General features: G+C 60.8%; 109 protein-coding genes, 1 other RNA gene and 4 pseudogenes (2 of these 114 cut by a window edge). 56 read left to right on the forward strand and 58 right to left on the reverse strand.

The features are described from left to right. Positions 1–276, forward strand: partial view of an IS1380 family transposase gene (locus tag U5L98_RS06875; protein ID WP_322557580.1) — the 3' portion only. Its footprint begins 1086 nt before the window's first position; only the last 276 of its 1362 coding nucleotides appear in the window; its start codon lies off the left edge, out of view; it ends in the stop codon at positions 274–276. 226 nt (positions 277–502) lie between these two features. On the opposite strand, the gene U5L98_RS06880 is transcribed toward U5L98_RS06875, so the two are convergent. Next, complete coding sequence (locus U5L98_RS06880; RefSeq protein WP_322557581.1) at positions 503–1672, reverse strand: hypothetical protein; 1170 nt, start codon at positions 1670–1672, stop codon at positions 503–505. Positions 1673–1787: 115 nt separating this feature from the next. Here U5L98_RS06880 and U5L98_RS06885 point away from each other — a divergent pair, with 115 nt between their 5' ends. The 4 genes from U5L98_RS06885 to U5L98_RS06900 all read left to right on the forward strand — a co-directional run bounded on the left by U5L98_RS06885 (position 1788) and on the right by U5L98_RS06900 (position 6800). Beyond that, positions 1788–3149 (forward strand): IS1380 family transposase, encoded by a 1362-nt coding sequence (locus U5L98_RS06885; protein WP_322557582.1) that lies wholly within the window; start codon positions 1788–1790, stop codon positions 3147–3149. A 597-nt stretch (positions 3150–3746) separates the two neighbouring features. Beyond that, positions 3747–4700 (forward strand): IS1595 family transposase, encoded by a 954-nt coding sequence (locus U5L98_RS06890; protein WP_322557381.1) that lies wholly within the window; start codon positions 3747–3749, stop codon positions 4698–4700. Positions 4701–5866: 1166 nt separating this feature from the next. After that, the gene (locus tag U5L98_RS06895) at positions 5867–6262 is read left to right on the forward strand and encodes a J517_1871 family lipoprotein (protein ID WP_416208212.1); all 396 of its coding nucleotides are present in this window, start codon (positions 5867–5869) and stop codon (positions 6260–6262) included. 49 nt (positions 6263–6311) lie between these two features. Continuing rightward, positions 6312–6800, forward strand: coding sequence for a DUF4468 domain-containing protein (locus tag U5L98_RS06900; protein WP_322557584.1), 489 nt, complete (start codon positions 6312–6314; stop codon positions 6798–6800). An 88-nt stretch (positions 6801–6888) separates the two neighbouring features. On the opposite strand, the gene U5L98_RS06905 is transcribed toward U5L98_RS06900, so the two are convergent. Then, the gene (locus tag U5L98_RS06905) at positions 6889–7872 is read right to left on the reverse strand and encodes a hypothetical protein (protein WP_322557585.1); all 984 of its coding nucleotides are present in this window, start codon (positions 7870–7872) and stop codon (positions 6889–6891) included. A 434-nt stretch (positions 7873–8306) separates the two neighbouring features. On the opposite strand from U5L98_RS06905, the gene ffs reads away from it, so the two are divergent. The 8 genes from ffs (at position 8307) to U5L98_RS06945 (ending at position 14469) form a co-directional block, all read left to right on the forward strand. After that, positions 8307–8391: signal recognition particle sRNA small type (gene ffs, locus U5L98_RS06910), an RNA gene on the forward strand. A 291-nt stretch (positions 8392–8682) separates the two neighbouring features. Beyond that, positions 8683–9402: a tellurite resistance TerB family protein gene (locus tag U5L98_RS06915; protein ID WP_322557586.1), complete on the forward strand. Its 720-nt coding sequence runs from the start codon at positions 8683–8685 to the stop codon at positions 9400–9402. A gap of 139 nt (positions 9403–9541) precedes the next feature. Then, positions 9542–11425 carry a DNA polymerase III subunit gamma/tau gene (dnaX, locus tag U5L98_RS06920; RefSeq protein WP_322557587.1) on the forward strand — a complete coding sequence of 628 codons (1884 nt, stop codon included), beginning with the start codon at positions 9542–9544 and terminating at the stop codon, positions 11423–11425. Between the two features lie 62 nt (positions 11426–11487). Beyond that, positions 11488–11814 (forward strand): YbaB/EbfC family nucleoid-associated protein, encoded by a 327-nt coding sequence (locus U5L98_RS06925; protein ID WP_322557588.1) that lies wholly within the window; start codon positions 11488–11490, stop codon positions 11812–11814. Between the two features lie 13 nt (positions 11815–11827). Then, a complete protein-coding gene (gene recR / locus U5L98_RS06930) occupies positions 11828–12433 on the forward strand; it encodes a recombination mediator RecR (protein ID WP_322557589.1) in 606 nt (201 codons plus the stop codon). Between the two features lie 26 nt (positions 12434–12459). Continuing rightward, the gene (gene rnd / locus U5L98_RS06935; protein ID WP_322557590.1) at positions 12460–13587 is read left to right on the forward strand and encodes a ribonuclease D; all 1128 of its coding nucleotides are present in this window, start codon (positions 12460–12462) and stop codon (positions 13585–13587) included. Continuing rightward, the gene (locus U5L98_RS06940) at positions 13584–13883 is read left to right on the forward strand and encodes a YcgL domain-containing protein (protein WP_322557591.1); all 300 of its coding nucleotides are present in this window, start codon (positions 13584–13586) and stop codon (positions 13881–13883) included. Before rnd ends, U5L98_RS06940 begins: the two co-directional genes overlap by 4 nt. A gap of 136 nt (positions 13884–14019) precedes the next feature. After that, positions 14020–14469, forward strand: a complete 450-nt coding sequence (locus tag U5L98_RS06945) for a YcgN family cysteine cluster protein (protein ID WP_322557592.1) — start codon at positions 14020–14022, stop codon at positions 14467–14469. Positions 14470–14473: 4 nt separating this feature from the next. Here U5L98_RS06945 and U5L98_RS06950 read toward each other — a convergent pair whose 3' ends face one another. Continuing rightward, positions 14474–16654: a S9 family peptidase gene (locus tag U5L98_RS06950; protein ID WP_322557593.1), complete on the reverse strand. Its 2181-nt coding sequence runs from the start codon at positions 16652–16654 to the stop codon at positions 14474–14476. Positions 16655–16725: 71 nt separating this feature from the next. Between U5L98_RS06950 and U5L98_RS06955 the strand changes: the two genes are divergently transcribed. The 9 genes from U5L98_RS06955 to U5L98_RS06995 all read left to right on the forward strand — a co-directional run bounded on the left by U5L98_RS06955 (position 16726) and on the right by U5L98_RS06995 (position 29502). Continuing rightward, positions 16726–17172: a hypothetical protein gene (locus U5L98_RS06955; RefSeq protein ID WP_322557594.1), complete on the forward strand. Its 447-nt coding sequence runs from the start codon at positions 16726–16728 to the stop codon at positions 17170–17172. A 35-nt stretch (positions 17173–17207) separates the two neighbouring features. After that, positions 17208–19064, forward strand: a complete 1857-nt coding sequence (locus tag U5L98_RS06960) for a vWA domain-containing protein (RefSeq protein WP_322557595.1) — start codon at positions 17208–17210, stop codon at positions 19062–19064. Next, entirely contained in the window at positions 19057–19845 is a 789-nt protein-coding gene (locus U5L98_RS06965) for a class II glutamine amidotransferase (protein ID WP_322557596.1), read from the forward strand. The genes U5L98_RS06960 and U5L98_RS06965 overlap by 8 nt, the downstream gene beginning before the upstream one ends. Before the next feature lie 101 nt (positions 19846–19946). Then, positions 19947–21623, forward strand: coding sequence for an AMP-binding protein (locus U5L98_RS06970; protein ID WP_322557597.1), 1677 nt, complete (start codon positions 19947–19949; stop codon positions 21621–21623). Between the two features lie 201 nt (positions 21624–21824). Next, positions 21825–25856: an ATP-dependent RNA helicase HrpA gene (hrpA, locus tag U5L98_RS06975; protein WP_416208184.1), complete on the forward strand. Its 4032-nt coding sequence runs from the start codon at positions 21825–21827 to the stop codon at positions 25854–25856. Next, positions 25853–26974, forward strand: coding sequence for a beta-ketoacyl-ACP synthase III (locus U5L98_RS06980; protein ID WP_322557598.1), 1122 nt, complete (start codon positions 25853–25855; stop codon positions 26972–26974). Before hrpA ends, U5L98_RS06980 begins: the two co-directional genes overlap by 4 nt. 37 nt (positions 26975–27011) lie before the next feature. Further along, positions 27012–27779, forward strand: a complete 768-nt coding sequence (locus U5L98_RS06985) for a VacJ family lipoprotein (protein ID WP_322557599.1) — start codon at positions 27012–27014, stop codon at positions 27777–27779. A gap of 12 nt (positions 27780–27791) precedes the next feature. Continuing rightward, positions 27792–29006: a PP2C family protein-serine/threonine phosphatase gene (locus tag U5L98_RS06990; RefSeq protein ID WP_322557600.1), complete on the forward strand. Its 1215-nt coding sequence runs from the start codon at positions 27792–27794 to the stop codon at positions 29004–29006. After that, complete coding sequence (locus tag U5L98_RS06995) at positions 28993–29502, forward strand: STAS domain-containing protein (protein ID WP_322557601.1); 510 nt, start codon at positions 28993–28995, stop codon at positions 29500–29502. Before U5L98_RS06990 ends, U5L98_RS06995 begins: the two co-directional genes overlap by 14 nt. A 16-nt stretch (positions 29503–29518) precedes the next feature. Here U5L98_RS06995 and tal read toward each other — a convergent pair whose 3' ends face one another. Next, positions 29519–30457, reverse strand: coding sequence for a transaldolase (gene tal / locus U5L98_RS07000; RefSeq protein WP_322557602.1), 939 nt, complete (start codon positions 30455–30457; stop codon positions 29519–29521). A 135-nt stretch (positions 30458–30592) separates the two neighbouring features. On the opposite strand from tal, the gene U5L98_RS07005 reads away from it, so the two are divergent. The 17 genes from U5L98_RS07005 (at position 30593) to U5L98_RS07085 (ending at position 49487) form a co-directional block, all read left to right on the forward strand. Beyond that, entirely contained in the window at positions 30593–31777 is a 1185-nt protein-coding gene (locus tag U5L98_RS07005) for a Bcr/CflA family multidrug efflux MFS transporter (protein ID WP_322557603.1), read from the forward strand. 271 nt (positions 31778–32048) lie between these two features. Beyond that, the gene (locus tag U5L98_RS07010) at positions 32049–33041 is read left to right on the forward strand and encodes a PstS family phosphate ABC transporter substrate-binding protein (RefSeq protein ID WP_322557604.1); all 993 of its coding nucleotides are present in this window, start codon (positions 32049–32051) and stop codon (positions 33039–33041) included. A 100-nt stretch (positions 33042–33141) separates the two neighbouring features. Next, positions 33142–34083, forward strand: coding sequence for a phosphate ABC transporter permease subunit PstC (gene pstC, locus U5L98_RS07015; protein ID WP_322557605.1), 942 nt, complete (start codon positions 33142–33144; stop codon positions 34081–34083). A 7-nt stretch (positions 34084–34090) separates the two neighbouring features. Beyond that, complete coding sequence (pstA, locus tag U5L98_RS07020) at positions 34091–35023, forward strand: phosphate ABC transporter permease PstA (RefSeq protein WP_322557606.1); 933 nt, start codon at positions 34091–34093, stop codon at positions 35021–35023. 62 nt (positions 35024–35085) lie between these two features. After that, positions 35086–35952 (forward strand): phosphate ABC transporter ATP-binding protein PstB, encoded by an 867-nt coding sequence (gene pstB, locus U5L98_RS07025; RefSeq protein ID WP_322557607.1) that lies wholly within the window; start codon positions 35086–35088, stop codon positions 35950–35952. 41 nt (positions 35953–35993) lie between these two features. Next, the gene (gene phoU / locus U5L98_RS07030) at positions 35994–36725 is read left to right on the forward strand and encodes a phosphate signaling complex protein PhoU (RefSeq protein ID WP_322557608.1); all 732 of its coding nucleotides are present in this window, start codon (positions 35994–35996) and stop codon (positions 36723–36725) included. Positions 36726–37068: 343 nt separating this feature from the next. Continuing rightward, a complete protein-coding gene (locus U5L98_RS07035; RefSeq protein WP_322557609.1) occupies positions 37069–37494 on the forward strand; it encodes an arsenate reductase ArsC in 426 nt (141 codons plus the stop codon). Positions 37495–37523: 29 nt separating this feature from the next. Continuing rightward, complete coding sequence (locus U5L98_RS07040; RefSeq protein ID WP_322557610.1) at positions 37524–38540, forward strand: ArsJ-associated glyceraldehyde-3-phosphate dehydrogenase; 1017 nt, start codon at positions 37524–37526, stop codon at positions 38538–38540. Positions 38541–38547: 7 nt separating this feature from the next. Then, positions 38548–39777 (forward strand): organoarsenical effux MFS transporter ArsJ, encoded by a 1230-nt coding sequence (arsJ, locus tag U5L98_RS07045; RefSeq protein ID WP_322557611.1) that lies wholly within the window; start codon positions 38548–38550, stop codon positions 39775–39777. 161 nt (positions 39778–39938) lie between these two features. Further along, a complete protein-coding gene (locus U5L98_RS07050; RefSeq protein ID WP_416208213.1) occupies positions 39939–40235 on the forward strand; it encodes a metalloregulator ArsR/SmtB family transcription factor in 297 nt (98 codons plus the stop codon). 116 nt (positions 40236–40351) lie between these two features. Further along, positions 40352–41302: a DnaJ C-terminal domain-containing protein gene (locus tag U5L98_RS07055; protein WP_322557613.1), complete on the forward strand. Its 951-nt coding sequence runs from the start codon at positions 40352–40354 to the stop codon at positions 41300–41302. Positions 41303–41305: 3 nt separating this feature from the next. After that, positions 41306–41617: a chaperone modulator CbpM gene (locus tag U5L98_RS07060; protein WP_322557614.1), complete on the forward strand. Its 312-nt coding sequence runs from the start codon at positions 41306–41308 to the stop codon at positions 41615–41617. Positions 41618–42366: 749 nt separating this feature from the next. Then, on the forward strand, positions 42367–43548 hold the full coding sequence (locus U5L98_RS07065) for an efflux RND transporter periplasmic adaptor subunit (RefSeq protein ID WP_322557615.1): 1182 nt from the start codon (positions 42367–42369) through the stop codon (positions 43546–43548). Then, a complete protein-coding gene (locus tag U5L98_RS07070) occupies positions 43545–46682 on the forward strand; it encodes an efflux RND transporter permease subunit (RefSeq protein WP_322557616.1) in 3138 nt (1045 codons plus the stop codon). The genes U5L98_RS07065 and U5L98_RS07070 overlap by 4 nt, the downstream gene beginning before the upstream one ends. A gap of 119 nt (positions 46683–46801) precedes the next feature. Then, complete coding sequence (locus tag U5L98_RS07075; protein ID WP_322557617.1) at positions 46802–47458, forward strand: c-type cytochrome; 657 nt, start codon at positions 46802–46804, stop codon at positions 47456–47458. A gap of 13 nt (positions 47459–47471) precedes the next feature. Beyond that, positions 47472–48500 carry a c-type cytochrome gene (locus U5L98_RS07080; protein ID WP_322557618.1) on the forward strand — a complete coding sequence of 343 codons (1029 nt, stop codon included), beginning with the start codon at positions 47472–47474 and terminating at the stop codon, positions 48498–48500. 102 nt (positions 48501–48602) lie between these two features. Next, complete coding sequence (locus U5L98_RS07085) at positions 48603–49487, forward strand: DMT family transporter (RefSeq protein ID WP_322557619.1); 885 nt, start codon at positions 48603–48605, stop codon at positions 49485–49487. A gap of 17 nt (positions 49488–49504) precedes the next feature. Here U5L98_RS07085 and U5L98_RS07090 read toward each other — a convergent pair whose 3' ends face one another. The 9 genes from U5L98_RS07090 to U5L98_RS07130 all read right to left on the reverse strand — a co-directional run bounded on the left by U5L98_RS07090 (position 49505) and on the right by U5L98_RS07130 (position 56820). Further along, entirely contained in the window at positions 49505–49834 is a 330-nt protein-coding gene (locus U5L98_RS07090) for an ArsA-related P-loop ATPase (RefSeq protein WP_322557620.1), read from the reverse strand. Positions 49835–49845: 11 nt separating this feature from the next. Continuing rightward, positions 49846–50673, reverse strand: a complete 828-nt coding sequence (locus tag U5L98_RS07095) for a sulfurtransferase (RefSeq protein ID WP_322557884.1) — start codon at positions 50671–50673, stop codon at positions 49846–49848. 17 nt (positions 50674–50690) lie between these two features. Next, positions 50691–52445 carry an arsenical pump-driving ATPase gene (arsA, locus tag U5L98_RS07100; RefSeq protein WP_322557621.1) on the reverse strand — a complete coding sequence of 585 codons (1755 nt, stop codon included), beginning with the start codon at positions 52443–52445 and terminating at the stop codon, positions 50691–50693. Between the two features lie 11 nt (positions 52446–52456). Then, entirely contained in the window at positions 52457–52831 is a 375-nt protein-coding gene (gene arsD, locus U5L98_RS07105; protein ID WP_322557622.1) for an arsenite efflux transporter metallochaperone ArsD, read from the reverse strand. Between the two features lie 53 nt (positions 52832–52884). Then, positions 52885–53694 carry a universal stress protein gene (locus tag U5L98_RS07110; RefSeq protein ID WP_322557623.1) on the reverse strand — a complete coding sequence of 270 codons (810 nt, stop codon included), beginning with the start codon at positions 53692–53694 and terminating at the stop codon, positions 52885–52887. A gap of 81 nt (positions 53695–53775) precedes the next feature. Beyond that, complete coding sequence (gene arsB, locus U5L98_RS07115; RefSeq protein WP_322557624.1) at positions 53776–54858, reverse strand: ACR3 family arsenite efflux transporter; 1083 nt, start codon at positions 54856–54858, stop codon at positions 53776–53778. A 95-nt stretch (positions 54859–54953) separates the two neighbouring features. Beyond that, a complete protein-coding gene (locus tag U5L98_RS07120; RefSeq protein ID WP_322557885.1) occupies positions 54954–55295 on the reverse strand; it encodes a metalloregulator ArsR/SmtB family transcription factor in 342 nt (113 codons plus the stop codon). A 230-nt stretch (positions 55296–55525) separates the two neighbouring features. Further along, positions 55526–55945, reverse strand: coding sequence for an OsmC family protein (locus U5L98_RS07125; RefSeq protein ID WP_322557625.1), 420 nt, complete (start codon positions 55943–55945; stop codon positions 55526–55528). Between the two features lie 62 nt (positions 55946–56007). Then, positions 56008–56820 carry a class II glutamine amidotransferase gene (locus U5L98_RS07130; protein ID WP_322557626.1) on the reverse strand — a complete coding sequence of 271 codons (813 nt, stop codon included), beginning with the start codon at positions 56818–56820 and terminating at the stop codon, positions 56008–56010. A 640-nt stretch (positions 56821–57460) separates the two neighbouring features. Between U5L98_RS07130 and U5L98_RS07135 the strand changes: the two genes are divergently transcribed. Both U5L98_RS07135 and U5L98_RS07140 read left to right on the forward strand, forming a co-directional pair. Then, complete coding sequence (locus U5L98_RS07135; protein ID WP_322557627.1) at positions 57461–57922, forward strand: cytochrome c; 462 nt, start codon at positions 57461–57463, stop codon at positions 57920–57922. A gap of 340 nt (positions 57923–58262) precedes the next feature. Further along, positions 58263–59228 carry a hypothetical protein gene (locus U5L98_RS07140; protein ID WP_322557628.1) on the forward strand — a complete coding sequence of 322 codons (966 nt, stop codon included), beginning with the start codon at positions 58263–58265 and terminating at the stop codon, positions 59226–59228. Between the two features lie 27 nt (positions 59229–59255). Here U5L98_RS07140 and U5L98_RS07145 read toward each other — a convergent pair whose 3' ends face one another. The 8 genes and pseudogenes from U5L98_RS07145 to U5L98_RS07180 all read right to left on the reverse strand — a co-directional run bounded on the left by U5L98_RS07145 (position 59256) and on the right by U5L98_RS07180 (position 64490). Beyond that, positions 59256–59939 (reverse strand): cytochrome b/b6 domain-containing protein, encoded by a 684-nt coding sequence (locus U5L98_RS07145; RefSeq protein WP_322557629.1) that lies wholly within the window; start codon positions 59937–59939, stop codon positions 59256–59258. A 151-nt stretch (positions 59940–60090) separates the two neighbouring features. Beyond that, complete coding sequence (locus U5L98_RS07150; protein ID WP_322557630.1) at positions 60091–60588, reverse strand: sulfite exporter TauE/SafE family protein; 498 nt, start codon at positions 60586–60588, stop codon at positions 60091–60093. Beyond that, positions 60582–61533, reverse strand: a pseudogene (locus tag U5L98_RS07155) (IS1595 family transposase). Before U5L98_RS07155 ends, U5L98_RS07150 begins: the two are co-directional and overlap by 7 nt. A 52-nt stretch (positions 61534–61585) precedes the next feature. Continuing rightward, entirely contained in the window at positions 61586–61897 is a 312-nt protein-coding gene (locus U5L98_RS07160) for a hypothetical protein (protein WP_322557631.1), read from the reverse strand. 37 nt (positions 61898–61934) lie between these two features. Then, entirely contained in the window at positions 61935–62330 is a 396-nt protein-coding gene (locus U5L98_RS07165) for a rhodanese-like domain-containing protein (RefSeq protein ID WP_322557632.1), read from the reverse strand. Between the two features lie 86 nt (positions 62331–62416). Continuing rightward, the gene (locus U5L98_RS07170; RefSeq protein ID WP_322557633.1) at positions 62417–63160 is read right to left on the reverse strand and encodes a ZIP family metal transporter; all 744 of its coding nucleotides are present in this window, start codon (positions 63158–63160) and stop codon (positions 62417–62419) included. Positions 63161–63237: 77 nt separating this feature from the next. Further along, on the reverse strand, positions 63238–63615 hold the full coding sequence (locus U5L98_RS07175) for a cupin domain-containing protein (RefSeq protein WP_322557634.1): 378 nt from the start codon (positions 63613–63615) through the stop codon (positions 63238–63240). A 101-nt stretch (positions 63616–63716) separates the two neighbouring features. Beyond that, positions 63717–64490, reverse strand: coding sequence for a hypothetical protein (locus U5L98_RS07180; protein ID WP_322557635.1), 774 nt, complete (start codon positions 64488–64490; stop codon positions 63717–63719). A 155-nt stretch (positions 64491–64645) separates the two neighbouring features. On the opposite strand from U5L98_RS07180, the pseudogene U5L98_RS07185 reads away from it, so the two are divergent. Together U5L98_RS07185 and U5L98_RS18735 are read left to right on the forward strand one after the other, a co-directional pair. Beyond that, positions 64646–64789: pseudogene (locus U5L98_RS07185) on the forward strand (DnaJ domain-containing protein); the annotation flags it as partial. Then, the gene (locus tag U5L98_RS18735) at positions 64766–65380 is read left to right on the forward strand and encodes a DnaJ C-terminal domain-containing protein (protein ID WP_416208214.1); all 615 of its coding nucleotides are present in this window, start codon (positions 64766–64768) and stop codon (positions 65378–65380) included. The pseudogene U5L98_RS07185 and the gene U5L98_RS18735, both read left to right, overlap by 24 nt. 258 nt (positions 65381–65638) lie before the next feature. On the opposite strand, the gene U5L98_RS07195 is transcribed toward U5L98_RS18735, so the two are convergent. The 6 genes from U5L98_RS07195 to U5L98_RS07220 all read right to left on the reverse strand — a co-directional run bounded on the left by U5L98_RS07195 (position 65639) and on the right by U5L98_RS07220 (position 72775). Continuing rightward, positions 65639–66130: an FKBP-type peptidyl-prolyl cis-trans isomerase gene (locus U5L98_RS07195; RefSeq protein WP_322557636.1), complete on the reverse strand. Its 492-nt coding sequence runs from the start codon at positions 66128–66130 to the stop codon at positions 65639–65641. Positions 66131–66161: 31 nt separating this feature from the next. Beyond that, entirely contained in the window at positions 66162–67088 is a 927-nt protein-coding gene (locus U5L98_RS07200; RefSeq protein WP_322557637.1) for a molecular chaperone TorD family protein, read from the reverse strand. Between the two features lie 70 nt (positions 67089–67158). After that, positions 67159–68379, reverse strand: a complete 1221-nt coding sequence (gene nrfD, locus U5L98_RS07205; RefSeq protein ID WP_322557638.1) for an NrfD/PsrC family molybdoenzyme membrane anchor subunit — start codon at positions 68377–68379, stop codon at positions 67159–67161. After that, positions 68376–69137, reverse strand: a complete 762-nt coding sequence (locus U5L98_RS07210; RefSeq protein ID WP_322557639.1) for a 4Fe-4S dicluster domain-containing protein — start codon at positions 69135–69137, stop codon at positions 68376–68378. The genes nrfD and U5L98_RS07210 overlap by 4 nt, the downstream gene beginning before the upstream one ends. Positions 69138–69178: 41 nt before the next feature. Next, a complete protein-coding gene (locus U5L98_RS07215; RefSeq protein WP_322557640.1) occupies positions 69179–71662 on the reverse strand; it encodes a molybdopterin-dependent oxidoreductase in 2484 nt (827 codons plus the stop codon). 96 nt (positions 71663–71758) lie between these two features. Continuing rightward, positions 71759–72775 (reverse strand): 4Fe-4S dicluster domain-containing protein, encoded by a 1017-nt coding sequence (locus U5L98_RS07220; protein ID WP_322557641.1) that lies wholly within the window; start codon positions 72773–72775, stop codon positions 71759–71761. Positions 72776–73030: 255 nt separating this feature from the next. On the opposite strand from U5L98_RS07220, the gene U5L98_RS07225 reads away from it, so the two are divergent. After that, positions 73031–73471, forward strand: coding sequence for a hypothetical protein (locus U5L98_RS07225; protein ID WP_322557642.1), 441 nt, complete (start codon positions 73031–73033; stop codon positions 73469–73471). Positions 73472–73584: 113 nt separating this feature from the next. Here the strand turns inward: U5L98_RS07225 and U5L98_RS07230 are convergent, their stop codons facing one another. From U5L98_RS07230 to U5L98_RS07270, 9 genes are all read right to left on the reverse strand, one after another. After that, on the reverse strand, positions 73585–74367 hold the full coding sequence (locus tag U5L98_RS07230) for a ZIP family metal transporter (RefSeq protein WP_322557643.1): 783 nt from the start codon (positions 74365–74367) through the stop codon (positions 73585–73587). Positions 74368–74403: 36 nt separating this feature from the next. Beyond that, positions 74404–75384, reverse strand: coding sequence for an arsenic resistance protein (locus U5L98_RS07235; protein ID WP_322557644.1), 981 nt, complete (start codon positions 75382–75384; stop codon positions 74404–74406). A 286-nt stretch (positions 75385–75670) separates the two neighbouring features. After that, positions 75671–78148 carry an arsenate reductase (azurin) large subunit gene (locus U5L98_RS07240; RefSeq protein ID WP_322557645.1) on the reverse strand — a complete coding sequence of 826 codons (2478 nt, stop codon included), beginning with the start codon at positions 78146–78148 and terminating at the stop codon, positions 75671–75673. 15 nt (positions 78149–78163) lie between these two features. Beyond that, the gene (locus U5L98_RS07245) at positions 78164–78685 is read right to left on the reverse strand and encodes an arsenate reductase (azurin) small subunit (protein WP_322557646.1); all 522 of its coding nucleotides are present in this window, start codon (positions 78683–78685) and stop codon (positions 78164–78166) included. A gap of 299 nt (positions 78686–78984) precedes the next feature. Further along, a complete protein-coding gene (locus U5L98_RS07250) occupies positions 78985–79221 on the reverse strand; it encodes a thioredoxin family protein (RefSeq protein WP_322557647.1) in 237 nt (78 codons plus the stop codon). 13 nt (positions 79222–79234) lie between these two features. Continuing rightward, a complete protein-coding gene (locus U5L98_RS07255; RefSeq protein WP_322557648.1) occupies positions 79235–80248 on the reverse strand; it encodes a permease in 1014 nt (337 codons plus the stop codon). Positions 80249–80337: 89 nt separating this feature from the next. Then, positions 80338–80889 carry an RNA polymerase sigma factor gene (locus tag U5L98_RS07260; protein ID WP_322557649.1) on the reverse strand — a complete coding sequence of 184 codons (552 nt, stop codon included), beginning with the start codon at positions 80887–80889 and terminating at the stop codon, positions 80338–80340. A 78-nt stretch (positions 80890–80967) separates the two neighbouring features. Beyond that, the gene (locus tag U5L98_RS07265; RefSeq protein ID WP_322557650.1) at positions 80968–82152 is read right to left on the reverse strand and encodes an acetyl-CoA C-acetyltransferase; all 1185 of its coding nucleotides are present in this window, start codon (positions 82150–82152) and stop codon (positions 80968–80970) included. A gap of 112 nt (positions 82153–82264) precedes the next feature. Continuing rightward, positions 82265–83467 carry an MFS transporter gene (locus tag U5L98_RS07270; protein WP_322557651.1) on the reverse strand — a complete coding sequence of 401 codons (1203 nt, stop codon included), beginning with the start codon at positions 83465–83467 and terminating at the stop codon, positions 82265–82267. A gap of 235 nt (positions 83468–83702) precedes the next feature. On the opposite strand from U5L98_RS07270, the gene U5L98_RS07275 reads away from it, so the two are divergent. Then, positions 83703–85082 (forward strand): IS1380 family transposase, encoded by a 1380-nt coding sequence (locus U5L98_RS07275; RefSeq protein ID WP_322557652.1) that lies wholly within the window; start codon positions 83703–83705, stop codon positions 85080–85082. 316 nt (positions 85083–85398) lie between these two features. Here U5L98_RS07275 and U5L98_RS18740 read toward each other — a convergent pair whose 3' ends face one another. The 14 genes and pseudogenes from U5L98_RS18740 to phnD form a co-directional block, all read right to left on the reverse strand. After that, entirely contained in the window at positions 85399–85590 is a 192-nt protein-coding gene (locus tag U5L98_RS18740; RefSeq protein ID WP_416208185.1) for a hypothetical protein, read from the reverse strand. A 276-nt stretch (positions 85591–85866) separates the two neighbouring features. Next, positions 85867–86235 (reverse strand): tautomerase family protein, encoded by a 369-nt coding sequence (locus tag U5L98_RS07285; protein ID WP_322557653.1) that lies wholly within the window; start codon positions 86233–86235, stop codon positions 85867–85869. Between the two features lie 180 nt (positions 86236–86415). Next, entirely contained in the window at positions 86416–86673 is a 258-nt protein-coding gene (locus U5L98_RS18745; RefSeq protein WP_416208186.1) for an SHOCT domain-containing protein, read from the reverse strand. A gap of 87 nt (positions 86674–86760) precedes the next feature. After that, positions 86761–86943 carry a universal stress protein gene (locus U5L98_RS07290; RefSeq protein WP_322557654.1) on the reverse strand — a complete coding sequence of 61 codons (183 nt, stop codon included), beginning with the start codon at positions 86941–86943 and terminating at the stop codon, positions 86761–86763. After that, positions 86855–87397 (reverse strand): universal stress protein, encoded by a 543-nt coding sequence (locus U5L98_RS07295; RefSeq protein WP_322557655.1) that lies wholly within the window; start codon positions 87395–87397, stop codon positions 86855–86857. Before U5L98_RS07295 ends, U5L98_RS07290 begins: the two co-directional genes overlap by 89 nt. Then, positions 87345–87572 (reverse strand): hypothetical protein, encoded by a 228-nt coding sequence (locus U5L98_RS07300; RefSeq protein WP_322557656.1) that lies wholly within the window; start codon positions 87570–87572, stop codon positions 87345–87347. The genes U5L98_RS07295 and U5L98_RS07300 overlap by 53 nt, the downstream gene beginning before the upstream one ends. Positions 87573–87576: 4 nt before the next feature. Further along, positions 87577–87870: a CC/Se motif family (seleno)protein gene (locus U5L98_RS07305; RefSeq protein ID WP_322557657.1), complete on the reverse strand. Its 294-nt coding sequence runs from the start codon at positions 87868–87870 to the stop codon at positions 87577–87579. Positions 87871–87873: 3 nt separating this feature from the next. After that, positions 87874–88975: pseudogene (gene arsB / locus U5L98_RS07310) on the reverse strand (ACR3 family arsenite efflux transporter). After that, positions 88972–89469 carry an arsenate reductase ArsC gene (locus U5L98_RS07315; RefSeq protein WP_322557658.1) on the reverse strand — a complete coding sequence of 166 codons (498 nt, stop codon included), beginning with the start codon at positions 89467–89469 and terminating at the stop codon, positions 88972–88974. The pseudogene arsB (U5L98_RS07310) and the gene U5L98_RS07315 overlap by 4 nt, the downstream one beginning before the upstream one ends. Before the next feature lie 118 nt (positions 89470–89587). Next, positions 89588–90238: an NAD(P)H-dependent oxidoreductase gene (locus tag U5L98_RS07320; protein ID WP_322557659.1), complete on the reverse strand. Its 651-nt coding sequence runs from the start codon at positions 90236–90238 to the stop codon at positions 89588–89590. 99 nt (positions 90239–90337) lie between these two features. Next, entirely contained in the window at positions 90338–91171 is an 834-nt protein-coding gene (phnE, locus tag U5L98_RS07325; RefSeq protein WP_322557660.1) for a phosphonate ABC transporter, permease protein PhnE, read from the reverse strand. Then, positions 91168–91983: a phosphonate ABC transporter, permease protein PhnE gene (gene phnE, locus U5L98_RS07330; protein WP_322557661.1), complete on the reverse strand. Its 816-nt coding sequence runs from the start codon at positions 91981–91983 to the stop codon at positions 91168–91170. Before phnE (U5L98_RS07330) ends, phnE (U5L98_RS07325) begins: the two co-directional genes overlap by 4 nt. Next, positions 91980–92804, reverse strand: coding sequence for a phosphonate ABC transporter ATP-binding protein (gene phnC / locus U5L98_RS07335; protein ID WP_322557662.1), 825 nt, complete (start codon positions 92802–92804; stop codon positions 91980–91982). The genes phnE (U5L98_RS07330) and phnC overlap by 4 nt, the downstream gene beginning before the upstream one ends. A gap of 88 nt (positions 92805–92892) precedes the next feature. Continuing rightward, entirely contained in the window at positions 92893–93861 is a 969-nt protein-coding gene (gene phnD, locus U5L98_RS07340) for a phosphate/phosphite/phosphonate ABC transporter substrate-binding protein (protein ID WP_322557663.1), read from the reverse strand. Between the two features lie 180 nt (positions 93862–94041). On the opposite strand from phnD, the gene U5L98_RS07345 reads away from it, so the two are divergent. Both U5L98_RS07345 and U5L98_RS07350 read left to right on the forward strand, forming a co-directional pair. Then, the gene (locus tag U5L98_RS07345; RefSeq protein ID WP_322557664.1) at positions 94042–94656 is read left to right on the forward strand and encodes an ABC transporter ATP-binding protein; all 615 of its coding nucleotides are present in this window, start codon (positions 94042–94044) and stop codon (positions 94654–94656) included. Then, positions 94647–95450 (forward strand): ABC transporter permease, encoded by an 804-nt coding sequence (locus U5L98_RS07350; RefSeq protein ID WP_322557665.1) that lies wholly within the window; start codon positions 94647–94649, stop codon positions 95448–95450. The genes U5L98_RS07345 and U5L98_RS07350 overlap by 10 nt, the downstream gene beginning before the upstream one ends. A gap of 59 nt (positions 95451–95509) precedes the next feature. Here U5L98_RS07350 and U5L98_RS07355 read toward each other — a convergent pair whose 3' ends face one another. Beyond that, the gene (locus U5L98_RS07355) at positions 95510–96697 is read right to left on the reverse strand and encodes an acetyl-CoA C-acyltransferase (RefSeq protein ID WP_322557666.1); all 1188 of its coding nucleotides are present in this window, start codon (positions 96695–96697) and stop codon (positions 95510–95512) included. Positions 96698–96928: 231 nt separating this feature from the next. Between U5L98_RS07355 and U5L98_RS07360 the strand changes: the two genes are divergently transcribed. The 7 genes and pseudogenes from U5L98_RS07360 (at position 96929) to U5L98_RS07390 (ending at position 105570) form a co-directional block, all read left to right on the forward strand. Then, positions 96929–97498: a TetR/AcrR family transcriptional regulator gene (locus U5L98_RS07360; RefSeq protein ID WP_322557667.1), complete on the forward strand. Its 570-nt coding sequence runs from the start codon at positions 96929–96931 to the stop codon at positions 97496–97498. Between the two features lie 270 nt (positions 97499–97768). Then, a complete protein-coding gene (locus tag U5L98_RS07365; protein ID WP_322557668.1) occupies positions 97769–99415 on the forward strand; it encodes an AMP-binding protein in 1647 nt (548 codons plus the stop codon). Between the two features lie 35 nt (positions 99416–99450). Then, complete coding sequence (locus U5L98_RS07370) at positions 99451–100218, forward strand: SDR family NAD(P)-dependent oxidoreductase (RefSeq protein ID WP_322557669.1); 768 nt, start codon at positions 99451–99453, stop codon at positions 100216–100218. A gap of 240 nt (positions 100219–100458) precedes the next feature. Further along, on the forward strand, positions 100459–102270 hold the full coding sequence (locus U5L98_RS07375; RefSeq protein WP_322557670.1) for an acyl-CoA dehydrogenase C-terminal domain-containing protein: 1812 nt from the start codon (positions 100459–100461) through the stop codon (positions 102268–102270). Between the two features lie 233 nt (positions 102271–102503). Beyond that, positions 102504–103469, forward strand: coding sequence for a zinc-binding metallopeptidase family protein (locus U5L98_RS07380; RefSeq protein WP_322557671.1), 966 nt, complete (start codon positions 102504–102506; stop codon positions 103467–103469). Between the two features lie 190 nt (positions 103470–103659). Then, positions 103660–104612 (forward strand): annotated as a pseudogene (locus U5L98_RS07385) (IS1595 family transposase). A 106-nt stretch (positions 104613–104718) separates the two neighbouring features. Continuing rightward, positions 104719–105570 (forward strand): HTH domain-containing protein, encoded by an 852-nt coding sequence (locus U5L98_RS07390; protein ID WP_322557672.1) that lies wholly within the window; start codon positions 104719–104721, stop codon positions 105568–105570. Between the two features lie 9 nt (positions 105571–105579). On the opposite strand, the gene U5L98_RS07395 is transcribed toward U5L98_RS07390, so the two are convergent. Then, on the reverse strand, positions 105580–106056 hold the full coding sequence (locus U5L98_RS07395) for a nucleoside deaminase (protein ID WP_322557673.1): 477 nt from the start codon (positions 106054–106056) through the stop codon (positions 105580–105582). Between the two features lie 264 nt (positions 106057–106320). Between U5L98_RS07395 and U5L98_RS07400 the strand changes: the two genes are divergently transcribed. Further along, a complete protein-coding gene (locus tag U5L98_RS07400) occupies positions 106321–106686 on the forward strand; it encodes a hypothetical protein (RefSeq protein ID WP_322557674.1) in 366 nt (121 codons plus the stop codon). Between the two features lie 22 nt (positions 106687–106708). On the opposite strand, the gene U5L98_RS07405 is transcribed toward U5L98_RS07400, so the two are convergent. Further along, positions 106709–107116, reverse strand: coding sequence for a hypothetical protein (locus U5L98_RS07405; RefSeq protein WP_322557675.1), 408 nt, complete (start codon positions 107114–107116; stop codon positions 106709–106711). A gap of 239 nt (positions 107117–107355) precedes the next feature. Between U5L98_RS07405 and U5L98_RS07410 the strand changes: the two genes are divergently transcribed. Beyond that, positions 107356–108339, forward strand: coding sequence for an MDR family oxidoreductase (locus tag U5L98_RS07410; protein WP_322557676.1), 984 nt, complete (start codon positions 107356–107358; stop codon positions 108337–108339). Between the two features lie 120 nt (positions 108340–108459). On the opposite strand, the gene U5L98_RS07415 is transcribed toward U5L98_RS07410, so the two are convergent. From U5L98_RS07415 to U5L98_RS07435, 5 genes are all read right to left on the reverse strand, one after another. Further along, positions 108460–109707 carry a carboxylate--amine ligase gene (locus tag U5L98_RS07415; RefSeq protein WP_322557887.1) on the reverse strand — a complete coding sequence of 416 codons (1248 nt, stop codon included), beginning with the start codon at positions 109705–109707 and terminating at the stop codon, positions 108460–108462. A gap of 146 nt (positions 109708–109853) precedes the next feature. Then, complete coding sequence (locus U5L98_RS07420; protein ID WP_322557677.1) at positions 109854–111842, reverse strand: hypothetical protein; 1989 nt, start codon at positions 111840–111842, stop codon at positions 109854–109856. Positions 111843–112135: 293 nt separating this feature from the next. Beyond that, complete coding sequence (locus tag U5L98_RS07425) at positions 112136–113191, reverse strand: alpha/beta hydrolase (RefSeq protein WP_322557678.1); 1056 nt, start codon at positions 113189–113191, stop codon at positions 112136–112138. Positions 113192–113199: 8 nt separating this feature from the next. After that, positions 113200–113502 carry a winged helix-turn-helix domain-containing protein gene (locus U5L98_RS07430; protein WP_322557679.1) on the reverse strand — a complete coding sequence of 101 codons (303 nt, stop codon included), beginning with the start codon at positions 113500–113502 and terminating at the stop codon, positions 113200–113202. A 16-nt stretch (positions 113503–113518) separates the two neighbouring features. Then, a protein-coding gene (locus tag U5L98_RS07435; protein ID WP_322557680.1) for a hypothetical protein crosses the window boundary here: on the reverse strand, positions 113519–113547 show its 3' end. It continues 967 nt past the right edge of the window; only the last 29 of its 996 coding nucleotides appear in the window; the start codon falls outside the window, past its right edge; it ends in the stop codon at positions 113519–113521.

Consider the following 113547-nt stretch of genomic DNA (forward strand, 5'->3'; position numbering starts at 1 on the left):
GCCACCAACGACCTGATCCTGCATCTCGCCCAACTGGCCTACAACATCTTGCGCCTGATGGGGCAGCTGGGCATGACCGGTGAGCTGAGCCCGGTCCGCCACCCGGCTAAGCGACGAAGGATACGGACTGTGTTGCAGGAACTGGTCCATCGTGCCGCCGTGATGAGCCACAAGGCGCGGCAAATCATCCTCGACTTCGGGCAGGACATCGGGCGCATGACGGTGTTGAACACCCTGCGAAGCCGCCTACGTTACCCGCGAGGCTCGCCATGTTGACCGCCGTCCGAAGACACTTTATCCACAGGCACTTCCGAGCGACGCGCAATCGCCAGACCGGCCGTGCCTGGTGGGTGAAAAAGCCGGAAAAGCCGGGCTATCTGTACCGTTCGGAACGGGCATTTTCGGTGACATCGCGCTCAATCACCCCGCAATTTTCGAATCAGGTGATCAAAAAATACTTGCTGGCGGTGATAGGGAAAGTGTCGGCACGAGCTTCACGGATTCAGGAGATATTCTCAATATACCTAAAATACCTGATTGCCCTCTCTCCTTTCTCTTTATCAATGCCAAGGATATCTAATAACTTAGCGTCCATACGTCCACGGATTGGTTCAGGGTTTCCATGTATAATATTGACTGTCCTGCTGAAGTGTGAATAGCTATTTACGCCACGAAGATCAAACTTAGTGAATTCTGCATTGGGATATTTATCGATTAACTCTTTATGTTTCATCCAATCAAAGCACTGAACCAATACTTTCTCATCAGCATGGTAGGAAAGTGCCTTATCAATAATCTTGAATCCCCAGCACTTATTATCAAACTCTTCACCTTTAACACCATCATCTCTGAGCATCATCATCTCTTTAGAGAACTTGTTGCCTTCAACCATTGGCACCAGGGTAGGGGGCATCTTGTAGCCTGAAAAGTCAGGAGTGTATTTTGATTCTTTGATGTTGATCCCTTTTGCTTCTACAAAGAGGTGGAACAAGGATTGCTCGATAGCATTACCAAGGATATGGAATTCCTTTGCATTACGAATGATTGGCTCATAATTAGCGTAGTTATGTACCAGAAAGGTAACGCCACCATCAGTCTTTGAAATTTCCTTCGTGACGACTGCTGTATCAGATAGCAAACCTCCAAGGATCAATGTATAAGCCTTATTTTCTGTTCGCCACGCATCAGCATAGAGATCGTTGGCTTTGATCTTCAGGTGAGGCTGGATACCACAGATACCGACAAGCTCTTCCATTCCATCATCAAGAAGGTCTGCAAAGAGAGTGTTGTATGTGTTAGCACCAACACGCTTATATTCGTTTAGATTAATTTCTGGAACTTCATCTACAACTATTTCCCAGCCCTCCAGATATTGTGGATCGATATTCAGAAGGGCGTTATGAGTGATAATCACCACAGACCCTTCTCTCCCTTCTGTAAGAGCTTTTTCAATACGCTCTCTCACAGGGATATTAGTTTTGTCATCAGAGTTAATTACTTCTGAGTCGTGATAGTGATCTTGATAGGTGTCTCCGATACGCTTGTTCACATCAATGCCAAGCTTCTTAGTTGGTGCTGCAAACAGGATATTCCTTTCTCCATCGAGGGAAGAGATAAACTCCTGTGTTTTACCACTTCCCATTAGAGCACTTGCATATTCTACTGTAGTCATATCTGTCATCTCCTTTCTATTGTCCTGAATCCGTGAGACCGGTACCCTAAAGCGCTTCTAACCCACTGACCTGCATGGCAATATACCCGATATCGCCCTTCACCCAGGCAGAGCCATGCCCAACGTCAAGTTCCGCGCCAGTCGCCGCACCCTCACCAGCCATGCCGGGCTGTCGATCATCGGGCAGTGCCTCGAGATCGCCGGCGTCGACAGCATCGACGGACGCTTCCCCACCACGCTGGGCATGCGTACCAGCGACGTGATCAAGAGCTACCTGGGCCTGCTGTGTTTGGGCATGAGCGACTATGACGCCATCGAGAACTTTCGCCGTGACAAGCCCTTCCAGCAACTGCTGACCCTACAGAAGGTGCCGAGCACCGCGACGCTGCGTCAGCGGATGGAGAAGCTCGCCGCCCAAGACCTGCAGGCGCGCACCGCCACCTGGTCCACCACGCTGCTGTCGCTGGCCGAGGTGCCCCTCACCGCCGAGAAGACACACGTCTGCCTGGATATCGACACCTTCGTCATGGATAACAGCAACTCGAAGAAGGAAGGCGTCTCGCGGACCTACCAGAAGGTCGATGGCTACACCCCGATCGCCGCTTATCTGGGCAACGAAGGCTGGTGCCTGGGCCTTGAGCTGCGCCCCGGCAAGCAGCACACCATGAAGGAAAGTAACGCCTTCCTGGAGCGGGTGCTGCCTCGCGCACAGGGCCTGACCGACGAACCGATCCTGCTGCGCGAGGACAGTGGCTTCGACAGCCAGGCGCACCTGGCCCTTATCGAACGGCACCGCCAGTCCTTTGCCGATGCGGGTCGCCGGCTGGATTACCTCATCAAATGGAACCCACGCGACTCGGCCAAGGCCGATCAGGACACCTGGCTAGCGGTAGCGGCTGACTATTGGCAAGAGTTGCGCCCTGGCAAGCGCCAGGCGCTTTGGACCCAGACCGTCTCGATCCGCGACGACAACAAGGTCGAATACGTCGTCAAGCGCGTGATGCGCCTGGTGGAGCGCACCGCCGATCGCGATGGCCAACTGCTGCTCGAACCGGACTATGAGCTGGAAGGCTGGTGGACCAGCCTGGACGAGGCGCCGGAGGCGGTAATCAAGCGCTATCAGGCGCATGCCACCCACGAGCAGTTCCACAGCGAGATCAAGACCGATCTCGACCTGGAGCGCCTGCCCTCGGGCAAGTTCGCCACCAACGACCTGATCCTGCACCTCGCCCAGCTGGCCTACAACATCCTGCGCCTGATGGGACAACTGGGCATGACCGGTGAGCTGAGCCCGGTGCGCCACCCGGCTAAGCGACGAAGGATACGGACTGTGTTGCAAGAATTGGTGCATCGAGCGGCCCTCGTTATCCACAAGGCAAGGCAGCTCATCCTCGACTTCGGGCAGGACATCGGGCGCATGACGGTGCTGACCACCCTGCGGGCTCGCCTGCGGTACCCGCGAGGTTCGCCATGTTGACCACCGGCCGAAGGCACGCTATCCACAGGCACTTCCAAGCAAGCGACACGCGATCGCCAAGTCTATCGTGCCCGACGGGTAGAAATGCATAACAAAACGGGCCGTCGGCACCGGCCGATGCGGCTATTGTGGGCCATGACAGGCTCGCATTGGTCGGTCGAGGCGGGATCGGTGGTCAAAAAATGCTCATTGGCGGTGATAGGGAAAGTGTCGGCGCCAGCATCACGGATTCAGGTATTGTGTAATCTGACGTAATCTGACGCCACTCAGCAAACCCTTACTGCCGAATACTACTGTGTACTTTCCCCTTAAGGAGGTACCCTATAATACGATATGCACACTATCCCATTAGGTTGCAGTATTTAATATATACTCGTATGATCCTCTCCATGTATTATTATTAGTATTAAAAAGACCCTCTAGGAATATCCCCCCTGAGGCTTTTCACAAAATGGAGATTGCATCATAGCAACTTATTACTAGTTGAAACCATAGAAAGGTTTTACCTGATTAGCAATGATCGTCAGCCCGGTTTGCCCTCATGACGACAAAAGCTATACTGTATATGTATATAGCTTTCAGGCGGAGGATGACGTCATGGCCATGAACCCCATCCAGTTTCAGCCCGGCCTGTCGATGCCCGAGTTTTTCGAGCGCTATGGGACCGAAGCGCAGTGTACGGCGGCGTTGGAGCAGACGCGCTGGCCGGACGGCTTTCGCTGCCCGCGCTGCGAGGGCACATCCTATTCCCGGGTGCGCCGGCACCACCATACGCTGTTCCAGTGCCGCGCCTGTCGCCACCAGACCTCGCTGATCGCCGGCACCCTGATGCAGGGCACCAAGCTGCCGTTGACCACCTGGTTCCTGGCGATCCACCTCATCAGCCAGGCCAAGACCGGGCTGTCGTCGCTCGCCCTCAAGCGTGACCTCGGGGTGAGTTACCCGACGGCCTGGCTCATCCACCACAAGGTGATGGAGGCGATGGCGGAGCGCGAGGCGCGCTACGTCCTCGAGGGTCCGGTCCAGGTCGACGATGCCTACCTGGGCGGAGAGCACCGTGGCGGCAAGGCCGGACGCGGATCGGAGAACAAGGTGCCTTTCGTGGCCGCCGTCTCGCTCAACGACGCGGGCCATCCGCGCTTCGTCAGGCTCACCCCCGTGGCGGCCTTCAGCCGTGAGGCGATTGCCGAGTGGGCCAAGACGACGCTGCGGCCTGGCAGCACGGTATACTCCGATGGCCTGGCCTGCTTCGGTGCCGTCACCAGCGCAGGATGTACGCATCAGCCCACCGTCGTTGCGGGACGCAAACCCCAGGACATGCCCGAGTTTCACTGGATCAATACGGTGCTCGGTAATCTCAAGACCAGCCTCTCAGGGGCGTACCATGCCTTCGGCTTCCAGAAATATGCGGCGCGCTATCTGGCCGCGTTCAGCTATCGCTTCAACCGCCGCTTCGACCTCAGGGTGCTGCCGACACGGCTGCTCATCGCCGCAGTACGCTGCAAGCCGCGGCCCCAGCGGGTGATTCGGTCGGCTGAGCTTCATTGCTAATCAGGAGGTTTTATGATAGATTCAAAATTATTAATGAATCTCGATTCCTTGTAGAATACAACATCTTAGGATGGATTTTTTTCTTGCGGGATACAGTATCTGACAGCTATATAGCAATATCTCTAATGAAACTTTGGCTTACAGCCAGATAAATCATTATTTATATTTGCTAGGCATACTGTCAGGACTAGGCACAAGGAAGAGGGAGGAGTATGGATGGGTTATCCTCCCTTAATAAAGATATTATTATTAGTAGGTATTGACAGATATATAGCAGGAGTGCTAGAGAGATTTCTGGCTACGCCATATCTTTCTCTATAAGTATTGCTAGGCATACTGTCAGGATGGCACGAAAGAGAAGGGGTTAAATAAATGAGCGGAAGCGAAGAAGGGGTTTTGTGTTCTAATTGTGCCAAGTCTTGACAGGTTGTCTTGTAGGTATTGTGGCTTACGCCATATGTATTACAATATATTCTGTCAATATATAGCACATAAGGAAAGGTCAAGATCGGGGAACTTCGTTATCACTCATGTTTGTTCCCCCTCTTAGAGATTGATTTGTAGGATGTACTAGCAAATAGTGCTAGAGATATTACTGGCTTTCAGCCAAATTGTTCTCTAGGAGTAAGTGCTATACCTTTCTACAATATAATCTAACAGAAGGGGAGGAGTAATGAATGGTGTGCCTCCCCTGGGGTTACAGGTTATCTTGCCAGTGTATCTAACACTATCCCTGCTAATTATCTGGCATTCGCCAACAGTCTTAGCAGATATCTTGTTAGCATTTCTGGAAAATATACTAATACTCCCATCCTTTGCTTATATTATATACTATGCGAAAGCTGGCTATTAGCGTATCACATTCCAAAATGATCCCCTCTTATCACCTGTATTCTTATCTATATATACTTCTCTATAGGAAAATTGAGATTGCTTGGTATCATTCTTACCTTGTATCACATATCAAACCCCAGCAATTACGGGAGTTCTGTTAGTCTTGATACCATCATTCTGAAAGAGCTTTTCAAAGGAATGAGGATCACAAGATACAAAAATTGACTTAATTAGAGAAAGCATCTAATATTTACGCTGATAGGCGTTGTTATTGCTTATAGCAATTATTGTGTCACCGTAGGGATCATTCAAAGAAGGGAAGGGTGAAATATATGATTAAGATACTAACATCGTTGTTGTTAGCTAGCGTATTGGCTGGTTGTGCTCTCTATTCCAATGATTACGCTCAAGTTGAACCAGTACCATTAGATATTCCCATTGAAGGTATTTGGTCTGGAGGTACATTAGGTTCCACCACTACTTATGTATTCTATCAAGATGGAAATGGATATGCTTGCACTGATTTTGGTGGTGATGCAAATATCGCTAGAGTTAAATATCTTGGTAACAATAAAGTTATGGGGAGCGGTGGGCATACTCAATCCATAAGTGTTGATGATGGTGTGATGACCATTCGTTACTTAGGAGTTAGCACTGATCTTATCCCAGATCCTGATTTAGACGAAGCTGCTGTGTTATGCCTTGAGCCTTTAAAGAGTGTGATGTGATATTTATTTATAGAAGATTTATTGAGGTGATAATATGAGAATTAATTCCATGATAAAGTTGCTAACATCACTGTTCTTAACTTCTCTGTTAGCTGGTTGTGCTGCTACTGCTCCTCCTCCTCAGAATTTTGATAGGGAAGTTTCTAAAGTCTATGAAACTCCTGGGGTAAGTGCTGAAGAGATATTCAATGAATCCCGTATCTGGATTGCTGAGAACTTCATATCAGCTAAAGCAGTGATTGAATATGAGGATAAGGAAAATGGTATTTTAATTGGCAATGGCAGTGTTGATTATTTGTGCTCAGGTATTGAATGTCTAGCTACTGAGAATTGGAAGTATCAGTTTACAATGCGTCTGGATATCAAGGAGGATAGATTTAAGACTGAGTTTATGAATATTCGAATCTTACCAGCCTCAGGATCTAGTGTAGATATAACTACTTCAGGGCGGATGGATAGGGCTCGTGCAACCCTACTTACTTTAAGTGATCTTCTGTACCAGCATATCACCTCAGATAATCGTTCATCTGATTGGTGAGGCTTACGTTAAAGGGGCTCTAGCATGAGTCCCCTTTTTCAAATGTGAGTGATGTGATTTTAATATATTGCTTCACAGGGCAAAAATCTTACCTGGTTCTTCCAGTCACGAAGTATGCAATATTCCCGTGGAAATCCACATCATTTAATCTCACTGTGTTTCTATCGCTGTTGTAATATACCTTAGCAGTGTAGTTGATAGTCCTAGAACCTTCTCTAAGTCCATACCTTACAGTTAGGTTGCCTGTTTCCATATCTCCTGTTACCTGGCAGTTTCCATTAGATACACCACCATAATTTCTTCTCACCATCATGTTGGTGGTTTGGCATACTGTTGTTGTTATCTTCTCTTTTTCTTGCTTGGCTTGTAACACAGGGTCTATGGGGTCTGGTTCACCACCACTCATTCCATACCCAATCAAGAACACTGCAACACTGGTGGATGCTCCCCATGCAAGTGATTTTTTATTGACTTCCTTCCTTTTTTTATCCCATACTATGTATTTATTAATACGCATTTTATTTTCAATGCCATCGGGTAATTTTGCTGAGTCTACTATCTCTTTGAATTTAGTTCTTGCATAGTCAGCGGTTATTTCTTTGCCTGTTTTAATTTCAATGTAGTGTGGTTCTGTTTCACCTGGTATTTCAATTTTAGAATGAAACACGTACTTATCAATATATTCAGTATTACCCTTTGAGTCTTTTTTCTCCTCTTGAACTTTTGTTATATCAGAGATTTTATTTACCATCTCCTTGTTGATGAATTGAACATTAACCTCCTGTGTTCCTTTCTTGGTCCATGAAAGAACTAGCAATCCTTCGCTTTTGTTTGCTAATATCTCAAAATTTAGAAATCCTTCAAGTTTTATTTCAACTATATCTGGAGCTTTTTCAAATATGAGAGATTTAATTAATGGAGATGGTACTTTAATGTTGTGATCTTCTAATATGTTGCCAACAATGGACTTGCTTATTTCACCTGAATGTGTGTATCTCGAGTAGTTTGAATTCCAAATTACTAAAGTTACTGCCACGCCAGATAAAAGAATTATCCAATGGAACAAAGTCATAATATTTTCCCTGCCTTACATGTTGACCATTGAAGTTGCTGGTTAGGATGATTATATGCATTATTTCTTTAATATTGTATGCCAGTATTCATGCAAATTCCAATTAGGTGATCTTTGAAATAGTGCTTTATAAAGTAGAGAAAACTATATCAGACATCACTATATTACAATAATTGATTACATAATACGTAATGGTGTAATTACGTTACGAAGAGTTAATATCAGAAAACTTTGTATTAGTGATATAGCCTCGGCAAAGGAGCGTTTTTTTCGTATCACCTGGCTATACGTGCCACATAGACGCCTAGGGAAGGGCAGGGATAGGCTCCTATCATCAACATCTTACAGACTTCTTTGGTGATACAAAATGGTGGTACAATCTAGGCCACAGCACTTCCAACTGATTAAATATCATTTTGTGCTGATATGTCGAAAAAGCCTTGCAAATCAACGTCGCAAACCCCGCCAGGCCCGGAAGGGAGCAACGGTAGTGGTGGACGCGTGTGCCGGGATGTGGCTGTCGGGGCCGCCTCCATTTCACTTGTCGGACAACCGCCTTCCCAGCGTCATTTGAACCCGCCAGGGTCCGTTACATTTCCGCACCATCGGCCTCGCCTCTCCTCCTGGATTCATCGCTCGTCAGTCGTTCAGTGCCTGCGTTACCCGCGATGCGGTGTATGGCGCATCGTGACCCTTACCGGAGCGTCCCCTTGGTTCCTCCTGCGCGACGCGGGGTGCTAATCTGGCCTGACTGAACGCCATTGGCACTTTTCCAGAGTCTTTCCAGCACATGACCGGGAGCGAACCACCATGAATGCGAGCCGTATTCTCGACCAGATAATGAAGCAGGCCGGCGGTGGTCGGCAGGGCAGCGGCCAGTCTGGCGGCGGCCTGGATGTTCAGGGGATGATAGATAGCCTCTCTTCGCAGCTCGGCGGCAGCGCCGGAGAGACGGGGAAGGGCAAAGGTGTCGATATGAAGAGCCTGCTCGGTGGCGGTGCACTGGGGCTGCTGGTCGGCTCGAAGCGAGGCCGCAAGCTGGGTGGCAAGGCTCTCAAGTATGGTGCCATTGCTGGCGTCGGCGCGTTGGCCTGGAAGGCTTGGCAGAACTCGCGCGGCGGTGACCAGGCTGAGACCGCCCGGGAAGGGCGTGCCATGGAGCAGTTGGAAGGCATGGCGCGTGAGCAGCGCAGTCTGGAGCTGCTTCAGGCCGTGATCATGGCGGCGCGGGCCGATGGCCATATCGATGATCGTGAGCGAGCCTTGATCAGCGAACAGATCGACGACCTGGGCGCGGATGCCGAGCTGCACGGCTGGGTGCAGTCCCAGCTCGAGGCGCCGCTGGATGCCGAAGCGCTGGCCCGGCAGGCGGATTCCCCACAGGCCGCTCGCGAGATGTACCTGATCAGCGTGGCGGTGATCGACGACCAGAATCCCATGGAGCGGGCCTGGCTCGACCAGCTAGGCCGCGCACTGGGCTTGGACGAAAACGTGAGGCAGGAGATCGAACGCCAGGCACTGGGGGGCTGAGCCGGACGCGGCTTCCCGCGGGGCGCCCCGGTCGCTAGAATGATTGGCTGAAGTCGGGCATCGGACCCGGTCAGTGCAGGTCCCCGGCATCCGTCACCCCACCGCTGCTTTTCGTCTTACCGCAAGGATTCCGCGCTGCATGAGCTATCAGGTTCTGGCCCGCAAGTGGCGACCGCGTACCTTTCATGAACTGGTCGGCCAGGAGCATGTCCAGCGCGCGTTGGTCAATGCCCTGGATCAGGGGCGGCTGCACCACGCCTATCTGTTCACCGGCACCCGCGGGGTGGGCAAGACAACCCTGGCGCGGATCCTGGCCAAGTGCCTGAACTGCACGGCGAACGGCCAGGGCGATGAAGGCGTGACTTCGACGCCTTGCGGTGAGTGCGACAGCTGTCGCTCCATCGACGAGGGGCGCTTCGTCGACCTGATCGAGGTCGATGCGGCCTCGCGCACCAAGGTGGAAGATACCCGCGAGCTTCTCGACAACGTCCAGTACGCGCCCACCCAGGGGCGCTACAAGGTATACCTCATCGACGAGGTGCACATGCTCTCCACCAGCAGCTTCAACGCCTTGTTGAAGACTCTGGAAGAGCCGCCCCCGCACGTGAAGTTTCTGCTGGCGACCACCGATCCCCAGAAACTGCCGCCCACGGTGCTGTCACGTTGCCTCCAGTTCACCCTCAAGCATATGCCGCCCGAGCGCATCGTGGGCCACCTGGCCAAGGTGCTCGAAGCCGAAGCGGTGCCCTTCGAGGAAAGTGCCCTGTGGCTGCTGGGCAAGGCCGCCGAGGGCTCCATGCGCGACGCCATGAGCCTCACCGATCAGGCGATCGCCTTTGGCCAGGGCGAGGTGCACCATGCCGACGTGGCGGCGATGCTCGGCACCCTCGACCATCGTCATGTCCTGGGGCTGGTCGAGGCCCTGGCCGCGGTCGATGCTCCCCGGCTGCTTGCCGAGGTGGCCACCCTGGCCGAGCAGGGGCCGGACTTCGCCGCGGTACTCGACGACATCACCGGCGTGCTGCATCGCCTGGCGATCGCCCAGATGGTGCCCGATGCCGTGGATAATGGCCACGGCGATCGCGAGGCGTTGCTCCAGCTCGCCGCGCGCTTTACCGCCGAGGACATCCAGCTCTACTACCAGATCGGTATCCAGGGCCGTGGCGACATGGAGCATGCCCCGGACCTGCGCACTGCCCTGGAGATGACCCTGCTGCGCATGCTGGCCTTCCGCCCCCAGGGCGTGCCTCGCCCCCCGCAGACGCCGCTGCCCCTTCGCGGTGATGGTGCTTCCGGTGGTGCGGCGCCTACTGGCGAAGCGCCAGCACAAGGCGGGTCGATCCCCGAGGATAGCCCGTCACCCCGGCCCTCTCAGGCGTCGTCCGAGGCCGCCAACGAGACCCCGGCGGTCAGTCCGATACCTGATACCCCTCCACCGGTGCCGACTGCCGGAGCCGTGTCTGCCCCGGCGCCGGACGCTGAGCCGCCCCCCTGGGTCGAGCGGGAGCAAACGAGTGAGCCCGTGCCCGATCTCGGGAGCGAGACCGAGCCGGCTGTGGCGGTGCCATCCGCGCCGCCCGCTTTGGCGACGCCGGCCCAGCCGACCCCCGCGGACGGACACCTCGGTCATACCGACTGGCTGGCCTGTTTTGATTCGCTGGGGCTGGGCGGGCTGACCCGCAACCTGGCTGCCCACTGCGTGGTCGAGGCCGATGACGGTGAGCAGTTGACACTGCGTCTCGACCCTTCCCAGGAGGCGATGCAGGCCGATATTCATGTGAAACGTATTCGCGAGGCGCTGGCGGCCATCGGTATCGAGCGTCATCTGATACTGTCGCCGGGGGCGTTGCCCCCGGGGGTCGAGACCCCCAAGCAGCAGACTGACCGCTTGGCCGCCCAGCGGCATACCGAGGCGATTGAAGCCTTGAACCGTGACCCCCATGTACAGAGACTGCAACAGGCCTTCGGTGCACGCCTGATCGAATCCACGGTCAAGCCCACCGTTTCCCAGGTACGCGGTTGAGCCGCGCCGCCGCCTTCGATCACCAACTAAGTCAATCACCAACTATGAGAGAGGAATCCGCCATGATGAAGGGTGGAATGGGTAACCTGATGAAGCAGGCCCAGGAAATGCAGGAAAAGATGCAGCGCGCCCAGGAGGAGGTCGCCAAGGCCGAGGTCCAGGGCGAGGCCGGAGCCGGCATGGTCAAGGTGACCATGAACGGACGTCATGATGTGAGCAAGGTCGATATCGATCCGAGCGTCATGGAAGAGGACAAGGAACTGCTCGAGGACCTGCTCGGCGCGGCCGTGAACGATGCCGTGCGCAAGGTAGAGGCCAGCTCCAAGGCCAAGATGGAGGAGGCCACGGCCGGTCTCGACTTGCCACCGGGTTTCAAGATGCCCTTCTGAGCCTGGATCGCCGATGAGCTTTTCCCCGCTGGTCGAGAGACTGATGGAGTCGCTGCGCGTGCTGCCGGGTGTCGGGCCCAAGACTGCCCAGCGCATGGCCATGCACCTGCTTGAGCGTGATCGAGACGGCGGCCGGCGCCTGGTGGAAACGCTGGGCGTGGCGCTGGAGCGGGTCGGCTATTGCCGGCGTTGTCGCACGCTCACCGAGGAGGACGTCTGCAGCATCTGCACCAGTGCGCGGCGTGACGATGACCTGCTCTGCGTGGTGGAATCTCCCGCCGATCAGCTCGCCATCGAGGAGGCCGGCGGTTATCGTGGCCGCTACTTCGTGTTGCATGGCCACCTCTCGCCGCTGGATGGCATCGGCCCCGAGGATATCGGTCTCGACCGGCTCGAGGAACGCGTTGCCGAGGGTGGCGTGGAGGAGGTGGTGCTCGCCACCAACCCCACCGTGGAGGGCGAGGCGACCGCCCACTACATCGCCGCTCAGCTTTCTTCCCTGGGCGTGAGGCTCTCACGGTTGGCCTATGGTGTTCCCATGGGCGGTGAGCTCGAATACGTCGACGGCGGCACCCTGAGCCGTGCCTTCAACGGTCGCCTGCCCTTTCGGGGCGAGTGACGACCCTTTCCCTGCCGGAACCCTGCATGCCACTGACTCCCGAGATTCGCTGGATCGATACCCCCGAGGCCCTCGACGCCGCCTGTACCGAGGTGGCGTCGGCCGAGGTCATCGCCCTGGACACCGAGTTCTTCCGCGAGAGTACCTTCCATCCGGTGCCGGCGTTGATCCAGTTCACCGCGGGCGGCTCCGCCTTCCTGGTGGACCCCCTGGAAGTCGCCTGTACCGAGGCCTTCCGGCGGCTGCTCTCGTCGGGGCCTCTCAAGCTGCTGCATGCATCCAGCGAGGACCTCGAGGTCTTCGCCCATTGGGCCGGTGTGCCGGTGGTGCCGCTGGTGGATACCCAGATCGCCCAGTCGCTGCTCGGCGAGGTGCCCTCCATGGGCTACCAGAAACTGGTGGAGTTCTGGGTCGGCGAGACCCTGCCCAAGGACGAGACCCGTTCCGACTGGCTCAAGCGCCCGCTCAGCGAGACCCAGCGGCTCTATGCCGCTCTCGACGTGGTCTACCTGCTGGAGGTGTGGCAACACCAGCGCGAGGCACTGGAGCGTCAGGGCCGGTTGGCCTGGGTCGAGGCAGACTGTGCGGATCTGGTGGCCCAGTCGGCCCGCAGCGACGCCGCCGATGGCCAGTGGTACCTCCGCCATCGCCAGCTGTGGCGGCTTTCGCCGCGTCAGGTGGAGGCCTACCGGCGCTTGACCCGCTGGCGTGAGGGAGAGGCCCGGCGTCGCGATGTGCCGCGGGGCTGGCTGGTGCCTGACCGGCTGCTCTACGCCATCGCCGAGCAACTGCCGGAGAACCGCTTCGAGCTGGCGCGGATCGAGGACATCAAGCCGTCGCTGGTCAAGCGCGAGGGTGACGAACTGCTCAGGCTGGTAAGCGAGGCGTTGCACGTCGACGCAAGCGAGTTACCGTCGGCGCCGCTCTCGCCGATGGACCCCGCGTTCAAGCAACGCCTCAAGGCGCTGAAGAAAGTGGTCAATGCCGAGGCACAGGCGCTCGGCGTGGCGCCGGAGGTGCTGCTCAAGCGCCGTGACCTGGAGACCCTGGTGGGCGCCGACCTCACGGGCCAGCCATTGCCGTTGCCCCAGGGCTGGCGCGGCGACCGACTGAATGCGGGCCTGGCGGCGGCCCTAGAGGAGGTATCCCGATGAGCGATGATCGCATGCGGGGTGACAAGCTGCTGTGCCAGGTCTTCAAGAGTTCGCGCAAGGAGCAGATGTATCTCTACGTGGACAAGCGCCAGGGCGTCGAAGAGGTGCCGGAAGTGCTGCTCGAGAAGTTCGGCAAGCCGCTACCGGCCATGACCCTGATCCTCACCCCGGAGAAATCGCTGGGGCGAGCCAAGGCCGTTGACGTCATGGCCGCCATCCGCGAGAAGGGTTACTACCTGCAGATGCCGCCGGCGAAGGAGGATTATCTGCTGGACCTCTATCGCACCCCTACCTAGGCGCGGTACTAGTCTAACGCGCCCGGTGACGCGCGAACCCCGCTTAACGCGCCCGGTGACGCGCGAACCCCGCTGAATACCGCCCGGCGACACTTGAAGCTCGCTGAGTCGTGTCCCGCGCCGCATAGGAGACCTCATGAGAGAACGGTTCTGGGAGCGCTTCGACCTGGAGGAGCTCACCGACGAGGAGTGGGAGGCACTCTGCGACGGCTGCGGCCAATGCTGCCTGCTCAAGTTCCAGGACGACGAATCCGGCGATCTGGCGGTGCTCAACGTCGCCTGCGAGCTGTTGGATATTCACAGCTGTCGCTGCAGTGACTACGCCAATCGCTTCGCCAGGGTGCCCGACTGCACGCAACTCACCCCCGAGCGCATCGACGATTTTCGCTGGCTGCCAAAATCTTGCGCCTATCGTCGGGTGGCGGAAGGGCGCAAGCTTGCTGCCTGGCATCCGCTGATCGCCGGGGGGCAGGAGCGCATGCACCGCAAGGGCATCAGCGTGCGCAGTTTCGCTGTCTCGCAGCGCGAGGTCCCCGAGGAGGAACTCGAGGAGCATATCATCGCCATCCTGCCTATCGACGCCTGAGCGCCTACCCCTCGCGCTGCTCCAGCCCCAGCGCCCAGAGCAGGAAAGCATCCTGGCGGGCGTTGTCATGCCAGGCCTTGAAGCGTCCCGAGGCTCCGCCGTGGCCGGCGGCCATGTCGGTCCGCAGGAGGATGGGGCGGCCCTCCGCCGGGCGGCGATCCGCGGGGCGGCCCTCCGTCGGGCGGCGATCCGCGGGGCGGCCTTCCGGAGGCCGGTCTTCCTCGGCTTGCTCACTTCCCAGCCCCTTGAGGCGCGCATAGAGCTTGGCGGGTTCCCAGTAGGGTACCCGGGTGTCGTGCCAGCTGCCCTGAAGGAATACCGCTGGCCAGGGCTGTGTCGAAAGATTGTCCAGCGGTGAGTAGTCGCGGATGCGCTGTCGCGCCTCGGGTTCGCGGGGGTCGCCCCACTCGGTGTACTCCGCGGTGGTGAGAGGCAGGTCAGGATTCTCCATGGTGCGTAGCACGTCGACGAAGGGTACGTCGAGCACGGCAGCACAGAAGGCCTCCGGGGCCAGGTTGAGGCTGGCGCTGACCAGCAGCCCCCCGGCACTGGCGCCATAGGCCGCAATGCGCTCGCCGTCGCTGAAGCCCTTGTCGACCAGGGCGTCGCGGGCGGCGAGGAAGTCGTGGAAGCTGTTCGCCTTGTGCTCGAGCTTGCCGGCCAGGTACCAGGGCTCGCCGCGATCGCCGCCGCCACGCACGTGCGCCACCGCAAAGGCCGCCCCGCGTGCCAGCAGTTCCAGTCGGGCGACCGAAAACCAGGGGTCGAGCACCTCGCCGTAAGCGCCGTAGCCGTAGAGCAAAGTGGGTAGCGGGTGACCGGCCAGGTTGGCTCGCATCACTATCGAGACGGGTACCCGTTCACCGTCGTGGGAGGTCGCCCAGAGCCGCTCGCAGACAAGCTGCTCGGGCTTCAGGTCCCCATGGATGGGCTGCTGCTTGAGCAGACGCCGCTGGCCAGTGTCGAGGTCATGCTCGAGCCAGGTCACCGGCAGGATGAAGGATTCCTCGCGCAGGCGCAGGCGCCGCGTGTCGAAGTGGGGCGCGTCGCCCAGTGCCAGGCTGCAGGGCAGCTCCGGCAACGGCAGTCGCTCGTCGCGAGTGATGGCATGGTCGGCATCCAGCTCGAGGACGCGCAGGTGCACCTGGGCCTCGTGGTGGTCGCGCTCGGTGATCACCAGCCCCCAATCGAAGGCGTCGACGCCCTCCAGGGTGTCGTCGTCGCGATGGGCAATCATCGGTTGCCAGTCATTCGCGGAGTCCGACTCCCCCAACCGCGCTTCCGCCAACACGTCCAGCCGAAAGTGGGTGGCCTCGCGATTGTGCAGTACGTAGAAGTGGCCCGGGCGGTGGTCCAGAGCGTACTCCACGCCGTTTTGCCGAGGACGGAAGCAGCGCGGCGCGGTCGTGGGTGCACGAGCCGGAATCAGGTAGCTTTCGCTGGTGTCCTTGGAAGCGCTCTCCAGGATCAGCCACTCACGGGAGCGGGTCTTGCCGAGGCCCAGCCAGAATTCGGGATCCTCCTCGCGCAGCACCAGCGCAGGCTCGCCGGCGCTGCCGTCGTCCATGACCAAGCGCCAGATGCTCTCCGGACGCTGGGTGGCGTCATAGCGGGTGAAGAGCAGGGTCACGTTGTCCTCGGCCCAGCCGATCTCGGGGCCGATCTCCTCGAGCAGCACCCTGGGCTCACCGTTGGGCAGGTGTTTGAGGTAGAGCCTGTAGGTCTCGTCGCCGCGGGTGTCCTCGGTCCAGGCCAGCCAGGCCTCGTCCGGGGAAAGCGCCATGTCACCCACCTCGAGGAAGTCGTGCTCGCGGGCCCTGGCCTGCAGGTCGAGGAAGCATTCCGCGGCGTCGGGGTCGTCATTGGGATGACGCCACCAGACCGGATAGTCGGCATCCACCGCCGTCTCGCTCCATACCGTGTAATGATCCAGCGGGGTCCTCAATCCGTGGACGGCGAGTTCGCGGCGGGCCAGGTGGCCGTGGTAGAGGCGCTCGACCAGATCGTCGAGGGGAGCGAACCAATGGCGAGACTCTTGATTGGCGGCCTCCAGGAAGTCGCTGACCTCCGGGTCATCGCGGTTCTCCAGCCAGTGCCATGCCGGGTCGTCGGCGTGGCGGAAGCGGTTGACTGGATCGACGCTAGTCGTCTCGGGGGCCTGGTCACGTGGCGGCTGTGCTTTCATTGCGCGAGATGTACCATACTCAGTGTATTTACAAGAACGTGCGTCTTGGACGCACAAGTCGCGAGGTCGTGATGCTGATTTCGGATTCGATATCCCTACTATGGCTGGTCTATTTCGTATTGTCGCTGGTCGTGCTGCTGACCGGCTACCTGGGGTTGGCCTTCCTGCCGCGGCTACCGCGGCTGGTGTTCACCTGGCTGGTGGCCGGCGTGATGTGGATGCCGGCCCATTTTCGCCTGCCGCTGCTGGAGGAGGGCGAGTTCTACTCCGGCTTCGCCCCGGCGGTGGTGGTGGCGGCCATGGCCTTCCTCGAGGGCAACGCCGCGAGTTACGTGCCATCCGCACTGCTGGTCGCGGTGGGGGCCGGGCTGGGATTTCTGGTGGGGCTACTGCTGTGGTGGCGCGACCGTCATCGCAACACTCTCGATGACGATGACTACGTGGACATGGATGACAAGGCACCCATCGGCTCTCGCCGCGGTGGCCCGGACGAGCGCCAGGAGCCGGTCATCGGCTGAATCTTTCGCTAATACTCGGTTAACAAGGAGCCCCAATGCGCGGGCTTGGCATGGAAAGGTCTCGCAGCCGGCTGATCTGGACGCTGGCGCTCGGCTGTGCCCTGTGGCTGTGGGCGACGAGCTCGACCCTGGCACAGCTCGGCGCAGAGGGGCATCCGGACGTCCGTGTGGTGGTCGATGTCTCCGGCAGCATGAAGGAGAACGATCCCGAACGTCTGGCGCTCAGTGCCCTGGACATGCTCGTGGCGCTGCTACCGAATGGCGCCACGGCGGGGGTCTGGACCTTCGGCCAGACGGTCGACAACCCTCTGCCGCTCGATGAGGTAGATGCGGCCTGGCGCGAGCGGGCTCTGGACCTGCCGCCCGCCCTGCAGGAGTATCAGCAGTACACTGATATCGAAATGGCCCTGCGCGAAGCCTCAAGGGCCGAAGCCAATGGCTGGCGCCACCTGGTACTGGTGACTGATGGCGTGATCGACCTCCCGCCGTCTCGTGGAGCCAAGCCCGACACCGACCGTGCCTCGCGGGCGAGACTGGTGGACGAGCTGGCCACCGAGTTGGCCAACCAGGGCGTTGCTATCCATGCCATCGCCTTTTCCGACCAGGCCGACCTGGCTCTGGTGGAGCGATTGGCTCAATCCACCGGGGGGCTAGCGACGCTCGTGGAAAATCCCGAGAGCCTGCTGGGCGCCTTCCTCGACATCATCGAGCGTATCTTTCCCGCCGATCAGGTGCCGTTGGATGCGGGGCGCTTCGCCATCGACGATGAAGTGGAAACTTTCTCGGCGCTGGTCTTCCATGAGCCCGACGACGGACCCCTGACACTGGTCGCCCCGGACGGCACGCGCTACCGGGCCGACGAGGCGCCGGATACCATTCGTTGGCAGGTGGAGCCTCGCTTCGACCTGATCAGGGTTCCCGATCCCCAGCTTGGTGAGTGGCGTCTGGAAGGGCCGGTGGGCGAGGGCAGTCGCATCAATGTCGCTTCCCCGCTGCACCTGCGCACCGCCAATATGCCGGCCACTCTTTATCTAGGCTTCGAGGTCCCGCTGGAAGCCTGGGTCGAGCGCGACGGTGATCCCCTCGGCGAGAGAGGCGAGGAACTCAGCCTGTCTGTCTCACTGCAGGACGCCGAGGGGGCGGTACAGTCACGGGTCACGCTGCAGGCCGAGGCGGGACGTTTCCGTGGTCGCCTGCCGGCGCCGGCCCTGATCGGCAATGCGCATCTGGTGATACGTGCCGAGGGAGAGACGTTCCAACGCCAACGGGTGCAGGCGGTGAACGTGCTGCCGGCCATCGGCGCGGTGTATCGGCCCAGCGACGGGCGAGTGGTCCTGACCGCGGAGCATCCCCGTTTGAATCGTGAAAACACCGAGATCCATGGCGAGCTGCAAGGGGAGCGTCTCGAGGCCCGAACAGTCGGGGCCTCGCGCTGGCATCTCGACCTGCCTGAGCTCGACGAGGCACTGAGTCGACCAATGTTGCTCAACGCCACCATCGAGCTGGATGGCGAAACCCGCGAACTTGCCCTGCCGCGCCTGATGCTCAACTCCGAGGGCCGCGTCGGCATCGACCTGGCGGATGTAGGCGGGACGAGCCTCTCCACCGAGCGCCTAGATGACGGAGGCCAGAGGGGTAGCTCAGCGTCGCCTGCCGAGACATCGGCCGACCGCTTCGTCGCCTGGGTCAATCGCCTGCCCGAGAAGGCGCATGCCCTCTGGCAGGCGGGAGCGCCCGGCCTGCAGGGGGCATGGGAGGAATATCGCCGTGATCCGCGCCTTTGGGGTGCCGTCGCGGCCGTGGCGATGATTGTGTTGCTGTGGCTGGTGGCCAGCCTGATCCGGCGTCGTCGTGTGCGACGCCCCGTGCACCGGGAGGAACCCCATGTGTGAGCTGCTGGGCATGAGTGCCAATGTGCCCACCGATATCTGCTTCAGCTTTACCGGCTTTCTGCACCGTGGCGGTGGCACCGGGCCACATCGCGATGGCTGGGGCATCGCCTTCTACGAGGAGGGCGGCTATCGTGATTTCCGCGACCCGCACCCCTCGGTGCACTCACCCATCGCGCGGCTGATCTGCGATTATCCGATCAAGTCGAAGATTGTGATCAGCCATATTCGACAGGCCAATGTCGGCCAGGTGCGCCTGGCCAATACCCATCCCTTCGTCCGCGAGATGTGGGGACGCCCCTGGTGCTATGCCCACAATGGCCAGCTCACCGATTGGCAGGCCTTGCCACACTCCTTCTACCGCCCGGTGGGAACCACCGACAGCGAGCATGCCTTCTGCTGGCTTCTCGGTGAACTGCGCGGCGCCTTTCCTGAACCGCCGGAAGATGACGGCCAGCGCCATGCCCTTTGGCGGACCCTTCACGGTCTCTGCGAACGACTTCGCGGCCTGGGGGTTTTCAATCTGCTGCTGGCCGATGGCGAATACCTCTACACTTTCTGTTCCACCAAGCTGGCACACATCACGCGGCGGGCGCCCTTCGGACGGGCGAGCCTCTCGGATGCCGAGTTGGCGGTCAATTTCGCCGAGCACACCACGCCCGACGATGTGGTCTCGGTGATTGCCACAGAGCCGCTCACCGACAACGAGGCGTGGGTGCGCATGGCGCCCGGCGAGCTTCTGGTCTGGCAGGGCGGCGTGATACAGGCGCGATTTAAAACGTAAGTTTCAATCGTATGTTTTACAGTTGTGAAACCGCTGGTATAAGGTAGAGGCACAAAACAACAAGTCCGCTGATGACATCAGCCGCAGCGTGGAGACTACCCATGAGCGAGAACGCCAAGCCCGCCATCCTGACCGGCCAGACCCTGGAGGGACTCGACGATTATGCCTCGGTGATGGATGTCTTCCACTCATCCGTGGCGCGTTTTGCCGACAAGCCGGCGTTCAGTTGCATGGGGCGGGTGCTGACCTATGCCGAGCTCGATCGCCTCTCTGCTGACTTTGCCGCCTGGCTGCAGCATGAGACCACCCTGCAACCTGGGGACCAAATCGCCATTCAACTGCCCAACGTGCTGCAGTTCCCGGTGGCGGTCTTCGGTGCCCTGCGGGCCGGGCTGGTAGTGGTCAATACCAACCCGCTCTATACCGAGCGAGAAATGGTCCACCAGTTCAAGGACTCAGGCGTTCGGGCCATCGTCATCCTGGCCAATATGGCCGACAAGCTCGAACGGATTCTCGAGCGTACCGATATCCAGCATGTGGTGGTCACCGAGCTGGGTGACCTTCACGGCTTCCCGAAGCGCCAGTTGATCAATGCCGTGGTCAAGCACGTCAAGAAGATGGTGCCGGCCTACTCGTTGCCCGGTGCCACACCGATGCGAGAGGCCTTGCGCGCCGGTGCCGGGCGTCGCTATCAGGATGTCTCGCGCGGTCCGGACGACATCGCCGCGCTGCAGTACACCGGCGGTACCACGGGGTGGGCCAAGGGTGCCATGCTGACCCACCGCAACCTGGTGGCCAACATGCTCCAGGCCCGCCAGGCCATCGGCCCGGCCCTGACCGACGGCGCCGAGACCATCATCGCGCCGCTACCCGTCTATCATATCTATACTTTCACGGTGAACTGCCTGTTCATGATGGAGACCGGCAATCACTCGGTGCTGATCACCAACCCTCGCGACCTCGATGGCTTCGTCAAGACCCTCAAGGGCGTCTCCTTTACCGGCTTCATCGGGCTCAATACCCTCTTCAACGCCCTGTGCAACCGCGAAGACTTCCGCCGTCTCGACTTCTCCCGGCTACATCTGACGATCTCTGGCGGCATGGCCCTGACCCGCGCCGCTGCGCAGCGCTGGGAGGAGATCACTGGCTGTCCGGTTGCCGAGGGCTACGGTCTGACCGAGACCTCGCCCATCGTCAGCTTCAATCCTGTGGACGCCATCCAGCTTGGCACCATTGGCAAGCCAGTGGCCGGCACTGAGGTCAAGGTGCTGGATGCCGATGGCCAGCATGCGCCCCTCGACGCTGCCGGAGAGCTCTGCGTCAGGGGGCCCCAGGTGATGAAGGGGTACTGGAACCGGGACGAGGAAACCGCCAGGTCGATCGACGACGAGGGTTGGTTCCGTACCGGCGACATTGCCGTGCTCCAGTCGGATGGCTATATCCGCATCGTCGACCGCAAGAAGGACATGATCCTGGTCTCCGGCTTCAACGTGTACCCCAACGAGATCGAGGACGTAGTGGCCGGTCATCCTGGCGTGATCGAGTCCGCCGCCGTTGGCGTGTTCGATGAGGCAAGCGGCGAGGCGATCAAGTTGTTCGTTGTCGCCCGGGACGAGAGCCTCGATGCCGAGTCCCTGCGAGCCTGGTGCAAGAAGGATCTCTCCGGCTACAAGGTGCCCCGGTACGTGGAGTTTCGCGACGAGCTGCCCAAGACGAACGTGGGGAAGGTGTTGCGACGCCAGCTACGTGACGAGGAGCGCGAGAAAACCGATGGATGACCCCGGGAGCCACGCTGCCACCGTCAGTAGGAAGCGCGAGAGTCGATAGTTGTCATGTTGCAGCCTGATCAAAAGCCACTCTATTGATGGTCGCGATTAGGCGCCATCGTGACCTCGGCGTTACAATGCATTGCCCGCTCCGGGAGTCCCGGGCGGGCTGTTTTGTATGATGATCGAGACCCGGAGAATACCGTAGAGACCGTGACCACCGAGACCCGCCAGCCCCCCGCCACGTCTACCCAGGATGCCGTCGAACTCGAGGCCCTGAGCCGCGACCTGGCTGATGCCCTGCGGCGTGATGTCCCGACTCTGGACAAGCGACTGCGCGGGTTGCGCCGTCGCCTCAGGGAGGGCAAGCCCGTGGATCGCGGACTCGCCGAGGTGCGTCGCGCCCTCGAGCGTTCCCGGCAGCAGGTGGAACGTCGCCGCGCGAAGCCGGTGGCTCTCGAGTACCCGCCCTCCTTGCCGGTAGCGGAGCGTCGAGAGGATATCCTTGAGGCCTTGCGCGAGCACCAGGTGGTGGTCGTGGCCGGCGAGACCGGCTCGGGCAAGACAACTCAGCTGCCCAAGATCTGCCTGGAACTGGGCCTGGGGCGCCGTGGGCTGATCGGTCACACCCAGCCGCGGCGCCTGGCCGCGCGTTCGGTTGCCAGCCGTCTTGCCGAGGAGCTCCAGGTGCCGGTGGGCGAGCAGGTGGGCTACCAGGTGCGCTTCACCGACCAGAGCAGCGACGACACCCTGGTAAAGCTGATGACCGACGGTATCCTGCTCGCCGAGACCCGTCACGATCCGGATCTGATGCGCTACGAGGCGATCATCATCGATGAGGCCCACGAGCGTAGCCTCAACATCGATTTCCTGCTCGGCTACCTCAAGCGCCTCACGGCGCGGCGTCCTGACCTCAAGGTGATCATCACCTCGGCGACCATCGACGTGGCGCGCTTCGCCGAGCACTTCGGGCGCTCGGACGATCAGGGGCGGTTCCAGCCCGCGCCTGTGGTGGAGGTCTCTGGGCGCACCTACCCGGTGGAAGTGCGCTATCGCCCGCTGGTTCGCGATGACGACGACGAAGAGGATCGCACTCTGCAGGAGGGGATCCTGCATGCCGTGGAGGAGATCGAGCAGGTCGAGCGGGACAAGCGCTGGTTCCATGGCCCACGCGATATCCTGGTGTTTCTGCCAGGTGAGCGCGAGATCCGCGAGACCGCCGATACCCTGCGTCGTGCCGACCTCAAGGGTACCGAGATCCTGCCGCTCTACGCGCGGCTCTCCAATGCCGAGCAGAATCGTGTCTTCGCGCCCCACGCGGGGCGTCGCATCGTGCTCTCCACCAACGTGGCGGAGACCTCGCTCACCGTGCCGGGCATCCGCTACGTCATCGATCCGGGCCTGGTGCGCCTCAGCCGCTACAGCTACAGGGCCAAAATCCAGCGCCTGCCGGTAGAGCCGGTCAGCCAGGCCAGTGCCAACCAGCGCAAGGGGCGCTGCGGCCGCGTGGCCGAGGGGGTCTGTATCCGTCTCTATGACGAGGAGGACTTCCTCGCCCGGCCCGAGTTCACCGACCCTGAGATCCGCCGCACCAACCTGGCCTCGGTGATCCTCTCGATGCTGTCGCTGAAGCTCGGTGACATCGAGGCATTCCCTTTCGTCGATCCGCCGGATTCGCGCTTCGTCACCGATGGCTTCCGGCTGCTCTTCGAGCTGGGTGCAGTAGACGCGGACAACCGTCTGACCCCGCTGGGGCGCAAGCTGGCGCGGCTACCCATCGACCCGCGCCTGGCACGCATGGTGCTGGCCGGCGCCGAGCAGGGTGGGCTTCGCGAGGTGCTGATCGTTGTTGCCGGTCTGGCGGTGCAGGACCCCCGCGACCGGCCGGCCGACAAGCGCCAGGCCGCCGACCAGGCGCACCGACGCTGGCAGGATCCGGACTCCGATTTCGTGGCCCTGCTCAACCTCTGGAATGGCTTCGAGGCCGCCCGTGAAGAGCTCTCCGGCAATCGGCTACGGCGCTGGTGCAAGGACCATTATCTCAATTACCTGCGCCTGCGCGAGTGGCATGACACCTTCCGCCAGCTGCGCCAGTTGTTGCGCGACATGGAGATCGAAGTGCCCCCGCCGGCCCCGCGGCCTGCCGCCGATGCTCCGGAAATGGACGACAAGGCCCGCCGCGAAGCCCATCGCAACAGCGGCGTGGCCCTGCACAAGGCACTGCTCCCCGGGCTGCTCTCTCACCTGGGGCTGCTCACCGAGAATCGCGAGTACCTGGGAGCACGCAACCGCAAGTTCCTGATCCACCCGGGGTCGGGGCTGGCCAAGAAGTCCCCCAAGTGGCTGATGGCCTTTGAGTTGGTCGAGACCAGCAAACTCTTCGCGCGCACCGTGGCCAGGATCGAACCCCAGTGGATCGAACCGCTGGCCGGCCACCTGGTGAAACGCTCCTATGCCGAGCCGCATTGGGAGATGAAGCGCGCTCAGGTGGTCGCCACCGAACAGGTCACCCTCTTCGGACTGCCGATCGTCGCCGGACGCAAGGTCCACTATGGCCCCATCGCCCCGCAGGAGTCCCGGGAGATTTTCATCCGCCGGGCACTGGTGGAGGGCGAATTTCGCACCAAGGGCGAATTCTTCGCGCACAACCGGGCGCTGGTGGAGGAGGTCGAGGACCTCGAGGATCGCGCCCGCAAGCGCGATATCCTGGTCGATGAGGAGACCCTGTTCGCCTTCTACGACGAGCGCATCCCCGCGGACATCATCAACGGCAAGGGCTTCGAGGCCTGGCGCCGGAAGGCCGAACGCGAGAACCCCGACATCCTGAAGTTTGACCGCGCTGCCCTGCTGGCGCGGGAGGCGGGGGAGATCACCGAGGCCGACTACCCCGACGAGCTGATGCTGGGGGGCGTGCGCTATCCGCTCAGCTACCATTTCGAGCCCGGTGCCGTGGATGACGGCGTGACGCTGACCGTGCCGGCGGCCATGCTCCCCCAGCTGCCCCTGGCGCGGCTCGAGTGGTTGGTTCCCGGCCTGTTGCGCGAGAAGTGCATCGCGCTGATGAAGTCGCTGCCCAAGTCGGTGCGCCGCCAGGTGGTGCCGATTCCCGACTGGGTCGACGCCGCCCTCGAGACCATGACCCCGGACGACATGCCGCTCACCGAGGCGCTGGGCGAGTTCCTGCGCCGCCGCACCGGGGTGCGCGTGCATCCCGATGACTGGCGGTTCGATCAGTTGGAACCGCATCTGGTGATGAACCTGCGCGTGGTCGACCACCAGGGCCGGACCCTGGGACAGGGCCGCGACGCTCGTGAACTGGAGCGTCGCTTCGAGGCCGCCGCGGGGGAGGGCGCACGGGCCCTGGCCGCACAGGCCAGCAGCGAAGGTGAGCTCGAGGCCCTGCCCGAGTCGCCCTTGCCCGAGTCCCGGGTCACCACCCAGGCCGGCATCCGGGTGGAGGCTTACCCGGCCCTGGTGCCCGTCAAGGATGCCTTCCGGGTCGAGCTCTTCGACCATCCCGACAAGGCCCGTGAGGCCCATCGCCGTGGTGTGGTACGAGCGGCCATGGAACGTCTGCCTGACCAGGTGAGGGCTATCGAGCGCCTGAAGGGGCTCGAGACCTGTGCGCTGCTGTTCGCCAAGGTGGGCAGCAAACGACAGCTCATCGAAGATGTGGTAGCAGCGGTGTTCTGCCAGGTGGTGGCCACCGACCCGCTGCCACGGTCGCGAGACGAACTGGAACAGCGCCTCGAGGCGCAGCGCGACGAACTGCTTCCTCGTGCGGAGACCCTGGTGGCTACCCTGGAGCAAGCACTCAAGGGTCACCTGGCCGTGACCAAGGCGCTAAAGGGACAACTGAACCTGGCCCTGGCACTGGTCTACAGTGACCTCAAGGCCCAGATGCAGCGACTGGTGCATCCCGGTTTCGTCAGCGAGGCCGGGGAGTGGCTCGAGGAGTACCCCCGGTACATGGAAGCGGCGCTGATTCGCCTGGAGAAAGCGCCGCGGGAACGCATGCGGGACCAGATGCACATGCAGGAGGTCCAGGATTTCGAGGCACGACTTGCCGCGCGTCGCGAGAGCGAGCGGCGCGGCGGTGTAGAGGATCCGGCCCTGTTGGAGTTCGGCTGGTGGATCGAAGAGCTGCGGGTCTCGCTCTTCGCCCAGCAGTTGGGCACGAAGTTTCCGGTTTCCACCAAGCGTCTCGAGAAGCGCTGGACAGAACTCACAGGGAGAACAGCATGAGCCAAGTGGTGATCACCGGAACCGGCCTCTTCACCCCGGAGCATGCCATCGACAATGCGGCCCTGGTGGCCTCGTTCAACGCCTGGGTGGACGCCGAGAACGCGCGCCATGGCGATGCCATCGCCGCCGGCGAGCGCGAGCCGCTGCCGCACTCCAGCACCGAGTTCATCGTCAAGGCCTCGGGCATCCACAGCCGTTACGTGCTCGACGCCGAGGGCATACTCGATCCTGAGCGCATGCGGCCCCGGCTGCCGGAGCGCGGCAATGACGAGCCCTCCATCCAGTGCGAGATGGGCCTGGCCGCGGCGGGTGAGGCCCTGGGCCAGGCAGGGGTCGAGGCCGAGGATATCGAGCTGGTCATCGTCGCTTGCTCCAATCTGGAGCGGCCCTATCCGGCCGTCGCGGTGGAACTCCAGGAGGCGCTTGGCGCGGGCGGCTACGCCTTTGATATGAACGTCGCCTGCAGTTCGGCGACCTTCGCCATCGAGGTTGCCGCCAATGCCATCCGCGCCGGCAGCATCACGCGTGCGCTGGTGGTCGACCCGGAGATCTGCTCGGCACACCTCAACTTCCGGGATCGCGACAGCCACTTCATCTTCGGTGATGCCTGTACCGCCATTGTGCTGGAAAGTGACGCCGTAGCCACGGCCGACGCCCGCTTCGAAATCCTCGGTACGCGCCTGGTGACGCGCTTCTCCAACGCCATTCGCAACAACGCCGGCTTCCTCAACCGGGTCTCCGACAGCGATCCCCAGGCCTTCGACAAGCTTTTCGTCCAGGAGGGCCGGCGGGTCTTCAAGGAGGTATGTCCTCTGGTGGCGGCGCTGATCACCGATCACCTGGCGAGTCTCGAACTTGGCGGTGACGACCTGTCGCGGCTCTGGCTGCATCAGGCCAATCGCCACATGAATGACCTCATCGCCCGGCGTGTACTGGGCCATGACCCGAATCCCCAACAGGCACCGATCATCCTCGATCGCTATGCCAATACCAGCTCGGCAGGTTCGATCATCGCCTTCCACCTGCATCGGGACGACCTGCCGAGCGGCGCGCTCGGGGTGGTCTGTTCCTTCGGCGCGGGATACAGTGCCGGCAGCGTGGTGGTGCGTCGTCAATGAGCGTCACGACAGGCAATCGCTGGGAGGCGAGAAACTGATGAAACAGGTTCTGACAAGATGGATCGGGCGTGGAGCACTGGCGGTGTCGCTGGTGGCCACGGCGGGCTGTGCCGCCAGCGGCGAAGTGCGGGAACGAAATCCCGACGACCCCTGGGAGGGCTTTAACCGCAAGGTGTTCGCCTTCAATGATGTGATCGACCGCTATGCGCTGAAGCCGGTGGCCAAGGGCTATCGCTTTATTACCCCGGATCCGGTGGAGACTGGTGTCGGCAACTTCTTTTCCAACCTGGGGGAGCCGCGCACCGCGCTCAATAGCCTGCTGCAGGGCAAGGGTACCAATGCCGGTGTGGCTACTGGACGTTTCCTGGTCAACACCACCGTCGGCATCGGCGGTCTGTTCGACGTCGCCTCGCGGATGGAGATCATCGGTCGCGAGGAGGATTTCGGACAGACGCTTGCTGTCTGGGGGGCGGGAGAGGGCGCCTACCTGGTGCTGCCGCTGCTCGGCCCGAGCACAATTCGCGATACCGCCGGCCTGCCGGCCGACATGGTGACCTATCCCACCACCTACGTGGAAGATGACGAGGTGCGCTTAGGGCTCACCGCCTTGAGGGTGATCGATACCCGTGCCGGACTGCTCGATCAGGAAAAGATGATTCGCGGAGATCGCTATAGTTTCATTCGCGACGCATACCTGCAGCGGCGTCGCTTCGAGGTCAACGATGGCGAGATGGGTGAGGACCCCTTCGCCAGCGACGAGTTCGACTTCGATGATGCGGATTTCGATGACGCCTTCGCCGATTGAGGCCATGACAGCATGCCACCAGCCAAGCAATTGATCGGGGTGATCGATGTGTCGGGGCCTGAGCGTGATGCCCTGGCCGAGACCATCGCCCGTGACGGCCTGGCGGTGTATGCCGCCGACAGCATCGAGGGATTGCCCCCGGAAACCGCTTTCATCGTGGCTCACTCACGGGCGGTGCCCAGCGCCGATTGGACACGGCTCGCTGAACGCCTGCCGACCCTGGTGGTCAGCGACGAGCGCCAGGATGCCGATCTTCTGCGCGCGGTCGATGCCGGCCTGGTGGACTACATCATCGACCCGTTGCGCCATGGGTCCCTGCTGCGGCGTATGATCGGCAAGGCCATCGAGGTGCATTGTCTGGCCGCGGAGCGTGAGCATGATCGCGCCCGCCTGACACAGCTCAACGAAGACCTGGAGGAACTCAACGAGAGCCTCGAGACCCACCTGGCGATGCTGCGCCTCGACCAGCAGGCCGGCGGACAGATCCAGCGCAAGCTGCTACCTCAGCGGCCACAGACCCTGAATGACGTCATCTACGACTACTGGCTGGCGCCCTCGCTCTACCTGTCCGGGGATTTTCTCGATTTCCAGGCCTTCGACGAACGCTACAGCCTGTTCTATTTTGCCGATGTTTCGGGGCACGGCGCCTCCTCGGCTTTCGTCACCGTGCTGCTGAAGTATCTCTCCAATCACTGGCAGCACGAGTGGGACGGCGAGCATCCTGAAGCCTTGGCGCCGCGCTGGCTGGCGGCGCTCAATCGCGAACTGCTGGATGCCGGCATCGGCAAGCATGCGACCCTGTTCGTCGGGGTCATTGACCATCAACGACGTTATCTCCACTATTCGCTGGGCGCTCAGCTCCCCATGCCGCTGCTGGTGAGCGACGGCAAGGTGACACCGCTGCCCGGTGAGGGCATGCCGGTCGGTCTCTTTCCGGGGGTCGACTACCCTTGGCTGGGCTGCGAGCTGCCGGAGAACTTCCGGTTGTGGCTATGTTCGGATGGGATACTGGAGTGTCTTCCGGGCGACACGCTTGATATGCGGCTCAGGGAACTCGAGCGGCGGGTTCTGGCCAGCGAGACGCTGGAGGACCTACGTGGCAGCCTTGCACTGGGAGAAATGGCGGACGATGATGAAATCGTTGCCGAGAATGCCCCAGGGCATGAGGAACTGCCAGACGACCTGACGATCATGATGTTGAGCGGATTTGGCAATGATAAACCATGAAGGCCGCCTCAAGGCGGCGTTCGATTCCGGGGTCTTCGTCCTCAAGCTGTGTGGAGACGTGCGTCTGACGCTGTCTGCCACCCTGGACCGACAGGCCCGGCAGCTGGCCGAAACGCCGGGGCTCGAGACGCTGATCATCGACCTGCGTGACACCACCAATGTGGACTCCACCGCCCTGGGCTTCCTCGCCAAGGTGGCCATGGCGGTGCAGGGCCGGGTCACCGAGCCACCAACTATTATTGCCGACAACCCCGATGTCCGGCGGATGCTCGACGTGATGGGATTCTCGCGCATCTTCACCCTGGTGGAGACGCCAATCACCGAGACACGCGAGCTTTGCGATCTTCCCGAGATTCCCACCGACGTCGAGGAAACCCGCCAGCGGGTCCTCGAGGCGCACCGTATTCTGATGCGCCTGAGTGAGCACAACCGCGAGGAGTTCCAGCCTCTCGTCGAGATGCTCGAGGCCCAGGAGGCCGCCTCGCACAACCACTGACCCCGGCCTTGGTTGCTTACTCCTTCCTCAGCTTTCCCAGCAGCGTTTCCAGTTTGCGCTGATCGTTCATGAACTTGCGTATGCCCTCCGCCAGTTTTTCGGTGGCCATGGCATCCTCGTTCATTTCCCAGCGGAATTCGGCCTCTTCCTGGGGCTCCGGGGCGCGGGTCTCGGCATCCATCGGCACGAGCCGGCGCTCCAGGTTGCCGGTGGTGTCGGCCAGCTCTTCCAGCAGCTTGGGCGAGATGGTAAGACGGTCGCAGCCGGCCAGGGCGATGATCTCGCCGACATTGCGGAAGCTCGCGCCCATCACGATGGTGTCGTAGCCATGCCCCTTGAAGTGTTCGTAGATACGCCTGACGGACTGCACGCCGGGGTCGCGATCGCCGCTGAAATCGGCATCGGGCTCCTGTGCCTTGTGCCAGTCGAGAATTCGACCGACGAAGGGAGAGACCAGCGTGACGCCGGCGTCCGCACAGGCGCGAGCCTGGGCGAAACCGAACAGCAGGGTGAGGTTGGTGTGGATGCCTTCGCGCTCGAGGATCCGGGCGGCGCGAATGCCTTCCCAGGTAGATGCCACCTTGATCAGGATGCGCTCCGGACCGACGCCGTGGCGCGCGTAGCGCTCGATCAGCGAGCGGGCCCTGGCCAGGGTGGCGTCGGTATCGAAGGACAGGCGGGCACTCACCTCGGTGGAGACATAGCCCGGTATCAGGGCACTGACTTCACTGCCGATCTCCACGGCCACCGCGTCCAGGGCATCGTCGATGTCGGTGGCATGGCGGGCGATCTCGGCCAGTCGCGCGCGGCGTGATTCATGCTGGGCTGCCTGGAGGATCAGCGATGGGTTGGTGGTGGCATCGGTAGGCTGGAAGCGTCGAATCGTCTCGAGGTCACCGGTATCGGCGACCACGGTTGTCATGGTCTTGAGTTGTGAAAGCAGGTCATCTGCCATGTCGGGATCCCTCCGTTTGTCGTCGGGCCACTCTAGCAAGGAAGGGGTGGCCGAATACAGATGGTCGAGGCAGCGACCGGGGTTTGGGGTATCATTAGCTCTCTACCTTTTGCCGCGTGCTGCCTTGGAGGCGCCTTGACCCTGAACCCTCGACGCGTGGCGCTGCTGGTGGCCGCCAATACGGCCCTGGCGCCCTTCGCCATCGATGCCTACCTGCCGGCCATGGCGGCGATCGCCGGACACATCGGGGCCAGCATCCATCATACGGAGCTGTCGCTCTCGAGCTTTCTGGCAGGCTTCGCCCTCGGGCAGCTGGTGTTCGGCCCGGTTTCCGATCGGGTAGGGCGCAAGCCGGTGCTGCTCGGTGGACTGGTGGTCTTCCTGTTGGCCAGCTTGGTGATCACCACGGTGGCTTCTCTTGGTGAGTTGCTTACCTGGCGTTTCGTCCAGGCGTTGGGCGGCGGCGCGACCGTCGTCAACTCGGCGGCCATCGTCCGCGACTGCTTCGAGGGCCGTGAAGCCGCCAAGGTGATGTCGACCATGGCGATCATCATGTTGATGGCGCCGCTGGTGGCGCCGGTGGTGGGTAGCGGGCTGCTCTATCTCGCCGGCTGGTGGCTGATATTTGTCTTCCTTGCCGTCTACGCCGGTTTCTTGATGTGGCTGCTGGGCACCCGGTTGCCCGAGACGCGACCGCCGGGTCGATCATCGGCCACGCCGTCCAGAGTGCTGGCCAACTACGTCAGTGTGTTTCGCGATCGTCGCGCCATGGGCTTCATCGCCGCTGCCTCGATGTCCTTTGCCGGGCTCTTCGCCTTCATCACCGCCTCGCCGTTTCTCTATCTCGAACACTTCGACCTGACGCCATCGCTCTATCCGCTAGTCTTCGGTATCAACGTAGTGGCCATGGTGGCCGCAAACCGCCTCAACATTCGTCTGCTGAGGTGGCGCACGCCTTTGCAGAATCTGCGTCTGGGGCTGGGCATCCAGCTGGCCGCTGGCCTCGGGCTGGTGTTCATGGTGGCCAGCGGGCTGGAGTCACTTGCCACCATGGTGCCGCTGATCGTGCTCTTTGCCGGCACCATCGGCCTGATTGCCCCCAACGCCATCACCTCGTTGCTCGACCGCTTCCATCACATGAGTGCCACCGCGGCCGCTCTGCAGGGCAGCCTGCAGTTCTCCAGCGGCGCCCTGGCCGGGGTGCTGGTGGGCGCTTTCGAGGTGGACAGCGCCTGGCCAGTGGTGAGCACCATGCTCGGCGCCTCGTTGCTGGCCAACCTCGGTATCCGCGTTCTGGCGGGCCGCGGCGAACAGGCTTGAGGGTTGTGAATTCTCCTTTGCCCCCGCGCGAGAAATTCGTTCATTCTGTCATGAAGCTGTCATTATCATTGCGGCAGGATAGGCATCGCGGAGGTGGCTCACTGTGCTCAGCACCACGTTGATCCCGGGTTCTGGCTGGTACGGGGCTGTCACGAAGCTGTCATCTTTCTGGGGCAAGCTATGTAACACAACGGTTGCATGCTGTACGTCAATAAGAGACCGCTTTACGAACCGCAAACCTGAAAGCGCTGAACGCAAACTGGAGAGAAGCATGAAAAAACATCTTTTGATCGGTGCCGTCCTTGCCGGCTCGATGACTGCCCAGAGTGCCTATGCCGTGGATACCGTCCAGGTTGACGGCTCAAGTACCGTTTTCCCGATTTCTGAGGCAATGGCCGAAGAGTTCGGTAAGAAGCATCGCGGCGACATTCGGGTGACTGTAGGCCTGTCCGGCACCGGTGGCGGCTTCAAGAAATTCTGTCGCGGTGAAACCGACATCACCGGCGCTTCCCGTCCGATCCGTCCGGGTGAGCTTGAACAGTGTAAGAAGAACGGCATCGAGTTCATCGAATTGCCGATCGCCATGGATGCCTTGAGTGTAGTAGTTAACCCGGAAAACGACTGGGTGGACTATCTGACTGTGGCAGAGCTCAAGAAAATGTGGGAGCCGGAAGCTCAGGGTGAGATCACCAACTGGAACCAGATTCGCGAGGGCTTCCCGGATCGTGATTTGAACCTCTACGGCGCAGGCACAGACTCAGGCACCTACGACTACTTTACCGCTGCCATTGTGGGTGAAGAGCATTCCAGTCGTGGCGATTTTACCGCCAGTGAAGACGACAACGTGCTCGTACAGGGTGTTGCCAACGATCAAGAAGCCTTGGGTTTCTTCGGCCTGGCCTACTATCTGGAGAACGAGAACAAGCTGAAAGGGGTTCCGATCTCCTGGAAAGGCAGTGAGCCGGTCATGCCGAGCATGCAGACCGCCGGCGATGCGGAATATCAGCCGCTGACCCGTCCGCTCTACTACTACGCCAACAAGGCGTCCGTAGAGGAAAAGGACTACGTTGAAAAGTTCCTTCTGTTCATCTACCGCGACGTAAACAAGGAGCTGATCAGCGAGGTTGGCTATGTGCCTAACGGCCAGCGTGTTCGTGCAGCAGCTCTGCGGGTCCTGAATGATCGCGAAGTTGGCACGGCTTACCAGGGCTCTGAGGTAGGTGTTGATGTGGTCGAAACACTGAACCGCAAAAAGCACTACTGATTAGGCTCATTGAAAGTCAGCAGAGGCGGGGGCGAACATGCCTTCGCTTCTGCTATTATGCGCGCTGTCATTTTTTTAATTCAAGCTGGGCGTAAAACCAATGGCTGATCCCAATTCCGTGCGCCCTGAGTCCTCCGGGCTTCAGGTGTCCGCTCACTTTCTTCGCAGGCGTGAGATTGTCAACCAAGTTGCACGCTACGTGCTAATGGTGGCCGCAGCAGTGTCCGTGCTTGTTACTGTCGGTATTGTGTATGTGTTGCTAAGCGAAGCGTTGGTGTTTTTTGAAGAAGTCTCGGTGTGGGAGTTTGTTTCCGGCACCAGCTGGACGCCAATGTTTTCCGTACCGACCTTCGGCATCTGGCCGCTGCTGTCGGGCACCCTCGTCGTGTCCGGTATTGCCCTGGGAGTATCGATTCCTTTCGGCCTGACCCTGGCGGTGTATCTCAGCGAGTACGCCCCAGATAAGGTCCGGGAATCGGTCAAGCCGATATTGGAGCTTCTGGAAGGTGTTCCCACCGTGGTTTACGGGTACTTTGCCTTGTTTCTGGTTACTCCCCTACTCCAGGTGTTTCTTCCATCGCTGCCGGGCTTCAATATGCTGTCGCCGGGGCTGGTGATGGGAATCATGATTCTGCCCTATACTACCTCCCTCAGCGAGGACGCCATGCGGGCGGTGCCCAACAGCATGCGTGAAGGCGCTTACGCTCTCGGTTACAGCCGCTTCCACACCGCCGTCAAGGTGGTGATTCCTGCTGCCATATCCGGCATCACGGCCGCCTTTATTCTCGCCATGTCTAGAGCCGTGGGTGAAACCATGGTGGTGGCTATCGCCGCAGGCCAGATGCCGAACTTCACCTTCAACCCCATGGAAGGCGCGGCCACGATCACTACCTTTATTGTGCAGGTCAGTATGGGTGACGTCAGCCACGGTTCCATTGCCTATATGTCGATCTTTGCGGCTGGTTTGGTGCTTTTTCTGCTGACATTGATCTTCAATCTGATTGGTTTCTTCCTGCGCAAGCGCTACCGCCAGGCTTACTGAGGTGACTATGAACACAATGGGTACTAACATACAAAGCGGTATCGATTACGCGGCGATTTCCAGAAAGAATCGTTCCTGGGACATTATCTTCGCGTCCCTAGGGATTATCGTTTTATTTATTGCCATAACGACCTTGTTAGCACTGTTCCTCGATCTGGCTATCCGCGGGGCGCCACAGTGGACTGACCCGGACTTCTACACGAGCTTTCCATCGCGAAAGCCTCTGGAAGCCGGTATTCTTTCCGCCTGGGTCGGCACCATCATGGTTATGCTGGTGACGGCCGTTGTCGCTGTTCCGCTGGGTGTTGGTGCCGGGCTATACATGGAGGAATACGCGACCAAGAACTGGTTTACCGACATTATTGAAATCAACGTATCCAATCTGGCCGGTGTTCCCTCGATTGTCTATGGCCTGCTGGCACTCGGGCTATTTGTCCAGACTTTCGGGATGGGCGAGACGGTGCTGGTCGCGGGGCTTGTGCTGGCGCTGATGATACTGCCGATTGTCATTGTTTCGACCCGGGAGTCGATACGCTCAATTCCCAGCGAACTGCGAGAAGCGGCCTATGGACTTGGTGCCAACCAGTGGCAGACCATGTCCCTGTATATCCTTCCGGCCGCCAAGCCTGGCATTATCACCGGTGCGATCGTCGGGCTTTCCCGTGCCATTGGTGAAACGGCGCCGATTATCACCATTGGCGCGCTTTCGTATATTGCTTTCCTGCCGCCGTCTCCGGTTGGTGGTGATTTTCCGTTCATCAGTTTTGAGTGGTTGAATAGTGGGTTTACCGTCATGCCCATTCAGATGTTTGGCTGGGTTTCCCGGCCGCAAGCCGACTTCCAGATTACGGCAGCGGCGGCCGGTGCCGTGCTGATCGTGATGACGCTGGCGATGAATGGACTGGCTATTTATATTCGCTATCGGGCCCGAAAGTCCTGATCGAACAATTGTCAAATTGTTCGGGTAAGCTATCTAAATTTAAGGTTTAAAAGGGGCGACCCATGAGTACGGATCAGACGTCTTCAATACAAATCAGTGAGTCTGCCCATCAGGGTAGACAAACCGGGAAACCCAGTGAAACCCGTGAACATTGGTACCTTGAGCCAGAAGGCGCGTTGCGGGCCAGGGTATCCAACCTGAAATTTTGGTACGCTGATGGCACCCAGGCGATTGACGATGTCAGCATGCCGCTAGTGGATAAGAAAGTAACGGCGCTGATCGGTCCCTCTGGATGCGGTAAGAGCACCTTTCTGCGCTGTTTCAATCGTATGCACGACCTTTATCAGGGGGTAAAATACTCGGGTTCCATCAACCTTTTACCGGAAGATGAAAACCTGATTGATCTGGATCCGAACATTGTCCGGATGCGGGTCGGTATGGTGTTTCAGAAGCCGAATCCCTTCCCGAAATCGATTTACGAGAATGTGATCGCTGGCCTGAAAATCCGTGGCATTCGCAAGCGTGAAACCCTCGATGAAATTGTTGAAACTTCGCTGAGACAGGCGGCTTTGTGGGATGAAGTCAAGGATCGGCTTCACCAGCCGGCTTTGAGCATGTCAGGTGGGCAGCAGCAGCGTTTGTGTATTGCTCGGGCACTGGCGGTCAAACCAGAAATTCTCCTGCTGGATGAACCGACATCTGCTCTGGATCCGATCGCGACGGCAAAAATTGAAGACTTGATCAATCAACTTTCAGGTACAGTGACGGTGCTGATTGTAACGCACAACATGCAGCAGGCAGCTCGCATATCTAATTATACGGCTTATATGTATCTCGGAAAGCTGATTGAATACAATGAGACCGGCGAACTTTTTCAGCGGCCTAAGTGCCAGCGTACGGAAGATTACATTACAGGTCGCTTTGGTTAAGACCGTTATTATTCTCGCAGTAGCAGAACTGGAGATCTATTATGACCACGAGTCATGAAAGCCATTTGCGCCACACATCACAGCAATTCAATTTGGATCTGGAAAATTTGCAATCTAATTTGTTGAAGATGGGAGATATGGTTCAATCTCAGATTCAAAAATCTATGGAGGCTCTTGAAAATCAAGATTGTGAATTAGCACAAGAAATTCGTGCCAATGATAAAAGTGTCGATAAACTTCAGATACTTATTGATGAAGAAACTAGCCGTGTATTTGTTAAGCGGCAGCCAACCGCCAGCGATTTACGTTTTGTCGTTTCTATTGTGAAGATGGTAGTTGATCTTGAACGCGTCGGTGATGAAGCTAAAAAAATCGCAAAATGCACCCTTTCAATGTTTAATGAAAGAACTGAGACAATGTCAGCTCCCATAGGTTTTGTCGAGACTCGACAAATCGCTAAACATGTTGTTTCAATGTTTCAGGATGCTCTTGACTCTTTTATTAATTTTGATACTGAGTTGGCATTAAGTGTGATGAAAGAAGATAGGCGCGTTGATGATGAATATAAAATGGCAGTGCGTTCTTTGTCTACTCATATGATGGAGGATCCGCGGGAAGTTACCAATTGTCTTTCCATTATATGGATGCTCCATGCTTTGGAAAGAGTTGGCGATCATGCATGCAATATTGCTGAACATGTTATTTATATAGTTAAAGGTGAAGACGTTCGCCATGCGCCAATGGACAAGGCGGAGCAGGTTATTCATCGTTGAGTTATTTGCTTTTCACCTATCAGGTACTATAAGTTATTAATTCTGCATTATCCTTTTTTTTTACGTTCTTTGAGTGACATTTTGGCCTGCGTGATACAGCCTGGCACTCGGGGGTATAAGGGACGGAATCAACGTCAACTCTGATGACCGAGTTACCGAGTTACCGAGTTACCGAGTTACCGAGTTACCGAGTTACCGAGGTTCTTAGGCTAACCCATTGACGCCGCCTGGCGGTCGATGACAACGGGGAGGCAAGCGCCTCCCCGTTGTCGCAACGGTTGTCACGTCATTGACATCCCGCCGCGTTATATATGATATTCCATATATTTCAGGAGCCATTCCCATGGCAAAACAGCGCGTGCTCTTCCTGTGCAATGCCAACTCCGCCCGCTCGTTGATGGGCGAGGCGATGCTGCGCCACCTCGCCGGCGACAAGTTCGAGGCCCTCAGTGCGGGCAGCGAGCCCGATGAACCCGCTGCGTTGACCCTTGAGGCATTGGAGAAACAGGGAATTTCCACCAAAGGGCTGGCCAGCAAGTCGCTGGACGACTTCGCCGGTGAGCACTTCGCGGCGGTGATCGTGCTTTGCGACAAGGCTCAACAGGCGTGTCGTGACTGGCAAGGCAGCAGTGACGAGCATCTCTACTGGGATATTCGCGACCCGCGCCTGATCGAGCGCCGGAATGCCTATGAGCAGGCGCTGGCCGAGATCCGTCAGCGCCTGTCGCTGTGGCTGCAGATCAAGGCGCGGGACGATATCCAGCGCTAATCACGTAACGACGCAACACGAGGATTCCCATGACAGTACGTATCGGTATCAATGGCTTTGGCCGCATCGGTCGTCTGGTGCTGCGCAGCCTCTGGCCCCTCGTCGAGGCCGGCGAGGTCGAGATCGCGCGCATCAACGACCCCGGCGGCGACGCCGCCACCTTCGCTCATCTGACCGAGTTCGATTCCGTCCACGGCCACTGGTCGCCGGGGAGTGGTATCGCCGCTGAGGACGAGGTGCTCAGCATCGACGACCGTCCTATCGCCTTCAGCACCAATCGCGGTTTCGACGAGAGCGACTGGTCGGCGTGCGACGTGTTGATCGAGGCCTCGGGAGTGGTCAAGAAGAGCGAGCAGCTCGCGCCCTACTTCGATCAGGGCGTGGCGCGGATGGTGGTCACGGCACCGCTCAAGGATGCCGATGTGCTCAATGTGGTGGTCGGCGTCAACGACGACAAGTACGACCCCGACGTCCATCGCATCGTCACCGCGGCGAGTTGCACCACCAACTGCCTGGCGCCGGTGATCAAGGTGATCCATGAGGCTTACGGTATCCGCCACGGCTCGATGACCACGGTGCACGATATCACCAACACCCAAGTCATCCTCGACGCCCCCCACAAGGATCTCAGGCGCGCTCGGGCCTGCGGCATGAGCCTGATTCCCACCACCACGGGTTCGGCCAAGGCGATCACCGAGATCTTCCCGGAGCTCACAGGCAAGCTCAACGGCCATGCCGTTCGCGTCCCCCTGGCTAACGCTTCGCTGACCGACATGGTCTTCGAGCTGGAACGCGAGGTGACGGTGGAGGAGGTCAACGCGGCCCTCCAGGCCGCCGCCGAGGGCGAGCTCGCCGGTATCCTGGGCTACGAGGAGCGCCCGCTGGTCTCCATCGACTACCGCACCGACCCGCGAAGCGCGATCATCGATGCCCTCTCGACCATGGTGGTGAACGGCACCCAGCTCAAGCTCTACGCCTGGTACGACAACGAGTGGGGCTACGCCAATCGCACCGCCGAGCTGGCTCTCATGGTAGGGAATAAGTAGGTGGGTCATGGCTGAGTCACTCGGTGCACGAATCAAGGCGCTGCCCTTCGAGGTGCGCCAGTATTTGCTGATCACCGGCAACTACTGGGCCTTCACCCTGACCGACGGCGCCCTGCGCATGCTGGTGGTGCTGCACTTCCACCAGCTGGGCTACTCGCCGCTGGAAGTGGCCATGCTGTTCCTCTTCTACGAGGCCTTCGGCGTGGTGACCAATCTGGTGGGGGGCTGGCTGGGGGCGAGGCTGGGCCTCAACCGCACCATGAACGCCGGGCTGGCATTGCAGATCCTGGCTCTGGCGATGTTGATGGTGCCCTCGGCGGCGCTCACCGTGCCCTGGGTGATGGCGGCCCAGGCGCTTTCGGGCATCGCCAAAGACCTCAACAAGATGAGCGCCAAGAGTGCGGTCAAGGTGCTGGTGCCCAAGGACAGTGCCAGTGCCCAGAGTTCGCTCTACCGTTGGGTGGCTATCCTCACCGGCTCCAAGAATGCGCTCAAGGGCGCCGGCTTCTTCCTCGGCGGTGTGCTGCTGACGCTGATCGGTTTCCGGGGCGCCATGGTGATCATGGCAGTGATGCTTGTTGTGGTGCTGGGGCTGTCGCTTTGGCGGCTAAGGGCGGATCTCGGCCGACAGAAGCGCAAGCCGAAGTTCACCGAGGTGTTCTCCAAGTCGCGTGCTATCAACGTGCTCTCGGCGGCGCGGCTGTGCCTGTTCGCCTCTCGGGACGTCTGGTTCGTGGTTGCCCTGCCGGTGTTCCTTTACGACCAGCATGGCTGGAGCCACTGGACGGTGGGCGGCCTGCTGGCGATCTGGGTGATCGGCTACGGCGGCGTGCAGACCCAGGCGCCGCGCCTGACGGGTCTGACCAAGAGCGGACCCCGGGCCGTTACGGCGTTCTGGGCGCTGGCACTGGCCGGCCTGCCGGCGTTGCTGGCGTTGTTGCCCCTGGCCGAGGTGGGCTGGCTGGTGGCAGGGCTGCTGGCCTTCGGTGTGCTCTTCGCCATCAACTCCAGCTGGCACAGCTACCTGATCGTCCACTACGCGCGCGCCGATGGCGTCTCCATGGACGTGGGTTTCTACTACATGGCCAATGCCATGGGGCGGCTGTTGGGTACCTTGCTCTCTGGCTGGGTCTATCAGGTCTACGGACTGGCGGCCTGCCTGTGGATCTCCTCGCTCCTGGTGGCAGCCAGCGCGCTGATGGCCCTAGCGCTGCCGCGGGAGGCCACGGGGCGGTGAGGCGGCGGTGAGGCGTAATGACCTTGGGGCGTCGCCGCCGCTGTCGGTCCTTCGCGCTTTGGCGTAACATATTGGCTTTATTTCGTACCTCGAGGGGATAGCTCTTGACCCTGCTCGACCCCGCAAGACTGTTCAAGTGCCTGGGCGACGAGACGCGCCTGATGCTGACGCTGCTGATCCGCCGCGAGGGGGAGCTGTGTGTCTGCGAGATGACCTACGCCTTGGAGGAATCTCAACCCAAGGTGTCGCGTCATCTGGCCCAGCTGCGCAATTGCGGCCTGCTCAATGATCGGCGTGACGGCCAGTGGGTCTACTACAGTCTCTCCAATGCACTGCCGGATTGGATCAGCGAGGTTCTGCTGGCCGCTGAGAAGGGCCAAGATGAGCGCCTGACCCTTTTGCAGAAGCGCCTGGACGGCATGGGCAACCGGCCGGAGCGTCGCCTGGCGATGTGTTGAGCATTTACCTCGGCCATCTTCTACTAGCCTTGAAACAAACTGCTTGATCCTTTCAGGAGCGACTCCCGTGTCATAGCGCTTCTGGATGACCATGGTCTCAGCCGGAGCTTTCATAAGTGGAATTCAAGGATTACTACCAGGTGCTCGGGGTCTCCAAGACCGCGACGGCCGAGGAGATCAAGAAGGCCTACCGCAAGCTGGCGCGCAAGTTTCATCCCGATGTCAGCAAGGAGCCCGAGGCCGAGCAGCGGATGCAAGAGATCAACGAGGCCAAGGCCGTGCTATCCGATCCGGAGAAGCGCCTCGCCTATGACCAGTTGGCCGAGCAGTACCGCTCGGGCCAGGATTTCCAGCCGCCACCGGACTGGGATGCAGGCTTCGAATACAGCGGTCGTGGTTTCGAGGAGGCCGACCTTGGTGAGTTCAGTGATTTCTTCGCCAATCTGTTCGGCCAGGGTGGGCGATCAGGACGAGCAGGGCGAGGGGGGCGCACCTATCAGATGCGTGGCGAGGATCGTCACGCCAAGGTCTTCATCGATCTGACGGATGCCTTCCAGGGCGCGACTCGGGCGTTAACCCTGCAAGTGCCCCAGGTCGATGCGCAAGGGCACGTGGTCTCCCGGGAACACACCCTCAACGTGCGTATCCCCAAGGGAGTGAGGGAGGGTCAGCATGTTCGCCTTTCAGGCCAGGGGAGTCCCGGTGTCGGGGGTGGCCCGGCGGGGGATCTGTATCTGGAGATCCACTTCACGCCGGATTCGCGTTATCGGGTCGAAGGCCGGGATGTCTATCAAACGGTACCGGTGACGCCTTGGGAAGCCGCTCTGGGTGCCAGCATCGAGACCCCGACTCCTTCGGGGCTGGTGAAGGTTAAGGTGCCCTCTGGCTCGCAGACGGGGCGCCGACTTCGTCTGAAGGGTCGCGGTATTCCGGGACCTGAGCCGGGCGATCTGTATGTCGAGCTCGAAGTGGTACTCCCCCCGGCCGATACCGACAGGGCGAAGGAACTCTATGAAACCATGGCGCATGAACTCGCTTTCAATCCGCGCCAACGGAGAGGAGGCTAGGACATGGTGCAGCATATTGTCAGCGGCGAACTGATCGACGAGGCGACCCTCACACTCGAGGACTTGGCGAGGGCCTGCTCGGTGGAATCCGATTGGGTTATCGAGCGTATAGAGAGTGGCCTGCTGGCCGATGATTCGCCCTATGTGGCGAGCTGGCGTTTCACCAGTCATGACCTGACCCGCGCCCGACGAATGTGCCAGCTGGAGCGCGACTTCGAGGCAGCGCCGGAGCTTGCCGCGCTGGCGACCGACCTGATCGAGGAGAACCAGCGCCTCAGAGAGCGGCTCCGGGCTGCAGGGCTGAGCGACGATTAGCATCGCTCGCTATCGCTTCAGCTGTTCGGTATCGGTATAGGCCACGACGCCGGCAATACTCGGTCGTCGGCTCGGTATTCATCGCGGTGGTCTCGACCACGGCGCTGACGTTGTCCCGGGAGGACCCGCTATTGGCTCCTTTGCCCAAGGCATCGGGCGAGCAACACCCCTCGGCACGGTCCTCCTTGTGCTACTCGTAGACGTTGCCCAGCGAGATCCCCTCTTGATCCGCTATCCCTTGCGGTGACCCCCCCTTGCTCCGCGATCCCTTGCGGGGACATCCCTTCTTGCTCTGCGATCTCTTGCTCCGCGATTTCTTGCGGTGACTGGTTGTGAGGAGGCGGCAACCTGTCCGCTACGGCGTTTTGGCGTTCCTCGGAGTAACGAGGCATGAGGTCTCCCTGCGCCCCCCTTCTTGCTTGCTGGTTTACAAGAACAGGCTATCAGAGGGCACGACAGTCGGCCTGACACCGAAGGTCAGCTGAACCTATGGATATTTGCATATCGTTATAAGATATGTGAAAATTACTATCAGTTATATCAATGAGTCTTGCGAGTCCGCATGTCGTTTACAACGCCGCCACTATTTTCCGCACTGCCTCTTACCGATGAACAAAGGCTGCTTTACCTGTAGCGACATCCGACCTGTCCGCGATAGCCAGCGGCATCGTCGAGGAAATTGAGGGGGCATCGATCAAGTGCTCTTCCTTCATCGAGCCAGGAATTCAATGCTCATGTCTGATAGTAGAATGAAAAAGTGGATGGCCCGTATAGCCGTGGTCGCGGTCCTCGTCGCTCTTGGGGCGGTGGCGGCATGGGCGGTAATGAGCCGCATGGCTGAACTCGCGGCAGCTCCCAGCTTTACCACCAGCCCTGTGGCCGTCCACACGGTGGCCGCTGAAACCGGCACCCTGAGCCCGGGCCTGAATTATCTGGCTGAAGCAGAGGCCATTCGGACTGCCGACATTTCCACAAATGTTATCGAAGTCGTGCAGGAGGTGGCGGTGGATGAAGGTGACCGCGTGGTTGCCGGTGATCTGCTAGTCAGGCTGGACACCTCAGAAATCGACGCTCGGTTAAACGGCGTGGCTGCGGATATCAACAAGGCCAGCGCCGAGCGCGAGGCGGAACAGGCCACCCAGGAGGCATTGGCGTATTCCACGGACTTCTGGACCAAAGAAGTGTCCCGCCTGCGCCAATTGCGGAATCAACATGCCGTCGCTCAGGCGGACCTGGATGCCGCGAGGAATCAGCTAAACCAGATTGAGGGCCAACTAGAAGCGTCACGTCAGAAATTGAAGGCACTTGACGCCGGGCTGGACTCCCTTCGTGCCCGCCAGGTACAGCTCCAGAGCCAACGGTCCCATTATCTCCTCAGCGCACCCTTTGCGGGCACCGTGACCGCGCGCACCGTCGACCCCGGCGATCAAGCGGCGCCAGGCAAGGTGCTGATTCGAATAAGCAGCCTGCAGACGATGCGACTGGCGTTCGGAGTGCCCGAAGAAGACCGGCCTGCCGTCGAAGCCGGTCGCACCGTTTCCTTTTCCCTGAAAGACGCTTTGCACCAAGCCGTTATTGATCGTATACATCCTGCGCTTGATGCTGCCGGGCTTGCGCGGGCTGAAGTAGATCTGCCCGAGGGCATGGCCGCGCCCCCGGGCACAGAGGTTTCGGTTACCGTGGCTCTTCCGCCCCTGGAGGCAAGGGTGATGATTCCCGCTGGCGCTCTGGCAGGGGGAAACGAAACACCCACCGTTTACCTTGTCATCGACGGTAAAGCTCAAGCGCGTAGCGTTACCGTTCACGGGCGGGATACCAACGATCGGGTGGCGGTCTCCGGCATTGAACCCGGCGCCAAAGTGGTCATTACCCCCTATCTGGGCTGGACCCGGCTGGCCGATGGCGTGCCGGTGATCGAGACCCGCCCATGAATCTCATTGACTGGTCTCTGAAACAACCCAAGGCGCTTGCGGCCGTCGTTCTGCTGATCGCCACCTGGGGTATTCTGGCCTATGTTCGCACGCCGGTTGATCTGTTCCCGGACTCGGCGCCACCGCAAGTGGCGGTGGTGACTACTCAGCCGGGCGCAAGCGCCAGTAACATGGCCTCCGATGTGACTCAGGTTCTGGAAAAGGAGCTGAACACCCTGGATGGCGTGGTCAGCATTACCAGCACGACCCGCGATGGCGTCTCTTCCATTCGGGTAGAGTTTGGTTATCACAAGACACTTGCCGAGGCGACAGCCGCCGTCAGTAATTCCTTGGATCGCGTGGTCGGCGACCTCCCCGTCGATGTGAAGCCACCTCGCCTCTTTCCGGTAAGCGAGGCGACCAGCCCTGTCATGACACTGGCCTTGCGTCCGATGGCAGAAAGCCCCAAAGCGTTGGCCGATGTTCGTTTGTTGGCAAAGAACCCGATCCAGGACCGCCTGCTGTCACTAGACGGTGTCGGCGATGTGGAAGTCTTCGGTGCTCACGATCCCGAGGTGCGCGTGGCGATCGATCGCGATGCCCTCGCAGCACAGGAGATGGGCATCGGACAGGTGTTGGCGGCTATTCAGGGAGCCAACGTCACGATACCTGCCGGCCGGGTGCAACACGGTCAGGATGAGTATCTGGTGACGGTGGCGGGAGAAGTCGCCGATGCCGCCGAACTGGCTCAGCTTCCCCTGCGCCAGGGCCCGGAAGGAACCATACGCCTAAGCGACGTGGCCGATGTCTCTCTGGGAACCGCCGAAGCGAGAAGCGCCTACCATGGCAACAGCAAGTCAGCGATCGCTTTAAACATTCTGCGACCTCAGGAAGGTACGACGCTGGTCGCCATCGACGCGGTAAAGGCGGAATTGCCCAGCCTGCGGAGAGATTATCCTGATATCGAGTTCGAGATTACCGGCAGCCAGGAACATCTGATCGAGGTCAATGCCAGTGGCCTGCGCAGCAGCGTGTTACAGGCTGTCATCTTGACGATCGCCGTGATCTTCATGTTTCTGGCCGATTTACGAGCGGCCGCGGTCGCCTCGGTCAGCATCCCCCTGGCGTTTCTTGGCTCACTGGCGGTGCTTGGCTTTACCCCTTACTCGCTGAACATGGTCACCATGTCCGGGTTGATCATTGCGGTGGGGCTGGTGATCGATTCGGCAGTGGTGGTGCTGGAGAACATCATCCGCCGACATCGTTCCGGCATTGACGACAGCGCTCGGGAAGCCGCGCGGGCCGGTGCCAAGCAGGTCTCGACGGCGGTTACCGCCGGCATCCTGACCACGGTGGTGGTGGTGCTGCCGGTGATGTTTGCCGGCGGTTATCTACAGCAGATCATGCGGCCGCTAAACCTGATGATTAGCGTGACGCTGGTCGGCTCACTGCTGGCCGCTTTGACCGTGATTCCGGTGCTGGCCGCCCGTCTTCTGGACAGACCTCAAGACCAGAAAAATCGGCTGGAACATGCACTGGAACATGTGGGAACCGCAACCGACCGTTTGGGCGACGCTGTTGGCAGGCTGGTACAGGCGGCCCTCCGTCGACGCTGGATCACGGTGGTTGCTGCCTTGACGTTCCTGGTGGTTACGGTGCGTATTGTGCCACCGCTGATAGGTAACGAGCTGATGCCGCCGATGGATACCGGCATCGCCAGTATCAACTTCGAAACACCGGCAAATTTCGGCATAAACCGCGTCGAGGGGGTACTGAGCGAGGTAGAGAAAGAAATCGAAAACACCACCGGCGTGCAGCGAATATCCTCGGTGGTCGGCTCGGAACCGGGCCGTATCAGTTTCGGTTCCGGCGGCGCCACCCCACAGACCGCCACCATGACGGTCTATTTGGTAGATCGCACCCAGCGAGAGGCGGATATCTGGACCATCATGGATGGATGGCGAACCACGCTGGATCAATTACCCGGTATCAAGGGTTATACCGTCTCGGAATTTGGCGCTACGCCTATTTCGACGACCAAGGCACCTCTGGATATCATTATCAGCGGCCCCGATGCCACCCTATTGGACACCCTGGGCGAGCGGGTTCTGGCTAAATTGGCAGGTATGCCGGGGGTGCTGGACATGCGGCGCAGCTGGCTGATCGATAAGCCGGAGCAAACGGTGACCGTGGATCGCATTTCGGCCCAGCGCTTGGGGTTATCTACCGAGCAAGTGGGACAGGAACTGGCCGCTGCCGTGAACGGTTTACCCGCTGGCAATTTACGTTTGGACGGTTTTCTCGACCTTCCCATCCGCATTGCCTACGCAGACAGCGATGTGGATCGTCCAGGCGGTGTCGGTGATGTCTATCTGCCGTCCGCCGAGGGGCTTGTCCCTCTTCGTGCCGTATCGGACACCTCAATGCAGTGGTCCCGCCCGAGCATTACCCGCGAGGATCTTAAGGAAACGCTGGACATTACGGCTGTCAATCGCAGTTATTCAGTAGCCGATGTCGCGGCCATGGCAAGCGAGCGGCTGGCGGATATGAGTGTGCCCGCCGGGTATTCCATCAGGGTGGGCGGTACCATCACCAATCTGAAGGACAACCAGCAGCGCATGGCTGCTGCGCTATTGCCCGGTGCCGCCATGTTGGCGTTACTGGTGTTTGCCCTGTTTGGTAGCGTGCGCCACGCGCTGGCGATCCTGGCGGCCATCCCGTTGGCCGTGGCTGGCGCCTTGTGGGGGCTGTTAGTGTTCAACAAACCAATGAGCATGCCGGCGATCATGGGTCTGATTCTTCTCAGCGGCACGGTAGTGAACAACAGTATCCTGTTGCTGGATTTCGTCCGCCAGATTCGCGCCGACGGCCAAAGTCGGGACGAGGCCATCGTGGAAGCCGTGCGCCTGAGACTGCGCCCGATACTGATGACGACGGTGTCAACTGTGCTGGGGCTGTCTCCGCTGATATTTGAAATGGCCGTGGGGCTGGAGCGTATGAGCCCGCTGGGTATTGCCGCCGCCACCGGTTTGCTGATCGGCACCATGCTGACACTGGTGGTACTGCCGGTCTTGTTCAGCCTGCTGGATGATAGCGCTCATGCCCTGAAAGCACTGGGCAAACAGCTGACATCAAGACCAGCTAAGCACGAATGAGACGTCTACACTTCGACGATGCCGAAGGTGACGAGGGTGACGAGGGTGACGGGACCGGCAGGGCCGTTCCGCGAAGTAGTCCCGCAAGGGATTAACGACAACGACGAGGGTGACGTGACATGACAACCATGAGGATCGCGAGTGGGCTGGGCCTGCTGCTTGGCCTGGGTCTGGCTGGCGGGCAGGTTCAGGCCCAGCAGCAGGGGGATGCCGAGCGCGGCCAGCAGGCGGCCGGCACCTGCGTGGCTTGCCACCAGGCCGACGGCAGCGGAATGAATGTACCGGGGGGCGAGTCCTGGCCTCGCCTGGCCGGGCTTCCGGCAGAATACATCGCCAAGCAATTGCACGATTTCAAGGAGGGCCGCCGCCAGAATGCCTCCATGATGCCGTTTGCCAATATGCTCGATGATCAGCAGATCGCCGACGTGGCGGCCTACTACAGCCAGATGCCGGTGACCGACGCCCAGGGAGGCGAGGAGGCCGGCGATGAGCTGTTGAGTCGCGGCGAGCAGCTGGCCCTGCGTGGCGACTGGGACCAGTACATCGTTTCCTGCAAGAGCTGCCATGGACCGGGTAACGAAGGGGCCGGTGGCACCTTCCCCGGCATCGCCAGCCAGCATGCCGGTTATATCGAGACCCAACTGCGTGCCTGGCAGGCCGGCGAGCGCAGTAATGATCCGCAGAACCTGATGGGCGCGATCGCCGCGCGCATGAGCGACGAAGATGTCCGTGCCGTCTCGTCCTGGCTGGCCAATCAGTCCGTGGTGTCCGAATAAGGGGGAGCAGAGCATGAAACTTCACAGTAAAACCCTGGGTAGAACACCCCTCGCCGTGGCCATTGCGACTCTGGCAGCCGGCATGAGCATGGCCGCCTGGGCGGAGTACGAGACCCTCGTCGAGATGGGCTATCCCGCTCCCCAGGAGGGTGAGCTGGTGCATGTGCCACCGACCATGGCCGACCTCGAAGAGGCCGACCTGCATCCTGAGCTCAAGAAGGTCATCCGCCGTGGCTACGACCTCTTCACCGATACCCAGCAGTTGCGCGGCGAGAACGTCTTCAATGACATGAACTGCTCCAGCTGCCACCTCGGCGAGGGCCGCCAGCCCTTCAGCGCGCCGATCTGGCCGGCGGCAGTCACGCTGCCAAACTTCCGGGGCAAAAACCAGCACGTCAACAACCTCGAGGAGCGCATCGCCGGCTGTTTTGCCTACTCCATGAACGGCACCCCGCCCGCCTACGGCAGCGACGACATGCTGGCGCTCTCTGCCTACCATCAATGGCTGGCCACGGGCGTACCCATGTATCCGGATCAGCCGATCTACGGCCGCGGCTTCCCGGCACCCGAGCGTCCAGAGGAACTCAGCTACGCACGCGGCGAGCAGGGCTATCTCGATAACTGCGCGATCTGTCACAGCGAAGACGGCTCAGGCCTCTACGAGGATGGCGAGTACGTCTTCCCCGCCCCCTGGGGAGACGGCTCGAATAACTGGGGCGCTGGCATCGTGCGGACCCACACGGCAGCGGGGTTCATCAAGAACAACATGCCGCTGGGCCAGCCGCTGTCGCTCAGCGACCAGGAGGCCTGGGACATCGCCTACTACATGACCCGCCAGGAGCGCCCGCAGGACCCGCGCTATACGGGCGACGTGGAGGAAACCCTGGAGAAGTTCGGGCCCACCTTCCACAAGAACTCCAGCTATGGCGACGTGCGCGAGCACGACGGCCATCGCCTCGCTGACCATGCCAATTGGGGCGAGAAGGGTGATATCGTGCCCTGGAACGTCGGGCAGGGCCGTTTCGAGGACCTCGAGGACTAGCCCCCGCTATCGTTTCGCGGGACACGGGCTCCGTTGCGATCGGCAGCGGGGCCCCATTTTGTAGCGGTGATCCTGAATTCAATAGAGGACAAAGTATTAGCGATGAAAATCTGGCTATTGCTTATTTTGGTTACCCTTTCGGAAGCAACCATCGGTGTTTTCGTCAAGCTGGTGGACGACAGGATCCCGGTCCAGACATTGACGTTTTATGCCTTTGTCTTTGCAACGGCATTTCTCATGCTGACCATACCACGGGTAAACAAGCAACCTCTTGAGTTGCCCCGGGGCAACTTGAAAGACACTTTTTTGATTGGTGCATTGATTGCCGGACAGAGCGGATTTTTTAACTACGCCATGACATTGGTGCCTATTGCTAATGCGGTCATTTTCTGGAGTGTTGCGCCTTTTTTTACGTTTATCCTGTCCTGGCTATTTCTGGGCGAGAAGGCCAAAAAGAGCTACATTCTTATTTTTATCATCGCCCTGACCGGCATTGTGATTGCCAAGCCACTGCAGGAAGGCTACATGCTCGGCAATATGGTGGCATTGGGCGTGGGGGCGATCTACGCGGCCATGGTGACTTATATGCGTCACGAGGGAAAAACCGAAACCGGCAACGATATTGCCTGGTCCTTGCTGTTTGCCGCGTTGATCATGTCTCCCTCGGTGATATTTGTCGGCACCGGGGATATCACCGGCATGATTCGCTATGACAGCCTCGGACTCTCTTTGCCGGTGATACTCTGGGCTGCGGGGCTGGGCCTGGTATCCATGGGGTTCGCCTATTTCGGCATCTCGATCGTGTTGAAGTCCATTAACGCGAACCTCTATTCGCTGATCGATATTATTGTCTCACCCGCGGCCGCAACGCTGCTGGGTTTTCTGATATTCAACGAAGTTCCGGCATCGAGCATGCTCTACGGTGGCGTGTTATTGCTCGGGGCCGGCGCCTGGCTTACGCGTGAAATGTCCCGGAACGACCATTAGAACAGGATAATGTCCCCTCATGGCAGAACTGGCTCGCTGCCCATTAGCCCTCGAAGCCGGTCTGCGCCTACCGGGTCATTGGCTTGCGGCACGACGGCATAACGGGCACTGAGGATTTCGTGGACGCGGGTAATCTCGGGTGCTTCGGTTACGGCACGAGCTGCCAGGATCGGATGAGTCGTTTTCGTGTCGGAGAGGCTGGAATTGACTACCCAGCCAAATGGCGTGATCTCCGCTCGCTCCAGATTTTCCTGCAGGCGTGTCGCCTCCAGCACCGGTGTGGTTTCCGGCAGGGTGACGATGAGGATCCTGGTTTGCTCAGGTTCCTGCAAGCAGCATGCGTACATGCGTATTTCCTTTAGTTCTGTTCGGGGATCGTGAGGTCGCGTTCGATGGTTGCAGGCATCTGCGCCCGGCTCCATTCGGCCCACGATCCTTCGTAGTTTTTCACGTGTGCAAAGCCCGCGACGGTTAGCGCCAGAACGGTATGCGCGGCGCGAATGCCGCCCTGGCAATAGGTGATGATTTCAGCTTCCGTCCGTAACCCGAGCGCCGTGAAGCGCGCGCGCAACTCATCCGCGGGCCGGAAACGGCGGGTGGCGGGATCGAGGCAGTCGGTCCAGACCATGTGCAGCGCGCCAGGAATGTGCCCGGCCATGGAGACCTCGGTTGGCGTGGCACGCAGCCACTCGGCATCTCCGCGCACGTCGAGGATCTGCCGATCCGGGTCGTCCATGGCGGCGCGCACATCCGCCGTCTCGGCAAGGAGCTCTGGGCTTGGGCAAGCCTTGAACGCCGCCGGTTCCGGGGCCAGCGGGGCTTCGTCGGTCCCGGGCAGCCCTGCCAATATCCAGTTTTCCCAACCGCCATCGAGAACAACAGCGTTGTCGTGGCCGTAGTAACGCAGAACCCACCACAGGCGCACGCCGAACAGGTTGTTACCATCGTCATAAGTCACCACCAGCGTGTCCGGCCCGATACCAAGCCGCGCCATTTCCGCCGCGAAATCCTCGGGGTCCATCACCCGGCCGGGTTGGTGCAAAAGCGGATTGAGCATGAGTTGTCGCGCGCCCGGGATGTGCGCCTCAGCGTAACCGTCTCCCTTGCGGGCATCGACGATCACCAGCCCCGGCGCGTCCAGACGTGCAGCCAACCAGTCGCCACTAACGAGGGGCATTTCGGGCATGTCCACAGTCGCAGTCCTCACACCAGTTCCTCTGAGCGCCCGACAAGCGCGCGCAGGCGGTCTGCACCGGTCGGGTCGTCAGCCAGCATCGGAACGACCGAATAACGGGCACTCAGGGTTTCTTCGACCCGGGTTATTTCCGGTGCTTCGGTTGCGGCCCGTGCGACCAGCAGTGGGTGGCTGGTATCGGTGGCCGCCAGGCTGGCGTTGATCACCCAGGCATAGGGTGTGATTTCCGCTCTTTTCAGGTCGTCCTGCAGGCGGGCGGCTTCCAGCACCGGTGTGGTTTCCGGCAGGGTCACGATCAGCACTTTGGTTTGTGCCGGGTCCTGCAGGCGCATCATTGGTGTCACCATGCGTGCACTGGTTTCTCCGGCATGGCGCATGATGTCCCTGTGGTAGGAACCGGTAGCATCCAGCAGCAACAGTGTGTGCCCGGTTGGCGCGGTATCCATGATCACAAATTTACGCCCGGCTTCCCGTATGATTTTGGAGAAGGCCTGGAACACTGCGATTTCCTCGGTGCAGGGTGAGCGCAGATCTTCCTCCAGCATCTTGCGACCCTCGGCATCCAGGCTGGCACCGCGGGTTGCCATGATATGGTCGCGGTAGACCTGGGTTTCCACCTCGGGATCAATGCGGCTGACGGTCAGGTTGTCGACATCACCCGCGAGTGTTTCGGTCAGGTGGGCCGCCGGGTCGGTGGTGGTCAGTAATACCTCATGGCCACGGGCGGCCAGTTCCACGGCAACGGCCGCTGCAATGGTGGTTTTGCCCACGCCGCCCTTGCCCATGGTCATCACCAGGCCTTTACCGTCGTCCTCAATGTCGTCAACCAGGCGGGACAGGGGTGGCAGGTTGTCCAGAGCACGCCGGGGTGTACCGGAGCGCAGGGTTTCAACCGGCTGATTCATCCGCCGCAGGGCATCCAGCCCCACCAGATTTTCAGGGCGTAGATAGAAATGACTTTGCGGTAAACCCGCGAGCTCTGAATCGGCTTCTTCCACGGCTGTGCGTTCACGCTCGATCATGCTGGAGGCCAGAGCATCGTCCGAAGCTTCAGCCGGCATCATGCCGTTAATGGCGAGATGCTGATTGCGTATTCCGATATCGGCCAGCTCCCGGTGGGTTCGCGCGGCTTCCGCCATTGAGCTTGCCCGGGGCCGGGCCACCAGAACCAGGCGGGTCAGAGTCTCGTCAGAAAGGCTTTGGACGGCGGCCGCGTAGCGTTCACGCTGTTTGTCCAGCCCGGCTAGTGGGCCGAGGCAGGAGGCATCGCCCCCGGTTTCCAGAAATCCACTCCAGGCACCGGGTAACTTGAGTAGCCGAATGGTGTGGCCGGTGGGAGCAGTGTCGAAAACAATGTGGTCGTAGCGCCCGATCAGTGCTTCATCCGTGAGCAGCGCAGTGAACTCATCAAACGCGGCAATCTCGGTGGTGCAGGCACCCGACAATTGTTCCTGGATGTTGGCTACGGCTTTCTCCGGCAGACTGGCCCGTATGGGGCCAAGGATCCGCTCACGATACTCTTCCGCCGCCGCTTCGGGGTCGATTTCCAGTGCTTCGAGGCCAGGAACATTGGCAATTGACGTGATGTGATTGCCAATGCGGGTGTCGAATACCTGGCCCACGTTGGACGCCGGATCGGTACTTACCAGCAATACTTTCCGCCCAGCGTCCGCAAGATTAATGGACGTTGCGCAAGCCAGAGACGTTTTACCAACGCCGCCTTTGCCGGTGAAAAATACGAATTTAGGCAGATTCTTGAACATTCACATCATCCTTAGCAGCAGGAGCTTTTCGTGTTTGAAGAGCCGCAGGGCGAGGCTGATGCGGCGGTATCCTGATCCTCAAATGCCAGATTGTTCCAGACAGCCAGCTCCTTGCGTGCAGGGTAGCGCGCTTTGGAAACCATCTTGCCGTCTACCAGGATGGCAGGGAGGTCATCGCCGCCCGAAGCCTGCATCAAAGCGTTCACTTCCTCGTTCATTGTGAACTCGGTGGGTTCCTGGCTGAGATTGATTCGCCGCACGCTCACTCCCTGACTCTTCAGCCAGTCCAGATCGGCGGCAAACGTTACCAGCTGTTGCTCGACGTCGGTGCCACAAACGCCGGTTGAGCAACACATGGGTGGGTCATAAACGGTGATCGTTGTCATCTATGTTTCTCTTTTTGGCGGCATCGTTCCAGGTCATCTGGATGCCGCGGGTCTCAGTCAGAATTGCCCGGCACCACCAGCACCGGACAGTGAGCTCCCCTGGCGATGGCCTCGGCGGTGCTGCCGAGCAGGAACTCCTGAATGCGATTGCGGCCTCGCTTGCCGATCACGATCAGGTCGGCGTGCTCGCGCTTGGCCTCCTCGATGATGGCGCGTCGCGGGTCGCCGTCCAGTACCCGGGTCTCTAGGTCCTCGATGCGTTCAGCGATGCTGTCCAGGTGGCGCTGGGCATCGGCTATCTCCCGCTCGCAGCAGCCCTCGGAGGCACAGCTCGCGGTCACCGCCAGGCGGCGCTGGAAGCGCGGGGCGAGCCGCTCGGCCTGGGTCTCGGCGCTTGCGACCGCTTCTGATCCATCGGTGGCCAACATCAGCAGACATGAGTCGGCACCGCTTAGCTGCTCGGCTATCGGCTCCAACCAGAGGGGCTGCCGGGTCAGGCGGGCGGCGTCCAATGCCGTGCTACCGAGGAAGAACTCGTGCAGGCGGTTGTGGCCACGACAGCCAATCAACAGCAGGTCGGCGCCCAGTTCGTCAGCGGCCTCGGTCAATACGGCGCCGGGTTCGCCGCTGCGCACCTCAGTGTCGATGGCCACCTCCAGGGCGGCGAGATCGCCGGCAAGCTCAGCAAGCTTCGCCTGGTAGTGAGGGCGATGAGTCTCCTCGGGAGTGGCGGGGTAGCGCGAGCTGAGCACGTATAACAGCGTCACCCGCTCGGTGCCCCAGGCGATCAGCGTCTTCAACCGCTCCTGCAACAGCGGCAAGGCGGGGGAGAAGTCCACGGCGACCAGAATGTGCTTGAACATGTCTTACTCCTTGAAATGGTTGAGCGAGCTGCCATTCAGAATAGAACCCTGTAGCTCAGGACTGACGTCCTTGGCCATCGCTCAGCTTGCGGCCTGGGCCGCCGGGAAGCGCTCGCGGGTCTTGTTGGCGATGCGCACCAGCGCCAGCATCAGCGGCACCTCCACCAGTACGCCCACCACCGTGGCCAGCGCCGCGCCGGATTGCAGGCCGAACAGAGCGATGGCGGCTGCCACGGCCAACTCGAAGAAGTTGCTGGCACCGATCATCGCCCCGGGGGCTGCCACGTTGTGGGGCACCTTCCACGCCTTGGCCCAGCCGTAGGCGATAAAGAAGATCAGGAAGGTCTGGATGATCAGCGGGACGGCGATCAGCACGATATGCAGCGGCGCCTCGAGGATCACTTCGCCCTGGAAGGCGAACAGCAGTATCAAGGTGAGAATCAACCCGATGGGAGTGACCGGTGCCACCTTTTTCATGAAGACGTTGTCGAACCATTCGATGCCGTGGCGGGCGATCAGGGTGCGGCGGGTCAGATAGCCGGCTACCAGCGGAATGACGATGTAGAGCACCACCGACAGCGCCACCGTGTCATAGGGCACCTGGATGTTGGAAACGCCGAGCAGCAGGATCACGATGGGCGCGAAGGCGAACAGCATGATCAGGTCGTTGACCGCCACCTGCACCAGGGTGTATGCGGCGTCGCCGCGGGTCAGGTAGCTCCACACGAAGACCATGGCAGTACAGGGCGCCGCGCCCAGCAGGATGGCCCCCGCCAGGTATTCACTGGCGCGATCCGCGGGGATCAGCGGGGCGAATACCACCATCAGGAAGAACCAGGCGATGGCGAACATGGTGAAGGGCTTGATCAGCCAGTTCACCGTGGTGGTAATGACTAGCCCCTTGGGCTGGCGGCGCACGCCGAGGATCGAGGTGAAGTCGATCTGTACCATCATGGGGAAGATCATCGCCCAGATCAGGATCGCCACCGGGATCGATACCTGGGCGTACTCGAAACGTGACAGCGCGTCGGGAACCGCCGGAGCGAACTGGCCGAGCAGGATGCCGGCGACGATGGCCAGCGCCACCCAGAGGGAAAGGAAGCGTTCGAACAGTCCCATGCCTTCGGAGACGCTGGGGGCCTGTGATTCCTGCTGTGTGGTCATGCCATGACTCCTTTTATGATCAGTGGGTTACTCAGCGTGAGAATTATCTTGTTAGACATGAGGTAGAGGTGAGAGCACCTGAATCGTCGCAGCACTCATTGTGGGGTGGAGCAGTCGATCAGAAACGATGCCAGAGGCTCACAGATAGCCGGATGGTCGTCGCAGCAGTCTCGGACCAGAAACCGGATGGCTTCTCGCATATGGCTCAAGTTGGCCCGGTAAATGATCGAGCGACTCTGGCGCTGAGAAAGCACCAGCCCGGATCGGGAAAGCACGGATAGATGGGCCGACATGGTGTTGTGCGGGACCTCTAACTGTCGTGCGATCTCACCGGCAGGAAGCCCCTCTGGCTCATGTCGAACAAGTAGCCGGAACGCCTTGAGGCGGGTCTCTTGTGAGAGAGCGGAAAAGCTTTCGATTGCTTGTGAAGTATCCATATGTCCAAGTATATGGAAATGTAGGCTGTAGGTAAAGACCTCCACCCTTGACTATCCCGTTGCCGTTATCAGGGGTAGGTGGGATGGATGGTTTTGAGGATCGACATGCCAGGTTGGTCAGTGAGGAAGGCAGCCAGGCCGGATGACGGCAGGAGGCTGTGAGCAATACACCGCCAAGGCTTGGTGAACTGTGGATTGGGCATGATCCGGATCCTCGTGATTCATCTGGCTCAGGCGCGTTTCAGCTCGCCCCTGAGTCGAGTTCCCGGCGCGACGGTGTTATACACCGTGCCGAACTTCCGGACATTGTCGTGCAATCGCTCGAGGCGCTGATCGCTTTCATCGGTATCGACGAGGATCTCGTAGTCAATGCTTTCCATGCAGGGTGGGGCGTCCTGGCGTACGCCATGGAGTCGGACCTCCACGCCGCGTAGCTCGAACTTCAGGATGGGGCTGACGCGTTCGATGCTCTTGAGCATGCAGCCGGCGAGAGCCGCCATCAGCAGCTCCGCCGGATTGAAGGCATCCAGCCGGCCGGCCAGGTCCGTATCCAGGGTCAGCGTGGCGGACTTGCAGCGGGCCTCGCTGCCGTGGGCATCGACGCGCTGGGCGTTGACATTGAAGGTCATTTTTGAGGGTGTGTCGTTCATGGTGGCCTCTGTTTCGGGGGGAGGAATAGCGCTCTGGCGAATGGCAGGACTGGTGTGGCGCGTCATATCTGTCGCTCAGCGATCAGCTCGCCATCACGGACTGCGAATATGCTGCCCCGAGGCAGCGCTCGCCAGTCACCGTCCGACAGGGGCACACTGGCCAGCAGAATGACTCGCTGCCCCTTGTCGTGTTCCGGTGAATGTGGCTTTTCGAGCAGCTCGCTGGATGACTGCGTTGGACATGTGAGCCAGTAGAGCCCGGGCGGCTCGACCCGCCCTGTCGATGGTTGAAGGCGTCGGTCGGCATGGGCAAACAGAGTGTCACCATCGCTGTAGAGGAAGTTGGCCGGCCCGAAGCGGCGCAATACGCCGGCCATCTCGGCGACTGCCGCTAGGCAAGCGTCCAGAGGGGGAAGGTCATGGAGCGGTGCGGTTAGCCTTTCCATGCCTGAAAGAAGTTTGCAGAAGGCCAATTCGGAGTCAGTAACACCCACCGGTCGATAGTGTCCCAGTGGCGTTTCGGTATCCTCGAACAGGTGGGCCAGATTGCCATTGTGGCTAAAGCAGTGGACCCTTCCGTTGAGTTCTCTAATGAAAGGGCCGGTGTTGGCCAGTTCGACCATTCCCTGGGTAGCATGCCGGATATAGCCCAATGAGAGCCGAGCCAATGGGCCGTTAGCTTCCAGCCACTGGACCATGCCACTGGTGTCGGCGGCTTCGGTGCCGCGATAGAGCTCAACATCCCGGCCTTGATAGAAGGCCATTCCCCAGCCATTGCGATTACGGCTTTTCCCCTGCGCATGGGAGGCCAACGCGGTCAATGAAGACGTGAGTCTTGTCGGGTGTCGGCAAGACATGGCCAGCAATTCACACATATCGAAAGACTCTCTGCAATGTCATGGTTGGCGTCAGGTTATGCCGTGGAGGGAGTGATGGCCGTCCATGAATCATCCGTGTCGTCACTCGTTGAGATTGTCCCCCAGCGAATCGGTTGGTAGTCGAGATCTCCTTGAGGCGCCTGTGGGCCGGGGAGAACATCCAGAAGGTCGATCTTGTGGGTCACTTCCCCTGCCGGCCCTGAAGGGCCGCCTGCTGCGTAGGCAGCAGGCGGCTAGTGCCATGCTTATAGCGAAGCGGAGTCTCGGATGTCGATGTCGCCAGGCGTCCGCTCTTCTTGTCGATCAGAATATAGTCGGCGGTGATCTCGAACAAGGAATTGATGTGTGCTTTTTTTCATTCAGTGTGGAATTTGCCGCTGAGTTGGGCCAGGATATGGCTTACAAGGCGTCAAGAGGTATGATAGACGAAGTCGGTTCGAACCCTTGGCCGGGGGCAAAGACTTCACCTTGCTGTTCGAGTAGCAGGTCCGCGCAAAGGGGCTACTGGAAAGAGGCTAATTGCATCGTGATGATCTCTTGATCGGCAGACCTGTGGTGGCACCTGATGGATCATGACAATTCCACGTGAAGTAATCGAAAAACAAAAAAATTGGACAAACGAACAGGAGAGTTTTGCATGAAAAAAATAGCGATTCTGGCTGCTTTAATGACGCCACTGATGGCTTTACCTGTAGTGGCCGAAATGAGTGTTGAAGACCAGATTGAAACCCGTCAATCTGCCTATCAGTTTGCTGCCTGGAACGGTAAAAAGATCAAGGCCTGGGCTATCGAAGGTTCCGAGGAGTACAGCGAGCAGGATATTATTGCTGCCGCTAACGCCATTGCGGCTGTCGCCAATTCAGGTATGGGTACTTTGTTCAGCAGAGACAGCGCGAATGATCGGGCGGAAAATACGCGTCTGAAGCCGAACTTTTTTAACGAATTAGATAATGTTAAAAAGATTGCCGTCAGCTTTGCGCAGGAATCAACCGAACTTCAAAAAATCGTAGCCGATGGCGACAGAACTGCTGTGGCCGAGCAGTTCAACAAGGTCGTTGACACCTGCAAATCATGTCACGACAATTACCGGGCTGATTGATAAGTTAATCTCTATTTACCAACCTAAATCCCGGCTTGGAGGCGGTGGCGGCACCAGGCCGCCATTCGCTAACCAGATAACACCCACTGCAATCGCTACGGCAACCACAAATGCAAGCCAGCCGCCCCTTTTGGCGTCGACTTTTTTTGTTTTTCACCGGTTTATAACTGGTGACCATTGGTCGTACCAGATTGTCTTTTTTTATGTACGTGTAGAATTATCTTTGGTGAGTAAAAAGTTAGCAGAATGAGATAGACTTGGCACAGAAAAACACCTGAATCACTTTACATCTCAAAACGGTTGGCAATCCGCGACATAAAACGCAAAAAAAGGCGACAAAATGAAAGAAATAAGTTGGATAAATGACAATACGACCATACTGATACTAATCGACATTGCCATTGCTTTTGTATTGGGGATATTTTATCCAGATATCTTTTCTTATCTTGGAGAATACGCAATAATAGCTGCATTTATCATGATCTACCCAATAATGATCAATACAGATCTAAGAAGCGTCAAAGAAAGTCTTCATAGTAAAAAGTTTATATCACTTTCTTTAATATTCCATTTTGTTATCTCACCATTGCTCTTGTTTCTGATTTTGACATTAATGGTCAATGACCTCTCGATTTCTGCCGGATTATTGTTTATTGCTATTATGCCTGCCTCCGGGATGGCAGTTGTCTGGACTACCCTCAAAGAGGGAACAACCCAGCTTGCAGTTGTAGTCCTTGCGGTTTCTACTATTTTGGCAATAATGATTGTCCCTTTTGGAGCCTACTTCATTGTAGGAAATTACGTCGAAATCCCTATTGAAATTTTTATAAAGTCTATTTTGATACTCTTGATTTTACCAGTCACTCTTGGCTATTTGACAAGGAACACCATTATTAAATTCAAGGGTAAAGAGAAGTTTTCCGAAGCAAAACCATATATAAAAACAATTTCTATTTTTGGACTTTTAACCATAGTTTTTATTGCTTTTGGAAAGGAAGGACAGACTCTTCTTTCCAAACCACTTCTGGTTGTAGAAACTGTCATACCCATGATACTGTTTTACGCATTGGGGTTCGCCTTGATGACATGGGTTGGAATAAAAGCAGGATTTTCCAAGCAAGATATAATTGCTTTAAACTATAGTTCCTTAACCAAAAACCGTTCTATGGCCTTGGCTATCGCAATTGTTGCGCTAAATCCCTTGTCTGTGACAGCAATTGCTTTGGTTGGTGTTCTTGCTCAACTCCCAATGATAATTGTCTATGGAAAATTTGTAGATAAAATACTCAGCAAACATTTCCTATGAAGCTGCCTGCAAGCGATTCAGCCCTATTCACCAACCTAAGTCCCGGGTTGGAGGCGGTGGCGGCACCAGGCCGCCATTCGCTAACCAGACAACACCCACTGCAATCGCTACGGCAACCACAAATGCAAGCCAGCCGCCCCCTTTGGCGTCGACTGCCTGTTTCTTTTTTACCGGCTTATAGCCGGTGACCATTGGTCGTAGCAAGTTGTCTTTTTTTATGTACGTATAAAACAAAACGGCAAGTACGTGCAGCGCTGCCAGCGCATACAGGTACCATTCCGTTTCCCGATGCCAGCCACTCAAGATGTCACTCCAGTCAGACGACACCAGAGGAACCAGGGGGCCATCGAAAGCAATGTCGTCGTTGGCAAACAAACCGGTTGCCGCCTGAAAACCGAACAAGCCGATTAATGCGAGAACCGACAAGGCGCCAAGCGGATTATGGCCAACGCCTCGCCATTGGCCACGGAAATACGCCATGATTGCGCTCGGGCCCCGTACAAACGTGCCAAAGCGAGCATAAGTAGACCCAATAATGCCCCAGACAATCCGGAAACTCAGCAGGCCAACGACCAAAAGGCCAAAACGTTCATGCCAGGCCATCCAGCTACCACCCAGTTTCATGGTGACCACGGCACCTACCACGGCGAAGACCAGTAGCCAGTGAAACAAGCGCGTAGGTAGATCCCAGAGGCGGATTGTTGGTGTCATTTCATTACCTCGTTATCTCCACGCAACCAGGTGTTGGCTTGTACATAAAATGTTTGTCCCTTGCCCATATCGCTGATATAAAATACCAGAGTTTCAAGTGGCTGATTGGCTTCCTTGGCATCCGTCTACCGCTAGTCGGGTGAACTCTTTTTCACAGCAGTGTCCAGAGCATTTTTCCGGAAAGGACCAACAAAATGATGGCAATGAGTTTTTTGACATGAACAGCATTCATGTGCAGGTGCATAATCCGCTGCCCCAGGAAACCGCCCAAAATAGAGGCTACGGCCACAGTGGCTAATAAAGGCCAGTTCATCTCAATAAAGCTGAGATAGGTGAAGAACCCGCCCAACGTTGAAAAAGGGATGACAAAGCTGACGGCGTAAGCGGCTTTTTTAGTGTCGAAGCCCAGCAAAAGCAAAACAGCAAGAATAGGCGTTCCACCACCAACACCAACCAGCCCGGATGCCAGTCCAACCGCTCCGCCGAGCAGTAGCATCACCCAGGCACGATCGTAGGCGGCTTTGGCTTCCCGTCGGGAGAAAATCAGCAATCCCGAACTGATAATCAAAAAGGCCGTCAGTACCCACTGAACCAGCTCTTCCGAGACATACTGGCTTAGCCATGCACCAAGGGGAGTCCTGATTAGCAATGAAGCTCAGCCGACCGAATCACCCGCTGGGGCCGCGGCTTGCAGCGTACTGCGGCGATGAGCAGCCGTGTCGGCAGCACCCTGAGGTCGAAGCGGCGGTTGAAGCGATAGCTGAACGCGGCCAGATAGCGCGCCGCATATTTCTGGAAGCCGAAGGCATGGTACGCCCCTGAGAGGCTGGTCTTGAGATTACCGAGCACCGTATTGATCCAGTGAAACTCGGGCATGTCCTGGGGTTTGCGTCCCGCAACGACGGTGGGCTGATGCGTACATCCTGCGCTGGTGACGGCACCGAAGCAGGCCAGGCCATCGGAGTATACCGTGCTGCCAGGCCGCAGCGTCGTCTTGGCCCACTCGGCAATCGCCTCACGGCTGAAGGCCGCCACGGGGGTGAGCCTGACGAAGCGCGGATGGCCCGCGTCGTTGAGCGAGACGGCGGCCACGAAAGGCACCTTGTTCTCCGATCCGCGTCCGGCCTTGCCGCCACGGTGCTCTCCGCCCAGGTAGGCATCGTCGACCTGGACCGGACCCTCGAGGACGTAGCGCGCCTCGCGCTCCGCCATCGCCTCCATCACCTTGTGGTGGATGAGCCAGGCCGTCGGGTAACTCACCCCGAGGTCACGCTTGAGGGCGAGCGACGACAGCCCGGTCTTGGCCTGGCTGATGAGGTGGATCGCCAGGAACCAGGTGGTCAACGGCAGCTTGGTGCCCTGCATCAGGGTGCCGGCGATCAGCGAGGTCTGGTGGCGACAGGCGCGGCACTGGAACAGCGTATGGTGGTGCCGGCGCACCCGGAAAGGATGTGCCCTCGCAGCGCGGGCAGCGAAAGCCGTCCGGCCAGCGCGTCTGCTCCAACGCCGCCGTACACTGCGCTTCGGTCCCATAGCGCTCGAAAAACTCGGGCATCGACAGGCCGGGCTGAAACTGGATGGGGTTCATGGCCATGACGTCATCCTCCGCCTGAAAGCTATATACATATACAGTATAGCTTTTGTCGTCATGAGGGCAAACCGGGCTGACGATCATTGCTAATCAGGAGGGGAGTTGCCACCAATACCGAAACAACTAAAGGCAAGGCGAAGCGGAAATCAACCAATCCCTTTCGCACGTTGATGGTCGAGGCAGCAATCGTAGACGCCGAATTAATGAACAGGCCAATGGTTTTGGCCAGGTTCAAGGGCAACTCCATCATCGAAAATATGGGTACCAGTGCGACAGCGGAACCTACTCCACCTGACGCAAACACCGTTGAGACGATGAAGGTCACAACGAAGTAAGTTCCGTAGTCGAATACAGTCATAAAGGTCAAGAAAATCTACTTTAGTCGTCCGGAATGTGTTTATTCATTACTGCTGATCGTTTAAACGCATGATGTAGTCGCGCGCCTTATCCCCACGCAGCGCATCAGCAATGCCCAGCATGCCGTTGGTCAGGTATCGCGCATTGAAACCTTTCAGGGTGAGATATAGCCGGGCTATCTCTGCACGGTCGTAATGCGGACACATGGTGACGATAGTTTTATCTCGGTCAAGTTCACCAAGGCGGTCTGGCAGCTCATTTAATGGAATATGCTGGCCGAAGCCAATGCGCCAGGCGGCGTATTCCTCGAGAAAGCGAATGTCGACGATCTGTGCCTTGCTGTCGGCATACAGTTCCAATAGTTCGGGAATCTGAATTTTCATATCAAGCCTTTCCTGATAATCGAAACGGCGTAAATAATCCGAAAATTGTATGCTTTTCATGGTTTATAGCACCTTATATGAAAATAAATTTAAATTTAGTATCTCTTGTAAGATAAAAATCAAATCATTTCCGGATAAGAGAGTTCCTAATGGATGGCTAGCTGAAAAACCATCATGGCTAGAAACGCAAGAACCACGAAGACGCCAACCGTTGCCGGCTGAAGTTTTCTGTTGGCGTCAGGCATCAATTCTGCGAAAACCATCCAAATCATCGCCCCTGCGGCCAACCCCAGCCCAAAGGGGAGAATTGGCTCAAAGGTACTGACAAACATATAAGCTGGTACGGCCATGAGTGGCTGGGGTAGGCTGCTAAAAATACTCCAGCTGGCGGCTTTAAAGACCGAAATGCCACGGGGCACGAGTATCAGCGCAATGGCCAATCCCTCCGGAATATTATGAACAGCTATAGCCGCTGTAATAAATATGCCAAGCTCTTGGCTACCTCCGTAAGAGACACCGACACCTATACCTTCTGCAAAGGAGTGGGCCGTCATGACCCCGACAATCAGCAACACTTTTTTCGCATCAGCACCATTTAACTCGCCGACATCGGGTGCGCCTTGCTTCTCAATCCATCGATAGGCCAAATAGACAAGAAACAGCCCCGAGGTAACGCCAGCGAGCGCTAGCCACTGCTGTTTTGCGAGGCCTTCCTGAACGAGACTATGACTTGCAGCAAGCATCAGGCCCGCAGCCGTGGCCGCACCAATGCTCAGCCATTTTTTTTCAATATTTTTATTGAATGACAGTGGCAGTGCACCCACCCCTGTAGCTAAGGCGGTAATAAGCGCGGCAATAAACACCGTTAAAAGCGTTACTTCAACAGCCATCGTTGATCCTTCAGTAATTGACAGTATTCAGGACAGAGTGAAGATAGAATTAGGCTGGGCTTGCCGCCCCACGCTCTTTATTCGTCTGCATCTGCCTGTTTTTTTGTCTCGTGCTCGGTTCCGGGAGCATGCTCTGGTGGGCAGTAAGTGGTGTAAAGTTTCAGCGTTTCGGTTCCAGTATTACGAAAATTGTGGAAACAGCCGGATGGCACGATACTGACATCACCTGATTTCACTGGCACGGTTGTGTCGCCAATTTGGGCTTCGCCATTACCTTCAACAAAATAGAGCAATTGATCGTGGCCTTCGTGAACTTCGCCACCGATTTCACCGCCTTCAGGAATCGCCATTAGTACCAACTGTGTGTTGTCTCCCGTCCAGAGCACCTGACGAAACTCGTCATTGTCTTTTGCCATTTTCACAATAGGTAGTGTGGTTTTGTCTACTTCTTTCATGTCTTAATCTCCAGATTTTGTGGTGTTTAAAGATGAAAAATATCACCGTTTCTTTTAACTTACTGCAATATGCAGCAAAACCAAAATTTCTTGATCTATTGTTAATTAACAACAACAGTCGTTTTATCAATACCGGTATTACCATTTTTTGGGTCGTAAGCGTGAACGATCACATCATATATCCCAGATTCACTAATGGGTATCTCACCGCTAAACAGACTGCTTTTACCCGCGTAAGACATTACCTCTTCACTAATATTTTTCCCGTCCATTGTTATAGTCATACCTACCTCGAACTTTTCCGCATCCCACAGGCCGCCTTTAGTAATCGGGCAACCACACATCATCATGACATTGGCACTGACTGAAAGACTGTCGCTCTCCGATGCTGATACGTTCTGGGCCGCAGCTGGTTCCAGTATATTGACAACAAGGCCTGGAAGTTCAATCACCCAGCCATCTCCCACCGAGAGGTGACCTCCGGGAATAACCCATTGTGTTGCACTCGCCCCATGGGCAGCTTGCAACTGAGCCAATGGACCATAAACTTCTGCTTCAATCATGCGTGGGCGGTCGAGATCTAGCGTTGTATCGAAAGAGGCAGCAGATTTGTCTGCCATAGCTGCACGGCGACCCCCATTTTCATGCATGATTTTAGCGGTGTTGCCGGTGCCACCCGCGGTTACACCCTGTGCCAGAACCTCATCAGTCTCTTTGTCGCGCAGAATGACCCGAACGCCTCCCATGCTAGTCCCTACGAATTTGGCATCTTTACTCATCACTCGAACCGTGATGTCAGTATCCTCAGCTTGAGCTAAACCTGAAGCGGTAGCCAAAGCAAAGCTAGTTCCCATAACAATCGTTTTTATGTTCATGACTTTCTCCTAATTACAATGTTGTGGTTGGGTAGGCCGGGCGATGACCTACACCAAGAAGACGTACAAGGTTGAAAAAGGATGCAGGAAAAACGCTTTTTTTGTGAGAGAGGCGAGAGCTTTTCGCTCCCGCCTCTCACACCGGGGTCTCCAAGACAGCGACGGCCGAGGAGATCAAGAAGGCCTACCGCAAGCTGGCGCGCAAGTTTCATCCCGATGTCAGCAAGGAGCCCGAGGCCGAGCAGCGGATGCAAGAGATCAATGAGGCCAAGGCCGTGCTATCCGATCCGGAGAAGCGTCTCGCCTATGACCAGTTGGCCGAGCAGTACCGCTCGGGCCAGGATTTCCAGCCGCCACCGGACTGGGATGCAGGCTTCGAATACAGCGGTCGTGGTTTCGAGGAGGCCGACCTTGGTGAGTTCAGTGATTTCTTCGCCAATCTGTTCGGCCAGGGTGGGCGATCAGGACGAGCAGGGCGAGGGGGTCGCACCTATCAGATGCGTGGCGAGGATCGTCACGCCAAGGTCTTCATCGATCTGACGGATGCCTTCCAGGGCGCGACTCGGCCGTTAACCCTGCAAGTGCCCCAGGTCGATGCGCAAGGGCACGTGGTCTCTCGGGAACACACCCTCAACGTGCGTATCCCCAAGGGAGTGAGGGAGGGTCAGCATGTTCGCCTTTCAGGCCAGGGGAGTCCCGGTGTCGGGGGTGGCCCGGCGGGGGATCTGTATCTGGAGATCCACTTCACGCCGGATTCGCGTTATCGGGTCGAAGGGCGGGATGTCTATCAAAAGGTACCGGTGACGCCTTGGGAAGCCGCTCTGGGTGCCAGCATCGAGACCCCGACTCCCTCGGGAGTGATCAAGCTCAAGGTGCCTGCCGGGTCATAGACCGGTCGCCGATTGCGTCATAGTGGTCTGCATGGGCAGACCGCCTCAGCCAAGGGTCATATCTGCAGCTTGCCGATCACTTCGCCATCACGAACCGCGATGATGCTGCCCTGCGGCAGTGGCCGCCAATCTCCCTCTGACAGAGGCATACTGACCAGCCGGACGGCGCATTGGGCAGCGTCGGATTCCGACGATCAGACCCTCTGCAACGCCATGGCCGGCGTCAGTCTGTTTGGTGGGGGATGGCCGTCGATGTCGTCACTCGTGGAGATTGACCCAGCGAATCGGCTGGTGGTCGAGATCTCCCCGAGACGCCTGTCGGCCGGGTCGGACGTCCAGAATGTGGATCTCCCAGGTCACCGTCCTGCCGGCCAGTGGGTGGTTGCCGTCCAGCATGGCACCGCGTTCGGTGAGGCCCACCACCTTAAGCGAGAACTTGCCCCGCTGCCCGCCCGGCGTCAGCGTCATGCCGACGCGAATCTCCTGGCCCGGCGGCAGGTTGTCGCGCACTGCCTCGAAGACCAGTTCCGGCCGGTGTGGGCCATAAGCCTGCTCCGGCTTCAGCGTTACACTAAGTACGTCGCCGGCCTGGTGGCCCTCCAGCGCCGCCTCCAGGGCCGGCAGCATCTGACCCGTGCCGTGCACATAGCGCAGTGGCGTTTCGAGGGTTGAGGCCGCCAGTCGCTCACCATCCTCGTCGGTCAGCACATAGTCGGCGGTGATCTCACACAAGGGGAAGATGCTCGTCATGGGAGGCTCCTGTTTCAAAATGCGGGCCGCGTCACTGCCACGCCTTCACGCCAGAACCGGGTGGCCGCATGGCGGATGAGTCGTCGTGGCCATCGCGGCAGCGCCCGCACACCGCCAGGTGATCGGCGCTGACGCCGGCTGCAACGAGCCGGCTGCGCATCTCCGCCAGGACCGGGTCGCTCTGGAAGGTTTCGCCGCAGGTGCGGCAGGTCAGTATTTCCCGCGGGGCTTCGCTGGCCTCGAAGGTCTGCACGGCGGCTGTGGCGTCAGGCCGCTCCGGGGTATGAATCGCCTGCGGAGCAAGGGGTGGCAGTATGGCCTCGAGGCGGGCCAGGTCATGGGTCAACTGGTCATGGGACAATTCGACCAGGAGTCGCCAGCAGTGGGTTGTGGTGTCCATGTCGGCTTCCACTGCCTTGCAGCGGATCCCCGCCAGAGCGGGCAGGGTGAAGTCATGCAGCATGATCGCGACGTCCGTCAGGGCAGGGGTGGCATCTGTTTCGGCCTCGCGGGACTCCATGGCCTCGCTGTAGACCCAGGCTAGCCACTGCAGGTTGAGCGACAGGTGGTCGGGCAGATCATGGAACGCCGGGTCGCGCTCCAGGCCGTGACGGTGGTAGAGCGCTTCCATGTGCGGCACGCTCCGCGACATCAGGCCACCGTCCAGATAGGCGCCCAGGTTGAGCGGTGCCGGAGCCGGTGGCGTCAGGAACAGCCGGCTGTAGCCCAGGATCAGCTGCTGGGTGTTGGTCAGTCTCCCCAGTGCCTGGGCGAGGGCGTCAAGACGTTCGGAATTCAGCGTTGGCAGTGTTTCGGCCAGGCTTCGCAGGTCATCCAGCAGCGGACCTTGCGCTTCAGCCAGGGTGACCCCCGCCAGGGGGGCGAGGAAGGTCCGGGAGAGGCAGAGGCTGAGCTCGGCGGCCGGCAGCAAATCGGGGAGTTGCGGATCTTGTGTCATCTTGCTGACGGGGCGGCCTGCCGGTCAGCAGGCCGCCCCTTCTCCTTCAGAAAGCGTCTTGGAAGGTGGTTCAGGCGGTACCCGCCGACGCGCTGGCCGGCGCCTGGGCTATCTGCGGCGGCATATCTCCCAGGTTCAGGAACTTCTCGCCGAGCAGGAAGAGCACCAGGCACAGCGAGACGCCGACCAGGGTCAGGGCCCATTCGGTAGCCGAGGGGGTATAGGCGATCAGGTTGGGCTCCCAGGTGCCCTTGAACAGCGGGATCACTTGGCCGCCGACCACGAAGTAGAAGCGCTCGGCGAACATCGCCAGGCTGACCAGCAGGGCCGTCAGTACCTGGATGCCGGGCCGGTTGCGCAGCCCGCCCAGCAGCAGCACGAAGGGCAGCAGCAGGCCGACGACCAGCGTCGTCAGGTAGAGGCCGGATTCCAGCAGGTACTCGCTCCACACCAGGTTGACCTCCGGGTTGTTGCTGTAGAGCCCGGTGATGGCGCGCACCACGATGAACAGCAGGGTGGCACCGACCAACGCGGCGAACAGCCGTGGCAGGGCGCCGCTCATCAGGCGCTGCAGCGCTTCCGGCATGCGCTCACGCCGGAATCCATAAGCCAGATAGGTCAGGAGTATCAGCACGGCCACGCCGCTGGTGATGCCGGTGGCATAGAAGTAGACCGGCAGCAGGGCATCGAACCAGAAGGGGCGCATGCTCATCATGCCGAAGATCAGCGCCAGGTTACCGCTGGCCAGCAGCACGCCGATGAAGGAGGCGATGCCTACCTGTCTGGCGGTCTTGCTGTCCCAATGACCGCCCTGCAGCTTGCCGAACTTCCACAGCAGGAACAGCAGGTCCAGGGAGTAAAAGACGCCCATCCAGAACATCGCTGACTGCACCTGCAGGTTCGTCGGGATCACCCACAGCATACGGAAGGGGTGTCCCAACTCCAGGGCCAGTACCCCCATCCCCGAGATAAGCAGGGCGAAAGCCAGGAAGATGCAGCGCTTGGCCAGCGGGTAGTAGGCCTTGAAGCCGAACACCAGCGGCAGCGAAGCGACCAGGCCCAGCCCTGACGAGGCCAGCGCGAAATAGACGTAGGTGGCGATGGGCTGCCCCCAGGGCAGCACGGAACTGGTATTGAAGGCGGTGTGGCCGTTGGCCATCAGCTGCGCCAGGACATAGCCGAGGCTTGCCAGCAGCACCACGGCGGCGATGACAAGCAACCCCCAGCCCACTGGGCCCTGTAGAGCGTTGTCATGAGTCGTGGGTTTCATGCCTTTCATGGAAGTGCTCATGCGTCATTCTCCCTGTCGGCGGGGGTGAAGGCGGGAATACCGGCACCGGCGCCCAGGTAGTAGACCTGCGGCTTGTTGCCGGTATGGTCCTTGAGGCGTACGCCGTGCTTGTCACCGATGAGCTGGTTGACCTGGCTCTCGGGGTTGTCCAGGTCGCCAAAGTAGCGGGCCTTGGGCGCGCAAGTGCGCACGCAGGCCGGCACGTACTCCTTGACCTCGGGGTTGTCCTCATCGAGATCTGCCACACCCTCCGGCGCATGGCGGACCTTGTGGTAGCAGAAAGTGCACTTGGAGACCACACCGGCAGGTTGGATGCCGATGCCACGCCGCCAGTCCTCCTCCGGATTCTGATAGGGAGGGCTCCACAGCTGGCCGTTCTCGCCCGGGAAGACATCACGGATATCGGGCTCGATCAGCGGCTTCTCGTCGGCGTAGAAGCGCACGCCATAGGGGCAGGCGATCATGCAGTACTTGCAGCCGATGCACTTGTTCCAGTCGACGAAGACGATGCCGCCGGCATCCGGGTCCTTGTAGGTCGCACGGGTCGGGCAGACGTGCACGCAGGAGGGGTTTTCGCACTGCATGCAGGGGCGCGGCAGCCACTTCATCTGGCCGCTGGGGTTCTCGCCCGCGTTGTAGTAGAGCACGTCCTGCCAGGTCTCTCCCGGCAGGGTGTTGTTTTCCATAGAGCAGGCGGTTGTGCAGGCCTGACAGCCGGTGCACTTGTCCAGGTCGATGACCATTCCCCACTTTGCCATAGTCTTTCTCCTCCAGCCTTGTTCGGTCAGGGTATTAAGAATCAGGCGCGTTCCAGCCTGACCTTGCCGGTGTAGTAGCTCGCCAGCCCCGAGATCGGATCCGACTTATTGGCGGTGATCTCGCTGGAGTTCCCAGGGCCGCGCCCCTTGGCCCAGCGCCCCTGGGCCCAGTGGCCGAACTCGAAGGGCAGCACCAGGGTGTCGGGGCGATGCGAAGCGACAAAGCGACACTCCGCCTCGATGCTGCCGATATCGGAGATGATCCTGACCCTGTCGCCGTTGCCGATTCCCCGCTCGCGGGCCGTCTGGGGGTTGACTTCAAGGTAAACGGTTCCGCGTCCTCCCACGATGGGCTGATGCACCATCATCTGCTGGGGGATGTTCGCGCCGCGGCCTTCCGCATGCAGCGGGGTCTTGGGGGTCACGAAGTGCAGGTCGCCGTCTCCGCCTGTATAGATCGGCTCAACCCACTGCACCAGGCCGGCTCGATCACGAGGAATGCCCATCTCGCGCTCGATGTAGTCGGCGTGCTGCTCCAGAAACCCGGAGCGCACTTCGAACTTGCCGGAAGGCGTCTTGAACAGGTGCTCCTTGACCTCTTCCTCGCTCATCTGACGGCCATAACGCTGGCCGTCCCACTCGTAGAACTCGCCACGAATCTGGCGCCACTGATAGGGTTTCTTGTACCAGACGCCCTTCTCCTTCCAGCTGTCGAAGCCGTCGACGCCGTTGTCGCCAGGGTCATCGGCGAAGCCGGCCGCCAGGTGGCGAATGTAGTTATCCAGGTTGCCAAGCTCGCGGTAGTAGTCGCCCATGGGGCCTTCGATACGCTTGCCCAGCTCGATGACCACGTCGCCGTACATCTTGGTGTCGTGGATCGGTTCCACGGCCGGGGTACGCAGCTCGGCCATCGGCCAGCCTTCGAAAGGGTAAGAGGGCACGTCCTGGGTCCGTTCCAGATAGGTGCAGTCGGGCAGCACGATATCGGCGTACATGGCCGTCTCGCCGGGGAAGGGCGAGGTGTCGATGATGAAGACATTCTTGAGTGCCTCCTCCCACACTTGGGGATTGGGTGCGCTCCAGATGGGATTGGTGTAGTAGAACATCGCCGTATCGAGGGTATAGGGATCGGCGTTGAGATGGTTGGTGGCGCACTCCTGCATCATGTTGCTGACCATCGGCCAGCGATCGGTGCCCTTCATGTCGAGCCTTGGCTGCTGTTTCCAGGCGCCATCGCGAGCATAGTCGTCCTGATAGTCTTCCACCTTGACAGGCAGCGGCCCGTAGGAGGGGCCCACCTGGTAGCCGATTCCTCCTTCGGCAAAAAGCGAGCCGACCAGCGCATTGAGGCTATGAATGGCCATGCCGTTGTAGGTGCCATTGGAGTGGCCAGTGGCGCCACGTTCGAACAGCGCCACGGCGGGGCGCGTGGAGCCAAACTCCATGCCGGTGCGGCGTATGTCGTCTGCCTTGATGCCGGTGACTGCTTCCGCCCACTCAGGGGTGCGGTCCTTTAGCTCCTCGTTCCACCAGTCGGCCAGGCCGTGGACCCATTTCTCTTCGAAGGTCGCCGGGGAGATGCGCCGCGCCGCCACGAATTGCCGGCCAGGAGTGGTGAAATCGCCGACGAATTCACGATCCCAGAGTCCCTCGGTGAGGATCACGTGGGCCACGGCCAGGGCGAAGGCACCGTCGGTGCCGGGCTTGATGTAGAGCGCACGGTCCGAGGCGGCCATGGTCGGGCTCATGCGTACGTCCACAGTGGTGACGCCCGTCTTGGGGGTCTTGGTGCGCATGTGGCCCCACATCTGCATCACGTTGTTGTAGGGACGGAAGGCCTCGAGGAAGCTGGCGCCCATGATCAGCAGGTAGTTGACGTTGCGGTAGTCATAGGAGCTGTAGGAGTTGTTGCCATCGGTAGCGAGCTTGGCCTTCTTGGAGCCGTCGGCACACATCGAGGAGTGGCCGATAGCGGCGTTGGGCGTGCCGTAGAGTTCGCCGAAGGGGTACTGGATGCCGGCATCCGATGAGCCCCAGCCACGGCCGTAGAACATCGCGAAGCGATGCGACTCCTCGCGGCGTCGAAGATCGTTCAAGCGCTCGGCCACGGTATCCAGGGCCTCTTCCCAGGAGATCGGCACGAAGCCTGGGTCCTCGTCGCGTCCCTTCTTGGGGTTGGTGCGTTTCATCGGCCCCTTGAAGCGGTCCGGGTCGTAGAGGAAATAGCTGCCCAGATGCCCCTTGGGGCACAACTTGCCATTGGAGATGGGGTTGTCGCTGGTGCCATAGATGGCGTGGACACGCCCGTCGGTGGTGTAGACATCGATGCCGCAGCGTGCCGGGCATTGGGCGCAGACGTTCTTGGTGATCGTGGTCTCGCCGCGGGGCGTCTGAGCGCGTGCCTCCCTGGCCGGCATCAGGCCGGGAAGTCCGCTGAAGCCTGCAACGGCGCCGGCCGAGGCGCCGACGGCGGCCGATGACTGCAGGAAGCGGCGCCGGTTGATCATCGTCTGGAACAGTTTCATCGGTTCTCCCTCGGGGTGCTCGTCTCGAAGCGCGAGTCGTTGTGGAATCAGTGGTGGCAGGCGCCAGCGATGTTGGCGTCCGGCTCGGTGGTCTCGTCAGCCGAAGAGTTCATGAAAGCTCTCCTCCATCAGTGCCGCTTCCCGCCGGCAGGCAGGGCAGGTGGAGAGGGTCTCGGCAGCATCACGCCGTAGCTCGCCATCGACCGGGGTGAAGGGCCTGCCGCAGGATCGGCAGTCGATACGTTGACCCTGTCGCAGGGTGACGGCAGCTGTCTGGGATCCCTCGGTTCGTGTCAGCGCCCCTTCCGGGCAGGCACTTAGGCAGTGGCCGCAGTCGAGGCAGGCTAGTGGGTCGAAATTCAGGTCGCCTTCCTGTGTTTCCTGCAGGGCCTCGGTGGGACAGACACGGGCGCAGACGCCGTGGGCCCGGCAGGCATCGGCATCCAGGCTCAGCCCGGGCAGCGCCGGCGCCGCCCTTGTCTCTTTCAGCGCCTCGGCGGCCGCCTGCTGTCGCTGCACTCGTCGCGCCTTGGGTGCGGCGTCCTCGGCGGCGATGGCCGGCGGTCGCGGGGCCGGGCGGCCTCGCAGCAGATCGCGACGGCTCACTGCCGTGCGGGCCGCACGGTAATCCTCTCCGGCGTTCGCCTCCGAGATGTGGCAAAACGTTTGGGCCTGCTCAAGCCATCCATCCTGCTCGGCAGGCTCGGCCGCTTCACAGTCGCGGCAGCTGGCGGGCAGCATCAGTGTTACCGCCCCAGGCGCCGCCCGGGCGGTGAGCCAGGCCAGCAGGTCGGGGCCGAGGGCACGCAGGCAGTGCAGGCGAGTCAGGTCTTTCTGATCAGTTACACGATGACAGCCCAGGCCGATGGGTTCTCCCTGTGCCTGTCCTGTCATCAGCGCGTCGATCTCTGCGCTCACCAAGGCCTCGCTGGGGCAGGCCGCCACGCACTGGGCGCACCCGTGGCAGGCGTCGCTTGCCAGAGGAGAGACACCGTCGTCGTGCTCCTGGAAGGCGAGGGCTTCGGTGGGGCAGGCGTCGAGGCAACGGCTGCAGGCCAGCGGGTGGGGCGGCGCCTGGAGGCAGCGTGATGCCACCCATCCCAGGGAGATCACTCCCGGAACGAGGGGAGTGGGCGTTCGGTGCGCGTGGGGCTCACGGTGTGGCATAACGGTTTGCGAGCTATCCTTTTTATGATGATATGCGTATTGTCATATATCAGCGCATAGAGCGTGGCATAAGGCGGTATCCTTCGCCATGCGGATTAGCCCAAAGTCATAGCGCCTGGTGGGGATAGCTTGTTCTGAGTCAAATTTTGCCTGATGGCTGGCGTCATGCTCCGTTGGTGCCGGAGCGAGGGAGAGTGTCGAATGGCAGTGCTGGTGGAAGCGACGGCGGTGATCGTCCGCGCGGCGGCGGTGGAGCAGCGCATCCCGGGTGGGTGGGAGGTCCTGGGTGAAAGCCTGCCCGAGCAGGGGATCTGCTCGGATGACGAACTGGTCAGCATCAGCCTGTTCGATCCGGCCGAGGTGAGGCAACTGGTGGATCGACTGGTGGCGCTGGGGCTGCGCTTCGACTGGGAGGGGGATTTCGAGGACATCGCCTTCGCCGACCAGAAGCGTGGCCTGATTACCCCATGCGACTGGCTCACCTTCGAGACGGTCAACATCGGGATCGGCGGCACGCCGCCGAGCGTGGCAGTCTGTCGGCTTGCCGGTAGCCACAGCCATGAGTTGCGCGTCCCTGAGGGCTGGCGCTATCAGGGCTCGCTCAGTGAAGCGTTCGGTGCGGAGGGCAGCAGCGGCTTGTGAGATGCGTCAGTGGTGCCTATAACTCGGCTCCATGCTAAGGGTCGTCATGGGTACTACTGGAAACCCTTTTCTCTGGAACCGGGTCTACGCCCTGAATCAGCGTCAAGTCCGACCTAGCCCAGTGAGACATCGAGAAATAGCATGAGCACCAGTCCTACCGAAAGTCCCAGGGTCGCCTTGTTCTGGTGACCGCTGCGGTGGGTCTCGGGAATGATCTCGTGGCTGATGACATAGAGCATCGCGCCGGCGGCGAAGGCCAGCCCCCAGGGAAGCAGAACCTGTGACATGCTGACGACGCCCGCACCCAGCAGACCACCCAGAGGTTCGACCAATCCGGTAAGCGAGGCAATGATCCACGATCGCCAGCGTGAATAGCCCTCCCCGAGCAGCGCCACCGCCACTGCCAAACCTTCCGGCATGTTCTGGATGCCGATGCCGATGGCAAGCGGTAATCCTCCCTCTCTGCCTCCCGCACCGAAGGACACGCCGACGGCCAGGCCCTCTGGCAGGTTGTGGATCGTGATGGCAATGATGAACAACCAGACGCGGCGCAGCGATGCCGCCTCCGGCCCTTCACGCCCCTGCTCGAAGTGCTCGTGGGGAAGTCGCTCGTTAAGCAGGGCAACCAGCCCCATCCCCATCAATATTGCCGCGCAGGCAATAGCGGCAGGCAGGACATTACCGCCATAGCGCAGCTCGGAGGCTTCGAGGGAGGGGATGATCAGTGAAAAGAAGGACGCTGCCAGCATGACACCGGCGGCAAATCCGAGCGCCAGATCGCGGACGGCGCGATTGGGTGCCCTGCTGACCAGGATGGGAAGCGCCCCGATAGCCGTCATCGAGCCGGCGGCGAGGCTACCTAAAAACCCGAGCATGACGGGTGAAATATCTTCCATAATTCTGCTCGTGTGTATGAATACTGCCAAGAGGTATCACGGAGCATTTTGGTGATGAGGGAGGGGCTCCGGAATCAATTTGTTCGGCACCCAGCTCAGGTAGACCACCATACCGAACAGCTCGACCAGCGACTGGAAGACGATGACCACCACAGCAGCATGCCAAACCTCGGGCAGCGTCAGGGCGATGGGCAGCACGACGAAGGAATTGCGCGTGCCGAAACTGAAGGTCAGGGTCCTGGCTGAACGTGTCGGGAGCCGGAACAGCACGCCGAGCGTCTTGCCCAGGAAGGCGGCAAAGACCAGATAGCCGATAAAGATCAGCAGCACCTGCATCAACACCCCGCTGAGGCCGGCCACGGTCGTTACCTGCGATGCCGCGATGACGAAGACCACCAGTGCGAGCAGCGGGACAGGCAACATACCCATGCCATGCACCAGCCGTCTGGCATTGAGGTTGCGCTCGGCCAGACGCTCAGTCACCCAGGCCAGGGCCAGGGGAGTGAGGATCAATCCTGCAAAGGCGCTGAGCAGGTGGCTGTTGATCGCGGCCTGAAACCACTCCGCGCCCAGGAAGAGCCAGAGATAGGCGGGCAAGGCCAGTAACTGCCCCAGCAGTAGTACCGGCGTTGCGGCGATGGCCCGGCCGGTATCGCCCTTGCCCAGGTGGGTGAAGCTGATAAACCAGTCGGTACAAGGGACAAGCAGCACCAGCAGCACGCCGGCCTGCACGGCCAGCGATACGGGCAGAATGGTCATCACTCCGCCCAGTATGAGAGGAATCACCACGAAGTTGCCGAGCAGCAAGGCCGTCAGGAAACGCCAATCCTTGAGCCCTTGACCGATCCGCGTCAGCGGAACCTGAGTGAAGGTGGCATAGAGCAGCCCACCGAGCAGTGGCCAGAGGAAGGCTTCCAGCCGGGTTGTTGTATCCGGATGATTCAGCCCGATGACCAGGCCCGCCAAGATGCACGTCAGATAGATCCAGGACTGTCGACGTTCCATCCAATCGCGCATGGGGAAGAAGCCTTCTCGGTGCTTCAGTGATAAGCCTTCGGTCTTCAGACACTGTTCTCTGTCTTCACGACAGCAATGTAAACAGGTCGGGTCGGGCGCCTGGCAGTTCTATAGATACGCTCGCACGCTTCGCTGTCGCAGTATACGACGATGATCGCCTACTTGCCGGGTGATCGGCAGGGCGTCTCGTGCCGAGCCGTTGCCAGGCCGTATGCCATAAAGAGGGGGCGGGAGCTTTCACTCTCCCGCCCCTGACGCTTCGCTCGTCGGCGAATGTGCGCTGGCTTCAGGAATAGCGCCGGCGCTTGAAGGACACCTCTCGCAGATAGGCGGGGTTGGCCCCGATTCGACGCAGGTTGGCCCAGGTACCCTTGTAGTAAGGAATGTGGTTGGGATCTGTCCACTCGCTGACGAGATCGCCCTGCACTCCGTTGGGGAAGCCGAACATCATGAAGACGTGCCCTCGCCGGAGATCGGCCTCCAGGTAGGCCATGGCGTTCGTTGCGCCATAGTCGTTATAGATCTCGACGATATCGCCATTGGTGATACCCAGGGCCTTTGCATCGTCTGGATGGATCTCGATCGGGGCCATTGGGTAGCGGCCCTTGCGGAAGGCCAGATGCTGGTCGTGGTAGGCAGACTGCCAGATCTGGTTGGTACGACCGTTGTTGATCCAGAAGTCGTAGTTTTCCTTTTGCTTCTGGATCACTTCGGGGAATCCGTTCCAGGACGATGGCTGGAAGTGCGCCTTGCCGTCGTCGGTACTGAAGTTATTGTCGGTATAAAGCATCTCGGTGCCGATCAGCTTGCCGTCGCTGTACTCCTTGATGGGCAACTGCACGCCATTGTTACCGGCCTTGCTCAGCCGCTCGTATGTCGCCAGATGTCCCGTCGGTCCGCCCTGGCTGTCGATTTCCTTTTCGTGAGCCATGCGGAAACCGTCGTTGAAGGCATCCTCCTCGGTCGTCCAGTCGAATCCGGCGAACCGCTCGGCCATCGCCGTGTTGCCTGCCACCTCGTAGCGTGCTTTCAGCGCATTGGCCATGTCGGCGGCGATCAGGCAGTCCGGTCTGGCGATGCCAGGAGGGTCCATGAAGCGTTCGGAAAGCCGCAGCCGCCGCTCGCCGTTCATGGAGGTCAGGTTCATCTCCCCGGGATGCGTTGCCGGCAGGACCAGGTGAGAATATTCGGCGAACTTGGTGCGGTAAAGGTCGATATCGACGATGAACAGCCCGCCTTTGTTCTTGACGGCGTCATAGACGATGTCGATCAGTTCCTCGGTGGTGGCGCCGCGCGCCTCGGCCAACGCCTGGTTGACGATATTGGCACGACGCTTGATCACCTGGCGATAGGTCTCGGCATTGATAGTGGTCTGGAAGGCATTGCAGGCCCAGACCGTCAGCATCATGCCGTTGCCCTTGATGAGTTCCTGGTCGATATAGGGCGCCGGACGACCACCAGGGTAGGGCGGCCGTGTATAGCCTTCCTGATGGCCGCCCATGCGCACGACGCCGGTGCCTCGTCGACCCACGTTGTGCGTGGCCACTACGAGATTGACGATGGCGGATTGAATCCGATAGTTGTCGTTGCCCCAGATCACGCCCTTCTCATAGGCGTGCATGGTGCGTGGGGCATGACCGCTGGCCTTGGGCTTGTAGGCCCACTCGGCGGCCTTGATGATATCGGCCCGATCCAGCCCGGTAATGCGGCTGCACTCGTCCAGTTCCATTCGGTTGGCGGCAAGCATCTCCTCGAAGCCGCTGGTGTGCTCATCGATAAAGGCCTGGTCGTGCCAGCCCTGGTCGACCACGTAGGTCAGCAGCCCGTTGAACAGGGCGGTATCGGTGCCCGGTTGGAGGGCGAGGTGTAGGACGTTTTCCTTGCCGGCGACGGTTTCACAGATGGCGACCGTGGGCGTGCGCCGCGGGTCGACCAGGATGACCTTGCCCTTGCCGACGGCCTCGTCGGGAAACCATTCCTGCTTCTTGTCGATGTTGGCTCCCCTGAGGTTCGGCTCCCAGTGGGCCAGAAACCAGTTCGACTGGGTCTCGTAGGAGTTGCCCCCGATGGAAAAGATGACATCGCAGACTTCCGCGTCCTCGTAGCTGTTGTTTAGCTCGCCGATGCCCATGTCGCGGCTGGCATGGCATTCCGAGTTGTAGGCGGGGCGGTTGTGGATCCTCACCATTTTCGTCTGCAGGCCGGTGAAGATCAGCTTGCCGGTCGCCCAGGTGTTCTCGAAACCACCACCGGCACCGCCGTGGTCGAAGAGGTTGAAAAACAGCTGGTCGGCGCCGTCGTTGTCGAGGATACGCTGGGTCAGGCCCGCATACAGGGCCATGGAGCGTTCCCAGTTGGTTTCTACCCAGTCGTCTCCCGTGTACATCAGCGGATACTTGAGGCGTCGCTCGCCGATCGGTGTTTTCTCCGAGTACATCACGCTGGCCATCTGGCCGCCCCGCGTCGAGGACAGGCCCTGGTTCACGCTGCACTCCTTGTCGGGAAGGATCATGATGTTGTGTTCAGTGCCATCGTGATCCTTGATCTGGTTGACCATGGCCGGCGTCATGGTGAGCTGCATGGCAGGAAGCTGGCGGGTAAAGTCGAGCCCCAGCGCATTCTGATCGGCGGCCCTGCCGCCTTCCCGGTTGGCCGGCCACTTGTAGACGTGGTAACCACAGCCGACGATGCAGAAGTGGCAGGCCATATTGGTCTTCTGGGCATCTGCCGGGGGCAGTGGGATACGGTCCTTGAATTGCGTCATTGCTGTTCTCCCGGTTCAGATGATGTTGGCCTGGCGGCCATAGATCAGGCCATCCACCGACACGGCAAGCAGAGCATCCTCGGCCTCGTCATACTCCAGAATGATCCGGGGCAGGCTCTCGGTGGCATGGCCGATCACCATCTGGCCGGCGTTGTCGGGGTCGAAGATGCTGTAGTGGCAGGGGCACTTGAAGGTCTCCGCCTCATGGTCGTAGTTGACCGGACAGCCCATGTGCGTGCACTGGGTGCTGTAGGCCACCACATCTCCATCCGGGCCCACGCCGCCCTTGACGTTGCGCCCCTTGCGAATCATCACGCAGGGAGAGCGATTGTCGGGGTAATTGAAGTAGACGGGCTGATTCACGGCGACGTCACCCAGCTTGGCGATCGCCTCTCTTGGGTAGGGGAGGGTGGTGCTGCCGGTGGCTGCAGGGCTCTGGTCTTGCTGAGCCTTGGCAATAGGTGACAGCGACAGGGTGCCGACGGCAGCACTGCTGCCGGTCAACTTCAGGAAGTTACGGCGACTCAATCGTGACATCGTCTGACACTCCGGTGTTGTGGTTGTGGAGTCGGTATCGGGGTTGATGCGTAGAATTTATATGGATATTTGTATTTTGGAATTCATGATTCAGGCTAGTTTTGCCACGGCAGGCATGCAAGGGCGGATGGTTAAATGGGGCCATGTTTCGACCAAAAGCGTAGTACAACCCTGGCGCCGGCCGCACGGGTAGAGCGTTGTCTGATGTCGAATGGCTTGATGCATATCAAGAAAAAAGGCGAATATATTGTGGAACAGGCCCCGATGACGATGCGTCATCGGGGCCTGACATGCTGCGATCACGCCTTCAGCATGGTCTCGATCTTGTCGCGGTCCGGCACGCTGCCGCTATGCACCAGCGTGCCGTCGATGGCCACGCCCGGGGTCGACATGACCTTGTAGCCCATGATCGCGGCCGGGTCGGTGACCTTTTCCACATCGACCTCTACGCCCAATTCGCCAGCGACGGTTTGAATCTGTTCGGCGGTGTTGACGCACTTCTTGCAGCCGGTGCCCAGTACTTCGATCTTCTTCATGGTGATGCTCCTCTCAGGTCAGTATTCCGCTGAACAGCCAAGGGCTCAGCAGGTTGATCAGCCAGCCCACGACCATGAAATTGGCCAGCAGGATGACGAAGATGATGCCCAGCAGGCGCCACTGCATGACCTGCTTGAGCATGATGAACTCGGGGAAGCTGGCGGCCACGGTGCTCATGCAGAACGCCAGGGTGGTGCCTACCGGCAGCCCCTTGAGAATCAGGCTCTCCATCACCGGGATCACCGCGGTGGCATTGGAGTAGAGCGGCAGCCCGGCCAGCACGGCGACAGGCACGTTCCACCACTGGCCGCTGCCCAGGTTGTCGGCAAACCAGCCGTCGGGCACGAAGCCGTGCAGGGCGGCCCCCAGGCCAACGCCGATGATCACCCATTTCCAGATTCGTCCGACGATCTCCTTGAGCTCGTCGCGTGCGAACAGATGGCGGTCCTTCATGGTCAGCGTGGGTGCTTCGGGGGTCGGTCCGTCGTCTTGAGGGGTCTCCGCGGCCTGCTGGTAGGCCTTGGCGGCGAAGTCCTTGAGCCAGCGCTCGCCCTTCAGCAGGTCCAGAATCATGCCGCCACCGATACCCACGGCCATGCCGATTACGATGTAGACCAGGGTGAACTCCCACCCCAGCAGGCTCCACAGCATGATCACCGCTACCTCGTTGATGATCGGCGAGGTGAACAGGAACGCCATGGTGATGCCCAGCGGAATCCCGGCGCTGGTGAAACCCAGAAACAGCGGGATGCTGGAACAGGAGCAGAAGGGCGTGATGGCGCCGAAGCCGGCACCCAGGCCGTATCCAGCCAGGCGATGCTTCTGCTGGATGTAGTGACGCACCCGCTCGAGATCCAGCGATGCGCGCGCCAGGGCGATGATATAGATCATCACCACCAGCAACGCGAAGATCTTGGTGGTGTCCTCGACGAAGAAGTGCAGCGAGGTGCCGAGTTTGCTTTCGGGATCCAGGCCAGCCAGGCCATAGATCAGCCAGTCGGCTAGCCAGGTAAAGACCTCCAACATGTTTCGCTTCTCCCTGTGTGATAGGCGTTGTCACATAGGAAGACGCAGCACCTCGCAAAAGGATGCAGCCTCGATGCAAAGAGATCGGCCTATTCGTGTTGAGCGCGATGGCAGCAGACGCGGCCCTGTTCGTCGAATACGATGTCGCACTGCTCGATCAGGCGTTGACGCAGCCGCTGCCTGGCGCGGCGCAGCCGGGCTTTGGTAGCCGGCAGACCCAAGCCATTGAGTTCGGCATAGTCAGCCTGGCGAAGGCCTCCCAGATCGCAACGACTCAGGATGTCGCGGTCATCCTGCGATAGGTGAGGAAGAGCGCGTTCGATACAGTCAACCAGGCTATCCACGGGAGCGTGTGTCTCGGTCTCTGCAGGGAGTTCGGGTGGGTCTCCGTCTACCCATCGTCCCGTGCGGCGCCATTCGTCGATCCACTGATGTCGGGCCACGCGAAAGAGCCAGGCCCTGGGCGAATCCAGCGTGCAGAACTGCGCGCGGTGAGCAAGCGCCTTAGCATAGACCCCCTGGAGAAGGTCGTCTGCGGCATCGCGATCGCCGCTGTGCTTGATCAGGAAACCGCGGAGTTCGTCTCGGTGGGTTTGCCAGGCGGACTCGATACAGGCGTAAGTGCGTGGCTCGGCAGTCATGGTGTCTCTATGGATGACCTCTGTGGCGTCTGGCAGGGGGGAGCCGCTGGCACGGTGTGGCGTGCCAGCGGCCGTTTCTCAGAGGGTTTCCAGCGCCAGGGCGATGCCCTGCCCGCCACCGATACACAGGGTGACGATGCCGCGGCGCTCGCCGTTGCGTTGCATGGCATGCAGCAGGCGGGTAGTAAGCACCGCGCCGCTGGCGCCGATGGGGTGGCCGTGGGCGATAGCTCCGCCTTCCACATTAACGATCTCTTCGGGCAGACCGAGTTCGCGCTGGCAGGCCAGGGCGATGGCGGCGAAGGCCTCGTTGATCTCCACTCGATCGAGATCGCCCACCGACCAGCCAGCGCGCTCGAGAGCCTGCTTCACCGCCGGCACGGGGCCGATGCCGAAGTAGTCCGGATCCACGGCAGCGACGCCGACGGCCACGAGGCGCGCCATCGGCGTGAGCCCCTGCTTGTCGGCCCAGTCCCGCTCGGCCACGATCATCGCGGCCGCGCCGCTGTTCAGCCCCGGGGCGTTACCCGCGGTGATGGTGCCGTCCTTGCGGAAGGCCGGCTTCATCTTGCCAAGCGTCTCGAGCGTGATGTCGGGACGGTTGTGCTCGTCGCGCATGAACGTCGTGGTGCCCTTGCGAGTGGTGAGCTCGACACCGGCGATTTCTGCATCAAAATGGCCGGCCTCCTGGGCCTTGGAGAAGCGCTGCTGTGAGCGCAGCGCCCAGGCGTCCTGGTCCTCGCGGGAGATGTTGTAGCGGCTGACCAGATCCTCGGTGTGCCACCCGGCGTGCTTGTTGCTGAAGGCGTCGTTGAGCCCGTCGAGCAGCATGCTGTCAAACATGGTGACATCGCCCATGCGCGCGCCCCAGCGGCCCTGAGGAAGCAGGTAGGGCGCGCGGTCCATATTCTCCATGCCGCCGGCGAGGGTGCAGTCGGTCATGCCGCTCCATATCTCCATGGCGGCATTGGCCACGGCTTGAGCGCCGGAACCACAGACGCGGTTGATGGTGAGCGCCGGCACATCCACCGGCAGCCCTCCAGCGATGCCGGCCTGGCGACTGGAGTTCATACGGCAGCCGGCCTGAATGACGTGACCCATGATCAGCGACTGCACCTTGTCGGGCGCCAGGCCGGATCGGGAGAGGGTTTCCGCAATGACCCGCGCACCAAGATCTGTGGCGGGGGTGTCTTTAAGGCTACCGGCGTAGGTGCCGACGGCAGTCCGGACGGGGTTGCAAATGACGATGTCGCGAGTTGACATGATTAACTCCTCGTTGTGATCAGGGAACAATCCTGAAGGCGTGATTCTCGGTATAGCACACCAATGGCATTGCTACCGTGACATGCCTCAAGCTTAGGGGGGAAGGGGCGCTTCAGCGTGCGGCGCCTTCGGACGCGGGGTCGTGTAGCTTGAGGGGACGCAATACCCAGAGGCCGAGAATCGGTCCTGGCAGCAGCCACCACAGCACCCAGGCACCCTGCAGTTCCCAAAACGCAGTGGTGAGCGAGATGGCTGGGATGGTCAGGGCGAATCCCACGGCGTTCATCACCGCCAGGGTCGAGCCCACCCGCTCGCGCGGTGCGCTGGCCGCGGCCAGTGCCGAGAACTGAGGCGAGTCGGCAATCACGGTCAGTCCCCATACCGCCAGCAAACCAAGCAGCAGCTCTGGCGGCAGCCAGGTCATCAGCGGGTAGGCCAGGCAGATCAGTCCGGAAGCGGCCAAGGCACGGCGCGCCACCCAAAGGCTGCCGAGCCGACGGCTCAGGCTCCCGCCCCCGACGCAGCCGACCAGCCCCAGCGCGATAACGGTGAACGACAGCCAGGGAATCCAGGCTTCCTGGGCGTCGAGACGACCCACTTCCCGGGCAACCAGGAAGGGTGTAAGTGTCCAGAAGGCATAGAGTTCCCAGCAGTGGCCGAAGTAGCCGCCGGCCACCGCGCGGAAACGGGGCTCTCGCAAGGCGGCTAATCCATCGAGCAGCCGTGCCTTGCCGCTCGACGGTGGTAGATGCGGGCCATCACCCAGGATGAAGATGCCCATCCCGCCGAGTAGAGCCAGGATGGAAGCACCCAGCAGCGACCACTCCCAGGGAAAGCCTAGGGTAGAGCCGCGAAGAAGATGAGGCAGGGCGGTACCCAGGGTGAGCATGCCCACCAGCCAGGCGAGGGCCGCGCCGGTGTATCGGGGTGTCCAGCCGATGACCAGTTTCATGCCCAGGGGATAGATGCCGGCCAGGCACAGCCCAGTCAAGAAACGCAGCGTGAGTGCCAGGGGCATCTGGTCGGCCACCAGCACGAAGCCGGCATTGGTCAGGGCGCCGGCCAGGCAGGAGGCGGCAAAGATATGGCTGGCGCGGAAGCGGTCGGCCAGGCCGGTGGTGGCGATGAACAGGGTGCCGGCGATGAAGCCCGACTGCACGGTGAGCGTCAGGCGACCCAGGTCCGCTTCGGAGAAGCTCAGGTCGCGCGACAGCGACAGCCCCACGCCGTTGACGGAGAACCACAGCGAGGTGCCGCAGAGCTGGGCGAGCACGATGACGAGAAGGGGGTAGCGATGAAGAAAGGTCGGGGTCATTCACGGATCCTCGCCGGTAAGCGGTCCCAAGGCAAGCGGCAGCTCATCACCTACCGCTTCAAAGGAATGCCTCCACAAAGGTGTTGGAGACGCCGAGCAGGAGGATTACGGTGGGCGCGAAGGCTAAAACCCGGCTTATTCATGGAGCGCGGCCTGAAAATGAAGATGACGGATGGTATTCTCTTGAGAAATCAGAACGTTCCGGCAAGAACCTGATTCCAGAGGACCATCCGCCATGGGTGAAAGCGTATCTCCCTGGATTCCGTCCTGCAACGGGTCCATCCGCGTTGAGCTTGATGGCCAGCGCACCACCAGCGACAGCGGCGCCCTGCTGCTGCGTGAAGCCCTCGATAACAGCGGTGTCATAGACGCACTGGACGATAACCTGATCGACCAACGTAACCCGCTGCGCGTCCGCCATTCGCTGGCCAGCCAGCTGCGCACCCTGGTGCTGCAGCGTGCGATGGGCTGGATCGACCTCAGCGATACCGACACGCTGCGCCGTGATCCGCTCTGGCAGCTGGCCTGCAGCGATGCGCGCGGGATGACGCCACTGGCCCAAGATCGGCCGTCTCAAGCCACGCTGTCGCGGCTGCTGACGTGCCTCGGGCGCAACGACAACATCGATGCCGTGCACGAAGGCCTGCTGCGACTGGTGGTCTGGCGTCTGACCTCGCTGAACAATGGCGAACGCCCCGAGCAGCTGACACTGGACATCGACGGCCTGCCGATCGAGGTCCACGGCCACCAGGGCGGGTCGGCCTACCATGGCCATGTCGGCGCGCGAATCTATTCGCCGCTGATCGCCTCGCTGGCCGAGACCGGCGACATGGTCGGCGGCCTGCTGCGCGAGGGCAACGCCGGCCCGGCCGAAAACGCCGACACCTGGATCCCGCATCTGGTACGGCGCCTCAACGAGAGTACCGGGGCCCAGGTGCGGGTACGCATCGATGCCGGCTTCACCGACAACGACACGCTTGAGGCCCTGGAAGACCGCAACATCGAGTACCTGGGGCGCCTGCGCAGCCACACGGGCCTGCAGAAGCTGGCAGCGCCGCACCTGAAGCGGCCACGAGGCCGGCCGCCCGAACAGCCTCGGGAGTGGTGCCATGATCTGGAGTACCAAGCCGGTTCCTGGCCGGCGCCACGGCGCGTGGTGCTGGTGGTGCAGGAACGTCCCGATGATCTGCTGCTGCATGCCTTCTTCCTGGTCACCAACCTCGGCAAGTTCGACTGGCCGCCGGAGAAGGTCCTGGCGCTCTACCGCAAGCGCGGCAGCGCCGAGGCGCACATGGGCGAGGTGAAGTCGGCACTCGACGTGCATCTCTCGTCGACCGATCGCGGCGCCTCCACCGTTCAGGACGTGATGGCCCGCAACGAGGTGAGCCTGCTGCTGAGTCTCTACGCCTACCAGGTCCTGCATGGGCTGCGGCGCTTGCTGGAGAGTCGGACACACCAAGGGTGGAGCCTGAGCCGGATGCGCGAGCAGGTGCTCAAGGTCGCCGCCACGCTATCGCTGCACGCAAGGCGCATCACCGTTCACCTTGGTGACGCTGCCGACAAATGGTGGCCTACCTTGCTGAAGGGGCTGCCGAGACTGACCGCGCTGAGTTGACGCCCTGACGAGACCACCACGGCACCAGAAATAGAGCGACCGCAGCGGCGGCCGGCGATCACGGCTGCTTTGACGGCTGCGATTGATTCCTGAGCGTTATAGAAAGGCGGCAGAAAAGCAGTATTCAGGTATTACTCAGCGGGCTCTCACGGCGTAGATACCGAACCAGATGACAGAAGCCACGGGCCAGCAGCTTCAGACCGCCCGCTCAGAGTCCTCGTGAATGAGGCGGGTAAAAGCATGATCAAGTCGTTGACCGCTACTCGTACCAGGGTGTAGCCGGTATCGCCGCGGGGCTGGTAGCTCCATACGGAGATCATGGCAGTGCAAGGCGCTGCAAGATGGCGCCGGCCAGGTACTCGAGGATCAGCGGCTGGAACATCACCATCAGAAAGAAGCGGATCTGCGAAGAACCAAAAAAAACGGTGTGACGTTCCCACTTCAGGGTTTGGTCGCTGAGATCAAGTATTTCCTGGGCCGACTCGACGTCGGGAGTCTTTCCGGCCACCTCGGCGATCCGGCCCTACTATGTCCTCGGCGATGACGTCGTCGTCGAGCGCGTTGTGAGTGCATGTCGGAGCCAGGAAAGGGGGAAATCCTTGTAGACTAGAGACTGGTCTCGCCCGGGCTAAGTGCACCGCATCAACGTGCCGCCCCTGTGCAAGCCCTCGGGAAGTGAGTTTCTCAGGAAACTCAAGTACCAATCGTGTCTGACGCGCAAATTGATAAGTCTTCCCCGAAGCCGAACGCCACACCGGCAGTACTTCGTTCGGGAGAGCGGGCACTACTCTGAACAGAACTGGGCGACCCCATCCTGAAAGGACCAGTCGATGTCATTGTTCTCGGTAATGGTGATGAACACATTGCCGGGATCGATCCCGGGATCGCGAGCCAGCGATTCGACTACTCTGGCATAGAATGCTTTCTTGGCGTCATCCGGGCGACCGCGGCGCATCACCAAGTGCATCATCACCCGCTCGGTGTCACGCGTTTGATATTCCAGGTAATCTGATTCGCATTCATGGATGATCTGATAGCGATCATCATCGGGAAACCCCATGGTGTCGATAACCGCCGAATTGACCCCATCGGCGATCGCCTTGATGTAGGCACGCGATTTACCTTTCAGTAGATAGATGTTGACAAGTGGCATCATATCCTCCAAATGGCAGTCAGTGCTCTGGCTGCAACGACATGGAACGTTTCAAGGCTGGACGTTAAACCGTCGAACGTAATCACTACCCGCGCCATCGGGGGAACACGATGTCTTAGGTGAGTACCATCCTTCTCAGACCCCGATATGCTGCGTGAGTATCCAGCAAGGATGGTGCCGTCAGCTTTGAAGATCTTTTTTCACCTGTTCAAATTCTTCTCGGGTAATGTCGCCTTTTGCGTAGCGTTTCTTGAGGACTTCGATGGCTGTTTCCGAATTCTTGGAGTCGCTCGAAGACCCGTCGGTGTCATTTCGACTTGTGTGTCTTGAAGCGCCTCCCCTACAGAAGTAGACCATGGCCATAAACAACACAATCATGAAAAGGGGCATGATGGGAAAAAGCCACCACCCGCCCCATGCAAAGGTTTCTGGTCCCATAGGTCACGGATACTCTTGGCATAATGAATGTATCGCTGCCTGGGGGTGACTGGACCTGAATTCAGGGACAATCACCGACCTCAGGCCTCAGGAGGATTCGCCGGGCACCACCAGCACCGGGCAATGGGCGTCACGAGCGATCGCCTCAGCGGTGCTGCCCAGCAGGAAGTCCTGGATGCGGTTACGGCCGCGCTTGCCGATCACGATCAGGTCCGCGTGCTCGCGCTTGGCCTCCTCGACGATGGCACGGCGTGGGTCGCCGTCCAGCACCCGGGTCTCGAGGTCCTTTGATCTGTTCGGCAAGGCCGTCCAGGTGGTGCTGGGCATCGGCCATCTCGCGCTCGCAGCAGCCCTCGGAGGCACAGCTCGCGGTCACCGCCAGGCGGCGCTGGAAGCGCGGGGCGAGCCGCTCGGCCTGGGCCTCGGCGCTTGCGACCGCTTCTGATCCATCGGTGGCCAACATCAGCAGACGTGAGTCGGCACCGCTTAGCTGCTCGGCTATCGGCTCCAACCAGAGTGGCTGCCGGGTCAGGCGGGCGGCGTCCAATGCCGTGCTACCGAGGAAGAACTCGTGCAGGCGGTTGTGGCCACGACAGCCAATCAACAGCAGGTTGGCGCCCAGTTCGTCAGCGACCTCGGTCAATACGGCGCCGGGTTCGCCGCTGCGCACCTCAGTGTCGATGGTCACCTCCAGGGCGGCGAGATCGCCGGCAATGCTCAGCAAGCTTCGCCTGGTAGTGAGGGCGATGAGTCTCCTCGGGAGTGGCGGGGTAGCGCGAGCTGAGCACGTATAACAGCGTCACCCGCTCGGTGCCCCAGGCGGTCAGCGTCTTCAACCGCTCCTGCAACAGCGGCAAGGCGGGGGAGAAGTCCACGGCGACCAGAATATGCTTGAACATGGTGTTACTCCTTGGAACGGGTGGGGGAGGCGCCCTCCACGAAGAGGTGCTTGAGGCCCAGGAAGCCCTCGACGTCGAGGGTCAACCTCTGGTCGACCAGCGTTGGGTCGATATAGAGCGTCATGCCGTCGAACTCGAGGCGGGTGAAGCGCTCGGGATCGTCCGGCATGTGCGCTTCGGCCACGGCAATATCGGCACTGCCGCCGCAGCAGCCGTGACGGGGCGAAAGGCGCACCGTCGCCACACCGCCTTTCTTGAGCAACCATTCGCTAGCCGGCTCTGTGACATTGATGGCCATGGTTCAGGCTTTCGCCTCGGCGACGGCCGGAGCGTCGGCCGTCGGGAAGTGGTGCCGAGTCTTGTTGGCGATGCGCACCAGCGCCAGCATGATCGGCACCTCCACCAGCACGCCCACCACCGTGGCCAGCGCCGCGCCGGACTGCAGGCCGAACAGAGCGATGGCGGCGGCGACGGCCAACTCGAAGAAGTTGCTGGCACCGATCATCGCCCCGGGGGCTGCCACGTTGTGGGGCACCTTCCACGCCTTGGCCCAGCCGTAGGCGATGAAGAAGATCAGGAAGGTCTGGATGATCAGCGGGACGGCGATCAGCACGATGTGCAGCGGCGCCTCGAGGATCACTTCGCCCTGGAAGGCGAACAGCAGTATCAAGGTGAGAATCAACCCGATGGGAGTGACCGGTGCCACCTTTTTCATGAAGACGTTGTCGAACCATTCGATGCCGTGGCGGGCGATCAGGCGTGCGGCGGGTCAGATAGCCGGCTACCAGCGGAATGACGATGTAGAGCACCACCGACAGCGCCACCGTGTCATAGGGCACCTGGATGTTGGAAACGCCGAGCAGCAGGATCACGATGGGCGCGAAGGCGAACAGCATGATCAGGTCGTTGACCGCCACCTGCACCAGGGTGTATGCGGCGTCGCCGCGGGTCAGGTAGCTCCACACGAAGACCATGGCAGTACAGGGCGCCGCGCCCAGCAGGATGGCCCCCGCCAGGTATTCACTGGCGCGATCCGCGGGGATCAGCGGGGCGAATACCACCATCAGGAAGAACCAGGCGATGGCGAACATGGTGAAGGGCTTGATCAGCCAGTTCACCGTGGTGGTAATGACGAGCCCCTTGGGCTGGCGGCGCACGCCGAGAATCGAGGTGAAGTCGATCTGCAGCATCATGGGGAAGATCATCGCCCAGATCAGGATGGCCACCGGGATCGATACCTGGGCGTACTCGAAACGTGACAGCGCGTCGGGAACCGCCGGAGCGAACTGGCCGAGCAGGATGCCGGCGACGATGGCCAGCGCCACCCAGAGGGAAAGGAAGCGTTCGAACAGTCCCATGCCCTCGGAGACGCTGGGGGCCTGTGATTCCTGCTGTGTGGTCATGGTGTCTCTCCTTTTTCTTCCTCAATAGCGCGCCGGTGGATCTCTGTTAGGGCATCAGTGAGGTCATCGGGCGAAAGGTCATCCAGCGGCAAGGTCAGCATGGCCGTGATGCGCGCCCTCAGGGCATGGAAGGTGCTCGCGTAGGCGGCCTCGATCGCGGCCTCGCTGCCCTTGGTTTGCGAGGGGTCGGGCACGCCCCAGTGGACGCGTACGGCCTTGCCCAGGAAGAGCGGGCAGGCCTCGCCGGCGGCGTTATCGCAGACGGTAATCGCCACATCCGGCGTCACGTCGAGATTCTCCCAGGACTTGCTGGCGAGCCCCCTGGTGGGAATGCCCTCCTTTTCCAGCCAGCGCAGCGTCAACGGGTCGACCTCGCCGGCCGGATGGCTGCCGCCGCTCCAGGCGCGGTGGCGTGTTCCGGTCAGGTGGTTGAACACCGCCTCGGCATAGATGGAGCGACAGGCGTTGCCGGTACAGAGAAACAGGATGTTCATGGTGTCTCCGATGAGACGCGGATAAGCGGGGTAGCGAGTTACCCGTCATAATATATGGAATTCCATATATGCTCAATTCCAGCCGTGGCCAGCCTGCCAGGACGCTGGTTCATCGAGGTCAGGGTGCGTTGCGCTGGGCGGGAGCGCGCTGGAAGGCCGGCGATACGCGGGTCGGGTCCTGGACGTCGCGATGGCGTGCGGCGGCCTCGGCCCACCAGCCGAGCTGGCCCAGGGTGCGGCCGAAGTAGCCGGCCCACCGGTCGGCGTCCTCCGGGAAGCTGCCATCCTCCGCCAGGGCCTCCTGGGCTCTGGGCACGTGGATCATCGCCGAGACCGGCAGGCAGCCGAGCTCCGCGAGGAAAGTGCGCAGGTTTACCGCGGCGCGGGCGCCGCCCCACTGGCCTGCAGAGTAGGTGACGATGGCGCTGGGCTTGAAGGCATAGAGCGAGCTGCCGAAGTGATTGAGCAGATGGGCCAGCGCCGGGCTCATCGAATGGTTGTACTCCGGGCTCACCATCACGTAGCCGTCGGCAACGGCAATCTTCCCGGCCAGCGTCTCCAGCGCCTCGGGCACCCGTGACGCGGGATAGGCGAAGTGTGGCTTGAATATGCCGCCCAGCTCGAACTCCAGCGGGTCGATCAGCTCCACGGTGGCGCCGTCGGCCTCGAGCAGCTGCACGCAGGCACGGGCTACTCTCAGGCCGAGACGGGCAGGCGCGGGCGGGGTACTGTCGCGGACGGTCCCCAGGAAGACCAGATAATGCGGCATGGGGTGGACTCCTTGAACATGAAGAGAGAAAGCCACCACGTTAGCAGACTCTGAAAGAGCGCGAACCCGGCGGCATTCATGCTGTGGAGCTGCCTTCCATCAGATCAGCGCTTGGCGCACCCGTGCCGAGAGCGTCTCGCTGACCACCACCGTGCCCAGGATCACGATCAGGATGGTCGCCACCTGGGACCAGGCCAGGGTGTCGATGGAGGACTGCAGCTTCATGCCGATCCCGCCTGCGCCGACCAGCCCCAGGATAGTGCTCTCGCGGATATTGATGTCCCAGCGAAACATCGAGATGCCCCAGAAGGCGGGAAGCACTTGCGGCACGATGCCGTAATGGATCACCTGGGCCCGGGCGGCGCCGGTGGCGGTCACTGCTTCCACCTGGCGGGCGTCGGTCTCCTCGATGGCTTCGTACAGCAGCTTGCCGACAAAGCCGATGGAGCGCAGGGCGATGGCAACGATGCCGGCCAGCAGACCCGGGCCGATGATCGCCACCAGCAGCAGCGCCCAGATCAGCGAGTTGATCGAACGCGACGTCACGATGATGAACAGCGCCACCGGGCGAACCAGCAGCGCCGAGGGCGTAGTGTTGCGCGCCGCCAGGAAGGCCACCGGGACCGCCAGGATGACGCCACCCATCGTGCCCAGGGTGGCGATGTTGAGGGTATCCCACAGCGGCATCAGCAGTTCAGGCAAGTAGGCCAGCCTGGGCGGGAACATGCGGCTGCCGATGTCGGCGGCCTGGCTTGGCGCGTCGGTGACGAAGATCCACAGCGTGTTTTCGTTCATCACCTGCCAGCACCAGACGAAGAGCGCCACCAGTGCCACCCAGCCCACCCACAGCGCCAACCGGGCGCGCGGCGTGCGAAAGGTCCAGACCTGCGAATAGTGGGGTGGCTCGCCGGGGCGTGTATCGAGAGCACTCATTGCAGATACTTCCTGAGGTGGCTGGAGCCATACTCCGAGAGCATGACGATGGCGATGACGAGCAGCAGGATGGCGCCGGCACTGTCGTACTCGTAGCGGTCGATGGCGGTGTTGAGGGTGGCCCCGATGCCGCCCGCGCCGACGATGCCGATCACCGCGCTCTCGCGGAAGTTGATGTCCAGCCGGTAGAGCGACAGCCCGATCAGCCGCGGCATGACCTGAGGTTGAACGGCATAGTGGATCAGCTGCCAACCGCTGGCCCCGGTGGCACGGATCGCCTCGATCTGGCTGGCGCTGGCCTCCTCGATGTCGTCGGCGAGTAGCTTGGCCACGAAGCCGATGGAGGCGAAGGCCAGGGTAAGGAAGCCGGCGAAGGGACCGAAGCCGAACATGGCCACCAGGAAGATGGCGATGATGATCTCCTGCAGCGAACGGCTGACGGCGACGATCGAGCGACATACCAGATAGACCGGGCGCGGCGAGAGGTTGCGCGCCGCACCGATACCGATGGGCACCGAGACCAGCACGCCCACCACAGTGGCGGTCAGCGTCATGGTCAAGCTCTCGATCAGTCCCTGGCGGATATCCTGCCAGCGGCTGGTGAAGTCTGGCTGCAGGAAACCCTGGACGAAGCGTGCGCCGCGCGACAGTCCCTCGACAACGCGGCCGGCGTCGATTTCCAGCGAGCCCAGCGCCAGTATGAGGTAGGCCAGCAACAGCAACGGAAGCAACAGTCGCCAGTGCCGAGTCTTGACCAGCTGAGGCGGTCGCCGCCAGCGGCGAGGATAGGAAATGCTTGCGGTTGCGGTCATGTCGCCGTCCCCACCAGTCGCAACGAGCCCTGTGTCCCGCTGGCGGGATCAGGCTCCTCGTCGTCCTGGTCGGTGGCGGTCCAGTCCTCGGCACCGTAGATCTCGGTGAGTTTCTCCTCGTCGAGACGGTCGGGTGCGTTATCGAATACCACCTGCCCGGCACGCAGCCCCACCAGGCGATCGACGAACTGCTGGGCCAGCGGCACATCGTGGATGTTGACGATGGCCGGTAGCTGGCGCTCCGCGCAGATCTCGGTGATCAGCCGCATGATCTGGCGACTGGTCTTGGGATCGAGGCTAGCCGTGGGTTCGTCCACCAGCAGCAGTTCCGGTTCCTGGGCCAGGGCGCGGGCGATGCCCACCCGCTGGCGCTGGCCACCCGAGAGGGCGTCGGCTCGCTTGTCGGCATGCTCGAGCAGGCCCACTCGGTCGAGCAGGCGATAGGCATTCTCGATGTCCCGGCCCGGGAAGCGCCGCGTGAAGCTGCGCCAGAAGGGGACGTACCCCAGTCGCCCGGAGAGCACGTTTTCCATCACGGTCAGGCGCTCCACCAGGGCGTACTCCTGGAAGATCATGCCGATGCGCCGCCGCGCCTGGCGCAGCTCGCGGCCGCCCAGGTTGACCAGATCGGTCTCACCTAGGCGAATCGCGCCGCTGGAGGGTTCCACCAGGCGGTTGATGCAGCGAATCAGGGTCGACTTGCCGGCCCCCGAGGGGCCAATCAGCCCCACGACCTGGCCCCGCGGTACCCGGAAGGTCACTTCACGCAGGGCGGTGTCGCCGGCCTTATAGGTCTTGGTTAGCTGGTCGATGGTAAGCACGTGGCAGGTTCTCCCCTATGTCTCAAGCACGTCTCAACGACGCGAAGGCGCGGGCGACAAGTCGCCCGCGCCTTCCCTGGCATGAGGCTCAGTTGCAGTCGTATTCGACCCCGTTGGCCTCATCGATCTGGCGGATGACCGCCCAGTGCTTCTTGAAGGTGATGGGGATGAACTGTTCCTCACCGTTGCGACCGAACTCCTCGGCCAGCGCGCTGCCTTCCCACTCGAAGCTGAAGAAGGCCTCCTGAATCGCATCCTGCAGCTCGGGCGTCAGGTTATGGACGTTGCCATAGCTGGTGGTGGGGAAGGTGTCCGACTGGTAGATCATCTCGAGTTGGTCGGCGTCGATTACGCCACGGTCGATCATGCGGTTCTTCACCGAGTTGGCGACGGTGGCGACCTCATAGTCCTGGTTGGCCACACCCAGCACGGAGTTGTCGTGCTTGCCGGAGAAGTCGACCTCGTAGTCTTCACCCGAGACCATGCCGAACTCGGAGGCCATCAGCGCGGTAGGTGCCTTGAAACCGGAGTTGGAGGTCTCGGAGGTGTGGGTCAGGGTGCGGCCGCGGATATCCTCGACCTCCTCGATGCCGGAACCCGGGTGGGTGATGATCTCCATCTCGTAGCCGAAGCTGCCGTCCTCGGCGGCCATCATGGTGAAGGGACGATAGCCCGCACAGGCTACGGCCAGGGGGTTGGAGCCAGTGTTGAACCCGGCGATATGCAGGCGTCCGGCGCGCATCGCCTCGATCTGGGCGGAATTGGACTGCACCGGGAAGAACTGCACGTTCTTGCCGGTGACTTCCTCCATGTGCTCAAGGAAGCCATCCCATACCTCGGCATAGACGGCGGGGTCTTCTACCGGCGTATAGGCAAACACCAGGGTGTCCGGATCGAGCCACTGGGATGCATCCTCGGGGATATCGGCCACCAGGTCGCCGTCGGTGTCCGTGTAGCGATCGCTCAGCGAGAATTCGGCCTGAGCCTGGGAAATCCCGGCGGTGAGGGCGGCGATGGCCACGCCGCCGGCGATCAGGGAACGAGTCAGGGTCTGCATGGGAGTCCACCTGTGTCAGGAGAATTGGAACGCAGGTCTTATCCTGAGAGTCCTGTGTGACAGCGGCGCGTCGTCGAGATGACGATGGGATGACGTCTCGTTGACGATGGCGTAGCGCACTCACCTCGGTAGGGCAACCTGCTACCATCGCTGCCAGTGTTGCTTTCCCCGGAGGTCACCTTGACTAAGTTTCCGGCCTTGCGCTTGGCGCGGCTTGCCATCGGCGAGCTCGCCGAGGTGAGCCTGATCATCGCCCCCGGCGAGGTTCACTGCCTGTCGGGCCCCAGCGGCTCCGGAAAGAGCCGACTGCTGCGCGCCGTGGCGGACCTCGAGCCCCACGCCGGCGAGGCGTGGCTGGACGATATCGACCAGTCGTCGCTGCCGGCCCACGAGTGGCGAGCACGGGTAATGCTGGTGCCGGCGGAGAGCCACTGGTGGGCCGACAGCGTGGGCGAGCACCTGCCCCAGGCCGATGTGTCCGACCTCGAGGCACTGGGCTTCACTACCGAGGTGTTGGGCTGGCAGGTGGCCAGGCTCTCCTCCGGCGAGAAGCAGCGCTTGGCGCTGCTGCGGGCGGTCAGCCGCGAGCCGGCGGCACTGCTGCTCGACGAGCCCACCGCCAACCTGGATGACGCCACCACCCGCCGGGTGGAGGCCTGGCTCGTGACGCGCATCCGAGAGCGCGGCTGGCCGGTGCTGTGGGTCGCCCACGACCCCGCCCAGATCGCCCGGGTGGCGCAACGCCACTGGCGTATTGAGGGCAGCGAACTCCTGGAGGTGGCGTCATGGACGTGATCGCGCTGGCCTGGTGGCAGCTGGCCCTGGCGGCCCTGATGGTGGTGGCGCTGGCGGGCTGCACCGCCGCTTTGCGGTTAGGCATGGGCCGCAGTCTGTTGATAGCCGCGGCGCGCACCGTGATCCAGCTGGCGCTGATCGGACTGGTGCTGGAGGCGCTGTTTGCCGCCGAGCGTCTCTTATGGGTGGCGCTGATGGCGCTGTTCATGCTGCTGATCGCCGGGCGCGAGGTGATGGCGCGCCAGAAGCGCCGCCTGCTGGGCGGCTGGGCCTTTGGCATCGGCACCGTGGCGATGTTTCTCTCCTCGTTCACGGTGACCGTGCTGACGCTCACCGTGATCATCGGGCCCGAGCCCTGGTTCCGGCCCCAGTACGCCATTCCGCTGCTGGGCATGATGCTCGGCAACACCATGACCGGGGTCGCCCTGGCGCTGGACCGCCTGACCGACACCACCTGGCGCCAGCGCGCGGTGATCGAGAACCGACTGATGCTGGGCCAGCGCTGGCAGGAGGCGGTCGGCGACATTCGCCGCGAGGCGATGCGCAGCGGGCTGATGCCGATGATCAACGCCATGGCCGCCGCCGGGGTGGTCAGCCTGCCGGGCATGATGACCGGCCAGATCCTGGCCGGCAGCCCGCCGGCGCTGGCGGTGAAGTACCAGATCCTGGTGATGTTCACCATCACCCTGGGGACCGGCTTCGGCACCCTGGCCGCGGTGGCCGCGGGCAGCAGGCGGCTTTTCGATGGCCGCCAGCGGCTTCGCCTCGACCGTCTGGCGGCACCCCGCCAATAACGAAGACGCCCGCTGACCGTGAAGGGCAGCGGGCGTCACCGACAGCTTTATCGTCGGCGTCAGTCGACCAGTTCTACCGCAACGGCCGTGGCTTCACCGCCGCCGATGCACAGGCTGGCGATGCCGCGCTTGCCGCCCTTGGTGCGCAGGGCGTGGATCAACGTGGCGATGATCCGCGAGCCGGTGGAACCGATGGGATGGCCCTGGGCGCAGGCGCCGCCGAAGACGTTGACCTTGTCGTGGGGCAGGCCCAGGTCGTCCATGGCCATCAGGGTCACCACGGCGAAGGCCTCGTTGATCTCGAAGAGGTCGACGTCGTTCACGCTCCAATCGAGCTTCTTCATCAGCTTTTCGATGGCGCCCACCGGGGCGATGGTGAATTCGCTCGGGTGACGCGAATTGGTGCTGTGGCCGAGCATGCGTGCGATGGGCTTGGCGCCCAGGCGGTCTGCCGCCGCCTGGCTGGCCAGGATCAGCGCCGATGCACCATCGGAGATGGAGCTCGAGTTGGCGGCGGTAATGGTGCCGTCCTTGGCGAAGGCGGGACGCAGCTCGCGGATCTTGTCGAGCCTGGCCTGGAAAGGCTGCTCGTCGTGGTCGACCACGCTCTCGCCCTTGCGGCTGGTGACGGTGACCGGTGCCATCTCGGCGTTGAGATGGCCGGCGTTGGTGGCCTCCATGGCGCGTTCCAGCGAGGCGATGGCGAAGTCGTCCAGGCGCTCGCGGCCATAGTCGCGGTCGCTGGCGACATCCTGGGCGAATCCGCCCATCAGCTTGCCGGTCTCGGCGTCTTCCAGGCCATCGAGGAACATGTGGTCCTTCAGCTCGCTGTGGCCCAGGCGATAGCCGGCACGGGCCTTGGTGAGCACATGGGGCGCATTGGACATGGACTCCATGCCGCCGGCCAGCATCACGTCGCCGCTGCCGGCACGGATCAGGTCGTGAGCCAGCATGGTGGCCTTCATGCCCGAGCCGCACAGCTTGTTGATGGTGGTGGCGCCGATGTTGTCGGGGATGCCGGCCTGGCGCATGGCCTGGCGTGCCGGGCCCTGCTTGACGCCGGCAGGCAGCACACAGCCCATGATGCCCTCGTCGATGCTGTCGGCGCTGATGCCGGCGCGTTCGATAGCGGCGCTGATCGCCGCGGCACCCAGTTGCGGTGCGGTGAGGCTGGCGAGGCTACCGAGCATGCCGCCCATGGGCGTGCGTGCGGCAGAGAGGAAGACGATATCGTTGGATTGGCTCATGGTGGGTTCTCCCGGTGTAACGTGCGGTTCCCGGTGGAGCCGCGTGGTGATGGTGTAATGGCCCCAGACTAACGTCTTTGGCGGCAATGCTCGAAACTGTTCCCTCTACGACCCACCCCGGCGCTTCTCGTGCGAGGGATGGGCAATGGCGTGCCGCGTTGACCCGGCATCGGGGCTGTGGTTTTCTCAGGGTCAACCAAGCAAGCGCTAGTGTAAATTCCGATGAATGTAATGAATGACTCACCGCGCCGCAAGGAACTGACGCGCCAGGCCGCCCAATTGTTCGTTCAGGCGGGCTTCGACCGCACGACGGTGCGCATGCTCGCCCAGGAGATGGGCATCAAGTCCGGTAGCCTCTTCCATCATTTCCGCGACAAGCAAGAGATTTTGACGGCGGTTATCGAGGAGGGCACCCAGAACGCCCTGATCATCGCCAAGGCGGCCCTCGAACAATGCGACAACTCTGCCGAGGCACGGTTGCAGGCCATGGCGCGCGCGCACCTGGAGACCCTGCTTACCGACCGTAACGCCCATGTTGTTGCCCTCTATGAGTGGCGCCGCCTCGACCCCGAGGCCCGGGATCACCTGAGCCATCTGCGCGATGCCTACGAGGCGCTCTGGGAAACGGTGATCGACGAGGCCCTGGCCGCCGGCCTGATCCATGGTGACCGCTTCCTGGTGGCACGCTTCGTGATGGGAGCGCTTAACTGGACAGTGCGCTGGTACGATCCCGCAGGTCCACGTTCACCGGATGACCTGGCCCTTGAGCTGGTTGCCATGATCACCCATCGGCCCGTCTGATCCCTCGGCTCCCGAGAAAGCGTTTTGGCGCGACCTCGTCGCGTCACGCTCGACCATCGTCTAGTCCTATCCTGTCGTTCAGGGCTTGCCCCGTTCCTCGGGAGCCTCTAGCTTGTACCAAGCGCTTGCTAGGTTGACGCTTACGTCAACTGCATCTAATCAGAAGGTGGGCGTGCGCGCCAGCGTCGGCGCTACCGTTTCCTTCTTTGCCAGCATTTTTTTCGCCAAAATTTGCCGCCACTACAAGCACAACCCGCGAGAGGGCAGTACATGAGCACCCTTCCCGACTACCAGAGCTACCTCGAGAACTTCTCCGTCGATGATGTCATCGCGCGCCTCGATGACCACCGCGACGGCAAGGCCAACGCCTTCGAATCCTGCTGCGGGCGCCACCTGCGCGCCGGTCGCGGCGATGTCATGGCCCTGGTGCACGAGGATACCCAGGGCCAGGTCAACACCTTGACCTACGCCGAACTCGATGCCGAGAGCGCCAAGCTCGCCGGCTGGTTTGACGAGCGTGGCCTGGGCGTCGGGGATCGCATTGCCTGCATGCTGCCGCGCTCGCCCGAGCTGCTGGTAGCGGTGCTGGCTACCTGGCGCATCGGCGCCGTCTACCAGCCGCTGTTCACCGCCTTCGGTCCGGATGCCGTGGACTACCGCCTGGGGCGCGCCGACACCAAGTTGCTGATCACCGATCACGCCAACCGCTTCAAGTTCGATGGCCTCACTCAATGTCCGCCGGTGCTCGCCGTGGGCGGGCCCAGTGCCGGGCACGACGCTGACCTGGACTGGAAGGATGCTCTGGCCCATGCGCCGATGGCGGCGACGCCGCCACGCCTGGAGCGCGAAGCGCCCTTCCTGCAGATGTTCACGTCCGGCACGGTGGGCAAGCCCAAGGGCGTGGCGGTGCCATTGGCCGGCATGCCGGCCTTCGCCCTCTATATGGAGCTGGCCGTCGACCTGCGCGAGAGTGATCGCTTCTGGAACATGGCCGACCCGGGCTGGGCCTATGGCCTCTACTACGCCATTGCCGGGCCGCTGCTGCTGGGCGTTACCACCCACTTCTGCGAGGCGGGCTTCAGCGCTGAGGGGGCGATGGCCTTCATGAAGCGCCATCGCATCACCAACTTCGCCGCCGCGCCCACCGCCTACCGCCTGATGAAGGCCTCCGGCCTGTTCGACGACGCCCATGAGACCCTCGAGGTGCGTGCGGCGAGTTCCGCCGGCGAGCCGCTCAATACAGAGGTGGTGACCTGGGTCGAGCGCTCGCTGGGCTGCCCGGTCATGGACCATTACGGCCAGACCGAGACCGGCATGACCTGCAACAACCACCATGCGCTGGACCATCCCAAGCATGTCGGCGCCATGGGCGTGCCGATGCCCGGCTACCGCCTGGCGATCCTCGATGCCGAGTACAACGAGTTGCCCCCCGGGGAGCCCGGCGTGCTGGCGGTGGATATCGAGAACTCCCCGGCCCACTTCTTTGCCGGCTACACCTGGCAGGAGAAGCACCCCTTCGCCGAGGGCTATTACCTGACCGGCGATGTGGTGATCAAGAACGAGGATGGCACCTTCCAGTTCGCCGGCCGCGACGACGATATCATTACCACTGCGGGCTATCGCGTGGGGCCGACCGACGTGGAAAACAGCGTGATGACACACGCAGCGGTTGCAGAGTCCGCCGCCGTCGGTCAGCCCGACGAGATTCGCGGCGAGATCATCAAGTCCTATATCGTGCTTCGCGAGGGCTTCGAAGCCAGCGACGAGCTGGCCAACGAGATTCGCCAGCTGGTGCGTGAGCGACTCTCGACGCATGCCTTCCCGCGTGTGATCGAGTTCGTCGAAGAGCTGCCCAAGACCCCCAGCGGCAAGATCCAGCGCTTCAAGCTGCGCGCCGATGCCAACGACAAGGCTTAAACGCCACCCGGCTAACTGACTTCAAGGACCCTGACATGCAAGTGAAGGACAACACCTTCTTGATCACTGGTGCCGCCTCCGGGCTGGGGGCGGCCACTGCCGAACGCCTGGTTGCCGCCGGCGGCCGCGTGGTGCTCTGCGATCTGAGTGACGCCGTGGAGGCCCATGCCGAACGGCTGGGCGAAGCCGCCCGGGCGATACGTGGTGACGTTACCTCCGGCGCCGATATCCAGGCGGCGGTGGACGCCGCCGTCGAACTCAGCGAAGGCCGTGGTTTCGCCGGGGTGGTGCATTGCGCCGGCGTGGTCAGCGTAGCTAAGCTGGTCGACCGCGAGGGCAACCCCGCCGATCTCGACGCCTACAATCGCACCATCCAGATCAATCTGGTGGGTACCTTCAACGTGATGCGCCTGGCCGCTGCGGCCATGGCGAAGAACGACGCGGGAGATGACGGCGAACGCGGCGTCATCATCAACACCGCGTCCATTGCCGCCTTCGACGGCCAGGTGGGGCAGTGTGCCTACAGCGCCTCCAAGGCTGGCGTGGTGAGCATGAGTCTACCGGCCGCCCGAGAGCTCTCGCGTCACGGGGTTCGGGTGATGGCCATTGCGCCCGGCGTCTTCGAGACGCCGATGATGAGCGAGATCCCCGACGAGGCTGCCCAGGCCCTGGCCGCCGCCGTGCCGTTCCCCAAGCGGCTCGGCAAGCCCGACGAGTTTGCCCGCCTGGCCGAGCAGATCATCAACAACGCCATGCTAAACGGCGAGGTGATTCGCCTGGATGGCGGCATCCGCATGCAGTAGGCCTTCGGCCAGCGCCAAGTTACAAGGAGCAAGCCTCAAGGAACCCCCTTGGCTTGCTCCTTTTTTCTTATCTCGCGCATTGGGGTTTTCCTTGTGCCTTGCAGCTTGATGCTTGCAGCTTTGTAAACGAACGCTTGACTCTCTTTCTGTCGGCGGCTAATTTCAAACACATGTTTGAAAATGGCGCCTGCCGCTTATATGCGCCCAGCGACAGGTGCCCCTTCTTGTGGAGAGTTCAAGATGCCCGACTATCAGGCCCCCCTGCGTGATCTTCGTTTCGTGATGGACGAAATGCTGGACTACCCGGCCCACTACGCCCGACTGTCCGGCGGCGAGGACGCCAGCCCCAATTTGGTGGGCGCCATCCTGGAGGAGGGTGCGCGCTTCGCCCGTGAGGTGTTGCTGCCGTTGAATCAGAGCGGCGATCGTGAGGGCTGCCTGCTGGAGGGCGGAGAGGTCAAGGCGCCGAAAGGCTTCAAGGCGGCCTATGCCCAGTACGTGGAGGGCGGTTGGCCAAGCCTTGCCGCCGAACCCGAGCATGGCGGCCAGGGCCTGCCGCACTCGCTTGCCATGGTGCTCAACGAGATGGTCTGTGCTACCAACCTGGCCTGGGGCATGTACCCGGGGCTCTCCCATGGTGCCGCCGACGCGCTTCGCCACCACGGCACCGACGAGCAGAAGGCCACCTACCTGACCCGGCTGGTGGAGGGCACCTGGACCGGCACCATGTGCCTCACCGAGCCCCATTGCGGCACCGACCTCGGCCTGATCAAGACCCGCGCCGTGCCCAATGACGACGGCAGCTACACGGTAACGGGAACGAAGATCTTTATCTCCGCCGGCGAGCACGACCTGGCCGAGAACATCGTCCACCTGGTGCTGGCCAAGCTGCCCGACGCGCCCGAGGGCTCGAAAGGCATCTCGCTCTTTGTGGTGCCCAAGTTTCTGCCGACTGACGCCGGTGAGCCGGGCGAGCGCAACGGTGTGGTGTGCGGGTCGCTCGAGCACAAGATGGGCATCCACGGTAACGCTACCTGCGTGATGAACTTCGACGCGTCGAAAGGCTACCTGGTAGGCGCGCCCAACAAGGGACTGGCCTGCATGTTCACCATGATGAATGCCGCCCGCATCGGCGTTGGCATCCAGGGCCTGGGTCTCACCGAGGCGAGCTTCCAGAATGCCCTGGCCTATGCTCGCGACCGCCTGCAGATGCGCGCGCTCTCCGGCGCCAAGTCGCCCGAGAAGGCGGCCGATCCGATCATCGTCCATCCGGATGTGCGCCGCATGCTGCTGACCCAGAAGGCCTTCGCCGAGGGCGGCCGGATGCTGGTGCTCTACACGGCGCAGATGATCGACACCGTGGAGCACGGTGCTGACGCCGCCGAGAAGGAGCGTGCCGAAACGCTGCTCGGCCTGCTGACCCCCATCGTCAAGGCCTTCCTCACCGAGGTGGGCTTCGAGGCGACCAACGAGGGCGTCCAGGTGTTTGGCGGCCACGGCTACATTCAGGAGTGGGGCATGGAGCAGCTGGTGCGCGATGCGCGCATCACTCGCCTCTATGAGGGCACCACCGGCATTCAGGCCCTCGACCTTCTTGGTCGCAAGGTACTGATGAGCCAGGGTGAGACCTTGAAGGCCTTCACCAAGGAGGTCCACAAGTTCTGCCGGGCCGAGGAGGGCAACAGCGACCTCGCCGAATTCGTTCGTCCGCTGGCCAAGCTCAATCAGGAGTGGGGCGAGATGACCATGGCCATCGGTATGAAGGCCATGAACGATCGTGAGGAGGTGGGTGCGGCCAGCGTCGACTACCTGATGTACGCCGGCTACGTGACCCTGAGCTACCTCTTTGCCCGCGCGGCAAAACAGGCTTGTCTCGCCCTGGCCGAAGGCACAGACGAGCCCGCCTTCTACCGCGCCAAGCTCGATACCGCGCGCTTCTTCTACCAGCGCCTAGTGCCGCGCACCCGCGCCCACAAGGCAGCCATCGAGGCCGGCGCCGAACCGCTCATGGCGATCAGCGCCGAGGACTTCGGTCTGGGGTTCGAGATCTGATTCAACATCGAGCACTCCGCGATCGAAAGAATGATCGCTGCTGTGCGGCAGTCTCGGGTCCGCCGTTGTCTCGGCGCCAGACGTACGCACTCGCAAGCACCAGCGCGCGATTGTCGCGGCCGTGAAAGACGAACTGGGCTGTTGCCGCTTCGATGATAAACTACCGGTATTAGCGGCATTCAGTCGCTGTCGTTACCAGGGTTCGATGCCCTGGCGTCTTTCAGGAGTTCCTCATGCGTGTATTCGCCAATCCGGTCGGTGCCGGATCCCTCTGGTTCGACAATCTCGCGACCGCCACCGGTACGCCAGTTGCCTACGATCCTCAGGCCAGGGCCTTCATCACCATGCCGCCGTTCTGCGCCAATCGCGAGGTGATCGGCTGCAACTGGATCGCCCCCAAGCAGGGCGCCTTCTGCCGCGCCTGCGCCATGACGGCATTGGCTCCGGATACGTCCATCCCCAATGCCGTTCCCCATTGGGCTCAGACCGAGGCTGCCAAGCGCTGGGTGCTCGATAACCTGGGCCGCTGGAACTGGTTTCGGCCCGAGGATCCCGGCGCTCGCCCCGTGTTTCACATGCTGGCCGAGGGCCACACCCCGGTGCCCATGGGGCATGTTGGAGGCGTGGTCACCATCAGTGTGGCGGAGGCCGATCCTGTCCTGAGCACGACCCGTCGTGAGGCTTTGGAAGAGCCCTACCGCACCATGATCGGTCACATGCGTCATGAGATTGCTCACATGCTCTGGTGGCGCCTCAGCCTGCGGGAAGATTTTCTCGATGCCTTTCGGGCGATGTTCGGTGATGAGCGGGAGGACTATCCCGCCGCACTCAAACGCTATTACCACAATGGGCCACCGCCCGACTGGCGCTCGCACTTTGTCAGCACCTACGCCGCTGCGCATCCCCACGAGGATTGGGCTGAAACCGCGTCCCACCTGCTGCACCTGACGGATATCGCAGACAGCTTCGTTGCCGCCGGCCTGTCGTCTAGCGATCTGCCGCATCTCGATTGGGACCCCTATATGGAGTCCGATGCCGAGAACTTGATCCACATTGCGACCCACCAGGTCATGGCGGTCAACCATATCAATCGCGCGATGGGAATGCCGGATCTCTATCCCTTCGTCCTTTCTGAAAAGGTCCGCCGTAAGCTTGTCTTCATGCACGACTGGCTCCGTCGAGGCGCCCAGGGGCTTTGAGTCGGATTCGGGCTCTGGATCGAGCTTCCAGGGGTTTCGGTGCCAGGCCTCGGAGAAGGCGCAACGCCAGGGATGGCGTCTGCAGTTTCTTGGCTGATCCTGATTAGCAATGATCGTCAGCCCGGTTTGCCCTCATGACGACAAAAGCTATACTGTATATGTATATAGCTTTCAGGCGGAGGATGACGTCATGGCCATGAACCCCATCCAGTTTCAGCCCGGCCTGTCGATGCCCGAGTTTTTCGAGCGCTATGGGACCGAAGCGCAGTGTACGGCGGCGTTGGAGCAGACGCGCTGGCCGGACGGCTTTCGCTGCCCGCGCTGCGAGGGCACATCCTATTCCGGGTGCGCCGGCACCACCATACGCTGTTCCAGTGCCGCGCCTGTCGCCACCAGACCTCGCTGATCGCCGGCACCCTGATGCAGGGCACCAAGCTGCCGTTGACCACCTGGTTCCTGGCGATCCACCTCATCAGCCAGGCCAAGACCGGGCTGTCGTCGCTCGCCCTCAAGCGTGACCTCGGGGTGAGTTACCCGACGGCCTGGCTCATCCACCACAAGGTGATGGAGGCGATGGCGGAGCGCGAGGCGCGCTACGTCCTCGAGGGTCCGGTCCAGGTCGACGATGCCTACCTGGGCGGAGAGCACCGTGGCGGCAAGGCCGGACGCGGATCGGAGAACAAGGTGCCTTTCGTGGCCGCCGTCTCGCTCAACGACGCGGGCCATCCGCGCTTCGTCAGGCTCACCCCCGTGGCGGCCTTCAGCCGTGAGGCGATTGCCGAGTGGGCCAAGACGACGCTGCGGCCTGGCAGCACGGTATACTCCGATGGCCTGGCCTGCTTCGGTGCCGTCACCAGCGCAGGATGTACGCATCAGCCCACCGTCGTTGCGGGACGCAAACCCCAGGACATGCCCGAGTTTCACTGGATCAATACGGTGCTCGGTAATCTCAAGACCAGCCTCTCAGGGGCGTACCATGCCTTCGGCTTCCAGAAATATGCGGCGCGCTATCTGGCCGCGTTCAGCTATCGCTTCAACCGCCGCTTCGACCTCAGGGTGCTGCCGACACGGCTGCTCATCGCCGCAGTACGCTGCAAGCCGCGGCCCCAGCGGGTGATTCGGTCGGCTGAGCTTCATTGCTAATCAGGTGGCTGATTGACTGGAACCGATTCCGTGTCAGAGGCATGATGACCGCCTCGACGCTCCCTGAGGCGGCGAGAGACTGCCACGCGCCCGAGGAACCGCTCACATGTCCCGAACGACCCGCCTGCAAGACCTGATCAGGGTGTTGCGTCACCACACCGGCCCTATAGGCGGGCCCGAACTCGCCGAGAGGCTGGGGATCGGCCTGCGGGCTCTCTACCAGGACATCGCTGCGCTGCGGGCGGTGGGAATCGAGGTGGTCAACACGCCCGGCCAAGGCTATGTGTTGCCCTCCGACGTCATGCTGCCTCCCGTGGCATTGGCCGAGCCCGCTGAGCGGGAGCCGGCCGAGATCACCTTCTATACCCACCCGCTCTCCCGGGGCGGGATCATCCACTGGATGCTCGAGGAACTCGGCGTGCCCTATCGCACGGTGATTCTCGAGTATGGCGCTAGCATGAAGTCGCCGGATTACCTGGCCCTCAATCCCATGGGCAAGGTACCGGCCATTTGCCATGGAGACACGGTGGTCACCGAGGCGCCTGCCATCTGCGCTTATCTCGCCGACGCCTTCCCTGAGGCCGGCCTTGCGCCGCCGCCTGCGGTTCGGGGCGACTATTACCGCTGGCTGTTCTTTGCCGCGGGCCCACTCGAGACCGCCATCTCGCTCAACAACCTTGGCGTGCAGCCCACGGTCGAGCAGCAGAGCCAGCTTGGCTGCGGTGACTACTGGGTTCTGATCGACACTTTGGCGTCTGCCGTCAATGGTCGTCGCTACATTGCCGGCAATGCGTTCAGTGCCGCAGACGTCTACGTTGGCTCGCACCTCGGCTGGGGCATGCACTTCGGCACCATACCTCGTCGGCCCGAATTCGAGGCCTACTGGGAAGGGCTGCGGATGCGGCCGGCCCACCAGCGCTGTGAGGCCTATGTCGAGCAGGTGCTGGCGGGAGTCTGATTCGCGGGTTCAGGCGCCATGGAGCCGACGATGCAGGCCGCGCATGCGTTCGGTGAATTCCGGCACCGGCCCCTCGACTTTCGCGCCGGGCACCACCTGCTGAATCGGCAGCGGCGCCACCGGCGCCGGGCTGGCGCCGATTTCCTGTAGCCAGCCGATGAGCTGTTCCGACGAGCTGGCATAGACGATCCGTCCAAGGCCCACCCAGCCATGAGCCGCCGCGCACATGGGGCAGTGCTCCCCGGAGGTGTATACGGTCGCCTGTGCGCGCTCCTCGGGGGGCAGGTTCTCCGCCGCCCAGCGCGCCAGGAAGAGCTCCGGATGCTGGGTGGCATCCCCGCCAGCCACATGGTTGTGGTCTTCCACCAGCACCTCACCATCGCTACTCACCAGCACCGAGCCGAACGGCTCGTCGCCGGCCTCCAGGGCCTCTTCGGCCAGCTCCACGCAGCGTTCAAGGTATTGTCTGTCTGTTGCGGTGATCATCGTCCTAGCTCCATGAGTTTCACATAGCCTCCAGCATAGGGGCGCGGCTGGAAAATTTCACCGCGCAGGCAGATGGCGCCTGCCGTGGGAACCCTGAGGCTGACGTCTCTCTGACGAGGCTGAGACCTTGCCAGTGGCGCACGCCGGACCTGACGGCTTGGCTGGTCTCTCGTTCCTCCGGCATATCCTCGCCAGCCAGGCGGCGACCGAGATGCGCTCGGGATGCCACACTGAGATCGACCCTCTTTCGACATGGAGCGCTTCATGAGCAACGGACCCTACGGGCAAATCGCGTGTGACTGTGGCGCGGTATCGCTGCTGGTATGCGGTGCACCCCTTGGCCGCGGCCTGGATGCCGGTGACGATCCCGTTACCTTCTGGCCGCTGGATGCCATCCAGATTGGCCAGGGTGCCGACGAACTCGATGTCTCGCCGTATGGCCGGGGCGGTAATTCCTGGGGCTGCCGGCGATGCTGTGAGCGCTTGCTGTTCGCCCACGAGGAAGCCGGCGTAGCGGTGCTGGCGGGTCAAGAGGGAGATGTGCGCGATCATGCGCCGGCAATGATGTCATCGCGGCAACGCTGTCTCGAGGAACTGGGCTACCGGGTCGAATCAGGCCCCGGAGACTGAGCTGGCCCTTTTGCAGGCCCTTTCACGAGAGGCGACGCCAGCCCTGGCGCAGGTGGCGGGCGGCGTTGTGCCAGAGACTGGGGTTCTCGGCGGTCGGTGGGGCGTCTAGGGAGAGAAGGGCGCGCTGCAAGCCGACGAGGATGGCATCCAGGTGACGGTGGCAGAGGGTGCTGTTCAATCCCCCCGGGCAGTGGGCCAGCAACGCATCACACTCGGCACTGGCGGCTTCCAGCCCTCGATGGGCCTCCTCTTGCGCGACGGCCTGGTCGCGGCATGTATTCAGGTCGCGACAGAGCATCTTCAACATCCTGCCGTCCAGCCAGCAGGGTAGCTCGTCGCTCGCCTTGCCGGCCATTGAGTGCTTGATGGCCTGGAAGGAGACCTGCAGGAAGACGACGGTATAGTACGTCCTGGAGTGTTTGGAGTTCATGTTGGCCGTCCCGGCAACACTCTTTTGATGAGAATAATTATCGATAATAGGCTTGGCGGGCCATGGCTGTCAATGTGGGCAAGGGGACAGGCATGTGAGAGTGGCGGAGCCCGTCGCTTCCGTCCAGACTTTCGCTATGTATGCGACCGGACCGTGATCGGAAGAGGGCCTGTGTAAGGGCCAGGAGGCCGGTGAACTCGATGTTCGGTCTATCAATCGGCTCATCAAGGAGGTTCGAGATGTTCAAGGCAATCCTGATCGACAAGCAAGACGATGGCCAGCACGTGGCACTGGAATCGCTAGAGGAGTCGCGACTCCCCGAGGGAGATGTCACGGTGCGGGTCGAATGCAGCACACTCAACTACAAGGATGCCCTGGCCATCACCGGTAAGGGACCGGTGGTGCGCTCGTTTCCCATGGTGCCGGGGATCGACCTGGCGGGCACTGTCGAGAGCTCGACGGCCGATGCCTACCAGGTCGGCGACAGGGTGCTGCTCAATGGCTGGGGTGTCGGAGAAACCCACTGGGGCGGCCTGGCCGAGAAGGCTCGGCTGGACAGTCGCTGGCTGATCCCTCATCCAACCGCCTTCAACGCTCGGCAATCCATGGCCATCGGTACGGCCGGTTACACTGCCATGCTGTCGGTGATGGCACTGGAGCGCCAGGGCATCACGCCGGAGCGGGGCGATGTGCTGGTCACCGGCGCCAATGGCGGCGTCGGCAGCTACGCCATCGTGCTTCTGACACGGTTGGGCTACCGGGTCGTGGCCTCCACCGGACGCCTGGAGGAAACGGCATATCTCGAAAGCCTGGGGGCCCAGGAGGTGATCGAGCGCAAGACGCTCTCCGAGCCGGGGCGGCCTCTGGGCAAGGAGCGCTGGGCAGCGGCTATCGATTCGGTGGGCAGCCATACCCTGGCCAATGTTCTGGCCGGGACCCGCTACGACGGTGCCGTCGCGGCCTGCGGGCTGGCGCAGGGAATGGATCTGCCAGGCAGCGTCGCACCCTTCATCCTGAGGGGAGTGACGCTGGTGGGGATCGAGAGCGTGATGCGGCCTTACGAGGATCGCATCGAGGCCTGGCGGCGGCTAGGTGAGCTGTTGACTCCCGAACATCTGGAGGCCATCACCGACACGATTGCCCTGAACGAAGCCATTGACAAGGCCGATGACCTGCTGGCGGGTAAGGTCCGCGGACGCGTCGTGGTCGACATGGCGGGGTAGGGTCGATCAGCGACTGACGCGTCCAGGGGCTGATGAATCAGCTTGCATAAAAAAGGGCAGGGCCTAAGCCCTGCCTCCGATCAGATACCGTCTCAACGCGAGACGGCCGTCAAGGCGTCACTAGACGTAGAAATCCACATCCTCTTGCGCCTTGAGCAAGTCCCGCATGGTGATCGGGTCGTCCCCGAAGAAGAACACCAGGCCCCAGTGAGTGCCGAACGCTGAGCGGTCCGGGACCGTCTCTTCGGCCGGTGCCACCAGCTCGTGGGATTCGAAGTAGGGATGCTCGATGGTTGCCTTGGGCATCTCCAGCTTGCTGACCACACGACGGCGCGGATAAACACCGAAGCAGCCCGCATAGCCTTGCGCTCCTTCCACTTCCTTGGGGAAGAAGGCATCGACCTCTGCCTTGGTGCTCTTGGGATCGAAGACCAGCATCGATGCCTGATAGGCACTGAAGCCGTAGGCGCGCTCGATGAGCTCGAAGGCCTTGAAACCGGGCGGACGATAGGCGACTTCACCAAAGTACATCTCGCCGTCTGCCGTGACAAAGTACTCGGGATGGATCAAGCCGAACTTGATGTCGAAGGTCTTGATCAGCAATTCGATCTGCTTGGTGATCGCGTTGCGCCAGCTCTCGAGCTCCTTCGTGGCGGGAACGAACACTGAATAGCCCAGGGTTACGTATTCCGAGATGTTGAGGAACTTGATCTTGCCGTCATGGATCCAGGCCTCCACGGCAAATTCCCAGCCGTCCAGGTGGCTCTCCATCAACAGCGGATACTCTTCATCCGGAATATGCTCGATCTCTTCCATCGTACGAATCATGCGATGGCCGAGACAACCGGCCTTGTCGAAGGCCTTGACGTGAATCGGGTCATCGGGGTCGCCATCGAGCTTGAGCAGCGTCTGATTGACGCGCTTCATGAAACGAACGACGTCCTCCTTCTCGTGGGCCTCCTCGAAGATCCCCACGCGAATGCCGCCAAGCTGGGCGCGGCGCTTCATCAGTGCCTTGTCGCGGAACAGGATGGACTGTCCGTACATGCGCGGGTTGTCCATGAGGACGGAGTTGATCGCGCCTGACCATTCGACGGTTTCCTCGAACAGCGGGATGGCCACATCAACGCCTTCCTCCTTGAGCCGTTCCGCAATCTCCAGCGATCGATCATTCAGGCGAATGAAGTCCCAGGGAATGAACGGAATCTTGTTGGCTTCGCAGAAGTCGGCGGCCCACTCGGGCGCTACCACCACGTAGCGGCGGTCGAATTTCTGAGCCGCCTTGATGGCGTTGACGCTCCAGCCCAGCAGCGCAATGTAGCCCTTTTTGGGATCCTTGGGCGTTTCGGTTCCGCGAACCGAATCCATGGTCGGATCGGTCCAGCTCGAAATGTGCTCGGGGATGGGGGTTTCTGGTACTGATGACATACAGTGCACTCCTTCTGCGTTTAGCAGGAAATTGACGCTCGATTATTAGCGGTCTTTTCGAGCTTATAATGCCGGGTATCCAGGGGCTATCGCCCCGATGCCCAGCTATCCTGGGCCAGACGCATGGCCCGATCTACTTCATCGGTTGGAATAAGGGTCGGCTCGCTTTTTTCGAGCGGGTCGTAATGAAAGACGTAGAGTCGTGATGCGAACTGAGCAACCGGTAGCGAGGCCTCTCCGTAGAGTTCGCCATTACCTTGGGTCGAGGTGACGATCCCCTGTCCCCAGTCTTGCCCGCTGTCGTTGTTGGGGTTGAAGAAATACACGCGCATGACCTTGCTTGGGTCGAGGGCAAGGCGTTGAATCGTGATGGCGTGCCAGCCGAGGAAGCGCGTGGCGCTATCGGTCACGGCAATACCCGCTGGCTGCGGATTGATCACCGGGATGTTGCCATTGTAGAAGGGGTGGTACGCCGCATAGAAGTCACGGATAAACCCTTCGAAGTCCTTCAGCCCGCCGGTAAAAACATCGACTGCGATGCGGAACCCATGACCGACATAGTCGCCATGGAACTCGGGGTTGACCCACTTGTGCGGGTCCTCTCCACGCCCGACACTGCGGCGACCCATCTCGAAGTAGATGCGATCGAGGTGGGGCACGGTGAGCAGTGAGACGGCGTCAACATCCACGGGGGGCTCGGCTGCCAGGCCTGCACCGAGTTCGCGGGAGGAAATGTTGTTGCCTTCGAAGCGCATCACGATCTCGTCGTCGCGCGCCGCCCAGGCGACGATCCTCAGCAGGTCGGCCGGCGTATTGAAGGCCCACATGGACAAAGCGCGCGTCGACTGGCAGGTAGGATAATTACCCTGACCCACGCCTAGCGGGCGGCCGAGCACATTGAGAACGTCGGCGAGCAGAAAGCACTCTGGCGAGCGACGAGTTCCAAAGACTTCGGCAATCTTCTGTGCCGCGGCGTCGCACACCGATAGCCTCAGCTGTCGCCACAGCGACGGGGCCACGGGCGGCGAGTACAGAATGCCGCGCTCGAGCATCATGGCGAGACCATAGGCGGCCTGGCTGGTTTCGGCAAACAGGGCTTCGTCGATCAGCTTGTTGATCAACGCCGGGTAACAATGAAAGGCGTCCGCCCCCGTGTAGCTCAGGCCGAGTGCCGTGGGGATCAGCTCGTTCCATCGGTTGCGCAGGTAACGTATGAAAATCGGCATGTAGGGCGAGACCAGGCCGGTGCTGTGCATGGCCTGGGCAAAGGCAATGGCCTCCTGCAGCAGGACTGCCTCGTCCATGTTCTCCAGACGCTCGCCATAGACGTCAAAGCCGGGATCTTCGCGGCAGCCCTGGGTGGGGCTGAATACCGCATCGATCAGCTGCATGGCGTCGTCTCCGGCCTCGCCGGTTACCGCGTCCGGGTTATGCAGACAGGTGGCAATCTGGGTCACCATCTGCTTGACGCCGTCGACCTGGACCGGACGCTGCGCCAGGATTCGCCAGACTTCGGCCACCAGATGACCCAGAAGGTTCTGGTATCCCAGGTGCTGAAGCAGGTAGTGGTAAAGGTTCTGTACCGCGTAACCGAGCCGGTCAGGCCGCAGCCGGTCGCTTTCTTGCAGGTCGCTGACCACGATATCGAGGTTCATTGCCATCACCTGAGCAAGAAAGTGATTAGCATGCTCAGCCGAGATGGAAGGGTGCGAATAGTCTCCCTTGGCGACAGCCAGTAGACGAATCTGGCTGAGACTTTCGACCAGGGTGGCGATCGGATCGCCATGACGTACGGTGCGAACGGCGAGCGAGGGCACCAGTGTCTGCGGATAATCCCAGTCGCTGCCACCGAAGAAACCGGCGGCCTCTATCGCCGGCACTCGCGTATATAGGACTTCTAGCCCCTTGGCATCGAACATCAGGGGGCGGGCCGCATCGATGACCTCGAATACGGGAGAGACTTCAGCAATGGCATTAGCGGCGGACAAACGTTCGATTGCACCGTCGAGCTGTTTCACCAGTTCGACAGAAGTGCCATCGCCATGGCGGGAGGAGTCATCAATGTTATCGTTCATTGGCACTACATTCCGTCTTAGCTCGCGACATGTCAATCACATTTGGATAGGCCAGGCGCAGGCTATATGGCTGCTCCAGCGGCCGTGGCAACGGCGAATTCCGCTGTGAGTTCCTGGTTACCCTATGATTTTATGAGAAAAAAGCCGCTTGCTCTGGGCTGTGAAGTCGGCGATGGTCTGCCAGTCCCGGACGATGCGCGGTTCCATGTACCACTGCCGGGTAATGGTGTCCCTGAAACTCGGGGAGGCTGCGCTGAAGGATCGAGACCATGCAGAAATGCATGCCTTGGGCATCATCCGGAGACATCATCGCAGAGGGCCTGGCGTGCCTCCCGGCGGTTTCGTTCGTGGCCGGAGGGCAGGGGAGCGGTGGGGTCACTCAGCCAGGCTGCGATGTCGGCTTCGGTGCGTTCGCGCTGGGTGTAGCGGGTGAGCATATGGTAGCCCTGCGGGTAGATCACCAGGCGGATGGCCTCCTCTTCGGGCAGGCGCTCGAGGAGGGCGCAGATCGCCTCCGACGGAATGATGTGGTCCTCCGTGCCATAGAGGATCAGCGCCGGGGTGGGCAAGCGACGGGCGGCTTCCAGGCTGGCGTCCATGGCAAGGCTCACTCCGTGCAAGGTGTCGACTCGCGCATCATGCAGGATCAGCGGATCCTCGGCCAGCCTGCGCTTGATCTCGGGGTCATCGGTAGGCTCGATGCCGAGGTTCTGAACCGTGTTAGAGGAGAAGCGCAGCGCCGGGAAGAGGCGCACGCCGAGCCACAGGCCCAGACGCTGGTACCATGGCATGGCCTCGAAGCCCCACACCGCGGGCGAGATCAGCACGCTGCCATCTACGGGTGGCGGCTTGTCGCCGCTCAGGGCGAGAATCGCCACGGCACCGCCCATGCTGTGGCCCGCCAGATAGAGCGGAGTCTCAGGATGGCGCTCGCTCAGCAACTCAGCAAGCAGGGTGACGTCGTCGGCCAGTCGCGCGTGACCGGGCCAGATGCCTCGACTGGCGGTGCTGCCGAAGCCGCGCTGGTCGTGGGCATAGAGGGCGATGCCACCGGGTGACAAGGCCTCGGCGAGAACCTGAAAGGTGCCGCCGTACTCGTTGAAACCGTGGATCCCCAGCACGATGGCCTGCGGCTCGCCATCGCTTGGCCAGTACCGAAGTGGCAGCCGGTAGCCGTCCTCGGTAATCACCTGGTTCTCTGCCAACCGGGCCTCTTCGAGGCCGGGCCGTGGCGTCTGGCGAACGGCCCCTTCGCCGCAGCCGGCCAGCAGGAGCAGCACGCTCAGCGGTGCCAGCCCCATGGCAAACCGCCGGGCGATGGGTGCTTCCCCTCCGAACCAGGCCTTCACCGCGCTTCTCATGGCCGAGGCGGATAGCCCAGGGTGTCTCGCAGCCGCTCGGCGTGCGCCGCCACCCACGCCGGGTCGATCGGTCCCCAGTCCCGGATCACGTAGGTGCCGATGTTGTGACGCTCGCCGGCCATATGCTCGAACTCGCAGAGGATGTCCAGCTCGCCCAGCGCTCCGAGGGTATCCTGGGCGGTGCGCCGGGGCATGCCGGTGGCCACGGTGATCGCCGGTACGCTGGCGGTACCGGTGGCCACCAGGTGGGCCACATAGAGGCGGCGGTAGAAGCTGGTGCGAGTCTTGCTCAGGGACATGCTAGAGATCCTTGGGCTACAGGCTGACGCGGTCGATATGGCGGC

The sequence above is a fragment of the Halomonas sp. genome (genome assembly GCF_034520545.1).
Classification (GTDB): domain Bacteria; phylum Pseudomonadota; class Gammaproteobacteria; order Pseudomonadales; family Halomonadaceae; genus Halomonas.

Bases quoted from the DNA above. Each gene is read 5' to 3' on its own strand.
- U5L98_RS06880 (WP_322557581.1), bottom strand. From the start codon at position 1,672: ATGACTACAGTAGAATATGCAAGTGCTCTAATGGGAAGTGGTAAAACA.
- U5L98_RS06885 (WP_322557582.1), top strand. From the start codon at position 1,788: ATGCCCAACGTCAAGTTCCGCGCCAGTCGCCGCACCCTCACCAGCCAT.
- U5L98_RS06890 (WP_322557381.1), top strand. From the start codon at position 3,747: ATGGCCATGAACCCCATCCAGTTTCAGCCCGGCCTGTCGATGCCCGAG.
- U5L98_RS06895 (WP_416208212.1), top strand. From the start codon at position 5,867: ATGATTAAGATACTAACATCGTTGTTGTTAGCTAGCGTATTGGCTGGT.
- U5L98_RS06900 (WP_322557584.1), top strand. From the start codon at position 6,312: ATGATAAAGTTGCTAACATCACTGTTCTTAACTTCTCTGTTAGCTGGT.
- U5L98_RS06905 (WP_322557585.1), bottom strand. From the start codon at position 7,872: ATGACTTTGTTCCATTGGATAATTCTTTTATCTGGCGTGGCAGTAACT.
- U5L98_RS06915 (WP_322557586.1), top strand. From the start codon at position 8,683: ATGAATGCGAGCCGTATTCTCGACCAGATAATGAAGCAGGCCGGCGGT.
- dnaX (WP_322557587.1), top strand. From the start codon at position 9,542: ATGAGCTATCAGGTTCTGGCCCGCAAGTGGCGACCGCGTACCTTTCAT.
- U5L98_RS06925 (WP_322557588.1), top strand. From the start codon at position 11,488: ATGATGAAGGGTGGAATGGGTAACCTGATGAAGCAGGCCCAGGAAATG.
- recR (WP_322557589.1), top strand. From the start codon at position 11,828: ATGAGCTTTTCCCCGCTGGTCGAGAGACTGATGGAGTCGCTGCGCGTG.
- rnd (WP_322557590.1), top strand. From the start codon at position 12,460: ATGCCACTGACTCCCGAGATTCGCTGGATCGATACCCCCGAGGCCCTC.
- U5L98_RS06940 (WP_322557591.1), top strand. From the start codon at position 13,584: ATGAGCGATGATCGCATGCGGGGTGACAAGCTGCTGTGCCAGGTCTTC.
- U5L98_RS06945 (WP_322557592.1), top strand. From the start codon at position 14,020: ATGAGAGAACGGTTCTGGGAGCGCTTCGACCTGGAGGAGCTCACCGAC.
- U5L98_RS06950 (WP_322557593.1), bottom strand. From the start codon at position 16,654: ATGAAAGCACAGCCGCCACGTGACCAGGCCCCCGAGACGACTAGCGTC.
- U5L98_RS06955 (WP_322557594.1), top strand. From the start codon at position 16,726: ATGCTGATTTCGGATTCGATATCCCTACTATGGCTGGTCTATTTCGTA.
- U5L98_RS06960 (WP_322557595.1), top strand. From the start codon at position 17,208: ATGCGCGGGCTTGGCATGGAAAGGTCTCGCAGCCGGCTGATCTGGACG.
- U5L98_RS06965 (WP_322557596.1), top strand. From the start codon at position 19,057: ATGTGTGAGCTGCTGGGCATGAGTGCCAATGTGCCCACCGATATCTGC.
- U5L98_RS06970 (WP_322557597.1), top strand. From the start codon at position 19,947: ATGAGCGAGAACGCCAAGCCCGCCATCCTGACCGGCCAGACCCTGGAG.
- U5L98_RS06980 (WP_322557598.1), top strand. From the start codon at position 25,853: ATGAGCCAAGTGGTGATCACCGGAACCGGCCTCTTCACCCCGGAGCAT.
- U5L98_RS06985 (WP_322557599.1), top strand. From the start codon at position 27,012: ATGAAACAGGTTCTGACAAGATGGATCGGGCGTGGAGCACTGGCGGTG.
- U5L98_RS06990 (WP_322557600.1), top strand. From the start codon at position 27,792: ATGCCACCAGCCAAGCAATTGATCGGGGTGATCGATGTGTCGGGGCCT.
- U5L98_RS06995 (WP_322557601.1), top strand. From the start codon at position 28,993: ATGATAAACCATGAAGGCCGCCTCAAGGCGGCGTTCGATTCCGGGGTC.
- tal (WP_322557602.1), bottom strand. From the start codon at position 30,457: ATGGCAGATGACCTGCTTTCACAACTCAAGACCATGACAACCGTGGTC.
- U5L98_RS07010 (WP_322557604.1), top strand. From the start codon at position 32,049: ATGAAAAAACATCTTTTGATCGGTGCCGTCCTTGCCGGCTCGATGACT.
- pstC (WP_322557605.1), top strand. From the start codon at position 33,142: ATGGCTGATCCCAATTCCGTGCGCCCTGAGTCCTCCGGGCTTCAGGTG.
- pstA (WP_322557606.1), top strand. From the start codon at position 34,091: ATGAACACAATGGGTACTAACATACAAAGCGGTATCGATTACGCGGCG.
- pstB (WP_322557607.1), top strand. From the start codon at position 35,086: ATGAGTACGGATCAGACGTCTTCAATACAAATCAGTGAGTCTGCCCAT.
- phoU (WP_322557608.1), top strand. From the start codon at position 35,994: ATGACCACGAGTCATGAAAGCCATTTGCGCCACACATCACAGCAATTC.
- U5L98_RS07035 (WP_322557609.1), top strand. From the start codon at position 37,069: ATGGCAAAACAGCGCGTGCTCTTCCTGTGCAATGCCAACTCCGCCCGC.
- U5L98_RS07040 (WP_322557610.1), top strand. From the start codon at position 37,524: ATGACAGTACGTATCGGTATCAATGGCTTTGGCCGCATCGGTCGTCTG.
- arsJ (WP_322557611.1), top strand. From the start codon at position 38,548: ATGGCTGAGTCACTCGGTGCACGAATCAAGGCGCTGCCCTTCGAGGTG.
- U5L98_RS07050 (WP_416208213.1), top strand. From the start codon at position 39,939: ATGCTGACGCTGCTGATCCGCCGCGAGGGGGAGCTGTGTGTCTGCGAG.
- U5L98_RS07060 (WP_322557614.1), top strand. From the start codon at position 41,306: ATGGTGCAGCATATTGTCAGCGGCGAACTGATCGACGAGGCGACCCTC.
- U5L98_RS07065 (WP_322557615.1), top strand. From the start codon at position 42,367: ATGAAAAAGTGGATGGCCCGTATAGCCGTGGTCGCGGTCCTCGTCGCT.
- U5L98_RS07070 (WP_322557616.1), top strand. From the start codon at position 43,545: ATGAATCTCATTGACTGGTCTCTGAAACAACCCAAGGCGCTTGCGGCC.
- U5L98_RS07075 (WP_322557617.1), top strand. From the start codon at position 46,802: ATGACAACCATGAGGATCGCGAGTGGGCTGGGCCTGCTGCTTGGCCTG.
- U5L98_RS07080 (WP_322557618.1), top strand. From the start codon at position 47,472: ATGAAACTTCACAGTAAAACCCTGGGTAGAACACCCCTCGCCGTGGCC.
- U5L98_RS07085 (WP_322557619.1), top strand. From the start codon at position 48,603: ATGAAAATCTGGCTATTGCTTATTTTGGTTACCCTTTCGGAAGCAACC.
- U5L98_RS07090 (WP_322557620.1), bottom strand. From the start codon at position 49,834: ATGTACGCATGCTGCTTGCAGGAACCTGAGCAAACCAGGATCCTCATC.
- U5L98_RS07095 (WP_322557884.1), bottom strand. From the start codon at position 50,673: ATGCCCGAAATGCCCCTCGTTAGTGGCGACTGGTTGGCTGCACGTCTG.
- arsA (WP_322557621.1), bottom strand. From the start codon at position 52,445: ATGTTCAAGAATCTGCCTAAATTCGTATTTTTCACCGGCAAAGGCGGC.
- arsD (WP_322557622.1), bottom strand. From the start codon at position 52,831: ATGACAACGATCACCGTTTATGACCCACCCATGTGTTGCTCAACCGGC.
- U5L98_RS07110 (WP_322557623.1), bottom strand. From the start codon at position 53,694: ATGTTCAAGCACATTCTGGTCGCCGTGGACTTCTCCCCCGCCTTGCCG.
- arsB (WP_322557624.1), bottom strand. From the start codon at position 54,858: ATGACCACACAGCAGGAATCACAGGCCCCCAGCGTCTCCGAAGGCATG.
- U5L98_RS07120 (WP_322557885.1), bottom strand. From the start codon at position 55,295: ATGGATACTTCACAAGCAATCGAAAGCTTTTCCGCTCTCTCACAAGAG.
- U5L98_RS07125 (WP_322557625.1), bottom strand. From the start codon at position 55,945: ATGAACGACACACCCTCAAAAATGACCTTCAATGTCAACGCCCAGCGC.
- U5L98_RS07130 (WP_322557626.1), bottom strand. From the start codon at position 56,820: ATGTGTGAATTGCTGGCCATGTCTTGCCGACACCCGACAAGACTCACG.
- U5L98_RS07135 (WP_322557627.1), top strand. From the start codon at position 57,461: ATGAAAAAAATAGCGATTCTGGCTGCTTTAATGACGCCACTGATGGCT.
- U5L98_RS07140 (WP_322557628.1), top strand. From the start codon at position 58,263: ATGAAAGAAATAAGTTGGATAAATGACAATACGACCATACTGATACTA.
- U5L98_RS07145 (WP_322557629.1), bottom strand. From the start codon at position 59,939: ATGACACCAACAATCCGCCTCTGGGATCTACCTACGCGCTTGTTTCAC.
- U5L98_RS07165 (WP_322557632.1), bottom strand. From the start codon at position 62,330: ATGAAAAGCATACAATTTTCGGATTATTTACGCCGTTTCGATTATCAG.
- U5L98_RS07170 (WP_322557633.1), bottom strand. From the start codon at position 63,160: ATGGCTGTTGAAGTAACGCTTTTAACGGTGTTTATTGCCGCGCTTATT.
- U5L98_RS07175 (WP_322557634.1), bottom strand. From the start codon at position 63,615: ATGAAAGAAGTAGACAAAACCACACTACCTATTGTGAAAATGGCAAAA.
- U5L98_RS07180 (WP_322557635.1), bottom strand. From the start codon at position 64,490: ATGAACATAAAAACGATTGTTATGGGAACTAGCTTTGCTTTGGCTACC.
- U5L98_RS07195 (WP_322557636.1), bottom strand. From the start codon at position 66,130: ATGACGAGCATCTTCCCCTTGTGTGAGATCACCGCCGACTATGTGCTG.
- U5L98_RS07200 (WP_322557637.1), bottom strand. From the start codon at position 67,088: ATGACACAAGATCCGCAACTCCCCGATTTGCTGCCGGCCGCCGAGCTC.
- nrfD (WP_322557638.1), bottom strand. From the start codon at position 68,379: ATGAGCACTTCCATGAAAGGCATGAAACCCACGACTCATGACAACGCT.
- U5L98_RS07210 (WP_322557639.1), bottom strand. From the start codon at position 69,137: ATGGCAAAGTGGGGAATGGTCATCGACCTGGACAAGTGCACCGGCTGT.
- U5L98_RS07215 (WP_322557640.1), bottom strand. From the start codon at position 71,662: ATGAAACTGTTCCAGACGATGATCAACCGGCGCCGCTTCCTGCAGTCA.
- U5L98_RS07225 (WP_322557642.1), top strand. From the start codon at position 73,031: ATGGCAGTGCTGGTGGAAGCGACGGCGGTGATCGTCCGCGCGGCGGCG.
- U5L98_RS07230 (WP_322557643.1), bottom strand. From the start codon at position 74,367: ATGGAAGATATTTCACCCGTCATGCTCGGGTTTTTAGGTAGCCTCGCC.
- U5L98_RS07235 (WP_322557644.1), bottom strand. From the start codon at position 75,384: ATGCGCGATTGGATGGAACGTCGACAGTCCTGGATCTATCTGACGTGC.
- U5L98_RS07240 (WP_322557645.1), bottom strand. From the start codon at position 78,148: ATGACGCAATTCAAGGACCGTATCCCACTGCCCCCGGCAGATGCCCAG.
- U5L98_RS07245 (WP_322557646.1), bottom strand. From the start codon at position 78,685: ATGTCACGATTGAGTCGCCGTAACTTCCTGAAGTTGACCGGCAGCAGT.
- U5L98_RS07250 (WP_322557647.1), bottom strand. From the start codon at position 79,221: ATGAAGAAGATCGAAGTACTGGGCACCGGCTGCAAGAAGTGCGTCAAC.
- U5L98_RS07255 (WP_322557648.1), bottom strand. From the start codon at position 80,248: ATGTTGGAGGTCTTTACCTGGCTAGCCGACTGGCTGATCTATGGCCTG.
- U5L98_RS07260 (WP_322557649.1), bottom strand. From the start codon at position 80,889: ATGACTGCCGAGCCACGCACTTACGCCTGTATCGAGTCCGCCTGGCAA.
- U5L98_RS07265 (WP_322557650.1), bottom strand. From the start codon at position 82,152: ATGTCAACTCGCGACATCGTCATTTGCAACCCCGTCCGGACTGCCGTC.
- U5L98_RS07270 (WP_322557651.1), bottom strand. From the start codon at position 83,467: ATGACCCCGACCTTTCTTCATCGCTACCCCCTTCTCGTCATCGTGCTC.
- U5L98_RS07275 (WP_322557652.1), top strand. From the start codon at position 83,703: ATGGGTGAAAGCGTATCTCCCTGGATTCCGTCCTGCAACGGGTCCATC.
- U5L98_RS07285 (WP_322557653.1), bottom strand. From the start codon at position 86,235: ATGCCACTTGTCAACATCTATCTACTGAAAGGTAAATCGCGTGCCTAC.
- U5L98_RS18745 (WP_416208186.1), bottom strand. From the start codon at position 86,673: ATGGGACCAGAAACCTTTGCATGGGGCGGGTGGTGGCTTTTTCCCATC.
- U5L98_RS07300 (WP_322557656.1), bottom strand. From the start codon at position 87,572: ATGTTCAAGCATATTCTGGTCGCCGTGGACTTCTCCCCCGCCTTGCCG.
- U5L98_RS07305 (WP_322557657.1), bottom strand. From the start codon at position 87,870: ATGGCCATCAATGTCACAGAGCCGGCTAGCGAATGGTTGCTCAAGAAA.
- U5L98_RS07315 (WP_322557658.1), bottom strand. From the start codon at position 89,469: ATGAACATCCTGTTTCTCTGTACCGGCAACGCCTGTCGCTCCATCTAT.
- U5L98_RS07320 (WP_322557659.1), bottom strand. From the start codon at position 90,238: ATGCCGCATTATCTGGTCTTCCTGGGGACCGTCCGCGACAGTACCCCG.
- phnE (WP_322557660.1), bottom strand. From the start codon at position 91,171: ATGAGTGCTCTCGATACACGCCCCGGCGAGCCACCCCACTATTCGCAG.
- phnE (WP_322557661.1), bottom strand. From the start codon at position 91,983: ATGACCGCAACCGCAAGCATTTCCTATCCTCGCCGCTGGCGGCGACCG.
- phnD (WP_322557663.1), bottom strand. From the start codon at position 93,861: ATGCAGACCCTGACTCGTTCCCTGATCGCCGGCGGCGTGGCCATCGCC.
- U5L98_RS07350 (WP_322557665.1), top strand. From the start codon at position 94,647: ATGGACGTGATCGCGCTGGCCTGGTGGCAGCTGGCCCTGGCGGCCCTG.
- U5L98_RS07355 (WP_322557666.1), bottom strand. From the start codon at position 96,697: ATGAGCCAATCCAACGATATCGTCTTCCTCTCTGCCGCACGCACGCCC.
- U5L98_RS07360 (WP_322557667.1), top strand. From the start codon at position 96,929: ATGAATGACTCACCGCGCCGCAAGGAACTGACGCGCCAGGCCGCCCAA.
- U5L98_RS07365 (WP_322557668.1), top strand. From the start codon at position 97,769: ATGAGCACCCTTCCCGACTACCAGAGCTACCTCGAGAACTTCTCCGTC.
- U5L98_RS07370 (WP_322557669.1), top strand. From the start codon at position 99,451: ATGCAAGTGAAGGACAACACCTTCTTGATCACTGGTGCCGCCTCCGGG.
- U5L98_RS07375 (WP_322557670.1), top strand. From the start codon at position 100,459: ATGCCCGACTATCAGGCCCCCCTGCGTGATCTTCGTTTCGTGATGGAC.
- U5L98_RS07380 (WP_322557671.1), top strand. From the start codon at position 102,504: ATGCGTGTATTCGCCAATCCGGTCGGTGCCGGATCCCTCTGGTTCGAC.
- U5L98_RS07390 (WP_322557672.1), top strand. From the start codon at position 104,719: ATGTCCCGAACGACCCGCCTGCAAGACCTGATCAGGGTGTTGCGTCAC.
- U5L98_RS07395 (WP_322557673.1), bottom strand. From the start codon at position 106,056: ATGATCACCGCAACAGACAGACAATACCTTGAACGCTGCGTGGAGCTG.
- U5L98_RS07400 (WP_322557674.1), top strand. From the start codon at position 106,321: ATGAGCAACGGACCCTACGGGCAAATCGCGTGTGACTGTGGCGCGGTA.
- U5L98_RS07405 (WP_322557675.1), bottom strand. From the start codon at position 107,116: ATGAACTCCAAACACTCCAGGACGTACTATACCGTCGTCTTCCTGCAG.
- U5L98_RS07410 (WP_322557676.1), top strand. From the start codon at position 107,356: ATGTTCAAGGCAATCCTGATCGACAAGCAAGACGATGGCCAGCACGTG.
- U5L98_RS07415 (WP_322557887.1), bottom strand. From the start codon at position 109,707: ATGGATTCGGTTCGCGGAACCGAAACGCCCAAGGATCCCAAAAAGGGC.
- U5L98_RS07420 (WP_322557677.1), bottom strand. From the start codon at position 111,842: ATGAACGATAACATTGATGACTCCTCCCGCCATGGCGATGGCACTTCT.
- U5L98_RS07430 (WP_322557679.1), bottom strand. From the start codon at position 113,502: ATGTCCCTGAGCAAGACTCGCACCAGCTTCTACCGCCGCCTCTATGTG.